The organism is Pantoea sp. JV6, from assembly GCF_025910055.1.
Lineage (GTDB): Bacteria > Pseudomonadota > Gammaproteobacteria > Enterobacterales > Enterobacteriaceae > Pantoea > Pantoea agglomerans.
In genome coordinates this window covers 1-115343 of record NZ_JAPCIM010000022.1, presented here as the reverse complement: position 1 = coordinate 115343, position 115343 = coordinate 1, and the positions used below count along the sequence as shown (strand labels likewise).

General features: G+C 55.4%; 110 protein-coding genes, 4 tRNA genes, 1 rRNA gene and 1 other RNA gene (1 of these 116 running past the window's edge). 50 read left to right on the top strand and 66 right to left on the bottom strand.

The genetic code is table 11. The annotated features are described in order from the left end of the window. Positions 1–725, bottom strand: partial view of a glucuronate isomerase gene (gene uxaC, locus OK412_RS20430; protein ID WP_010256553.1) — the 5' portion only. Its footprint begins 691 nt before the window's first position; the window shows 725 of its 1416 coding nt (coding positions 1–725); its start codon is at positions 723–725; its stop codon lies off the left edge, out of view. 399 nt (positions 726–1124) lie between these two features. Between uxaC and OK412_RS20425 the strand changes: the two genes are divergently transcribed. The 10 genes from OK412_RS20425 to OK412_RS20380 all read left to right on the top strand — a co-directional run bounded on the left by OK412_RS20425 (position 1125) and on the right by OK412_RS20380 (position 7897). Continuing rightward, positions 1125–2429, top strand: a complete 1305-nt coding sequence (locus OK412_RS20425) for an MFS transporter (RefSeq protein WP_010699779.1) — start codon at positions 1125–1127, stop codon at positions 2427–2429. An 86-nt stretch (positions 2430–2515) separates the two neighbouring features. Then, positions 2516–3292 (top strand): transcriptional regulator ExuR, encoded by a 777-nt coding sequence (gene exuR / locus OK412_RS20420; RefSeq protein WP_022623920.1) that lies wholly within the window; start codon positions 2516–2518, stop codon positions 3290–3292. Positions 3293–3616: 324 nt separating this feature from the next. Next, a complete protein-coding gene (locus OK412_RS20415) occupies positions 3617–4291 on the top strand; it encodes a DedA family protein (RefSeq protein ID WP_010699781.1) in 675 nt (224 codons plus the stop codon). Further along, entirely contained in the window at positions 4291–4638 is a 348-nt protein-coding gene (gene mzrA / locus OK412_RS20410) for an EnvZ/OmpR regulon moderator MzrA (RefSeq protein WP_010256540.1), read from the top strand. The genes OK412_RS20415 and mzrA overlap by 1 nt, the downstream gene beginning before the upstream one ends. A 194-nt stretch (positions 4639–4832) precedes the next feature. Beyond that, positions 4833–5207 carry a DUF1090 domain-containing protein gene (locus OK412_RS20405; RefSeq protein ID WP_010256536.1) on the top strand — a complete coding sequence of 125 codons (375 nt, stop codon included), beginning with the start codon at positions 4833–4835 and terminating at the stop codon, positions 5205–5207. Between the two features lie 35 nt (positions 5208–5242). After that, complete coding sequence (locus OK412_RS20400) at positions 5243–5548, top strand: DUF883 family protein (RefSeq protein ID WP_010256532.1); 306 nt, start codon at positions 5243–5245, stop codon at positions 5546–5548. 2 nt (positions 5549–5550) lie between these two features. Next, positions 5551–5946, top strand: coding sequence for a phage holin family protein (locus OK412_RS20395; RefSeq protein ID WP_010256529.1), 396 nt, complete (start codon positions 5551–5553; stop codon positions 5944–5946). After that, complete coding sequence (locus OK412_RS20390; protein ID WP_010256526.1) at positions 5946–6230, top strand: YqjK-like family protein; 285 nt, start codon at positions 5946–5948, stop codon at positions 6228–6230. The genes OK412_RS20395 and OK412_RS20390 overlap by 1 nt, the downstream gene beginning before the upstream one ends. A 202-nt stretch (positions 6231–6432) precedes the next feature. Beyond that, positions 6433–6846, top strand: a complete 414-nt coding sequence (locus OK412_RS20385) for a DoxX family protein (protein ID WP_010256522.1) — start codon at positions 6433–6435, stop codon at positions 6844–6846. A gap of 76 nt (positions 6847–6922) precedes the next feature. After that, positions 6923–7897, top strand: coding sequence for a glutathione S-transferase family protein (locus tag OK412_RS20380; protein WP_264353482.1), 975 nt, complete (start codon positions 6923–6925; stop codon positions 7895–7897). A 357-nt stretch (positions 7898–8254) separates the two neighbouring features. Here the strand turns inward: OK412_RS20380 and OK412_RS20375 are convergent, their stop codons facing one another. The 4 genes from OK412_RS20375 to rsmI form a co-directional block, all read right to left on the bottom strand. Then, positions 8255–8668, bottom strand: a complete 414-nt coding sequence (locus OK412_RS20375; protein ID WP_233273073.1) for a hypothetical protein — start codon at positions 8666–8668, stop codon at positions 8255–8257. Positions 8669–8681: 13 nt separating this feature from the next. Beyond that, positions 8682–9374, bottom strand: a complete 693-nt coding sequence (locus OK412_RS20370) for a hypothetical protein (protein ID WP_264353481.1) — start codon at positions 9372–9374, stop codon at positions 8682–8684. Positions 9375–9774: 400 nt separating this feature from the next. Further along, positions 9775–10153: RNase P RNA component class A (gene rnpB, locus OK412_RS20365), an RNA gene on the bottom strand. 33 nt (positions 10154–10186) lie between these two features. Then, positions 10187–11053 carry a 16S rRNA (cytidine(1402)-2'-O)-methyltransferase gene (gene rsmI / locus OK412_RS20360; RefSeq protein WP_010256516.1) on the bottom strand — a complete coding sequence of 289 codons (867 nt, stop codon included), beginning with the start codon at positions 11051–11053 and terminating at the stop codon, positions 10187–10189. Positions 11054–11115: 62 nt separating this feature from the next. Between rsmI and OK412_RS20355 the strand changes: the two genes are divergently transcribed. The 4 genes from OK412_RS20355 to dolP are packed head-to-tail and all read left to right on the top strand — an operon-like array spanning position 11116 to position 14682. Continuing rightward, positions 11116–13140: a penicillin-binding protein activator gene (locus OK412_RS20355; RefSeq protein WP_045139594.1), complete on the top strand. Its 2025-nt coding sequence runs from the start codon at positions 11116–11118 to the stop codon at positions 13138–13140. Next, the gene (locus OK412_RS20350) at positions 13098–13493 is read left to right on the top strand and encodes a YraN family protein (protein WP_010256511.1); all 396 of its coding nucleotides are present in this window, start codon (positions 13098–13100) and stop codon (positions 13491–13493) included. Before OK412_RS20355 ends, OK412_RS20350 begins: the two co-directional genes overlap by 43 nt. A gap of 14 nt (positions 13494–13507) precedes the next feature. Then, positions 13508–14095: a DnaA initiator-associating protein DiaA gene (diaA, locus tag OK412_RS20345; protein ID WP_010256507.1), complete on the top strand. Its 588-nt coding sequence runs from the start codon at positions 13508–13510 to the stop codon at positions 14093–14095. 14 nt (positions 14096–14109) lie between these two features. Continuing rightward, a complete protein-coding gene (gene dolP, locus OK412_RS20340; RefSeq protein ID WP_010256504.1) occupies positions 14110–14682 on the top strand; it encodes a division/outer membrane stress-associated lipid-binding lipoprotein in 573 nt (190 codons plus the stop codon). A 52-nt stretch (positions 14683–14734) separates the two neighbouring features. Here the strand turns inward: dolP and OK412_RS20335 are convergent, their stop codons facing one another. After that, entirely contained in the window at positions 14735–15439 is a 705-nt protein-coding gene (locus tag OK412_RS20335; RefSeq protein ID WP_010256500.1) for a pirin family protein, read from the bottom strand. 129 nt (positions 15440–15568) lie between these two features. Between OK412_RS20335 and OK412_RS20330 the strand changes: the two genes are divergently transcribed. After that, positions 15569–16468, top strand: coding sequence for a LysR family transcriptional regulator (locus OK412_RS20330; protein ID WP_010256496.1), 900 nt, complete (start codon positions 15569–15571; stop codon positions 16466–16468). Positions 16469–16477: 9 nt separating this feature from the next. Here OK412_RS20330 and OK412_RS20325 read toward each other — a convergent pair whose 3' ends face one another. The 11 genes from OK412_RS20325 to pmbA form a co-directional block, all read right to left on the bottom strand. Beyond that, the gene (locus OK412_RS20325) at positions 16478–18400 is read right to left on the bottom strand and encodes a BglG family transcription antiterminator (RefSeq protein ID WP_031594357.1); all 1923 of its coding nucleotides are present in this window, start codon (positions 18398–18400) and stop codon (positions 16478–16480) included. A 107-nt stretch (positions 18401–18507) separates the two neighbouring features. Beyond that, a complete protein-coding gene (gene dagF / locus OK412_RS20320; RefSeq protein ID WP_033785567.1) occupies positions 18508–19248 on the bottom strand; it encodes a 2-dehydro-3-deoxy-phosphogluconate aldolase in 741 nt (246 codons plus the stop codon). Then, positions 19245–20366: a DgaE family pyridoxal phosphate-dependent ammonia lyase gene (locus OK412_RS20315; RefSeq protein WP_264353480.1), complete on the bottom strand. Its 1122-nt coding sequence runs from the start codon at positions 20364–20366 to the stop codon at positions 19245–19247. Before OK412_RS20315 ends, dagF begins: the two co-directional genes overlap by 4 nt. After that, positions 20350–21480: an amidohydrolase/deacetylase family metallohydrolase gene (locus tag OK412_RS20310; protein ID WP_264353479.1), complete on the bottom strand. Its 1131-nt coding sequence runs from the start codon at positions 21478–21480 to the stop codon at positions 20350–20352. Before OK412_RS20310 ends, OK412_RS20315 begins: the two co-directional genes overlap by 17 nt. Positions 21481–21523: 43 nt before the next feature. Next, positions 21524–22165, bottom strand: a complete 642-nt coding sequence (locus tag OK412_RS20305; protein ID WP_008925779.1) for a DUF4310 family protein — start codon at positions 22163–22165, stop codon at positions 21524–21526. Positions 22166–22176: 11 nt separating this feature from the next. After that, complete coding sequence (locus OK412_RS20300; protein WP_010256480.1) at positions 22177–22953, bottom strand: DUF4311 domain-containing protein; 777 nt, start codon at positions 22951–22953, stop codon at positions 22177–22179. 128 nt (positions 22954–23081) lie between these two features. After that, a complete protein-coding gene (locus tag OK412_RS20295) occupies positions 23082–23381 on the bottom strand; it encodes a DUF4312 family protein (RefSeq protein ID WP_010256479.1) in 300 nt (99 codons plus the stop codon). A 2-nt stretch (positions 23382–23383) separates the two neighbouring features. After that, the gene (locus tag OK412_RS20290) at positions 23384–23740 is read right to left on the bottom strand and encodes an SFCGS family glycine-rich protein (RefSeq protein WP_010256477.1); all 357 of its coding nucleotides are present in this window, start codon (positions 23738–23740) and stop codon (positions 23384–23386) included. Position 23741: 1 nt separating this feature from the next. Beyond that, a complete protein-coding gene (locus OK412_RS20285) occupies positions 23742–24089 on the bottom strand; it encodes a glycine dehydrogenase (protein WP_022623928.1) in 348 nt (115 codons plus the stop codon). A 295-nt stretch (positions 24090–24384) separates the two neighbouring features. Then, complete coding sequence (gene cybC, locus OK412_RS20280) at positions 24385–24771, bottom strand: cytochrome b562 (protein WP_052271682.1); 387 nt, start codon at positions 24769–24771, stop codon at positions 24385–24387. Between the two features lie 63 nt (positions 24772–24834). After that, positions 24835–26175: a metalloprotease PmbA gene (gene pmbA / locus OK412_RS20275; RefSeq protein ID WP_010256470.1), complete on the bottom strand. Its 1341-nt coding sequence runs from the start codon at positions 26173–26175 to the stop codon at positions 24835–24837. Between the two features lie 115 nt (positions 26176–26290). Here pmbA and yjgA point away from each other — a divergent pair, with 115 nt between their 5' ends. Next, the gene (gene yjgA / locus OK412_RS20270; protein WP_010256467.1) at positions 26291–26836 is read left to right on the top strand and encodes a ribosome biogenesis factor YjgA; all 546 of its coding nucleotides are present in this window, start codon (positions 26291–26293) and stop codon (positions 26834–26836) included. A 40-nt stretch (positions 26837–26876) separates the two neighbouring features. Here yjgA and OK412_RS20265 read toward each other — a convergent pair whose 3' ends face one another. Both OK412_RS20265 and mpl read right to left on the bottom strand, forming a co-directional pair. Further along, entirely contained in the window at positions 26877–27617 is a 741-nt protein-coding gene (locus tag OK412_RS20265) for an oligogalacturonate-specific porin KdgM family protein (RefSeq protein ID WP_010256466.1), read from the bottom strand. A 355-nt stretch (positions 27618–27972) separates the two neighbouring features. Beyond that, positions 27973–29325 carry a UDP-N-acetylmuramate:L-alanyl-gamma-D-glutamyl-meso-diaminopimelate ligase gene (gene mpl / locus OK412_RS20260; protein ID WP_010256463.1) on the bottom strand — a complete coding sequence of 451 codons (1353 nt, stop codon included), beginning with the start codon at positions 29323–29325 and terminating at the stop codon, positions 27973–27975. A gap of 168 nt (positions 29326–29493) precedes the next feature. Between mpl and fbp the strand changes: the two genes are divergently transcribed. Beyond that, positions 29494–30501, top strand: coding sequence for a class 1 fructose-bisphosphatase (gene fbp, locus OK412_RS20255; RefSeq protein WP_010256459.1), 1008 nt, complete (start codon positions 29494–29496; stop codon positions 30499–30501). 63 nt (positions 30502–30564) lie between these two features. On the opposite strand, the gene OK412_RS20250 is transcribed toward fbp, so the two are convergent. Continuing rightward, positions 30565–32124, bottom strand: a complete 1560-nt coding sequence (locus tag OK412_RS20250) for a methyl-accepting chemotaxis protein (protein WP_010256457.1) — start codon at positions 32122–32124, stop codon at positions 30565–30567. A gap of 169 nt (positions 32125–32293) precedes the next feature. On the opposite strand from OK412_RS20250, the gene OK412_RS20245 reads away from it, so the two are divergent. From OK412_RS20245 to ppa, 3 genes are all read left to right on the top strand, one after another. Further along, on the top strand, positions 32294–32704 hold the full coding sequence (locus tag OK412_RS20245; RefSeq protein ID WP_264353478.1) for a lysozyme inhibitor LprI family protein: 411 nt from the start codon (positions 32294–32296) through the stop codon (positions 32702–32704). A gap of 61 nt (positions 32705–32765) precedes the next feature. Beyond that, a complete protein-coding gene (locus OK412_RS20240) occupies positions 32766–33215 on the top strand; it encodes a DUF441 domain-containing protein (RefSeq protein ID WP_003855520.1) in 450 nt (149 codons plus the stop codon). A gap of 100 nt (positions 33216–33315) precedes the next feature. Beyond that, positions 33316–33846 carry an inorganic diphosphatase gene (ppa, locus tag OK412_RS20235; RefSeq protein ID WP_003855519.1) on the top strand — a complete coding sequence of 177 codons (531 nt, stop codon included), beginning with the start codon at positions 33316–33318 and terminating at the stop codon, positions 33844–33846. A 59-nt stretch (positions 33847–33905) separates the two neighbouring features. On the opposite strand, the gene OK412_RS20230 is transcribed toward ppa, so the two are convergent. The 3 genes from OK412_RS20230 to tamA are packed head-to-tail and all read right to left on the bottom strand — an operon-like array spanning position 33906 to position 39741. After that, positions 33906–34259, bottom strand: coding sequence for a gamma-glutamylcyclotransferase (locus tag OK412_RS20230; protein WP_010256451.1), 354 nt, complete (start codon positions 34257–34259; stop codon positions 33906–33908). 2 nt (positions 34260–34261) lie between these two features. Continuing rightward, positions 34262–38029: an autotransporter assembly complex protein TamB gene (gene tamB, locus OK412_RS20225; protein ID WP_033758895.1), complete on the bottom strand. Its 3768-nt coding sequence runs from the start codon at positions 38027–38029 to the stop codon at positions 34262–34264. After that, on the bottom strand, positions 38026–39741 hold the full coding sequence (tamA, locus tag OK412_RS20220; protein ID WP_154210861.1) for an autotransporter assembly complex protein TamA: 1716 nt from the start codon (positions 39739–39741) through the stop codon (positions 38026–38028). Before tamA ends, tamB begins: the two co-directional genes overlap by 4 nt. A 551-nt stretch (positions 39742–40292) precedes the next feature. Between tamA and OK412_RS20215 the strand changes: the two genes are divergently transcribed. Then, positions 40293–41615, top strand: a complete 1323-nt coding sequence (locus OK412_RS20215) for a hemolysin family protein (protein ID WP_010256442.1) — start codon at positions 40293–40295, stop codon at positions 41613–41615. Between the two features lie 146 nt (positions 41616–41761). Here OK412_RS20215 and OK412_RS20210 read toward each other — a convergent pair whose 3' ends face one another. Then, on the bottom strand, positions 41762–41968 hold the full coding sequence (locus tag OK412_RS20210) for a DUF1107 domain-containing protein (protein WP_003855513.1): 207 nt from the start codon (positions 41966–41968) through the stop codon (positions 41762–41764). Between the two features lie 314 nt (positions 41969–42282). Between OK412_RS20210 and OK412_RS20205 the strand changes: the two genes are divergently transcribed. After that, the gene (locus OK412_RS20205; RefSeq protein WP_022623931.1) at positions 42283–42840 is read left to right on the top strand and encodes a YtfJ family protein; all 558 of its coding nucleotides are present in this window, start codon (positions 42283–42285) and stop codon (positions 42838–42840) included. A gap of 74 nt (positions 42841–42914) precedes the next feature. Here OK412_RS20205 and cysQ read toward each other — a convergent pair whose 3' ends face one another. After that, positions 42915–43658 (bottom strand): 3'(2'),5'-bisphosphate nucleotidase CysQ, encoded by a 744-nt coding sequence (gene cysQ / locus OK412_RS20200; protein ID WP_010256437.1) that lies wholly within the window; start codon positions 43656–43658, stop codon positions 42915–42917. A gap of 293 nt (positions 43659–43951) precedes the next feature. On the opposite strand from cysQ, the gene OK412_RS20195 reads away from it, so the two are divergent. Next, positions 43952–45895, top strand: a complete 1944-nt coding sequence (locus OK412_RS20195) for a bifunctional 2',3'-cyclic-nucleotide 2'-phosphodiesterase/3'-nucleotidase (protein WP_089414882.1) — start codon at positions 43952–43954, stop codon at positions 45893–45895. Positions 45896–45939: 44 nt separating this feature from the next. Here the strand turns inward: OK412_RS20195 and fklB are convergent, their stop codons facing one another. Beyond that, positions 45940–46560: an FKBP-type peptidyl-prolyl cis-trans isomerase gene (gene fklB, locus OK412_RS20190; protein WP_010256433.1), complete on the bottom strand. Its 621-nt coding sequence runs from the start codon at positions 46558–46560 to the stop codon at positions 45940–45942. A gap of 220 nt (positions 46561–46780) precedes the next feature. On the opposite strand from fklB, the gene OK412_RS20185 reads away from it, so the two are divergent. Beyond that, on the top strand, positions 46781–47458 hold the full coding sequence (locus tag OK412_RS20185) for a LysM-like peptidoglycan-binding domain-containing protein (protein WP_153020899.1): 678 nt from the start codon (positions 46781–46783) through the stop codon (positions 47456–47458). An 82-nt stretch (positions 47459–47540) separates the two neighbouring features. On the opposite strand, the gene rplI is transcribed toward OK412_RS20185, so the two are convergent. The 4 genes from rplI to rpsF are packed head-to-tail and all read right to left on the bottom strand — an operon-like array spanning position 47541 to position 48981. Beyond that, a complete protein-coding gene (gene rplI / locus OK412_RS20180; protein WP_010256429.1) occupies positions 47541–47990 on the bottom strand; it encodes a 50S ribosomal protein L9 in 450 nt (149 codons plus the stop codon). A gap of 39 nt (positions 47991–48029) precedes the next feature. After that, positions 48030–48257 (bottom strand): 30S ribosomal protein S18, encoded by a 228-nt coding sequence (rpsR, locus tag OK412_RS20175; RefSeq protein WP_002210155.1) that lies wholly within the window; start codon positions 48255–48257, stop codon positions 48030–48032. Between the two features lie 4 nt (positions 48258–48261). Beyond that, positions 48262–48579 (bottom strand): primosomal replication protein N, encoded by a 318-nt coding sequence (gene priB / locus OK412_RS20170; protein ID WP_010256154.1) that lies wholly within the window; start codon positions 48577–48579, stop codon positions 48262–48264. Between the two features lie 6 nt (positions 48580–48585). Then, positions 48586–48981: a 30S ribosomal protein S6 gene (rpsF, locus tag OK412_RS20165; RefSeq protein ID WP_003855334.1), complete on the bottom strand. Its 396-nt coding sequence runs from the start codon at positions 48979–48981 to the stop codon at positions 48586–48588. A 405-nt stretch (positions 48982–49386) separates the two neighbouring features. Between rpsF and OK412_RS20160 the strand changes: the two genes are divergently transcribed. Next, positions 49387–49593: a hypothetical protein gene (locus tag OK412_RS20160; protein WP_010256150.1), complete on the top strand. Its 207-nt coding sequence runs from the start codon at positions 49387–49389 to the stop codon at positions 49591–49593. Positions 49594–49641: 48 nt separating this feature from the next. Here the strand turns inward: OK412_RS20160 and yjfP are convergent, their stop codons facing one another. Continuing rightward, positions 49642–50391 carry an esterase gene (yjfP, locus tag OK412_RS20155; protein WP_052271676.1) on the bottom strand — a complete coding sequence of 250 codons (750 nt, stop codon included), beginning with the start codon at positions 50389–50391 and terminating at the stop codon, positions 49642–49644. 158 nt (positions 50392–50549) lie between these two features. On the opposite strand from yjfP, the gene OK412_RS20150 reads away from it, so the two are divergent. Together OK412_RS20150 and bsmA are read left to right on the top strand one after the other, a co-directional pair. Further along, a complete protein-coding gene (locus tag OK412_RS20150) occupies positions 50550–52481 on the top strand; it encodes a methyl-accepting chemotaxis protein (RefSeq protein WP_033758909.1) in 1932 nt (643 codons plus the stop codon). 56 nt (positions 52482–52537) lie between these two features. Next, a complete protein-coding gene (bsmA, locus tag OK412_RS20145; RefSeq protein WP_172608928.1) occupies positions 52538–52864 on the top strand; it encodes a biofilm peroxide resistance protein BsmA in 327 nt (108 codons plus the stop codon). Here the strand turns inward: bsmA and OK412_RS20140 are convergent. The 15 genes from OK412_RS20140 to nnr form a co-directional block, all read right to left on the bottom strand. Further along, positions 52838–54466, bottom strand: a complete 1629-nt coding sequence (locus tag OK412_RS20140; protein ID WP_264353477.1) for an isovaleryl-CoA dehydrogenase — start codon at positions 54464–54466, stop codon at positions 52838–52840. The genes bsmA and OK412_RS20140 overlap by 27 nt on opposite strands. A gap of 220 nt (positions 54467–54686) precedes the next feature. After that, positions 54687–55421 carry a 23S rRNA (guanosine(2251)-2'-O)-methyltransferase RlmB gene (gene rlmB / locus OK412_RS20135; RefSeq protein WP_010256134.1) on the bottom strand — a complete coding sequence of 245 codons (735 nt, stop codon included), beginning with the start codon at positions 55419–55421 and terminating at the stop codon, positions 54687–54689. Positions 55422–55490: 69 nt separating this feature from the next. Continuing rightward, on the bottom strand, positions 55491–57983 hold the full coding sequence (gene rnr, locus OK412_RS20130) for a ribonuclease R (RefSeq protein ID WP_061902002.1): 2493 nt from the start codon (positions 57981–57983) through the stop codon (positions 55491–55493). Between the two features lie 16 nt (positions 57984–57999). Then, positions 58000–58443, bottom strand: a complete 444-nt coding sequence (nsrR, locus tag OK412_RS20125; protein WP_010256130.1) for a nitric oxide-sensing transcriptional repressor NsrR — start codon at positions 58441–58443, stop codon at positions 58000–58002. 218 nt (positions 58444–58661) lie between these two features. Beyond that, positions 58662–59960, bottom strand: coding sequence for an adenylosuccinate synthase (locus OK412_RS20120; RefSeq protein WP_010256129.1), 1299 nt, complete (start codon positions 59958–59960; stop codon positions 58662–58664). A 166-nt stretch (positions 59961–60126) separates the two neighbouring features. Further along, positions 60127–60327, bottom strand: coding sequence for a DUF2065 domain-containing protein (locus tag OK412_RS20115; protein WP_010256126.1), 201 nt, complete (start codon positions 60325–60327; stop codon positions 60127–60129). A 57-nt stretch (positions 60328–60384) separates the two neighbouring features. Next, a complete protein-coding gene (gene hflC, locus OK412_RS20110) occupies positions 60385–61389 on the bottom strand; it encodes a protease modulator HflC (RefSeq protein ID WP_010256123.1) in 1005 nt (334 codons plus the stop codon). Between the two features lie 3 nt (positions 61390–61392). Beyond that, positions 61393–62631 carry an FtsH protease activity modulator HflK gene (gene hflK, locus OK412_RS20105; protein ID WP_033769798.1) on the bottom strand — a complete coding sequence of 413 codons (1239 nt, stop codon included), beginning with the start codon at positions 62629–62631 and terminating at the stop codon, positions 61393–61395. A gap of 227 nt (positions 62632–62858) precedes the next feature. Then, positions 62859–64139, bottom strand: coding sequence for a ribosome rescue GTPase HflX (hflX, locus tag OK412_RS20100; protein WP_010256119.1), 1281 nt, complete (start codon positions 64137–64139; stop codon positions 62859–62861). A 72-nt stretch (positions 64140–64211) separates the two neighbouring features. Then, complete coding sequence (hfq, locus tag OK412_RS20095) at positions 64212–64523, bottom strand: RNA chaperone Hfq (RefSeq protein WP_010256116.1); 312 nt, start codon at positions 64521–64523, stop codon at positions 64212–64214. Between the two features lie 104 nt (positions 64524–64627). After that, positions 64628–65578 (bottom strand): tRNA (adenosine(37)-N6)-dimethylallyltransferase MiaA, encoded by a 951-nt coding sequence (miaA, locus tag OK412_RS20090; RefSeq protein ID WP_010256112.1) that lies wholly within the window; start codon positions 65576–65578, stop codon positions 64628–64630. Beyond that, a complete protein-coding gene (mutL, locus tag OK412_RS20085) occupies positions 65571–67436 on the bottom strand; it encodes a DNA mismatch repair endonuclease MutL (RefSeq protein ID WP_264353476.1) in 1866 nt (621 codons plus the stop codon). The genes miaA and mutL overlap by 8 nt, the downstream gene beginning before the upstream one ends. 46 nt (positions 67437–67482) lie before the next feature. Beyond that, entirely contained in the window at positions 67483–69153 is a 1671-nt protein-coding gene (amiB, locus tag OK412_RS20080) for an N-acetylmuramoyl-L-alanine amidase AmiB (RefSeq protein WP_022623938.1), read from the bottom strand. Then, the gene (tsaE, locus tag OK412_RS20075; RefSeq protein ID WP_010256103.1) at positions 69150–69626 is read right to left on the bottom strand and encodes a tRNA (adenosine(37)-N6)-threonylcarbamoyltransferase complex ATPase subunit type 1 TsaE; all 477 of its coding nucleotides are present in this window, start codon (positions 69624–69626) and stop codon (positions 69150–69152) included. The genes amiB and tsaE overlap by 4 nt, the downstream gene beginning before the upstream one ends. Then, positions 69623–71143, bottom strand: coding sequence for a bifunctional ADP-dependent NAD(P)H-hydrate dehydratase/NAD(P)H-hydrate epimerase (gene nnr / locus OK412_RS20070; protein WP_264353475.1), 1521 nt, complete (start codon positions 71141–71143; stop codon positions 69623–69625). The genes tsaE and nnr overlap by 4 nt, the downstream gene beginning before the upstream one ends. On the opposite strand from nnr, the gene queG reads away from it, so the two are divergent. After that, positions 71142–72281, top strand: coding sequence for a tRNA epoxyqueuosine(34) reductase QueG (gene queG, locus OK412_RS20065; RefSeq protein ID WP_010256097.1), 1140 nt, complete (start codon positions 71142–71144; stop codon positions 72279–72281). The genes nnr and queG overlap by 2 nt on opposite strands. A 350-nt stretch (positions 72282–72631) precedes the next feature. Here queG and OK412_RS20060 read toward each other — a convergent pair. From OK412_RS20060 to orn, 4 genes are all read right to left on the bottom strand, one after another. Next, positions 72632–72707, bottom strand: a tRNA-Gly gene (locus OK412_RS20060). Between the two features lie 25 nt (positions 72708–72732). Then, a tRNA-Gly gene (locus OK412_RS20055) sits at positions 72733–72808 on the bottom strand. A 28-nt stretch (positions 72809–72836) separates the two neighbouring features. Continuing rightward, positions 72837–72912: transfer RNA gene (locus OK412_RS20050), tRNA-Gly, on the bottom strand. A 154-nt stretch (positions 72913–73066) separates the two neighbouring features. After that, positions 73067–73615: an oligoribonuclease gene (gene orn, locus OK412_RS20045; protein WP_010256094.1), complete on the bottom strand. Its 549-nt coding sequence runs from the start codon at positions 73613–73615 to the stop codon at positions 73067–73069. Positions 73616–73716: 101 nt separating this feature from the next. Here orn and rsgA point away from each other — a divergent pair, with 101 nt between their 5' ends. The 3 genes from rsgA to mscM all read left to right on the top strand — a co-directional run bounded on the left by rsgA (position 73717) and on the right by mscM (position 79181). Then, positions 73717–74766 (top strand): small ribosomal subunit biogenesis GTPase RsgA, encoded by a 1050-nt coding sequence (gene rsgA, locus OK412_RS20040; protein WP_010256092.1) that lies wholly within the window; start codon positions 73717–73719, stop codon positions 74764–74766. Positions 74767–74937: 171 nt separating this feature from the next. After that, on the top strand, positions 74938–75837 hold the full coding sequence (gene asd / locus OK412_RS20035) for an archaetidylserine decarboxylase (protein ID WP_264353474.1): 900 nt from the start codon (positions 74938–74940) through the stop codon (positions 75835–75837). A gap of 14 nt (positions 75838–75851) precedes the next feature. Then, a complete protein-coding gene (gene mscM / locus OK412_RS20030; RefSeq protein WP_264353473.1) occupies positions 75852–79181 on the top strand; it encodes a miniconductance mechanosensitive channel MscM in 3330 nt (1109 codons plus the stop codon). Positions 79182–79229: 48 nt separating this feature from the next. Here mscM and mdh read toward each other — a convergent pair whose 3' ends face one another. Continuing rightward, on the bottom strand, positions 79230–80168 hold the full coding sequence (mdh, locus tag OK412_RS20025; protein ID WP_010699812.1) for a malate dehydrogenase: 939 nt from the start codon (positions 80166–80168) through the stop codon (positions 79230–79232). A gap of 428 nt (positions 80169–80596) precedes the next feature. On the opposite strand from mdh, the gene argR reads away from it, so the two are divergent. From argR to yhcN (OK412_RS20005), 4 genes are all read left to right on the top strand, one after another. Next, positions 80597–81067, top strand: coding sequence for a transcriptional regulator ArgR (gene argR, locus OK412_RS20020; protein WP_010256080.1), 471 nt, complete (start codon positions 80597–80599; stop codon positions 81065–81067). 474 nt (positions 81068–81541) lie between these two features. Beyond that, complete coding sequence (gene yhcN, locus OK412_RS20015) at positions 81542–81805, top strand: peroxide/acid stress response protein YhcN (protein WP_022623941.1); 264 nt, start codon at positions 81542–81544, stop codon at positions 81803–81805. An 88-nt stretch (positions 81806–81893) separates the two neighbouring features. Beyond that, the gene (locus tag OK412_RS20010; protein ID WP_010256074.1) at positions 81894–82160 is read left to right on the top strand and encodes a YdgH/BhsA/McbA-like domain containing protein; all 267 of its coding nucleotides are present in this window, start codon (positions 81894–81896) and stop codon (positions 82158–82160) included. 93 nt (positions 82161–82253) lie between these two features. Beyond that, positions 82254–82517 (top strand): peroxide/acid stress response protein YhcN, encoded by a 264-nt coding sequence (yhcN, locus tag OK412_RS20005; protein WP_010256072.1) that lies wholly within the window; start codon positions 82254–82256, stop codon positions 82515–82517. A gap of 65 nt (positions 82518–82582) precedes the next feature. On the opposite strand, the gene OK412_RS20000 is transcribed toward yhcN (OK412_RS20005), so the two are convergent. From OK412_RS20000 to aaeX, 5 genes are all read right to left on the bottom strand, one after another. Further along, positions 82583–82852, bottom strand: coding sequence for a hypothetical protein (locus OK412_RS20000; RefSeq protein ID WP_010256069.1), 270 nt, complete (start codon positions 82850–82852; stop codon positions 82583–82585). 55 nt (positions 82853–82907) lie between these two features. After that, a complete protein-coding gene (locus tag OK412_RS19995; protein WP_010699815.1) occupies positions 82908–84359 on the bottom strand; it encodes an NAD-dependent succinate-semialdehyde dehydrogenase in 1452 nt (483 codons plus the stop codon). A gap of 113 nt (positions 84360–84472) precedes the next feature. Next, on the bottom strand, positions 84473–86425 hold the full coding sequence (aaeB, locus tag OK412_RS19990) for a p-hydroxybenzoic acid efflux pump subunit AaeB (RefSeq protein WP_010256064.1): 1953 nt from the start codon (positions 86423–86425) through the stop codon (positions 84473–84475). 9 nt (positions 86426–86434) lie between these two features. Continuing rightward, positions 86435–87367, bottom strand: coding sequence for a p-hydroxybenzoic acid efflux pump subunit AaeA (aaeA, locus tag OK412_RS19985; RefSeq protein WP_010256061.1), 933 nt, complete (start codon positions 87365–87367; stop codon positions 86435–86437). Between the two features lie 7 nt (positions 87368–87374). Continuing rightward, positions 87375–87578 carry a p-hydroxybenzoic acid efflux pump operon protein AaeX gene (aaeX, locus tag OK412_RS19980; RefSeq protein WP_010256058.1) on the bottom strand — a complete coding sequence of 68 codons (204 nt, stop codon included), beginning with the start codon at positions 87576–87578 and terminating at the stop codon, positions 87375–87377. 230 nt (positions 87579–87808) lie between these two features. On the opposite strand from aaeX, the gene aaeR reads away from it, so the two are divergent. Next, positions 87809–88726 (top strand): HTH-type transcriptional activator AaeR, encoded by a 918-nt coding sequence (gene aaeR / locus OK412_RS19975; protein ID WP_010256055.1) that lies wholly within the window; start codon positions 87809–87811, stop codon positions 88724–88726. Between the two features lie 252 nt (positions 88727–88978). On the opposite strand, the gene tldD is transcribed toward aaeR, so the two are convergent. The 8 genes from tldD to csrD all read right to left on the bottom strand — a co-directional run bounded on the left by tldD (position 88979) and on the right by csrD (position 101483). Next, positions 88979–90424 (bottom strand): metalloprotease TldD, encoded by a 1446-nt coding sequence (gene tldD / locus OK412_RS19970; protein WP_060681163.1) that lies wholly within the window; start codon positions 90422–90424, stop codon positions 88979–88981. Between the two features lie 64 nt (positions 90425–90488). Then, positions 90489–94313: an AsmA2 domain-containing protein YhdP gene (gene yhdP / locus OK412_RS19965; protein ID WP_264353472.1), complete on the bottom strand. Its 3825-nt coding sequence runs from the start codon at positions 94311–94313 to the stop codon at positions 90489–90491. Positions 94314–94461: 148 nt separating this feature from the next. Further along, positions 94462–95931 (bottom strand): ribonuclease G, encoded by a 1470-nt coding sequence (gene rng, locus OK412_RS19960; RefSeq protein ID WP_003855268.1) that lies wholly within the window; start codon positions 95929–95931, stop codon positions 94462–94464. Continuing rightward, complete coding sequence (locus OK412_RS19955) at positions 95921–96514, bottom strand: Maf family protein (protein WP_010699818.1); 594 nt, start codon at positions 96512–96514, stop codon at positions 95921–95923. Before OK412_RS19955 ends, rng begins: the two co-directional genes overlap by 11 nt. 8 nt (positions 96515–96522) lie before the next feature. Continuing rightward, positions 96523–97011 carry a rod shape-determining protein MreD gene (mreD, locus tag OK412_RS19950; RefSeq protein WP_010256045.1) on the bottom strand — a complete coding sequence of 163 codons (489 nt, stop codon included), beginning with the start codon at positions 97009–97011 and terminating at the stop codon, positions 96523–96525. After that, positions 97008–98030: a rod shape-determining protein MreC gene (gene mreC, locus OK412_RS19945; RefSeq protein WP_010256043.1), complete on the bottom strand. Its 1023-nt coding sequence runs from the start codon at positions 98028–98030 to the stop codon at positions 97008–97010. The genes mreD and mreC overlap by 4 nt, the downstream gene beginning before the upstream one ends. A 148-nt stretch (positions 98031–98178) precedes the next feature. Then, a complete protein-coding gene (gene mreB, locus OK412_RS19940; protein WP_004385136.1) occupies positions 98179–99222 on the bottom strand; it encodes a rod shape-determining protein MreB in 1044 nt (347 codons plus the stop codon). Positions 99223–99533: 311 nt separating this feature from the next. Continuing rightward, complete coding sequence (gene csrD / locus OK412_RS19935) at positions 99534–101483, bottom strand: RNase E specificity factor CsrD (RefSeq protein WP_264353471.1); 1950 nt, start codon at positions 101481–101483, stop codon at positions 99534–99536. A gap of 286 nt (positions 101484–101769) precedes the next feature. On the opposite strand from csrD, the gene msrP reads away from it, so the two are divergent. The 14 genes from msrP (at position 101770) to OK412_RS19865 (ending at position 114916) form a co-directional block, all read left to right on the top strand. Continuing rightward, positions 101770–102774 (top strand): protein-methionine-sulfoxide reductase catalytic subunit MsrP, encoded by a 1005-nt coding sequence (gene msrP / locus OK412_RS19930; protein ID WP_264353470.1) that lies wholly within the window; start codon positions 101770–101772, stop codon positions 102772–102774. Further along, complete coding sequence (gene msrQ, locus OK412_RS19925) at positions 102775–103380, top strand: protein-methionine-sulfoxide reductase heme-binding subunit MsrQ (protein WP_010699820.1); 606 nt, start codon at positions 102775–102777, stop codon at positions 103378–103380. Positions 103381–103612: 232 nt separating this feature from the next. Beyond that, entirely contained in the window at positions 103613–104065 is a 453-nt protein-coding gene (aroQ, locus tag OK412_RS19920) for a type II 3-dehydroquinate dehydratase (protein ID WP_010256011.1), read from the top strand. 25 nt (positions 104066–104090) lie between these two features. Next, on the top strand, positions 104091–104552 hold the full coding sequence (gene accB / locus OK412_RS19915) for an acetyl-CoA carboxylase biotin carboxyl carrier protein (RefSeq protein ID WP_010256009.1): 462 nt from the start codon (positions 104091–104093) through the stop codon (positions 104550–104552). 11 nt (positions 104553–104563) lie between these two features. Next, positions 104564–105913, top strand: coding sequence for an acetyl-CoA carboxylase biotin carboxylase subunit (gene accC / locus OK412_RS19910; protein ID WP_010256007.1), 1350 nt, complete (start codon positions 104564–104566; stop codon positions 105911–105913). Positions 105914–105985: 72 nt separating this feature from the next. Continuing rightward, positions 105986–106228, top strand: coding sequence for a YhdT family protein (locus OK412_RS19905; protein WP_010256005.1), 243 nt, complete (start codon positions 105986–105988; stop codon positions 106226–106228). Further along, on the top strand, positions 106218–107663 hold the full coding sequence (gene panF / locus OK412_RS19900; protein ID WP_010256003.1) for a sodium/pantothenate symporter: 1446 nt from the start codon (positions 106218–106220) through the stop codon (positions 107661–107663). The genes OK412_RS19905 and panF overlap by 11 nt, the downstream gene beginning before the upstream one ends. Positions 107664–107679: 16 nt before the next feature. Further along, positions 107680–108561, top strand: coding sequence for a 50S ribosomal protein L11 methyltransferase (prmA, locus tag OK412_RS19895; protein WP_010699821.1), 882 nt, complete (start codon positions 107680–107682; stop codon positions 108559–108561). A gap of 367 nt (positions 108562–108928) precedes the next feature. Beyond that, positions 108929–109894: a tRNA dihydrouridine synthase DusB gene (gene dusB, locus OK412_RS19890; protein ID WP_008925814.1), complete on the top strand. Its 966-nt coding sequence runs from the start codon at positions 108929–108931 to the stop codon at positions 109892–109894. A 23-nt stretch (positions 109895–109917) separates the two neighbouring features. Beyond that, a complete protein-coding gene (gene fis, locus OK412_RS19885) occupies positions 109918–110214 on the top strand; it encodes a DNA-binding transcriptional regulator Fis (RefSeq protein WP_003855228.1) in 297 nt (98 codons plus the stop codon). A 543-nt stretch (positions 110215–110757) separates the two neighbouring features. Continuing rightward, positions 110758–111783 carry an amino acid ABC transporter substrate-binding protein gene (locus OK412_RS19880; RefSeq protein WP_010255984.1) on the top strand — a complete coding sequence of 342 codons (1026 nt, stop codon included), beginning with the start codon at positions 110758–110760 and terminating at the stop codon, positions 111781–111783. Positions 111784–111851: 68 nt separating this feature from the next. After that, positions 111852–113030, top strand: coding sequence for an amino acid ABC transporter permease (locus OK412_RS19875; RefSeq protein WP_187494988.1), 1179 nt, complete (start codon positions 111852–111854; stop codon positions 113028–113030). A gap of 15 nt (positions 113031–113045) precedes the next feature. Next, positions 113046–114146 (top strand): amino acid ABC transporter permease, encoded by a 1101-nt coding sequence (locus tag OK412_RS19870; RefSeq protein ID WP_060681171.1) that lies wholly within the window; start codon positions 113046–113048, stop codon positions 114144–114146. Between the two features lie 8 nt (positions 114147–114154). Then, a complete protein-coding gene (locus OK412_RS19865) occupies positions 114155–114916 on the top strand; it encodes an amino acid ABC transporter ATP-binding protein (protein WP_010699823.1) in 762 nt (253 codons plus the stop codon). 194 nt (positions 114917–115110) lie between these two features. Here OK412_RS19865 and rrf read toward each other — a convergent pair. Next, positions 115111–115226 (bottom strand): 5S ribosomal RNA (rrf, locus tag OK412_RS19860). Positions 115227–115260: 34 nt separating this feature from the next. Further along, positions 115261–115336 (bottom strand) — tRNA-Thr (locus OK412_RS19855). Positions 115337–115343: the final 7 nt, after the last annotated feature.

The following is a 115343-nucleotide window of genomic DNA, read 5'->3' as shown; positions in this document are numbered from 1 at the left end:
TCCAGTGCGTGATCGGAGACTTTACAGCCGTGCGCCGCGAAGTGATCCAGCCGCTGATGCAGTGCGCTACGCAGATCGTCAAAACGCTGCACGCTGATGTCCGTCAGTTGCTCCAGCGTCTCGATCCACGGCAGGAAGGTTTCCGCTTCGATATTAAACGCTTTGTCCGGACGCCAGCTCGGCAGCACTTTAACGCTGAAGCTGGCATCGTCTGCCAGCGCGCGGTGATGGCGCAGGTCATCCAGCGGATCGTCAGTGGTGCCCACCATCTTCACCTTCATCTGCTGCATGATGCCGCGCGTGGTAAAGCTATCCTGCGCCAGCAGTTCATTGCAGCGATGCCAGATGCTGTCAGCTGTTTTCTCAGAAAGCAGTGTATCGGTAATACCGAAAGGCCGGCGTAACTCCAGGTGGGTCCAGTGATAGAGCGGGTTGCCGATGGTGTGCGGTACGGTGCGTGCCCAGGCGTCAAATTTTTCACGATCGCTGGCGTTACCGGTACAGAACGCCTCAGCCACACCGTTGGCGCGCATGGCCCGCCACTTATAGTGATCGCCCTTCAGCCAGATGTCATAAAGGTTGGCGAAGCGATAATTTTCGGCAATCTGCTGCGGCGGCAAGTGGCAGTGATAGTCGAAAATCGGCTGATCCTTTGCATAGTCGTGATAGAGACGACGGGCGAATTCGGTATCCAGCAAAAAATCTTCGGTCATGAAACGTGACATACATGCTTCCTCATCGACTGAACCACGGATGGCCCAAAGTTATCATACCAATTTTAGTCCGTTACGGATTTATTTGCGATCCTGCTCACATAAACGGCGGTAGCTGGCTGCCGTTATGGACGTTTTTGTCGCCCGCATCGCGCTAAATGGCTGTCATTACGCAGGTTTCCAGTATCCCACAGTGCAGAAAGGGTTTTTGTGATGGCTCTCAACTTTTAAAGTTGTATAACAAGTTAGGCTCTCGCCCCATCGTGAGGTCGTTAGCGACTCACAAATGGCAAGGTCATAACAGGGTTGCTCATACAGAACCTGCGGGCGTGAGCAGAGCTGCATCACGTGCTGTCCCGCTCCAGATAACAACAGCGGCAAGACCGCATACAGAACTGGAAGAGGTAGAGGATGCGTAAGATCAAAGGGTTACGCTGGTACATGATTGGACTGGTGACGCTCGGTACGGTGTTAGGGTATCTGACCCGTAACACCATTGCCGTGGCGGCCCCGACATTAATGTCAGAGCTGCATATCACCACGCAGCAGTACTCCTACATAATTGCGGCCTATTCAGCCTGCTACACGCTGATGCAACCGGTGGCAGGTTATGTACTGGATCTGCTCGGCACCAAAGTCGGCTACGCGGTGTTTGCTATTATGTGGGCGATTTTCTGTGCCGCTACGGCGATGGCGGGCAGCTGGGGCGGACTGGCGCTGGCACGTGGCGCAGTCGGTGCGGCTGAAGCGGCGATGATCCCGGCCGGACTGAAAGCGAGCAGCGAATGGTTCCCGGCTAAAGAGCGTTCGGTCGCCGTGGGCTACTTTAACGTGGGTTCGTCTATCGGTGCGATGCTGGCTCCGCCGCTGGTGGTCTGGGCGATTGTGGCGCACAGCTGGCAGATGGCATTTATCATGACCGGTGTGCTGAGCATGGCCTGGGCACTCAGCTGGCTAGTGTTTTACAAACACCCGAAACAGCAGAAGAAGCTGAGCGATGAAGAGCGCGACTACATTATCTCCGGCCAGGAAGCGCAGCATCAGACCGGCAACACCCGCAAAATGTCAGCACTGGAGATTATCCGTAACCGCCAGTTCTGGGGTATTGCCCTGCCGCGCTTTCTGGCAGAACCGGCATGGGGAACGTTCAACGCCTGGATTCCGCTGTTTATGTTTAAGGTTTACGGCTTCAATCTGAAAGAGATTGCGATGTTCGCCTGGATGCCGATGCTGTTCGCGGACTTCGGCTGCATCCTCGGTGGCTATCTGCCGCCGCTGTTTCAGCGCTGGTTCGGCGTTAACCTGATCGTCTCCCGCAAGATGGTCGTGACGATGGGTGCGGTGTTAATGATTGCGCCGGGCACCATCGGCCTGTTCACCAGCCCCTACGTCGCTATTGGTCTGCTGTGCATCGGCGGGTTTGCGCATCAGGCCCTCTCTGGCGCGCTGATCACCCTCTCCTCAGACGTTTTCGGCCGCAATGAAGTTGCCACGGCTAACGGCCTGACCGGCATGGCAGCCTGGACCGCCAGCACCATGTTTGCGCTGGTGGTCGGTGCACTGGCCGATACGCTGGGCTTCAGCCCACTGTTTGCCGCGCTGGCGGTGTTTGATCTGCTGGGTGCCGTCGTTATCTGGACGGTTCTGAAAAATAAACCCATTTCAGAGCTGAATGCCGAAGCCGTTATTCCGCAGGCCAGCGCCGTTCGCAGTTAATCTGCCGGGCTGGCGCAAGCCAGCCCATTTCCTCGCACCTCCTGAAGTGGTATAACAACTTATCTGTCTGCTACCAGGATTGTGCTATGGACTTCACTGAATCCCGTCGACTTTATCAACAGCTGGCCAGCGAGCTGAAAAGCCGCATTGAAACCGGGATCTATCCGGTGGGTGACAAACTGCCTGCTGAGCGCCTGATTGCCGAAGAGATGGAAGTGAGCCGCACCGTCGTACGTGAAGCGATCATCATGCTGGAAGTTGAAGGCTATGTTGAGGTCCGCAAAGGCTCGGGCATCCACGTCATTGCCAGCCAGCAGCAGAACCGCATCGCCTCCACCAGCAGTCAGCTGGAGTTCGCCACGTTTGGCCCCTTCGAACTGCTCCAGGCTCGTCAGCTGATTGAGAGTAATGTGGCCGAGTTCGCTGCAACGCAGGTAACGCGTCAGGACATTATCGACCTGATGGCGATTCAGGAAAAAGCCCGCCAGGAGGATCACTTCCGCGACTCCGAGTGGGATATGCAGTTTCATGTACGTATCGCGCAATCCACCCAGAACAGTGCCTTAGCCGCCATCGTTGAAAAAATGTGGCTGCATCGCCTGCACAATCCCTACTGGCTCAAACTTCACGAACACATCGACCAGCGCAGCATTCTCAGCTGGTGCGACGACCACGATCAGATTCTTAAAGCTCTGATGCGCAAAGATCCCGCCGCCAGCAAACTGGCGATGTGGCAACATCTGGAAAATACTAAACAGATGCTGTTTAACGCGACGGCGGATGATTTTGAATTTAACGTGGATCGATACATGTTTGGTGAGAATCCGGTCATCCTGCCTGATGGGTCCAATAACGCCCGCTAAAAGTGCCTGAAAATGCCCTGAGACGGTCAGTTAATCTGCAATAGTGTCAGGTCATGTAAAGCTCCTTTTTACACGCCGTTTCACAAGGTAAAACTCCTGTTCGCCAGAGAGTTTTCCTGTCTCAGACAGGCGATTTTTGTTACAGTTATCGCCCTTTTATTACCCTTTGCGACTGGGGGTTATAAAGTCGCTGATTTAACAATCAATTCTGGAAGGATCCGGAAAATCCCGCCCAGGCTGCGCTCCTAAAATTTATAACGAAATGCCGGTCTGCGTTTAAGTCCCTGTGGGACATGTTTAACAATGATGTTCAGGAATGAATTGATGGATATTTTGCAATCGTTGCTGCATGCCCTCTGGCAGCAGGACTACGAAACCCTCTCCGATCCCACGCTGGTATGGGCCATTTACGGCGTGCTGTTTATGATTTTGTTTTTAGAAAATGGCCTTCTTCCCGCTGCATTTCTGCCGGGTGACAGTCTGCTGATTCTGGTCGGCGTACTGATTGCCAAAGGCACCATGAGCTTCCCCCTGACGATTCTGGTGTTAACGACCGGTGCCAGTCTTGGCTGCTGGGTGAGCTACTTACAGGGCCGCTGGCTGGGTAACACGCCCACGGTACAGAAATGGCTCTCCCATCTTCCCGCCCAGTATCATCTGCGCGCGCACAGCATGTTCCATCGTCACGGCTTATCTGCCCTGCTGATTGGACGCTTTATCGCGTTTGTGCGGACTCTGCTGCCTACTATCGCCGGATTGTCAGGCCTCAGTAATGCCCGCTTTCAGTTCTTCAACTGGGTAAGTGCGTTCCTGTGGGTGGTGATTCTGACCGTTATCGGCTTCGCGCTGGGTAAAACCCCGATTTTCCGTCGTTATGAAGATGAGATGATGTTCTTCCTGATGATGCTGCCGCTGGCGCTGCTGGTGTTTGGTCTGGTGGGATCGCTGGTGGTGATATGGCGTAAGCGTCAGGCGAATCAGAACGGGAAAGCCGAGTAATGAAACTGCTGCAGGCTATTCCTAAACGGTGGTTACCGTGGTTGATCGCTGGCGTCTTTGCGCTGGTTGCGCTTTGTGTGGTCCCCGGTCTGATGAAGCACGAGACGGTGGTGCAGATTCGGGTTTCCCATGCTGGCGCCACCCTGCCCGATGGTTTTTATCTCTACCAGCAATTAAGTGCGCAGGGTATTCGTATCAAAAGCATTACGCCTGCGGGTGATGCACTGATCATCCATTTTGATAGCGAAGAGCAGAGCCTGGCGGCCCAGAAGGTGTTACGCCGTCTGCTGCCACAGGGCTTTATTGTGGCGCAGCACGATCACTCTCAGCACCTCTCACTGGCGTAATCTCCCGACTCCCCTCTCCTTTTCAGACCGTCGCGCCATCGCTCGGCGGTCTGAAAGGCGCTCTATCTCCCGGTCTTCTTTGAACTTTTTACTATGGGTGTCTATGCTTAAGCGAGAGTCGATTCTTAGCACCCGCAGCCATATGATTACGCGGGTGATGACGGATCAGGTCGCAATGGAAGGGTCCAGGACCAATGAAATATCAAGTATTACTGGGAGTCGCGCTGTTTTCGCTGTCGGGTTCGCTGCTGGCAGCGGAATCGCTGTGTGAGCAGAAAGAGCAGGATATTCAGCGTGAAATCGGGATGGCGCAGAAGCATAACAACCAGCGCCGGGTTAACGGTCTGGAGCGCGCGCTGACCGAAGTCCGGGCCGATTGCAGCGACAAAAAGCTCGAGGCCGCCCATCTGGAAAGAATTAACGCTCAGAAGCAGAAAGTTGCTGAGCGTGAGCACGCACTCAGGGAAGAGCGTGAAGAGGGCCATGACAAGGAGAAGATTGCTAAGCGACAACAAAAACTGGATGAAGCGCGCCGGGAGCTGAAAAAGTTACAGGCGGAGCCCTATTAATCGGAACTAACCAACTGATGTTAAAGGAGTATTTTATGTCTAAAGACACATCATCGGAACATTTGCGTGCTGAACTGAAAAACCTGGCCGATACCCTGGAAGAGGTGCTGAGCAGCAGCACTGAAAAATCCAAAGGCGAGCTGGATAAACTTCGCAATAAAGCGCGTGTGGCGCTGGATAGCTCACGTGAACGTCTGGGCGAATCAAGCGAGCGCATTGCTGCGACCACCCGCGAAGCGGCGCAAAAAGCCGAAGGCTACGTGCGTGAAAATCCATGGCATGGTGTGGGTATCGGTGCAGCGATTGGCGTCGCACTGGGCATGCTCATTTCGCGTCGATAATTATGGCTGACTCACAGCATAACCACGGCCCGGCTAAAGGGGTCATTAACATCGGCCAGCGCATTGTTACCACGCTGGTTGGCATGGTCGAGACACGCGTTCGTCTGGCAGTGGTGGAACTGGAGCACGAGAAAGCTAACCTGATTCAGCTGCTGTTGATGGTTGGCCTGACAATGCTGTTCACTGCATTTGGTCTGATGAGCCTGATGGTTCTGATTATCTGGGCAGTGGATGCGCAGTACCGTCTGATGGCCATTGGCATCACGACCGGCACGCTGCTATTGCTGGCGGTTATTCTGGGGCTCTGGACGCTTCACAAATCACGTCAGTCCACGCTGTTGCGCCACACGCGCAAGGAGCTGGAAACAGACCGGGATTTACTTGAGGACCAGCGCTGATGAGCCGCCGCGAGCGTGAAGAACGCATCCATGAACTGCTTAAGCATGTGCAGCAGCAGCGGCTGGATTTAAGCGCTGCGCGGCGTGACTGGCTGGAAGGCACCGCCCATTACGATCGCGGCTGGTTCACCTTCCTCAGCTTGCGCCGCTACCTGGCCATTGGCAGCAGTGCGCTGGCTATCTACTCCGTTCGCAGTCCCAACATGCTGTTACGCTGGGTAAAACGGGGATTCGGCGCCTGGAGTACCTGGCGCATGATCAAGTCCGCTCTGCCACCGCGTTAATTTTGCTAAAAGCCGGTCCTGAAAAGGCCGGCTTTTCTTCATCAGAATTTCTGAAAAACACTGACAGTATATCTCGCTTACAACCTTTCCACTCCGCGACTATCATCTCCAGCTATCAACCCAATGAACGCAATACTGCTTTCAGCGGGCATAAACCTTGCGGGCAGCTTGCCCTGCATCCCTGATAGCGCTGGAGTAAATGATGAAAAAATTCGAAGACGTTGGTTTGTTACTGGCTCGCATCCTGATGCCAATCCTGTTCATTACGGCTGGCTGGGGCAAAATCACCGGTTATGCAGGTACTCAGCAATATATGGAAGCAATGGGCGTCCCGGGCTTTATGCTGCCGCTGGTTATCCTGCTGGAGTTTGGCGGCGGTCTGGCTATCCTGTTTGGTTTCCTGACCCGTTTCACTGCCCTGTTTACTGCAGGCTTCACCATCCTGACCGCGTTTCTGTTCCACAGTAACTTTGCCGAAGGCGTGAACCAGCTGATGTTCATGAAGAACCTCTCTATCGCCGGTGGTTTCCTGGTGTTAGGTCTGGTGGGTCCTGGTGCATACAGCATTGATCGCCTGATCAGCAAAAGAAAAACACAGCCAGCGATTGCGCGCTAATCTCACATAAAGCGTAATGCCACATATACTTAGCAGGGCGGGGACATTTCCCCGCCCTGTTTGCATTGGAGCCATTATGGGACAGTTAATTGACGGTGTCTGGCATGACACCTGGTACGACACCAAATCTACCGGCGGACGCTTCAAGCGTTCAGAGTCGGCTTTCCGCAACTGGGTTACCGCGGATGGCAGTGCTGGCCCGGTGGGTAAAGCGGGATTTGTCGCCGAACGCGACCGCTATCATCTTTATGTCTCGCTGGCCTGCCCCTGGGCGCACCGCACGCTGCTGATGCGTCAGCTGAAGGGCCTTGATAGCATGATCGATGTCTCCGTAGTGCATCCGCTGATGCTGGAGAATGGCTGGACGTTCGATGATAGTTTTCAGGATGCGACCGGCGATAAGCTCTACCAGAATGAGTTCCTCTATCAGCTCTATCTGCACGCCGATCCGCAATACAGTGGCCGCGTAACCGTGCCGGTATTGTGGGACAAGCAGCAGAACACCATCGTCAGCAATGAGTCTGCCGATATCATCCGCATGTTCAAAAGTGCGTTTGATGCTGTCGGTGCCCGTGCCGGGGATTATTATCCTGTTGCACTGCACGAAAAGATTGATGAACTGAATAGCTGGATCTACGACACCGTGAACAACGGCGTTTACAAAGCAGGCTTTGCCACTTCTCAGTCCGCTTACGACGAGGCAGTCACTGCGCTGTTCCATTCGCTGTCGCGGCTGGAGCAGATTTTAGGCCAGCATCGCTATCTTACTGGCGATCAATTGACCGAAGCGGATCTGCGGTTATGGACCACGCTGGTGCGATTTGATCCGGTCTATGTGACCCACTTTAAATGCGATCGCCATCGCATTAGTGACTACAGAAACCTGAGTGGTTTCCTGCGTGATATCTATCAGATGCCTGGTATCGCAGAGACGGTTAATCTGCCGCATATTCGTCATCACTACTATTGCAGCCATAAGACCATCAACCCGAACGGCGTCATTTCACTGGGCCCGGCGTTTGACTGGGACGAGCCGCACGGCCGCGGTTAAGCTGCCTGCATATCGCGCAGGGAGCAGATACAATCTGACCGCAATGACAATCTAAACGCGAAGGGAACAGGGTCAGAAGAGGAAAGCGTCCCGCGCCAGGGATGGCGCGGGCCGAGCATGTCAGGGATGACGGATTTTGCGACTTTCCGATCTGACCCTGTTTCCTTTGCAGGCGCGATCTCACCGCTGACCTTCAAACCACCGCGCGTCAAAAAGCAAAAACCCCGCCGAAGCGGGGTTTTTGATAAAAAGCCGACGCTGACCGTTCAGGCAGATTGCTTAAACCACACGTCGCGTATCTGGTTTTGGGGGGAAGAGTCGCTTGATTAGTGCTGGAGATTGGGTCACTGAAGATTGTCAGCGAAAATCTACCTTACTTAGCGTTAGCGAATGTGATTTGCTGTCATGAGATATATAGAAGTAAGGCGTAACATTACCTTCCTTTTCCCATTTTTCAGACCATCCATTATGCTCCACCGCCCTGTAACCTAAGGACGCCAGATAATTTTTAACCTCAACTAAAGGAGCATCCGTGCTGTAAACAATACTACTTTCCTGCGGTTGACTACCATCCTGCGCGGTAAACGTAAAATGATATGATTCAGATGCACGTGGGGCCCTCCTGATATCCCTGTCAGTGTATAGATAATATGCCCATAGATTTGACTGAGTGTAACCTTCATCCCGTTCAGCCACCTTCTGCATACTAAAATCAATCAGCATGAAAATAATGATAATGACAGCGCCGATTGCAGCGATCCTTTTTAACATTTTCACTCTCTGTTTACTGAAATACGTTAATGATTCCGGCTTTATCATTAGACCGTCGCACTATGTCATCATTCGGAGTAAATTTATATGGCATAACCTGTTTCATAAATCGCGGAAGCTGACCTTTATAAGGGCGTGGGCAGGTGAATTTTTCTATAGGATCAGGAAATAACAAGGGTAAAAAACCCGTGTTCTTATAACGACTAATCGGTCCATAATGGTCCCATCGGCGTAGGGCTGATTCTTTGCTGGCAATCTTAAGTTCTCCCCAATATACGCGGGGATAATTAACTTTATAGAAACCAAATAAGTCCGACACAAGATCCTCGCCACTGAAACCGCTATCAGTATACCAACTGAACCAGGGCATTGACTGCCAATTTTCAAAAGCGACAGCAGTACTCATCATCATCACCAATGCAATACTCTGCCTTTCTGTGAGAGTTCTCCCTTTTTTTATCTCCCAGACATTAAAGCGACCAGTAGCAAACCGGCTGATCCCCATAGTTTGTTCATAACGCACCCGGTAATAAGAATCGCTGCCAGCTTCACCAGTGGAGAACTGTGCCATAAGTTTACGAACATCATCTCCGCGAGCGTGCCCCATATCAAGCCAGCCAAGCACTCCTGAATAAAGAAGCCCATGCCTAATCCAGTTTTCTGAACCAAATCGGGATGAATCCAGGATTTCTCCACGATTGCTCAAATTGGGTACCTCACAAATCCACGAGTCATAATTCCCTCTATTTAATTTCCATTTACCCTGTGAGGAATATTACAAAATTTAACCACAATAACAATAAGCACAAACCACAGGAAAAGCTCTATTTAGTGAATACCAGGTGTACGGTAACCTGCGAAAAATGATGCACCGGTATTAGCTGTACCTGTACTCAGTATCGAATATTTTGCTATATAGGCAATGCTTCGACTTTGTGATGTATATGAAGCTGTAATTGCTGTTGATGTAAATGCAAAAAGTTTTTCATTCTCTGTAGTCGTCTGCCCAGGGACGCTGAGTATGATGCACCAAACTTCGACATTGACCGCTGCCTGCTTATACCCTGCAAAGCAAAAACCCCGCCGAAGCGGGGTTTTTGATAAAAAGTCGAAGCTGACCGTTAAGCCGGGTTCTGTCGTGGACAGTCATTCATCTAGGCCAGCAATCGCTCACTGGCTCAAGCAGCCTACCCGGGTTCAGTACGGGCCGTACCTTGTGAACCCCTATTTGGCCTTGCTCCGGGTGGAGTTTACCGTGCCACGAACTGTTGCCAGTCGCGCGGTGCGCTCTTACCGCACCCTTTCACCCTTACCTGATCCCATTTCTGGGCCATCGGCGGTTTGCTCTCTGTTGCACTGGTCGTAGGCTTGCGCCTCCCAGGCGTTACCTGGCACCCTGCCCTATGGAGCCCGGACTTTCCTCCCCTCTGCCCGTCTCCCCACAAGTGAGGACGACGACAAAGCGGCGACTGTCTGGTCAGCTTCGGCGCGGGATAATAGGACATTCGCCGGCGTTTGTCACGCCTCTTGCTGCTCCAGCGCATACTTATAAAGCGCATTTTTCTTCACGCTGTGGATCTCAGCGGTCAGCGCAGCCGCGCGTTTCAACGGCAGCTCTTTTTGCAGCAGCGCCAGCGTACGCAGCGCATCGGCTGGTAACGCATCTTCATCATCGGTCTTGTACCCTTCGACAATCAGCACCATCTCGCCTTTGCGACGATTCTCATCTTCTTTTACCCACGCCAGCAGCTCGCCGACCGGTGCACCGTAGATCGACTCCCAGGTTTTGGTCAGCTCGCGCGCCAGCACCACGTAGCGTTCGGCACCCAGCTCACTCACCATATCCTGCAGGCTGTCGATCAGACGGTGGGTCGACTCATAGAAAATCAGCGTGCGCGGCTCCTGCACCAGCGCCCGCAGGGCGTCGCAACGGCCTTTGGTTTTGGCGGGCAGAAACCCTTCGTAACAGAAACGATCGGATGGCAGCCCTGCGGCACTTAATGCAGCAATGGCAGCACAGGCGCCCGGCAGCGGCACCACACGGATGCCCGCTTCACGACAGCGGCGCACCAGATGGTAGCCCGGATCGTTGATCAGCGGCGTGCCAGCATCAGAAACTAAGGCTATGCTTTGACCCTCCTGCAGCTTCGTCAGCAGCAGTTCAGCCTTGTGCTGCTCGTTGTGGTCATGAAGTGAGAAGAGTCGCGCATTGATGGCGAAATGTTGTAGCAACAGTCCGGTATGACGTGTATCTTCCGCAGCGACCAGATCGACGCTCGAAAGCACCGTCAGCGCCCGCTGGGTGATATCACCCAAATTACCAATCGGGGTTGGAACGATGTAGAGCGTGCTGGCAGAAATCTCTGCCCGATCGAGTTGTTTCATTGTTTCATCCGAATTGCCGATTTAATATTGAGCATCTTGAAAAAAACATCACTGGATACAGTATGCTTCCTTCAAAAGTCGTTCGTCATAAAGCAGGACGCTTTCTGCCTGTCATTCTTGCTGGGCTGATTTTAGCCGCATGTAGCGGTCAGGGGCCGCAAACCTCAACCGTCAATATTCAGGGGCCCGTTACAGCCAGCTCCGCTTACTATCTGCAGCAAGCGCAGCAAAGCAGCGATGATAGCAAGACCGACTGGCAATTACTTGCAATCCGCGCCCTGTTGAAGGAAGGAAAGTATCCTGAGGCGACTCAGCAACTGAGCCAGTTGCCGCAGCAGCTCTCTGAGACGCAGCAACAGGAATCCCTTCTGCTGAAAGCGCAATTGCTGATTGCACAGCAGAAGATCAAAGACGCCGAACCGCTGTTAGCGGCAGTGAAAACCGGCGCACTGTCGCAGGATCAGCTGGCGCGTTACTACAGCCTGCAGATCGCCAGCGCACAGGGTCGCCCTTCACTCTCGCTGCTGCGCAACTATATTGCCCAGGAGCCGCTGCTGAAAGGCACCGATCATCAGGGCAATATCGACGCCACCTGGCAGACACTGACCCAGATGTCGCCGCAGGAAGTCAGCAACCTGGTCATCAATGCCGATGAAAATGTGCTGCAGGGCTGGCTGGATCTGCTCGCGGTCTGGCGCGCCAACACGCAGGATGCCGAGATGCTCAAGTCAGGCATCAAAGACTGGCAGACCCGCTATCCGCAGAACCCGGCGGCCAAAACGCTGCCGACGCAGCTGAGCCAGATGCAGAACTACACCAAAGCTTCAACCAGCATTATTGCGCTGCTGCTGCCGCTGAATGGCCAGGCTCAGGTGTTCGCCAACGCGATTCAGAAAGGCTTTAATGATGCGAAGAATGGCATCTCCGCGCCGGTCGCTCAGCCTGCGGCAGCTCAGCCCGCCGCCGCTGATGCAACCGCCAGCACCCAACCCGCTGCCGCTGCTGGTTCTTCCACCGATCCCATCAGCGCGCCGCAGCAGCAACAGCCTGCCGACGCGACGCCACAGCCTCAATCACAGCCTGCTGCCGCAGAACCGGCCAGCAACGCACAGATCAAGGTCTATGACACCAGCAGCCAGCCGATTGAACAGGTGATGCAGCAGGCACAGCAGGATGGTGCCACCATCGTGGTCGGTCCGCTGCTGAAAAGCAACGTTGAGAAGGTCGCCAACAGCCAGACGCCACTGAATGTGCTGGCGCTCAACGAGCCGGAAAAGATCCAGAACCATCCGAATATTTGCTACTTTGCGCTTTCTCCTGAAGACGAAGCGCGCGATGCGGCGCACCATATCTGGGATCAGGGCAAACGCCAGCCGCTGTTGCTGGTTCCGCGTAGTGGACTGGGCGATCGCGTCACCAACGCCTTTGCTCAGGAGTGGCAGACGCTGGGTGGCAGCACCGTGATGCAGCAGCGCTTTGGTTCGACCTCAGAGCTGAAACAGGGCATTAACAGCGGCGCGGGCATCAGCTTATCCGGTACGCCAGTGAACGCTGCACCTGCCGAGCCGCAGGGTGTTACGATTGCGGGCCTGACTATCCCGGCACCGCAGCAGAACACGCCAGATGTGGTCAGCACCAGCAGCGGCGGCGGTGTCGATGCGGTCTACATCGTCTCAACGCAGGACGAACTGCAGCTGATCAAACCGATGATTACCATGCGCACCGGCAGTCGTAGCAATATCTCGCTCTACGCCAGTTCGCGCAGCGCGCAAGCCGGTGCCGGCCCGGACTTCCGTCTGGAAATGGATGGCCTGCAGTTCAGCGATATTCCGCTGCTCTCCGGCAGCAATCCTGGCCTGATGCAGCAGACATCAAAGTCATTCAATAATGACTATTCGCTGGTGCGTCTCTATGCCATGGGAATGGATGCCTGGACGCTGGCGAATCACTTTAACCAGATGCGTCAGTCACCTGGCTTTACGCTGGACGGCAATACCGGCAAGCTCAGCGCCGACACGGATTGTGTGATCAACAGGAAGTTGACATGGAACCAGTATCGTCGGGGCGAAATCGCACCGGCCAACTAAATCGGCGTCAGACTGGCGCCAGGCATGAAGAAGATGCCCGGCGCTATCTGGAGCAGGCTGGCCTGATATGGGTCGCCAGTAATGTTCACTTTCGCAATGGTGAACTTGACCTGATAATGCGTGACGGGCACTGTTGGGTGTTTGTTGAAGTTCGCTACCGACGCGATGCGCGTTATGGTGGCGCGCTCGCCAGCGTAACCCGGAATAAACAACAAAAGCTGCTGCGCGCTGCCGCTCTCTGGCTGGCGCAACGCGGCGGCAGTTTTGAAACAGTGAATTGCCGTTTCGACATCATCGCCATTACCGGCACGGCGCTCGAGTGGCTGCCGAATGCCTTTAATGCAGACGTTTAGAACCAGGTGGTCGTGTGCAGGACAGAATTAAAGCGTGTTTTACCGAAAGTATTCAAACTCAGATTGCCGCAGCCGAAGCGTTGCCCGATGCCATCTCCCGCGCCGCTATGACGCTGGTGCAGTCGTTACTGAATGGCAATAAAATCCTGAGCTGTGGCAACGGTGCCTCATCCGCCAATGCACAGCACTTCGCCGCCAGCATGATCAACCGTTTCGAGACCGAACGCCCAAGCTTACCGGCGCTGGCGTTGAGCGCCGACAACGTGATGCTGACCGCGATTGGTAATGACCGCCTGCACGATGAAATCTATGCCAAGCAGGTGCGCGCTCTGGGACACGCAGGCGATGTGTTACTGGCTATCTCAACCCGTGGCAACACCCGTGACATCGTTAAGGCCGTGGAAGCGGCGGTAACACGCGATATGACTATCGTTGCGCTTACCGGGTATGATGGCGGAGAGCTCGCCGGACTGCTGGGTCCGCAGGATGTGGAGATCCGCATTCCGTCGCACCGCAGCGCCCGTATTCAGGAGATGCATATGCTCACCGTTAATTGCTTATGCGATCTGATCGATAACACTCTCTTTCCCCATCAGGAATGACCGAAGGAGCACGAATGAAAGCATTGAATGCTATAGCTATTCTGTTAACCGCCATGCTGCTGCAGGGCTGCGTTGCGGTTGTGGCGGGTGGCGCAGCGGTTGCCACTAAAACGGCCACCGATCCACGCTCGGTGGGTACGCAGGTTGATGACAGCACGCTGGAGCTACGCGTGACTAACGCGCTGGCTAAAGATCAGCAGATTAAAACCGATGCCCGCATTATCGCCACGGCCTATCAGGGCAAAGTGTTGCTGACCGGTCAGGCGCCTTCGCAGGAGATCGCCGGTCGTGCCAAACAGATCACCATGGGCGTTGATGGCGCAACCGAGGTCTATAACGAGATTCGTATCGGCCAGAAAGTGACGCTGGGCACCACGTCGTCAGACACCTGGATTACCACCAAAATCCGCTCGCAGCTGCTGGGCAGCGATCAGGTGAAATCCTCCAACGTGAAGGTGACGACGGAGAATGGCGAAGTGTTCCTGCTGGGTCTGGTGACACCGCAGGAAGCGCAGGCAGCGGCTGATGTCGCCAGCCGCGTCAGTGGCGTGAAGCACGTCACCACGGCCTTCACCATGCTGAAGTAATACGCAAAACGCAAAAAAGGCGGCCATGGCCGCCTTTTTTATTGCCCGATGTTCAGACCGGAATGTCGATGACCAGTGCGCGGGTCGCCGTTTTCGCCGTCAGTTGCAACAGCTTCTCTTCCTGCAAAAAGGCACCATCGCCACAGCCCAGCTTCTCCTGATGATCCGTGCCGGACATCGCTTCCAGCGAACCGTGAATCGACTGCAGATAGGCACGCGGCCCCTGTAACCGCAGCGAATGCTTTTCGCCTGGTGCCAGCTCGACCTGATGAATCCACACCTGCTGACGCAGTTGCAGACTGTCGTCCATGCCATCCGGCGAGGCGATCAACTGGGACAACCGGCCATCCGTCAGGGCAATTTTCTGCATCCGCGGATTTTCGCGCTCCGGACAGGCGGCCAGCCAGAGCTGCATGCGTGTCAGCGGTCGATCTTTGCTCAGGTTCATTTCGGTGTAACTCACACCCGGCTGGGCAGAGAGCAGCAGCGCCTCCCCTTCTCGCACGCTGATCGTGTTGCCTTCGCTGTCGCGGTATTCAGCTTCACCCTGCAGCACGATGTTCAGGACATCAACCTGTGGATAGGTGCGCGGCTGAAAAGCGGCACCCGGCGCCAGCACTTCCTGGTTCAGTACGCGCAGCGACGCGTACCCCATCAGTTTGGGATCAAAATAGTGGCCAAAAGAGAAACTGTAGCGCGCCTGTAACCAGCCGAAATCGGCCTGACCACATGCGGACGCACTGCGTGTCGTTATCATTGTTTACCTCCAGCATCCGGTGACGAGGATCGGCCACGGACTATATGCTCCCATGGTAAAAGTCTGGACGCCGGATTGTTAGCCAGTTAATCTGCCGGGCATGTTCAAATTTCCTGACAGAGAACCGGGATGGCTAAAGAGCGTGCGTTAACCCTTGAATCTTTACGCGTAATGGATGCGATTGATCGGCGTGGCAGTTTTGCCGCGGCGGCGGATGAACTGGGGCGCGTCCCTTCCGCCCTCAGCTACACCATGCAAAAGCTGGAAGAGGAGCTGGATGTGGTGCTGTTTGACCGTTCCGGTCACCGTACCAAATTTACTAACGTGGGACGCATGCTGCTGGAGCGTGGCCGGGTGCTGCTGGAAGCAGCCGATAAGCTCACCACCGATGCGGAAGCGCTGGCACGTGGCTGGGAAACCCATCTGACCATCGTCACCGAAGCACTGGTACCTGTTGATGCGCTGTTTCCGCTGGTGACGCGACTGGCCGACAAGGCCAATACGCAATTTTCGCTGGTGACGGAAGTGCTGGCGGGCGCATGGGAACGGCTGGAACAGGGCCGGGCCGATATCGTGATCGCCCCCGATATGCACTTCCGCGCCTCCACCGAGATCAATACCCGCAAGCTCTACACCATGATGAGCGTCTATGTCGCCAGTGCTGACCACCCGATTCATAACGAGCCAGAACCTCAGTCTGAAGTGACGCGGGTGAAATACCGTGGCATTGCGGTCGCAGATACCGCGCGTGAGCGTCCGGTGCTGACCGTGCAGTTACTGGATAAGCAGCAGCGCCTGACCGTGAGCAGCATGGACGATAAGCGCCGTGCGCTGCTGGCTGGCCTGGGCGTGGCGACCATGCCCTATTCGCTGGTGGAGCAGGATATTGCGGAAGGCCGTCTGCGGGTGGTGAGTCCGGAATATACCCGCGAGGTCGATATTATTATGGCGTGGCGGCGTGACAGCATGGGCGAAGCCAAATCCTGGTGCCTGCGTGAGATCCCGCGCCTGCTGGCGAAGAAAAACTAAAGCGCCGATTCAGGGCGAGGGCCAGGAGCGGCTCAGGCAATCCATCGCCACTGCCCTGAAGCGGGTGAAATCGGTGCTGTCCCGCAGGCGGGTCATCGCCCTTTCACGCAGGAACGTCACAAACAGATCGTATATCGCCATCGCCTCTTCATATTCACTTTTGCTGATCGCCAGCAGGAAAATGACATAGGCGGTATCGTCTCCCCAGGCGATGCCGTGCGGCGCCAGCACGGTGTAAACCACGGTTTTCTTTGCCAGCAGCCCCAGCGAGTGCGGCAGCGCAATGCCTTCGCCGAGCATGGTGCTGACAATCGCTTCGCGCTCTTCAACCGACGGATAGAACGCCGCATCCACAAATCCCTCCGCCTCCAGTTGATCGCACAGCTGGCGAAACAGTTCAGACTGGGTCATCGGCCTGTCGACGATATGAAAGTGCTGAGCATCAAAAAATTTCGCCAGCATATAGGGCCGGGTACGGTCCACCAGCACCAGCTTGCCAATCTGTTCCAGCTGAAAACCGGTGGGAAACGGCGACATCACCACCACCGGTTTCTCTTTTTCGCTGAGCCGGATGGTAGAGATAACAAAATCTTCGTCGATGCGGCTGCGCGCCTCATACTCGCGCTGGGACAGGCGGGCCGTGACCTGCAACTGCGGATATTTGCGCAGCAGCATCGCCTCAATCATTCGCAGCGTAGAGTTACCGCTGTCGCAGACCAGCAGCACCTGCGGATGACGCTGATAACCGACGTCATAGTGGCGCTCCAGCCCGACACCGATATGCAATACCAGAAAGCCAATCTCATTCTCGGTGATGACGTAAGGGGTATATTTTCCCCAGCTGGTCACCGCCGCTAAGGTGACATCATAGGCCATGGGATAGTGCTGTTTGATGTTGCTGAGCAGCGGGTTGGGAATATGAATCTGATAGCGCACCCGCGTAATCATGGTTTTGATGTGGGTGAGCAGGTCAGCACGCAGCTGCTGATCGTTTTGCAGATTGAAGTTGTAATGCGTGTTGATAAAGCTAAGGAGATAATCCACCAGCGCGTCGGCGTCATCAGCATTGATGGCGCTGGGAGCAATCGCCTGAATACGTCGCGCGGCGATATTGACCCGCAGCCAGTTCTCTTCCGCCGGTGAAATCGGTTTGCTGACCAGCGGACGCATCAGATTAATCAGGTGATGGGCCGCTTCACGCACCTCATCACCAATCTCCTCTGCACCCGGATCGTTAAGCGGATAGCCTTCACTGATGCGCCGCACCGCCACGGCGCAGTAAAGCCGCAGATAGCGTTCACCCTCATCGCTGAGCCGAATGTTGTGCTGAGCAAAACAGCTTTGCAGCAGCGGGCGCAGCGTCTCCAGCATGCCGCTGTTCAGCGCTTCGATAGTCAGCAGCGGGCTCTCGGGCTGCGCCTGATCAATTTGCCATAACAGGTCGGTCAGGCAGGTACGAATTGCCACTTCGCTGCCAAACAGCTTCATGCCGTAGTGTGGCTTGCTCTCAATGGTGAGGTGATAGCGCCCCAGCCATTCGCGCACCTCCGCCATATCATTCTGCAGGGTCGCGCGGCTGACAAACCACTCCTCTGCCAGCTCTTCAAGTTTCAGGGAATAAGCGGCGGTAAGAAAGCGGGTCAGCAGGTAGCGAACCCGATCCGGCGAGGTGCGCGGTACCCGCAGCGGCGACGCGGTATGCTGTTGCAGATGCTGAAAGCGCTGAGCATCCTCAATCTTCAGCTGATAGCCCGCGCCGCGATTGAGGACAAACTGCGCGCCATGTTCTGCCAGCAGCGCATTCAGCGCCGTGATATCGGTACGTACGGTGCGTGTCGAGACGGCGAAACGCCGCGCCAGCTCATCCTGAGGCAGCGTTTCGTTTTGCATGGCATCGAACAGTTGCGCAAGGCGCTGATTGGGAAATCTCACAAGCGTTACCTGTTTGCAGACAGAAATAGGGAACATCAGCCTACGGAGATCGTCTCGCAACGTCCATGTTGCGCGATCTGCCTGTTGCAGGCAGATCGTGTTGATCTCTAAGCCAGCAGCGTTTTACAGATGGCCAGCAACTGCTTCACATCTTCAATGCGGGTCTCTCCGCTGGCTTTGTCGATGATCGAACTGTAGACGTGCGGGATCACTTTGCTGACGCCCGACTCCAGCGCTATGCGCACGATCTCACCGAAATTTTCCAGATCGATGCCGCCGGTTGGCTCCAGCCAGAAATCCAGTTTTGCACAGGCTTCCGCCACAGCGCGATACTCATCCACCGCCTGCAGACCGCCCATCGGGAAATATTTTACCGAGCTGCCGCCCATATCCTGCAGCATCGCGATCGCCGTTTCGACGGGCACGATCCCGTCACGCTGTTTTGAGCTGCGCGGTCCGGTGGAGATTTTTACCTGCCCTGGCGTGCCGGTGGGCGAGATCAGACCGTTCACTATCGTCTGTGACTGCCCCAGCAGCGCACGGCTGGTGGCGACGCCGGTAAAGACCTGATTCACATGCTGCGGTTGCAGCACTGCCGCGAGCTCACTCACCATCTGTGACTGGTTGGGATCGCCCGCACCCAGACCAATCGAGAGCGCATTATCGATCAGCGCGGCATACTCGCGCATATCGGCGATAGCGGCTTCATTGCTGGCGTAGTTTTTCGACAGTACGCCGACCAGCACATGCCCTTCTGCCGCCTGCCAGATGGCGCGCGCATTCTCTTTCGATCCCGCCAGTACGTTAAGGCAGAGACGATCCTGATAGAAATTTGGGGTCAGCGTCATGCGTTTTTTTCTCCGTTTAACAGTGCCTGAATGCGGGTGAAAATAGTGTGCAGTTGATCGGCGCTGACGCTGCGCACGTCCGCCTCAATGATCCCTTCGTTGGCTTTGTAGCCACGGAAGTAGATCGCCACATCGCCGTTTTTCAGCGCCTGTACCAGATCGCCGGTGCGCTGCTGGATCGCGGCTTCGTCAAACTTGATCTCAGCCCGGGCGATATCGCGTCCGGCGGCATCCCACACTACCCGGGCCGTCACACCATTCAGACTGTTGAGCTGTTCAATAAACGGCGTCATTTTTTCTGCCATCTGCGCGCCGCTGATTTTTGGCTGCGTCAGATAGTTTTCAATCGCCTGGGTCAGCCCCAGAATCCCCTCTTTGCCCACTTTCATCGCGCGGCCAATGCCGTTGGTCTGGTGCTTGACCCATTCAACGTAGTGGTGTCGTCCAATCACCAGTCCGCTGGTCGGCCCTTCAATCGCTTTTGCTCCGCTGTAGATCACCAGATCGGCACCCGCCTGGTAGTAGCATTGCAGATCCTCTTCCGCTGCCGCATCGACGATCAGCGGGACGCCATGCTGGCGCGCAACGGCTGCGGCCTGCGCCACATCGAGATGGCTCTTCTGCACACAGTGGTGCGATTTTACATAGAGGATCGCCGCGGTCTGTGGGGTGATCGCCGCCGCCAGCTGGGCGGGTGAGCACTCGTTGCTGTAACCCGCTTCCACCAGTTGTCCGCCTCCCAGTGCCACCATACTGCCGACCGGTGCGCCATAGTTCACGTTGTGCCCTTTCGGCACCACAATCTGGTGCGGGACGGTCAGCGGCGCGGCATGCAGGTTATCCACCAGCCAGTCGTTGTCTTTCACAATCACCGCCGCCACGCTCTGGGCGATACCGGCCGAGGCGCAGGAGACCACCAGCGCGTTCTCCACCTTCAGCAGACCGGCGATATAAGCACCGGTCTTGTCCACCAGATCTTTCATTTCGAAGTAGTGATCGAGGCCATATTTCACCGTATCGATCACCTCACTCGACGGCGTAGAGACGCCGAGGATCGTCATACGGCCAGAGGCATTAATCACCGGCTTCAGGCCATACTTTTCATATACCGAGGTCATGCGCTTTTCCTTCTTCAGTCGCGATCCACGTACCAGCAACGACGGCCGCCAGCGGGACCAGATGCTTCTCACCTGCGACCTGTTCACCTTCTGAATCGATGAATGGCCGGGTTTCCTCTTTGACGCTAAACACTGTCAGATCGGCGTCGTAGCCGATTTTCAGCTGGCCCTTGCGCTGCAGGCGAAGTCCTGCCGCCGCATTGACCGTTACGCAGTCAATCACCTGCGGCAGCGTCATACCGACACTGAAAAATTTCGACATCACATGCGCCAGGTTGTGAACCGGTCCGGCCAGACGATTGCGGCAGTAGATGTCAGAGCTGATGGTGTCGGGCAGAATGCCCTGCGCAATCGCCGCGCGGGCGACTTCAAAGCTGAAGCTGGCACTGCCGTGGCCGACATCAAGTTTGACGCCACGCGCGATAGCCTGTTTTACCGCCGCTTTGAGTTCGCCCTGCGGCGTCAGGATACGGTTGGGTTTGCCATTAAAGCAGTGCGTGATGATATCGCCCGTGGTGAGCAGATCCGCAATCTGGTCGAGATTGGGCGGATTATTGCCAATGTGAACCATCAGCGGCAGCCCGCCGGTTTCCTGCTGGATCGCCTTCGCTTTAATCAGCGGCTGCACACCATTCTCGCCCACCACGCTGCTGCTGATGCGCGCCTTGAGGCCGACAATAAAATCGGGCAGCCGCGCCACCGCCTGCTGCACCGCCTCGCCATCTATCTGCGTCATGTCAGCCAGCTCATTCTGGGTGACGATGCCGGTGCGGGCGATATTGATCAGCGCATAAACCTGGGTCTGTGCCGCGCGTGTCAGCCGGTAAAAGTCATCAATGTGCTCTGCGCCGGTGCTGCCCGCATCGACAACCGTGGTGACGCCATGCGCAACACCAATCGCATCCGCTTCATCATGATAAATCGGTGATTTGGGATAGCAGTGAACGTGGGAGTCGATCCAGCCTGCGCTGAGGTAGTAACGGCCAGCCAGATCGCGCTCGCGCTGTGCGTTGCCCTGCACCTTGCCTATGGCGGCGATACGGCCATCCTGCAGCGCAATGTCGACCACCTGCTCATCGCTGAGACGCGCACCGCGAATAATCAAGTCGTACATGGTTTCTCCTTAACGGCAGCCCGCTGCCGGGCTGCCGGTGAGATCAGAGAGCAATCGGAAACAGTGCCCCGAGGATCATCGCGCCGAGGATAGCGCCGCCGGTAATGGGCTTGTTCCAGAGATAGAAGAGCAGCGCGCCCAGCAGCGAACCCAGGCCAATCGGAATAGATGCCGCCATGGCTGACAGGATGATCAGCGGCCCCAGAAAGCGCCCCGAGGCATTACCCGCACCCATCATCACGTCTGCGCCGTAGGTTGAGTCGCTCTGATTGATGGTGAATTTACGCGCCAGAATAATCAGATAGCCAATCGCCACACCAATTACCAGGCCCGTCACCAGCGAGGCAGCGAAGTTCGCCACCGGGAAGACAATGCCCGCACCCAGCAACAGTGCCGGAACGCCCAGCCCGACGCCGGTCTGAATCGCCCCGCCGATATCCAGAATGCCCACCAGTGAGCCTTCGATGATACGGGCGAACAGGAAGCTGGCACCAAAGGCGGCGACCGCGCCGTAGACGCCGGTCTCCATGCCTGCGCGCAGCATCGACACAAACGCCACTTCGTTGAACGCGCCGATGCCATAGAGGTAATACATGTGTGTCCCGGCAAAGACGCCAGAAGAGAGCAGGCCAACAAAGATCGGGAAAGACCAGTCGGCGTACCAGAAGCCTTTATTTTCGTTCATCGCATCGCCTCTTATTTGCCGCTGACTGAGTTGTGGATCATGTCGAGCCAGCCGGGAATGCCGAGCTGGAAGGACTGCAGCAGCTTCATATCGAAACCCCGGAAGAAACCGCTCAGCACAAACAGCAGCACGATGGCGGTCATCATGACTTTGGTGACCCGGTTCCAGCCGCTCTCTTCCACGCCTTTACCGATCAGGATTCCCAGCACCAGTCCCGGCACGGCGTTGCCCATGATCAGCTGCGCCAGGCCGCCAAAAATGGTGGCCCAGAAGCCTGACTTTCTGCCCGCGTCGATCGCCGCCAGCCAGAAGATCACCGGCATGACGGTGTTCACCAGCAGGTTAGCGGCGGGCACCAGCACTTTGACTGCCGTGACCTGCAGCGCAGCCGGAACAGCCGAGGCGGTGGAGTTGAGGAAGGCGACCACGATCATGCCGATGATGCCGCAGGCGATGGCCATTTTTTTCGGATCGTGCAGCGTCTCCGCCACATTACGATTCTTCACCATCAAGGCGGCCGCACCCCAGTTTGGAATGATGCGATGATCCACATCCTGAGTGAATGAACCGGCTGCAACCGACGATGCCCAGGCATTGAAAAAGAAGCCAAGACCAAAGGAGAAGTGGGATGCCGGATCGCCCTCGCACGAGTTCAGCTCGCCCAGCGTACGGAAAGCGCCCATGCCCTGAGTGGTTGGCGCGTGGAACATGCGCGCCGCACCCGCACCGACGCCGACCCCTACCAGCCCGCCAATGATCAACGACTTAAACAAAATGATTAAAAACATGTTGTTGTACCTTGTTGTCGTTTTTACCTGCCCAATCGCACGCCGCCGCATCGCCCACGCCTGATCATCGCGATGTCGCGACAGCAGAGCATCGGGCAAACGGCTGGCTGGCGTTAACAGGCTCTGTTTTACGATGCCGCCGTGAACGCCACCTGTTCGGTGTCGAAAACGGTGACGCTGACGGTGATCTCCAGCGTGACGCTGAAGCTCCGCCGTTGGCGCGCCAGAAAGAAGAAGAGAAACTTCTCGGTTTTGACGCTCTCCTGCGCGCGCAGCACCCGGACATCCTGAGGTTCAATGCGCAGCAGAATTTTTTGCGTCGCGCGCAGAACCTGGTTCTGCACACGACTCAGGGCATCGGCAAAGGCTTTCGCTTTGGTGTCGCCTTTGCCCTCCACCGTCACCTGGGTAACGTATTGTTCTTTCATAATCAGCTGCCGTGCTTCTTGTTCCAGGCCTGCACCAGCCGCTCACCTAACTCTTCTTTATCCATAAAGCCGAAGCCCAGCACCGTGGCACCTTCATTGATGGCGGTGACGCCTTCGTCGACAGAACGCATGCCATGTTTTGCTTTGTAGCCATATTTGTTCTGAGCGGTGATAGCACCGGCGCCGCCGCTGCCGCAGAACGAGATGCCGAAATCGGCGTTTTCCGCCTTCATCACGTCACCCAGTTTCATGTCAGCGGCGACACCTGGCACCACGACGGCACGGCCACCCGCTTTTTCGATGCCCGCAGCCACTTTCTGCCCTTTACCTAAACGATCACCAATCACTACTGTTACCATCTTATGTTCCTCTCTGGTTGTTTGATCGCGCGACTTCAATATGCACTGACAGCAGCCAGGCCTCTTCGCGGGGCAGATTGCCAAACAGATCGACGACCTGCTGCGCCAGCGCTAACGTTTCCGGCGGAATATCTTCAAACAGCTCCGCTTCCACTTCCGGCAGCGGCTCACCGCTCAGCGAGCGTGACGCCATGGCACCGACATGCGATTGCAGCATCTGCTGCTGAACCGCATTGGGCTGAATACCCTGCTGCTGATAGATCGCAGCAATCTGCGTCATCACGCTGTCAGCCAGCTGTTGCACTTTCTCAGGTGCCGCTTCATACACCGGAACGCCGTTATTACTCACCTTGCTACTCCTGTTAAACCGGATAATTCGCGTTAAAAACAAATTAACGGTCATCGCCCCGGCTGTGGAGAGGCAACATTTCCAGCAGCAAGTGGAAATTGAAGTGAAGGTTGTGCGTCAGATCGCAGGCTGCATGCTTAGTGCGACACGTGTCGCAGAATGCGTTATTTGATGGATTTAACCGAGAAAAGCGGTGATGTTGTGCGGCGACAAGCCGGACGCGCGGGGGTTCAGGGTGCGGTAATAAGCAGAAGTGATGGTAAAAAACCGCCGGCCTGGCTGGCCGGCGATCTGATTAACGGAATTTCTTATGGTTGGTATTGCGGATGTCGTCGAACTTCGCTGCTTCGCGTTTCGCCCCGTCCACATTGTTGGCTTTCGCCAGCGCACTGACCACATCGATCTGCGCGATCAGCGAGTCGATACCGGCATGGAAATCTTTCACCTGTGGGCTGTCAGCAGGCTGGCCTTCCAGCTTATCCGGCGTGCCCTGTCGCGCATCCTGTGCCGCGGAACGCATTTTGGTCAGCGCCTGCTGCATCTCCTGTGCATTGTCACTTTTTTTGACGATTTTCAGGTTCGCATTCAGTGTATCCATATCCTGCTCCAGATCCGCCGCATAGAGACTGACGCTGGAGAACAACAGAGAAGCCGACAACATTGCAATCACATGCTTACGCATCATTACTTCCTTTTTATTGTGATGAAAAAAAAGCAGCCAACCGGCTGCTTCAGGAATCCATCTTTATTGTCCCGCTATCTTCATCTCAGGCAGTAACACTGAACCGCACTGGATATTGCTGCGGGTTTCAATATCGTCACCGATGGTCACCATATTGCGCCACATCTCTTTGAGATTTCCGGCGATAGTCACTTCGCTGACCGGGTACTGAATAACGCCATTCTCGACCCAGAACCCGGCCGCACCGCGTGAGTAATCACCGGTAATGGCGCTGACGCCCTGTCCCATCAGTTCGGTCACCACTAACCCGGTGCCCATCTGCTTCAGCAGGTCGTCAAAGCTGTGGCCCTGGCCCGCAATGCGCCAGTTATGAATGCCGCCAGCGTGACCGGTGCTGGTCAGGCCCAGTTTGCGGGCTGAGTAGCTGGTTAACAGCCAGGTCTGCAGCACGCCATCTTTGATGATGTCGCGCGCCTGGGTACGCACCCCTTCGCTGTCGAATGGCGTGGAGGCGAGCCCTTTCAGCAGATGCGGCTGTTCATTGATGGTGAGCCACTCCGGCAGGATCTGCTGACCCATAGAATCCAGCAGGAAGGTCGATTTACGATAAACGTTGCCGCCGCTGATCGCGCCAACCAGATGACCAAATAAGCCGGTTGCCACTTCAGAGGCGAAAATCACCGGGGCTTTCATGGTCGGAAGTTTACGCGGTGCCAGACGGGAGAGCGTGCGGCGCGCGCACTCTGCACCGACCCACTCCGGGCTCTTCAAATCTTCAAACGCGCGTCCAATGGTGTAGGCGTAGTCGCGCTCCATATTACCATCCTGCTCGGCAATCACGCTGCTGGAGAGCGAGTGACGGCTTGAGCAGTAGCTCTGTAACATACCGTGGCTGTTGCCAAAGACTTTGATGCCGACGTGGCTGTTGAAGCTGCCACCTTCGGTATTGGTAATACGCTTGTCGGCGCGCAGTGATGCCTGTTCCGCCTGCGCAGCCAGTTCAATGGCGCGGTCAGCATCAATCTCCCACGGATGGTAGAGATCCAGGTCTGGCGCATCATAGGCCAGCAGCTCTGCGTCGGCCGGACCGGCAAAGGGATCGGGCGAGGTATAGCGCGCAATATCAATCGCCGCCTGCACGGTGCGTTTGATCGCGTCCGGGCTGAGGTCGGTCGATGAGGCGCTGCCTTTACGATTCTGATGATAGACGGTGATGCCCAGCGCACCGTCGCTGTTGAATTCGACGTTTTCCACTTCGCCATAGCGGGTGCTGACCCCGATGCCGGTGGTTTTACTGACTGCCACTTCCGCGCTGTCAGTGCTTGCTTTAGCCAGTTCAAGTGCCTGCGCAATGGCCTGCTCCAGTACTTTTCGCTGTTCTGCAACCTGAGTAGATACGTTCATCGACCTGCCGTCTAATCTTATGTGTGAATGATTTGAGTCTATCAGAGTCAGAGAACAATTTCGCAGTCACCCGATAAACTGGTAGGATTAGCCTCTTTTTTTTGGGAGCCCGGAAATGACCAAACAGCCCGATGAGTGGCTCGACGATGTGCCAGATAATGACGAAGAAGAAGATGAAGAGATTATCTGGGTCAGTAAGAGTGAAATTAAACGCGATGCAGAAGAGTTAAAGCGCCTGGGTGCCGAACTGGTTGATCTGGGTAAAAACTCGCTGGATAAAATCCCGCTGGATGAGCGCCTGCGTACCGAAGTTGAACTGGCACAGCGCATCAAGAAAGAGGGTCGCCGCCGTCAGCTGCAGCTGATCGGTAAACTGCTGCGCAGTATTGATGTGGAGCCGATCCGCGTTGCACTGGATAAGCTCAATAATCGCCATAACCAGCAGGTTGCGCTGTTCCATAAACTGGAAATGCTGCGCGATCGTCTGATTGAACAGGGTGATGAAGCGATGGGCGACGTGATTGCGCTTTATCCCGATGCCGATCGTCAGCAGTTACGCAGCATGATCCGTAACGCGCAGAAAGAGAAAGCGGGCAGCAAGCCGCCGAAGTCTGCCCGTCAGATTTTCCAGTATCTGCGCGAACTGGCCGAAGCGAAGTAACGCCATGGCGGGCAGCCTCGCCCGCCTCCCGGCAGCGCATTTATCGATAGATATAGAGAATACCGGTGCGCAACCGCAGCTGGCGTTCGCTCGATGTCGCAGAACGTCCGATATCGCCAAAGGTGACGTAAGGCACCCAGACGCGATCGTTGCCAAGCGCATAATCGAACTGTAACTCCTGTTCGTAATCATCATGTTTATTGGCAAAGAGTTTCGCATCCGCGTGTTTATACACCAGCTTATAGGTGGTGGTCAGCCGATCGCTTTTATTTCGCAGATAGAGATCAAAACGGTTGGCAGTGCGATGCCGGTCAGTATCGCAATAATCAATACCGCCGGTGCGGCATTGATCGTCATGCGCATAATCGGTCAGCTCAAGACGATAAAGGCCACCGAGAGACCAGCGATCATTAAATTTATACCAGGGTGCCACACCAAATTTCCATTCAGTGCGCGAGGAGTTAAACTCTGGCTGAATAAAAGGCGACACTGTCCAGTTCCCCCAGTAATACGATTTCAGAAAGGTCACCTCCACCACATTTAACACGGTGTCGTTATAATATTTGTCTTTTGGATCGGCGCCGCCGGTTTTGAATTTGGTTTCGACGCCGAGAAACATATTGTCCGGCAGCGTGGTGCTCAGACCCAGCTTGTCGTAGTGCGTGCGGTCGCGAAGGCGGTACTCATGCCGGTAATCAACGGTGGCCGTGGCCAGCGCCGCAGCAGAACTGCATAACAACGCGGCGCCCAGCAAAAACGACAATGAATTATTATTTCCCATATGAACATCCTTATTAGTGGTAATCAGAGCAATGAATTATCCGAACTCATTCGTTTAACCCATAGTTAACTTATATTTAAAATCCTCATCAATATAAGATCGCGCATAAAGAGAATCTGTTATTTATTCCTTTAACTTTAACGCGTTAATTATTATTCCTCAGTCACTACAGGGATGATGCTAGAAATAACCGGCGAGAGCGGCCTTTCTGTTTCAGACACTAATAAGAAAAATATGGCAACGGCAGGAAGAGTGAGCAGATCGAATTCAAAAATATGCGGGATTTATTGAGGGAATAATATTTCCGGAGATAATGCTTTTAAAAAAAAAGCGCCCGAAACGGGCGCCTGTGACATTATGCCAGCCTGTCCAGCAGCTTCTGGTGGATGCCACCAAACCCGCCGTTGCTCATGACCAGAATCGTGTCGCCTGGCTGAGCGGCTTTGGCCACCATTTCCACCAGGGTATCGATATCCGCGCTCCAGTGCGCAGGCGGAATGCACGCTTCTGCGACATCTGATACCTGCCACGGAATATGGTGCGGCTGGAACAGAAAGACCTCATCAGCACGCGCCAGCGACGGTGCCAGATCGTTCTTGCTGACGCCCATCTTCATGGTATTAGAGCGTGGCTCCAGCACAGCCAGGATACGCGCTCTGCCGCCAACTTTGCTACGCAGGGCAGCCAGCGTCGCCAGAATCGCGGTCGGATGGTGGGCGAAGTCATCATAGACTTTGATGCTGTTCACTTCGCCGCGCAGCTCCAGCCGTCGACGCGCATTGATAAAGCTGTTCAGCGCCTGGCCTGCATCTTCCGGCTTCACACCCACATGGCGCGCGGCAGCGATCGCCATCAGCCCGTTGTGCATATTGTGTTCACCCACCAGCGCCCAGTTCACTTCCCCGACTTTTTCGCCGTCGAGCCAGATTTCCCAGTGAGACGCATCGTTGGTGAGCTTCTTCGCCTGCCAGCGCCCGTGCTCGCCCACGTTCTCCTGCTCGCTCCAGCAGCCCATCGCCATCACCTGTTTGAGGTTAGGATCATGTTCCGGCAGCAGGATCTTGCCCTGGCCCGGTACGATCCGCACCAGATGGTGGAACTGCTTCTGGATCGCGCGCAGATCGTCAAAGATATCGGCGTGATCAAACTCAAGATTATTGAGGATCAGCGTACGTGGGCAGTAATGGACAAACTTGGAACGCTTATCGAAAAACGCGCAGTCGTACTCATCCGCCTCAATCACGAAGAATGGACTTTTTCCTAATTTTGCCGAGACATCGAAGTTTCCGGGCACACCACCAATAATAAAGCCTGGCTCAAGGCCGCAGGCCTCGAGAATCCACGCTGCCATGCCGGCTGTGGTGGTTTTGCCGTGGGTTCCCGCGACCGCCAGCACCCAGCGATCGCGCAGCACGAAATCGTGCAGCCACTGCGGGCCAGAGAGGTAAGGAATGTTGCGTTCCAGCACCGCTTCCACGCAAGGATTACCCCGCGTCATCGCGTTGCCGATAATCACCAGGTCAGGCACCGGGTCAAGCTGACTGGCGTCGTAACCTTCTGTTAATTCAATACCTTGCTGTTCAAGCAGAGTACTCATAGGTGGGTAAACGTTGGCGTCTGACCCGGTCACCTGATGACCAAGTGAACGGGCCAGCATCGCCAGACCGCCCATAAAAGTGCCACAAATCCCGAGGATGTGAATGCGCATTACGTGATCCATTACTCAAAAGTTCGGCGCACAGTGTAACGCCGCTCGCAGATGGAAGAAACGGATTAGGACTATGGTTTTTGAAGTTCAATCGGCTAAACTGCGTACGCATCCGTTGGCAGACTGTTACGCGTGCTGCCACTCCATCGAAGATTCAGGGAATGTGTTATGAAAACGTTGGGCGAATTTATCGTCGAGAAGCAGCATGACTTTCCGCACGCTACAGGTGAACTGACAGCGCTGATTTCCGCTATTAAGCTGGGTGCCAAAATCATCCACCGCGATATCAACAAAGCCGGTTTAGTGGATATTCTGGGTGCCAGCGGCGTCGAGAATATTCAGGGTGAGCAGCAGATGAAACTTGATCTGTTTGCCAACGAGAAACTGAAGGCAGCACTGAAAGCACGTGGCATTGTCGCCGGTATCGCTTCTGAGGAAGAAGACGAGTTTGTGATCTTTGAAGGTGAAGAAAACGGTAAATACGTGGTGTTAATGGATCCACTGGATGGTTCTTCTAACATCGACGTTAACGTTTCCGTCGGCACCATTTTCTCTATCTACCGCCGCGTCAGCGAACCGGGTACGCCAGTTGTTGAAGCGGACTTCATGCAGCCAGGCAACAAGCAGGTCGCTGCCGGTTACGTGGTTTACGGCTCCTCCACCATGATGGTTTATACCACCGGTGCAGGCGTGCATGCGTTTACTTACGATCCGTCTCTGGGTGTATTCTGCCTCAGCCACGAACGTATGACCTATCCACCAACGGGTTACACCTACTCCATTAACGAAGGTAACTACATTCGTTTCCCGCAGGGTGTGAAGAAATATCTGAAGTTCTGTCAGGAAGAGGATCTGCCAACGCACCGTCCTTATACCTCACGTTACATCGGATCGCTGGTCGCGGATTTCCATCGTAATCTGCTGAAAGGCGGCATCTACCTCTACCCAAGCACCGCCAGCCATCCTCAGGGTAAGCTGCGTCTGCTGTATGAGTGCAACCCGATGGCGTTTCTGGCAGAGCAGGCGGGCGGTAAAGCCAGCGACGGTCAGAAGCGTATTCTGGATATTCCACCGGTCACGCTGCACCAGCGCTGTCCGTTCTACTGCGGTAACGAGGCGATGGTGAACGACGTTGAGCGTTTCCTGGCCGAGTTCCCGGATTGCCGTCAGGGTTAATCCGGCAGGGGTATAAAAAGTCATATAAAAAGCAAGGGCGCGATTTTCGCGCCCTTGCTGTTTTTACGCCGTCTGCAACCTGAACTGCGCCATGGTTGCCTGAAGCTGATCGGACTGCGCTTCCAGCGACTGGGTCGCGGCGGTGGCCTGCTCTACCAGCGCCGCGTTCTGCTGCGCCGCCGCATCCATCTGTGTGACCGCCAGATTAACCTGCTCAATGCCACGGCTCTGTTCGTCGGAGGCCATCGAGATCTCTTTCATCAGTGCCGTTACGCGCATGACCTCACCAGAAATCTCATCCATGGTTTCCCCGGCCCGCGTCGCCATCTCGCTGCCCTCTTTCACCCTCGACTGTGAATCACTAATCAGCGTACGGATCTCTTTGGCCGCGTTAGCGCTGCGCTGTGCCAGCGTGCGCACTTCATTTGCCACTACCGCAAAGCCACGGCCCTGTTCGCCTGCGCGCGCCGCTTCAACGGCGGCGTTGAGCGCCAGAATGTTGGTCTGGAAGGCGATACCATCAATCACGCCAAGAATGTCGCCGATACGATTGGCACTGTCGGTAATCTCATGCATTTTTTCCATCACATAGCAGACCACCTCCGCGCCGCGATCGGCAGTATCAGAGACCGCGTTAGCCAGCTGGTGCGCCTGCTGGGCATTGCTGGCGTTAAGCCGCACGGTTGCCGTGAGCTGCTCCATGCTGGCGGCAGTCTGCTCCAGCGAGGCGGCGGACTCTTCGGTACGCTGCGACAGATTGACGTTGCCCGCGGCCAGTTCACGGCTGCCGATGTCGATCTGCATACTCGCTTCGCGCACCTGACTCACCGAGGTACGCAACGACTGCTGCATCCCGGCGAGCGCATGATTAAGCCGCCCCAGCTCATTGTTGCCCGACGGTGGCAGCGCCTGCGAGAGGTCGCCCGCCGCGACCTGCTCAAGATGGAGAATGGCCAGGTTCAGCGGCTGCAGCAGCATCCTACGCAGCAGTTGCCAGGCGAGCACCAGCAGCAGCAGTGTTAATACCACCGCCACGGCGATCAGGATTTTCATTTTGGTTTCGTTGTAGGCCGCCTGCGCCAGCTGGGCCTGCGTGATCTGATCGGCCAGCTGACTGAAGTCCGTGACGGCCTTGTTATAGCTGGCCGCCAGCGTCGCCAGGTTGCCTTCCAGCAATTGGTAATACTCGTCGGTATATTGCTTATCCAGGGCGTTCATCATCGGTTTGATACCCTGGTCGAGATAGGCTTTGTAACTGGCCGAAACCGCATCGGCCAGCTTTTTACCGTGCGCCGTCACCGTTCCGGCGTCCACAAAGCGCTTCAAACTTTGCTGTGATGAGACCACATCCGCCTGCGACAGTTTTGTTACTGCCGCCCCCTCTTCCAGTAAACCAATTTCAATTTTACGCACCGCCAGCGCGGCGTTAGCGCGGGCCCGCATCAGATCGGCATTGCTCTGGTAAAGACTGTTCAGCTCGATCCCCTGAATGCGGTTGATCACATCCAGCGAGCGATTCCCTTTGTTAATTGCCACGATACCCATAAAACTCACCGCCAACAGCAGCAGTGTCATAAATGCCAGCAATGCCAGCAACCCCGTGCGAAGTGATAACTGTTTCATCCAGATAGTTTCCGTGTATGTGAAAAGGCAAATTTTCCAGCGGCCCTAAAACGGATGAAGTATCGGCAGTAACGGCGCGAAACTTTAACCCTGATTAGTGTTAACAACTTGATCATCACGGGAACATCCATCAAGCTAATCGCCGCTTATCCGTTATCCGGAGAAAAGAATGAAACCAGGATTACTTCTGATGCTGCTGTGCCTCAGCACGGCGGCGCTGGCAGAGGATCTGCCGACAGACGCCTCGCCCGATCGCTGCCTCAATGACGCCTCGACTACCCTTGCCATGAACCAGTGCTACGCTGCGGCTAATCGGGCCTGGGATCAGGAGATGAATAAGCAGTACAACAAACTGATGAAAACCCTCTCCGGCGAACCTAAAAACAAACTGCGTGCTGCGCAGCGCGCCTGGCTGAGCTACCGCGACAGCTGGCTTGAGGCGAGCCGCAGCCAGCTCAGTACACAAGGCTCGTTGGGCAGCGTGGCGCTGAGCGCTCAGAGCCTGAGCCTGGTGCGCAATCAGGCACTGATGCTGCAGTCACAGGCCTTAGGCAGCTGTGCTAACCCCGATGACTGCTGATCGATAACCGGCTTTTGCGCTGACTGAAGTCAGCGCACTCATTAACCTTCAGGGAGAAACCATGGCTGCTTACGCCTCGACCATCATTCTGATTTGCCTTGCCGTGCTGAGTTATTTCGTTCACAACAACGCGGTCACAATTTCAATTCTGGTGCTGCTGGCGATTAAAATTACCCCGCTGGCTCAGTTCTTCCCCTACGTAGAAAAACAGGGCATTACCTTAGGCATCATTATTCTTACCGTGGCGGTGATGGCCCCGCTGGCAAGCGGCTCACTGCCCGCCTCTGCGCTGATCAAGTCGTTTGCTAACTGGAAGTCGATTGTGGCGATTCTGGTGGGGATCTTTGTCGCCTGGCTGGGCGGCCGTGGCGTGAACTTTATGAGCGTCCAGCCTTCGGTGATTGGTGGTCTGCTGATTGGTACAGTGATTGGCGTGGCGTTCTTCCGAGGGGTGCCGGTAGGACCACTGATTGCCGCAGGCATTGTTTCGCTGTTTGTGGCGGCTAAGTAGCGTTTGGGCGCATTCCGAAACGCCAAAAAGGGGGCATACTTTCAGAGTCAGTTGGCTATAATAGCCGACACTCAACATACGACTACTGAAGGAATGCCAGATGAGTTTGAACCAGGTGCCAGCAGGTAAAGACCTGCCAGAAGATATCTACGTTGTCATTGAGATCCCAGCGAATGCTGATCCGATCAAATATGAAGTTGATAAAGAGTCTGGTGCCCTGTTTGTAGACCGTTTCATGTCTACCGCCATGTTCTATCCGTGCAACTACGGCTACATCAACCATACCCTTTCTCTGGATGGTGATCCGGTTGACGTACTGGTTCCGACCCCGTATCCACTGGTTCCAGGCTCAGTGATCCGCTGCCGTCCGGTTGGCGTGCTGAAAATGACCGACGAGTCTGGCGAAGATGCCAAGCTGGTTGCCGTTCCGCACACCAAACTCTCTAAAGAGTACGATCACATCAAAGATGTGAACGACCTGCCAGAACTGCTGCGTGCACAGATCACCCACTTCTTTGAGCACTACAAAGATCTGGAAAAAGGCAAATGGGTGAAAGTGGATGGCTGGGATAATGCCGAAGCCGCTAAAGCTGAAATCATCTCCTCTTACGAGCGCGCACAGAAGAAGTAATTCTGCTGCCGGTTTGTGAGTCGAAAAAAAAACACCGTCCGGATGGACGGTGTTTTTGTTCAGGCCTCTGGCTCCTCATCGCGCTTCAGCCAGTCACCACTCATGATGCGCTGGCGTCCTGCCACTGAGCGTTGATAGACATAAAGCCATGCACTGCCAAACGGCGTCTGAGTCAGATAACGTTTGTACTCTCCCCCTTTGGTGCGAAGCGCATCCAGCTCCGCAAGGGTTGAGGCATCAATGCGGTACACCTCACAATGTACCGCTCCATTGCCCTCAATCACGCCGGGATAATGGCCCAGACTGTAAAGCTCAAAGCCTTCAATCTGGTGATCACCCAGCCACTGCGCATTCGTCATCCAGTGACTGTTTCCCTGTTTGCGCCGTAAACTGCCGTAGACAATTATTCGCATTGCTAAAACTCAAACTGATAGAGCAAATCGAGAGCCTGATCCACACCGGACACGGCTTCCAGATAGAGTTTAGGCATCAGGCGGTAACGCAAGGTTAACGTCGCCAGTGAATCAAATATGCCAACACCGTATTTTACCTGCAGACCCGGTAGCACATAGCCGCTGACCTGCACCTGCTGGCTGTCGCCAACACCGGCAGTATCAACAGCGAGATTGCTGACACCGAATGTCTCCCCGATTTTACCCACAACCTGCCCACTTTGTGCAACCCCTAAGCCAACAAGTGCTGAAGTGAGGGCGTTACTGTCGCCGTCGCTGCCCAATCCCTGACCGCGCAGCAGATAGGAAAGCGCTTCCTGTTGCGACATCGCCGGATCGGAGAAGACTTCCGCTTTTGGCTCATCCGCCAGGCCAGTGACGCGCAGACCCGCGGTGACGCCATCTTCGGTGGCATCCGGGTTACGGATGGCTTCCAGGTTGACGTAAGGCTGATCCGGCGGACCGGCAAACTGCAGCTCGCCTTTACGCACGATCAGATCCTGACCATAAGCGTGGAAGCGACCGGACGGAATGTTGATCTGACCGTTCAGGCCGAGTCCTGACTTATCCTGCACCATTTTCAGATCGCCATTCAGCTTCGCTTTCAGGCCAAACGCAGAGAGTCGCACATCGTTGCCGACGTGGATCACCAGATTGCTGTTAATCGGAATCGCGGCGGTTTGCGGTGCAATCGGCTTCAGCTGTTTATCCAGCAACACCTCATCCGACGAAACGCCAGTGGCGCTTTCCGGCACTTCCTGCACCGTAATGCGCGCCCATGGAATATCGACCCGGCCATCAAGGTTAAAGGCAGCTGGCGTCGCTTCAAACACCAGATCCGGCGAGACATCCATGCGCACCATCGGCGGCACGGTCACGCGAACCCGGCTGCCCTGCGCCGCAATGCGCGCACGCCAGTTGTCGAGCTGGCTCCAGTCTGCGTTACCGCTGAGGTTGATATTGCCCTGCCCGGTCTGCACCAGCCCGTTCAGGGTGGAGCTCATGCCGTTAAACACCAGATTCAGGTTGGCACTGGTCAGGTCAACCGGCATAAAGTTGCCATCCACATCCACACCCGTCAGGCCAAGCTGACCAAATACCTGCGGCTGCTGCACGCTGCCGCCCAGGCGCAGGCTGCTGTTCAGGCTGCCTTTGATCTTCTCGCCCTGCATCAGCGCCGGATTGAGCATCGCCAGCGAGACATTGCGGATGTTGACGTTACCGCCCAGCGTGCGGCGGTTTTGCGGATCGTCGATCTGCACGTTGCCATCCAGCTGACCGTTATTGGCGATGCGGATCAGCCAGTCGAGCTGGGCGCGTCCGTTTCGCAGCGCGGCATTGAGGTTCAGCGTGTCAAAGGCGATCGGCAGATTGTTGCCCTGCACATCCTGCACCACTTTCACGCCGTTGCCCTTCAGCGCCACGGTACCGGTCGGCAGGCTGCCATCGGCAGTCCAGTTGACGCGCACGTCGCCGCTGAACAGGCCGCTTAGCTGAGTCGCATCCGGCATAAACGGCTTCACCATCGCCAGGTCAAAGCGATTCAGCACCACATGCGCCTTGCCTGCCGGGCCCGCTTCAACCGGCTCCGGCACACAAATTTGCGCATTGGGGTTCTGCCAGCAGTGCGGCCCGATGGTTGCCGTCTGGCGGCTGTTCAGATAGTCGATGGCCATGGCGCGGGTCAGACGCCACTCACCGACTGGCGTATCAAAGTGGGTGTCGTTCAGCGACCCTTTCCAGCGCTCGGTCTGGCGATCAAAGCTGCCGTTCAGCGCCAGCTGGCCAGAGACCGGTTTGCCCTGCACATTGAGCTTCAGCTGATGCTGATGCTCATTGCCGTCCGCGTTCAGCGTCAGCAGGCTGATGTTCAGCGCATCCTGCTTCAGCTGCTCGACGCGCAGTTGCAGTTTACCCGCCACCTGCTCGCCGGAACGGACGTCGCCATTCAGGGTGACGCGATTGATCTGCATCTGCTGCCAGCGCAGACCACGGGCATTGAGATCGGCCAGCAGCTGCGGTGCCTTCAGGGTGCCACGCGCTTTTATTGTGCCGTTGATGACGCCGCCCAGACCCGGCAGCGCATTGTCGAGCTGGGGCGCGTCGATGCTGGCATCGAGATCCAGACTGTCGCCCAGCGCCCCTTTAACATCCAGATGGTTGCGTCCCAGTGCCAGCTTAATGCCCGGCACCGTCCACTGGTTGTAGCTGTTACCGGTCAGGGAGCCATCAGCGGTCACGGCGTTCTGTTTCACATTGCCTTTCAGCTGTAGCTGCGGCACGCTCAGTTGCCAGCTGCCGCCATACAGACTGCCGCGGGTGGTGATTTTGCCATCCAGCCGTGCTGGCCAGTCGGGATACTGTTTAGCGGTATTGATTCCCGCCAGCGTCAGCTCACTGCGCCAGCTTATCGCCTTGCTCCAGTCCACCAGCGCGGTGAGATCGATATTGCCCTGCAGCGCAGCCACGCGCAGGCGGTCGAGGCTGAACTGCTCAACGTTGCCTTTACCCGTCAGCGAGATCGTCGCCGGTGGTACAGATTCACCCTTCACGGCAGTCTGCAGCGACATCACATAGTCGGTGGCTTTGCCTTTGAACTGATAGTCCAGGTTATCCGCCTGATACGCTACCGGACCGGTCAGCGGCCAGCGTAACTGCGGACTGGTCAGCTTCAGTGACAGCGGCAGTCCCGCCACCGCCAGCTGGGTCGTGGCGTCCAGCTGCGCATTCACCGGACCGGAGAGGTTCAGCCCCATCTTCAGCTCGTCGCGCATCGCGCCATTAAGTTTCAGCGCGAGCTTTTCGCCTTTAATCGGATCGGTATTCACTGTGCCGTTAAGGGAGAAATCGACCGGCCAGTTATCCGCCAGCGTCGCCTGACCGCTACCCTTCAGGTTGCCGAGGTTCGAGTCCACCTCCAGCGTGCTGAGCTGCATCTGACGATCGGCGGTTCTGGCTTTCAGCAGCAACCGGCTGACGGAAATATCGGTGTCGCCGGTAATGCGCAGCTGTTCACCCAGAATCTGCTGCACCTCAATATCCAGCGGCAGACGGAAATCAGGCATCTCAGGCAGCAGGGGTTGCGCAAACATCGCCTGCAGCGTTTCACCCAGCGGTTTTTCAGCAGGATGTGGCTGCTGGACTTTCGGTTCTACCACCTCGTCATTGACCACTTTCGCCGCTTTCGGCAGCGCAATCAGCAGGCTTTGAATATGGGTCGGGTTCAGCGTCAGCGCACGATCCTGCCACTGCAGGCCGGTGGTGAAGTCGAGCAGCGATATTGCGGTGTCATCAACTTTGACATTGATATTGTGCAGGCCAAAGTGACGCAGCGTGATGGGGTATGGCGTGCTGAGGTTAGTGTTGCCACTCTCCTCTTCCGGCGCTGGTGCCGCAGGCGTCATTTTCTTGCTGTCGACCACCACGCTGATATCGCGCAGGGAGACATCGTTAACGCACACGGAGGAGTGCAGCAGGCAGTTGAGATCCACCGCCAGATGAATTTGCCCGGCATCGACGCTGACGCCAGGCATTTCGTAACGCAGACCGTTAAGGGTCAGGTTACGCCAGCCCCCATCGACCTGTTTGATTGACAGGCCCGGCACCCAGCGCGACGCACCTTTCAGCACTAAATGCAGCCCAGGCGTGGTACCGATTAAAAATGCCACCCCACCCAACAGCACGACCAGAAAGATCAGAATGCCGATCAGGACCTTTTTCCACAGCTTCATAGTTCTGGCCCCAGCCCTACGTAAAATTGTAATCCATGCTCTTCGTCATCCCCGATGGGTCTGGCGATATCAAATTTGATTGGGCCAACCGGTGAAGACCAGCGCACGCCGACGCCCGCACCGGTTTTGACGTTACTTTGCTTGATGTCGTTAACCGCTTCGCCCGAGTCGACAAACACCGCGCCCCACCATTTCCCGGTGACGTTGTACTGATATTCCAGCGATCCGGTGGCGAGTTTTGACGCACCGGTGAGTTTGCCGTCATCATCGCGCGGTGAAATGTTTTTATATTTGTAGCCACGAATACTGCGGTCACCACCGGCAAAGAAGCGCAGATCCGGCGGCACTTTTTCGAAGTCGTTGGTTTCGATCCAGCCCAGATTGCCGCGCGCCACAAAGCGATGACTGTCGCCAAGGGTACGGATCCAGACGTTTTGCGCCTGCAGGATCAGGAAGTCGACGTCTGAACCCCAGGTGGTATCAGAGACGTCTGCCGAATAGCGCTGTGAATCGCCCCATGTCGGCATCAGGCCGCCACGGGAACGGGTACGGTTTACGCTGACGCCGGGATAGAGCAGCATAGTGGTGTTGGTCACGCTGCCCTGAGTAAAGTGATCCAGGCTCCAGCGCAGGTTGACCGCCTTCTGCCAGCCGCTGCTGCTGTCCCAGTTGCGCGACATCGCAAGCGTCGTGGTATCCGCTTTGGTGTCGTTGAGGTCGGTGCGCTTCAGGCCGCCGGAGAAGGTGTAGTACTGCTCAAGCGGGCTTTTCAGCAGCGGTACTTTGTAGCTGAGATCGACCTGCTGTTCCGGCGCGGAAACGTAGGCGCTGGCCGCCAGGCTGTGGCCGCTGTCGTTGATCCACGGTTTTTTCCAGGTCCCTTTCAGGCGCGGACCGACGTCTGTGGAATAGCCGACGCCGGTTTCAATGGTGTTTTCGGTGCGGGGTGACATTACTGCGCTCAGCGGCAGCACTTTGGTCTGTCGTCCCTTGCTGAATTCCGGCGCGACCACCACCGAATTAAACCAGCCGGTAGCGGAGAGGCGGCGATTCAGCTCGGCTAAATCGCGGGAGCTGTAGTAGTCCCCCTCTTTAAACGGCACCAGGTTTTGCAGGTACTCTTCGCGAATTTGCGATCCCTGGAAAGTAACGTCGCCGAAGCGATAGCGTTCGCCACTGTCGTAGTCGATATCCCAGAACGCTTCACGCCGCTCAACCGAGACACCAAGCTGGCTTTTTTTAAACGTGCCGTCGAAATAGCCGTTACGCAGTGCGAGATTAGAGAAGCCGCTTTTGAATTTGTCATATTGCCCGTGGTTAAGCTGGCTGCCCACTTCAGGGCGTCCCTGCTTCACCCAGGCTTTGTAATCCGCGTCATTGCGCGCATCGCCTTCGACCACAATCGTGCTGCCGCCGATTTTTACCGGTTCACCAGGCGTTACGTGTGCCACTAATACCGGTCGTCCACCCTGCGCAGGCGCGGGGCGGGATTCGAAATCGATGGTGGGCTCGTAATAACCGAGCGCGCGCAGCCCCTCTTTTATCGCAACAGAAACGCGCGCGCGAAAGCGGCCATCATTAGAGACCTCATCGCTGCCGATGGTGGACAGACGCGCTCTGACATTCTTTTGCAGATCCCCGGATAAGCCGTCTACCTGTAATCGCACTGTCGCCGCCTCAAGGGCGGGCGCGGCAAGCAGCAGGCCAGCCATGCAATAAACATAAAATCGTGGCACCTGTACTCCTGTTAATCATGCCGGCCCCTTTTCCGCGGGGCGCTTATTAATCTTCTTTGCCCGCACTACCGCAACGGCAACATCCTCATCATAGCCGCACTTTATGGCAAACGGCGGAGCAACTCTGACATCTAAGTCAAATAACGGGGCTATTGTCGGTAAATGGGGTGAGCGATACAACTCCTGCGGGTCGGAATGATCAGTCCGATATGACTCACTCAGATAAATCCGAGTCTGTAACCGGCCGCTCTGGCTGCTAATGCGCCCTTAAGCAGCGGTTTGCCCTCTGGCGGCGCAATGAGCGCTCCTGCTATAATCGGCCACCACAGGCATGCCGCCTGTTTTCATTTCTGCCCCGACATGTCGTTTGTTGTCGAACTGGCGCAGACATTTTTGGCACGGATAGCTTTGTTTCACGGATAAACCAACTCTGTTTGCGCTTAGTTTCACGGATAAACCAACTCTGTTTGCGCTTACCCACGCTGCCCAGGCCAAAAATGACAAGTGGATAACCCTTTGGATCTCATATGTTAGATAGCTTACTTGTCATTCTGTTACTGATCGTAATCAGTGCCTTTTTCTCTCTGTCGGAGATCTCGCTGGCGGCCGCCCGTAAGATCAAACTGAAACTGCTGGCCGATGAAGGCAACGTAAATGCGCAGCGCGTGCTGAAAATGCAGGAAACGCCGGGCATGTTCTTCACCGTGGTGCAGATTGGCCTCAACGCCGTCGCCATCCTGGGGGGTATTGTTGGCGATGCGGCGTTTTCGCCGGTTTTCAGCGGCCTGTTTAACCGGTTTGTCTCGCCGGAACTGGCGGAGCAGCTCAGCTTTATCTGCTCCTTCACCATCGTCACCAGCCTGTTTATCCTGTTTGCTGACTTAACCCCAAAGCGGGTCGGCATGGTCGCACCGGAAACCATCGCGCTGCGCATCATCAACCCGATGCGTTTCTGCCTGCTGATAATGCGTCCGTTGGTGTTTCTGTTTAATGGCCTGGCTAACGTCTTCTTCCGTATTTTCAAGCTGCCGATGGTGCGTAAAGATGACATCACCTCCGACGATATCTACGCGGTGGTTGAAGCGGGTGCGCTGGCTGGCGTGCTGCGTAAGCAGGAGCATGAGCTGATTGAAAACGTGTTTGAGCTGGAGTCACGTACCGTTCCCTCCTCCATGACCTCACGTGAGAATATTGTCTGGTTTGATCTGCACGAAGATGAGACCAGCCTCAAAACCAAAATCGCCCAGCATCCTCACTCGAAGTTTCTGGTCTGCAGCGGCGATATCGACCATATCGTCGGCTATGTCGACTCCAAAGAGCTGCTGCTGCGCGTGCTGGGTAATCAGAGCATGGCGCTGAACAGCGGCCTGCAGATTCGCTCGGCGCTGATCGTGCCGGACACGCTGACCCTCTCTGAAGCACTGGAAAGTTTTAAAACCGCCGGAGAAGATTTCGCGGTGATCATGAACGAATATGCGCTGGTTGTGGGCATTATTACCCTGAATGATGTGATGACCACGCTGATGGGCGATCTGGTTGGTCAGGGTATGGAAGAGCAGATTGTGGCGCGCGATGAGAATTCATGGCTGGTTGAAGGCGGTACGCCGATTGATGACGTAATGCGCGTGCTGGACATTGATGATTTCCCGCAGTCAGGCAACTACGAAACCATCGGCGGCTTTATGATGTATATGTTGCGTAAGATTCCGAAGCGTACCGATTTTGTGAAGTTTGCTGGCTACAAGTTCGAGGTAGTGGATATTGATAGCTATCGCATCGATCAGTTGCTGGTCACCCGCATCGATGAACGACCGCCGGTGCTGAGCATGACAAAAAGCGAAGAAGAGTAGAATGACCAGCAGTCTGGACATGGACAGCGCGGAACAACCGGAATGTGACGTAGTCTGTGAGAATTGTTGGCACTGCTCAGGTTCAGAGTGACAAATAAAATGGCCTGACTGGCCAGACACTAAGGGCGCCATCGGCGCCCTTATGATTAGTTGAACTCAAGTTTGAGACGAACGACCTGGCGGTTAATTTCTGACATCACGCTCAGGTGCTGTTTGTCTTTGACGCGCGGGATTAATACTTTCCCTTTGTCGAACTCGAACGCGCCGACGTCCTTGATATACAACCTTCCTTTGAACAGCGTTTTTACATATTTCGCTATTTGTAGCGGATTATAGCGCTGGAAGATCTTCATACTGACTAACTCCTGTACATTTTTAAGCACGCTTCGCTGTTTCCAAATTTGGTTCCAGCCCATGAAGCGCGAATTCGCGATAACTATAGAACACTCAAACCTACTAATGTTCCTAAAAGTGATTTTTTTTACTGAATTGACACATCATTACAGAACACTCTGTTATCAGGCTCACACAACACAGTATAAACCTTCGTTGGTTAAGGAATTGTGGCGGCCATAACAAACCTGACACCTTTCCAGGACAGGCGCATCATCCCTGCTTACTATTGCAGTAAAATGACTAACTGGTCTGATCACTCAAGGAAATAGCAATGCGAATAATTCTGGCAGCTGTAGCGTTGTCTTTACTGATACCGGCAAGCGTGATGGCTCATGACCTCAGGCAGGATATGCGGGTACCGGCCGTTGGCGTGAACGACAAAGGCGAGCTGTTATTGCAGCAGGATAAGTTTAGCTACAAAAACTGGAATAGCGCGCAGCTCGGCGGAAAAGTTCGCGTGGTTCAGCACATCGCGGGTCGCTCATCCGCTAAAGAGATGAATGCCGCATTGATCGAGGCGATTAAGGCCGCGAAGCTGCCGCATGATCGCTATCAGACCACCACCATCGTGAATACAGATGATGCCATTCCCGGTACGGGCATGTTTGTGCGCAGCAGCGTCGAGACTAACAAGCAGCAATATCCGTGGTCGCAGTTTGTTGTCGACAGCAAGGGCAATGTGCAGCATGCCTGGCAGTTACAGCCGGGCGGTTCCGCCATTGTGGTGCTGGATAAGCAGGGTAAGGTGAAATTTGTGAAGGATGGATCGCTGACGCAGGATGAAGTGACAAAAGTGATTACGCTGGTCACCTCCCTGCTGAAGGATTAATCGCTGAAGCCCCGGTGGGGAGAGCATCGCCCGCCGGGGTTTCAGCCTTCAGCAGGCTGAGCGCTCAGACAGCGTTAAAACAGTGATACGCGGAAGCCAGGATTAAGGAAGGATTCGCGCGGCGCGTAGTCCAGAGTTTTACCCTGCCAGTCGTGCACATGCGCGCCCGCCGCCATCGCCACGGCATGACCCGCGCCGGTATCCCAGATGTTGGTGGGTCCGAAACGGGGATAGAGCTGCGCTTTTCCTTCTGCCACCAGGCAGAACTTCAGTGAGGATCCGGTCGCGACGGTCTGATGTTCACCTAACTGCTTCAGGTACTCTTTCATCTCATCGTCGTCGCCATGTGAACGACTTACCACCACCAGCGGAGGTCGCGCATCACGGACATGAATCTGTTCACGCTGACCGCCCTCCTCTTTCCACGCTTTGCCGTCTGCAGCGGAATACATCACGCCCAGCACCGGCGCATAGACTACGCCCATTACCGGCTTGCCTGCTTCGATTAGCGCAATATTAACGGTAAATTCGCCGTTACGCTTGATGAACTCTTTGGTGCCATCCAGCGGATCGACCAGCCAGTAGCGCTGCCAGTGCTGACGCACCTCCCAGGCTGGCGGATCTTCTTCTGACAGCACGGGGAGATCAGGCGTTAACTTTTTGAGGCCCGCGAGGATCACCTCGTGTGCAGCGATATCCGCGGCGGTCACCGGCGAATCATCCGATTTGTGAGAAACGTCAAGCGGCGCGGCACCGTTATAGACCTGCATAATCGCGTCGCCTGCTTCGCGTGCCAGTTGGCAGATTTGCTCTAACATTTTTCACCTCATTGTGTCTGTCTGCTGCCGGATCAGCTCATCGTCAGATAGTGACATTTTAGCAGTTCCGCCTGAAGTACCCATTTACAGGCACTTTGGCGATTCAATTTATAGATATATCAATATCATAGTTACCCATTTATCGCCACGCCTGTGCCGCTACGCCTCCATCGTTTAAGAATCCGTCGCTGACCGATGCGCCAAAACGTTATACCCATCACGATTTAAAATGACTATCTGTCATGCTTTTACATTATTTTGAGATCCTTATTTATTTTGCAGCAGGAGCAAGCATGTTTAAGCCCGGAATGATGTTACTGGCACTGAGCGTTTCCGTCGCCACCCAGGCGGCGACGGTGGATTTGCGGATACTGGAAACCACCGATCTGCACAGCAATATGATGGATTTCGACTATTACAAAGACACGCCAACCGAGAAGTTTGGTCTGGTGCGAACCGCCACGCTGATCCACGCCGCACGCCAGGAGGTGAAAAACAGCCTGCTGGTCGATAACGGCGACATCATTCAGGGCAGCCCGCTGGGTGACTACATGGCGGCCAAAGGATTACGTGAGGGCGAGATCCATCCGGTCTACAAGGCGCTCAACACGCTGGATTACAGCGTCGGTAACCTCGGTAATCATGAATTCAATTATGGCCTGCCCTACCTGAAAAAAGCGCTGGCGGGCGCACGCTTTCCCTATGTGAACGCCAACGTGATTGATGTGAAGAGCGGCAAACCGCTGTTTACCCCATACCTCATCAAATCCACTACGGTGGTTGATCGTGAGGGCAAAACGCAGACCCTGAAGATAGGTTATATCGGCTTTGTGCCGCCGCAGATCATGGTGTGGGATAAAGCCAACCTGCAGGGCAAGGTACGCGTCGATGACATCACCGAAACGGCTCGCCGCTACGTGCCTGAGATGCGCGCGCAGGGCGCCGATCTGATTATCGCTATTCCCCACTCCGGCCTGAGCAGCGAGCCGTATCACACGATGGCGGAGAACTCGGTTTACTATCTCAGCCAGGTGGAAGGCATTAACGCCATCCTGTTTGGTCATGCGCATGCGGTCTTCCCCGGCAAGGATTTCGCTGACATCAAGGGCGCAGATATCGCCAACGGCACCCTGAACGGTATTCCGGCGGTAATGCCCGGCATGTGGGGCGATCACCTTGGCGTGGTTGACCTGGTGCTGAACAATGAGGGCGGACGCTGGCAGGTGAGCAGCGGCAAAGCACAGGCGCGGCCAATTTACGATACTGCAGCGAAGAAATCGCTGGCGGCAGAGGATCCGGCGCTGGTGAAGGTACTGGCTGACGATCACCGCGCCACGCGAGAGTTTGTGGCGAAGCCCATCGGCAAGTCCGCCGATGTGATGTACAGCTACCTGTCGCTGGTACAGGACGATCCGACGGTACAGATCGTCAATAATGCCCAGCGCGCCTACGTGGAGCATTTCATTCAGGGCGATCCGGATCTGGGCCGCCTGCCGGTGCTCTCTGCTGCTGCGCCGTTTAAAGCGGGCGGACGTAAAAACGATCCGGCCAGCTATGTCGAAGTGGAGAAAGGCGCGCTGACCTTCCGTAACGCGGCCGATCTCTATCTTTATCCCAATACCCTGGTGGTCATGAAAGTCACCGGTGCGCAGGTAAAAGAGTGGCTGGAGTGCTCAGCGGGCCAGTTTAATCAGATCGATCCCCACAGCACGAAAACGCAGTCGCTGATCAACTGGGATTTCCGCACCTATAACTTTGATGTGATTGACGGGGTTAATTATCAGATTGATGTGACCCAGCCCGCACGCTACGACGCAGAGTGTCAGTTGATCCATCCTGAGGCCTCACGTATCCGTCAGCTTAGCTGGCAGGGTAAACCCGTCGATCCACAGGCGACCTTCCTGGTGGCGACCAATAACTATCGCGCTTACGGCGGCAAGTTTGCCGGCACCGGAGATAAATACATCGCCTTTGCCTCACCGGATGAGAACCGTTCCGTGGTTGCCGCCTACATCAGCGCGGAAACCAAAGCGCACGGTGAAGTTCAGCCGAAGGCGGACAATAACTGGCGGCTGGCACCGATTACCTCATCCACCCCGCTCGACATTCAGTTTGAAACGGCACCGGGTGATAAAGCGACCGGATTTATTAAGCAGCATGCGCAATATCCGCTTCAGCCCAAAGGGACAGATGCGATCGGCTTTGCTCTGTGGCAGGTGAATTTACAGCAGAAATAAGGCGGAAGAAAACGCTGCAACCGGGGTGGTTGCAGCGTGCGGAATTACAGAATTTCCAGCAGTTCGACTTCGAAGATCAGGGTGCTGAATGGTGGGATAGAGGCACCCGCACCGCGCTCGCCATATGCGAGGTTCTGTGGGATCACCAGTTCCCATTTTGAGCCAACCGGCATCAGGGTCAGTGCTTCAATCCAGCCTGGAATTACGCCGCTTACCGGGAATTCCGCCGGTTCGCCACGGGCAACAGAGCTGTCGAATACGCTGCCGTCGATCAGTTTACCGGTGTAGTGAACGCGTACGCGATCCTGACGTGATGGGATTGGACCCTCGCCCTGCGTAATCACGCTGAACTGCAGGCCTGATTCGGTGCTGCTCACGCCTTCACGCTGAGCATGTTCCTGCAGGAACGCCTGACCTTCTGCGGCCATGGCTTCGGTGCGTTCACGACGCACGCCTTCAGCACGTTCATGCACTTCACGCAGTGCGCGATGAACCACATCAACCGGTACGGCCGGCGAGTTCCCTTCCAGCGCGTCGCGCAGACCCGCGAGCAGTGCTTCTGGTTGCAGACCCTGCAGACCAGATTCCAGCAACTGCTGGCCAACCTGTAAACCAATACCGTAACTTGCTTGTGCTTCGACGCTGTCGAAAGAAGGGGTAGTCATCTTCGTTCCTTTCACTCTCGGATAAATTCGAACGGGCAGCATAGCAGCGCAGGCCGCTGGCGTAAAATGCCCTGCATCGCAGATGACTTTTGCCAGGGAAAGAGAAACAATAGAGCCGTCAATTTTATCAATGCTGGCAGGCACTTCGCGCCGGTATTGCCCATACTATAACTATCGGGGGGGATCACCCCCTCTGTAGCACACGAATAAGAGAGCAAACATGGGCCAGATAGCCCCACGACGCCGCAGGATGCGTGCAAAATATCTTGTATCCCGGCTGCAGACCTGGCTGGCCGCACGCAGGCTAAAGCAGCCTGCCGGAGAGGAGGAACCCCGAATGGCTTCAGACACGTCATCCCGCCTGCCGACATGGCTTCAGCGTATCTGGCATTTTACCGACCACATTCGCTGGATGGACCCGCTGCCTGCGCTGCACCGCCGTGGCATTGTGGCCGCACTGCTGGTGATGCTGGTGGCGTTTCTATGGCCCGCCAGCACGCTGCGCTATCCGGTCGAGCAGCCGGTCGCACCCCAGACGGAGAAAGAGGTGCCGATGCAGGCGGATATTTATGAGAACAACAGTAGCCGCCAGCCGTCATCCTCACCGTCTCAGCAGACGCCAAAAGCCGATTCTCAGGGCGAGTGGCGCAATCTGACCATCGCTTCCGGTCAGACGCTGGCGCAGCTGTTTCGTGATAATAGTCTGCCGGTCAATGATGTGTTTGCGATGGCGCGGGTGGAAGGCAGCGATCAGCCACTCAGCTCACTGAAAAGTGGTCAGCAGGTAAAAATCCGTCAGGATGCGCAGGGGGCGGTAACAGGTCTGACGGTGGAGGGCGCAAACGGTCCGGTGCTGTTTACACGTCAGCCAGACGGCAGCTTTATTCGCGCGCAGTAACTCGAACAGCGGCGATTGAAAGGCACAAAAACAAAAACGCCGGCACAGGGCCGGCGTTTGTGTCGTGCTCAGTTAATAAAGATTAACCAGCAACTACTTTCACGTTCAGTTTCGCGAATACTTCGCTGTGAACCTGGAAGCTTACTTCATGCTCACCGGTAGTGCGCAGAACGCCGTTCGGCAGACGAACTTCGCTCTTAGCCACTTCAACGCCAGCTGCAGTCACTGCATCAGCGATGTCGCGGGCACCGATTGAACCGAACAGTTTACCTTCATCGCCCGCTTTAGACGTGATGGTTACAGTGCCCAGTTCATTGATTTTCTCAGCGCGTGCAGTTGCTGCAGACTGAACGTCAGCCAGTTTGGCTTCCAGTTCAGCACGGCGTGCTTCGAAGAACTCAACGTTTTTCTTGGTAGCAGGAACAGCTTTGCCCTGCGGTACCAGGAAGTTACGAGCGTAGCCCGCTTTAACGTTAACCTGATCACCCAGGGTGCCAAGGTTTGCTACTTTATCAAGCAGAATAACTTGCATTACCTTATCCTCTTAAAGTCGTTAATGGACAGTTGCCGATTACTGATGACGATCAGTGTACGGCAGCAGAGACAGGTAACGCGCACGCTTGATGCAGCGAGCCAACTGACGCTGGTATTTTGCACGAGTACCGGTGATACGGCTCGGGACAATTTTACCGCTTTCGGTAATGTAGTTTTTCAACGTTGCGATGTCTTTGTAATCGATCTCAACAACGCCTTCCGCGGTGAAACGGCAGAACTTGCGACGACGGAAATAACGTGCCATTAGGCTAGTCTCCAGAATCTATCAATTCAATCTGCTCGGCATGGAACACCACTTTGCTCTGGCCATTTCGTGCCTGATGGCAACTAATGAAACCGTCGAGTGTGAGTTGCGTGCCGACCGTTATATGTTGAGTAATCACCTGATGGGCGCTGCCGCTGATAATAACCGGCATACGACACCAGGCTTGCCGGTGAAACCCGGCCTCCTCCTGCACTGAGCGGTGCTCAAGCACGAACTGACAGTGAGGAATTCCTGACGGGCTAACTCTTCGAACCGGTGTCTTGCACACAGTGCCAGACAGGCGAAGTCGATTAACCGTCACGATGGATTACTCTTCAGAATCCCCAGCATCTGACTCATCAGCGGATTCGTTAGCAAAATCTTCGCGACGATCACGACGCTCATCTTTCGCTTTAACCATCGGCGATGCTTCAGTTACCGCGTTTTTAACGCGCATAACCATGCTACGGATAACGGCGTCGTTGAAGCGGAAGTTCGTTTCCAGCTCATCGATCGCTTCCTGCGGCGCTTCAACGTTCATCAGAACGTAATGCGCTTTGTGCAGTTTATTGATCGGGTAAGCCAGCTGACGGCGGCCCCAGTCTTCCAGACGGTGAATCGTGCCTTCTGCACCAGTGATAGCACCAGTGTAACGCTCGATCATGCCAGGAACCTGTTCGCTCTGGTCAGGATGAACCATAAATACGATTTCGTAATGACGCATCGAAATTGCTCCTTACGGATTATTCAGCCTCCTGTCGGGGTCAACCGCGGCCCATGGAAGCAAGGAACGTTATAGGCTGTGTCCCACAAAGGTTCGTTGTGACGAGCGTTTGTGGGACACAGCCTGAGAATGCGGCTGAAAAATTGACGCGTAATCATACTGGCGGCGACGGCTAAACTCAAGCGCACATTTCAACAAATGCCATCCGGCGTGCCATATACGGTAGCTTTTCGTGCTAATCATGTGAATACAGCGCGTTAAGCGGGAAAGGTTCAAAAAAGCTGATAAAGAGGTTCAGGCGGACGATATGGCGATAATGTGCACAGTCGCTAAACTTAATGCAGACGCTACGGTTTGGCTTATCGGCGTCTAACAGAGTGTGTTCCCTGAAGTGAGGAGTCGGGCATGAAAACGTTCGTCATCGCCACTTTACTGGGTCTCTTCCTGTCTCCACCCGCTCTTGCCAGCAATGCTGACTGTGCGCAGCAGATAAGAAGTCACAGCAGCGAAGCGGCATCGGGTTATATCTACGTTAATCGGCTGGATGCGCCACAAAAGAATCCGGTCAACGCGCCTGCCAGAGCAGCAGAAAAATCGTCTGCGCACTGGTAAGTGCCGGTAAATTTACGGGCGGCAGATCCACTCTCCGCCCGCTCATTTTTATAGCTGCTGTTTAAAAAAGCTGACCAGCGCCGTCAATGCTGATGGCGTGATCTTATGTCCAATCTGTTTTTCAGACAGCGAAGTCAGATGCTGCGCCAGCCCGTTGTCACGCAGCGCCCTCTCCAGCCGTATGCTCTCCGCCCAGGGCACCACCTCATCCGCCTCACCATGCCACAACAGCAGCGGACGGTTTGCCAGTGCCTCCAGCCGGTTGCAGGGATCGTAGTCGGCCAGCGGTGCCATGCGGGCAGCAAACTGCGCTTGCTGCTCAGGCGTGTCGGCTACCAGCGGCGGAAAGAGCGACTGACTGAGCTGCATAAAATAGCCCGATCCCATCAGGCAGGCGACGCTCTGAATCTGCGGATAACGCGCCATCGCGCCCAGCGCCGTCATGCCGCCCATCGACGCGCCCGCCACCGCAAAACGCTCGCCGGCGATCAGATCGTCAGCGCGCAGCGCCGATTCCAGCTGCTGCAGCTCATCAATGTTCTGTTTCAGAATCTCCCAGAAGCGGCCAAGGCGTGCATCGGCATCACCGTGATAGCGCGCGCCGTGCAGATCTGCATCCGGCATCACCGCCCGGAACCCCGCCTGTGCCAGCGCGACAGCGAAGTAGGCGTAGACCTCTTTTGAAGAGGTAAAGCCGTGATAAAACAGCACGGTAGGCAGTGGCTGATGCCGTTGTCCGGCAGGCGTGGCGTGCAGGCATTCGATACCGGCCAGCGTTTCTGTGGTGAGTTCAATCATGGTCTCTCCTGAGAAGGGGCAAGGCGTGCCGATTGAGTGTACGTCTGCGGGTTAATTTACGAAATCCCCTGCTGCGTTTAGTCGCCAGATTTCGGCCTAAACTTTTCCCGCGCGTTGCCGTTGATGTTGTGTCCCCCTAACTTGATCAAAGGTAATTTATGAAGCGTCTCTCTCTCAGCGGCCTGAGTCTTGGAGTTAAGCTGTCTGTACTGACGTCTCTCAGCGTAGCGTTATTGTTGCTGGTTCTGACGCTAACCCAGAGCCACACCGCTTCGCGGCAGCTGGAAAATCTCGCCATCGATGACATGCAAAACCAGGTGCAGGGCATCAGTGAAATGGCCACTATGTTCAACGCCACCCTCACCGAAGAGGTGGCTCACTACACCAGTCTGTTTACCAGTTTCCTGCCTAAGCGTTTTAGCCTGGATGAAGGCTCCCGGGTGCAGGTCGGTGCCTTCTCGACGCCGGTGCTGCGCGCCGGGTTAAAAACGCTGAACCTCGACCAGACCGCGGTAGACGATTTCACCGAACGCACCGCCGCCGTGGCGACCATTTTTGTGCGTGATGGCGATGATTTTATCCGTATTTCCACCTCGCTGAAAAAGCAGGATGGCAGTCGCGCAATCGGTACGCAGCTTGACCGCAACGGCGCCGCCTGGAAAAGCGTCAGTCAGGGCGACGTCTATCAGGGGCTGGCGACGCTGTTCGGCCATCGCTACATCACACAATATCAGCCGGTAAAAGATGAGAGTGGCAAGGTTGTCGCCATCCTGTTTGTCGGCGTTGGCATTGATAAGCAGTATGCGCTGATGCGTGAAAAAATCCTGGCACGCAAGCTGGGTGATAGTGGTCATTTCTTTGTGCTCAACGGCACGCCCGGTAAGACGCAGGGAGAGTATCTGTTCGATCAGCACGACGAAGGAAAACGACCCGCCTGGGATGACGCGACACTCCAGCCGCTGCTGACTCAGCCGCAGGGCATGCTGCAGGCAGAGATTAACGGCGAGCACCAGATTCTGGCATGGCAGCAGCTGCCGGGCTGGAACTGGGTGATTGCCGGCGAAGTTAACCGTGAAAGCCTGCTCGCCCCGATTACGCATAGCCGTAACCTTTTCCTGATAACCGGACTGATTCTGGTGGTGGTCTTTGCGCTGGGGTTTGTCTGGTACAGCCGTCGGGCGATTACCCGTCCGCTGCAGCAGGTGATCCATCTGGCGGAGCAGTATGCCGCCGGGAATCTGCAGGTCCATATGGATACCCAGCGTCGCGATGAAGTGGGCCAGTTGATCGTTGCGATCAACGGCATTGGCGATGGTCTGGAGAAAATCGTCAGCCAGGTGCGCGGCGCGGCGCAGGAGATCAGCGACGGCACGGACACCATCGCGGCCAGCAGTCATAACATCAGCGAGCAGATCGGGCGTCAGGCCAGCAGCGTGGAGCAGACCTCTGCCAGCATGGAGCAGTTTGGCGCGACGGTTGAACACACCGCAGACAGCCTGCGTCAGGCGATGTCACTGGTGGCCGAAGCCAGCGATATCGTCAGTCACGGCAGCCAGACGGTGGTGCGCTCGGTCAACACCATGTCGGCGATTAAGGTTTCATCACAAAGCATTGCTGATATCACCCACGTGATTGAGTCGATCGCCTTCCAGACCAATATCCTGGCGCTGAATGCCGCCGTTGAAGCGGCACGTGCCGGGGAACAGGGCCGTGGCTTTGCCGTGGTGGCCGCAGAAGTGCGTGCGCTGGCACAGCGTTCTGCGCAGGCCGCTAAAGAGATTGATGGACTGATTGCGACCTCCATCAGCAACGTGGCGGAAGGCCATCAATTATCTGAGCAGACGCGCGATGCGATGAGCGACATTGTGACCCACATCGAGCAGGTGCAGGCGCTGATGGGCGAGATCAACGTGGCGGCGCAGCAGCAGGCGGCAGGAATCGGCCAGGTTAATCTGGCGATGAACCAGATCAGCCAGGCGACTCACCAGAACAGCGAACTGGTGACACAGGCGGAAAACAGCGCGCAGAACCTGAGTGATAAAGGGCATCACCTGACCCAGCTGGTAAGCGTATTCAGCCTTAAATCCTGACGTCATTCAGGGCGATGGCATACACTTAATGCTTCGTCCTGAAAGAGGGTTTTGCTATGCGTTTCGCTTATTTACTGGTGATAAGCCTGCTGCTGGCAGGCTGTTCCGCGCTTGAGACCACGCCAAAAGCACCGCCCGCGCCGACGCAACAGGCGCAGGAGATTTCACGGGCGCAGAGTGGTGGTTTGCCGAAGCTGGGCAATATTACCGTTAACGTGCGCGGCTCACCGGATGATGCCGGGCGGGCCGTGGCCACCCGGGCTAACCAGGCCGGTGCGGCTTACTATCAGATCGTGGCGCTGAGTGAAACGGTAATGCCCGGTCTCTGGTACGCCAGCGCGATTCTTTACGGCGCATCACCTGCCACAGGCGCGGGCCAGTAATCGGTCTGTGATTGCTGTCTCAAGCGGGCGGGAGCCACGCCGATCGAGCCACTGCTGGCACCATGCATCCGCCAGCGGCGGTTCGCCATATTTCAGTAGCTGAGCGCCGGTCGCAAGCTGCAGCAGCGTGCGGGTCACCTCGCGCGCCTGCTCTTCGGGGACTTTGCTTATTCGCAGCCGTAACTGACGCCAGCGCGCATCGAAATGACGATTACTCCCTTTCACCGCTTCAAATTCCTGACTCAGCATCTCCGAAACCTCTGCCTGACGGGTGAGCACGCGCAGTACGTCAAGACACATCACGTTGCCCGACCCTTCCCAGATGCTGTTGACCGGTATGTCACGATAGAGGCGCGGCAGCTCGCTCGCTTCGCAGTAGCCGACGCCCCCCAGTACTTCCATCGACTCCGCGACGAACGGGGCACCCGCTTTGCAGATCTGATATTTTGCAGCCGGAGTGAATAAGCGGGCAAACGTGACCTCATGCGGTTTTGCCGGTTGTGACCAGGCGCGCGCCAGCCGCATCAGCAGCGCGGTTTGTCCCTCCAGTTGCAGCGCCTGCTGTGCCAGAACCTGACGCATCAGCGGCTGATCCACCAGGTTTTTCCCCATCACCTGGCGCTGATGTGCATGCCAGAGTGCCACCGAGAATGCACGCCGCATCTGACCATGACTGCCGAGTGCGCAGTCGAAGCGCGTCATACCGCCCATTTTAAGGATCAGTCGCACGCCTTCGCCCTCTTCTCCCAGCAGCCAGCCGGTCGCATCGCGAAACTCCACCTCACAACTGGCATTTGAGCGATTACCCAGCTTATCTTTAAGCTGCTCAAGCTGGATGGTGTTGCGTGACCCGTCAGGCAACAGGCGCGGCAGGAAGAAACAGCTTAATCCGGCGGGCGTCTGCGCCAGCACCAGATGCGCATCGCTCTGCGGCACCGAGAAGAACCATTTGTGGCCGGTCAGCCGGTAGGCTTCACCCGGGCCGCGCGCCCCCAGCGGCTCGGCCCGGGTGGTGCTGGTGAGCAGATCGCTGCCGCCCTGTTTTTCCGTCATGCCCATACCGATCAGCAGACCCCGTTTCTGGTCGCCGGGCTGCGCATGGGTGTCGTAACGATCGCTGAGCAGCGGATCAAGCCAGCCTTCGAACGCGGCGGGCAGATAAGTCTGCAGCAGTGGAATGGCCGCGTGCGTCATGGTCACCGGGCAAAGCGTGCCCGCTTCAACCTGCGCATGCAGAATAAAGCGCGCAGCCCGCGCCACGCTGGCCTGTTCACGTACTGTGGGATGCCAGCTGAGATTATGCAGGCGGCTGGCGCAGACACCCTGCATCAGCAGGTGCCAGGCGGGGTGAAAACGGACTTCATCCATCCGTACGCCACGGGCGTCGTAGCGCAGCAGTTCAGGTGGCTCCGCGTTGGCGAGCCGGCCCAGCTCCAGCGACTCGGCGCTGCCCAGCTGTCGGCCTACCGAAGCCAGCCACTCCCGATCCCATCCGGCGCCTTCGCGTGACAGTGCCTCGCCGAGCGGCGTATCAGACAGGAACAGGTTGCTGTTGCTCAGAGGATGGGGCTGATTAAAAACGGTGTGTGTTGTCCAGGTCATAACCACTCCTCGCGGATGTCACTCAGTAAGTATACCCGTCGTCTTTCAAGCTGCATTTTTGTTGGCTGCGTTCACTCACCCGAATCACTTACTCATGTAAGCTCATCGGGATTCGTTCTCTTGCCGCCTCAATGCAACCCGAAATCCTTTGGGTATATACGAATGACGCGCAGTTATGCCTGGTACAGAAACTAATTTGTGGCGAGGATCACATCGGGGATCAGGCGTTGCGCTGACGCACCGCTTCAAACAGGCAGACACCCGTAGCCACCGAGACATTCAGCGAAGAGACGCTGCCGGCCATCGGAATGCTGATCAGCTCATCGCAATGCTCACGGGTCAGACGACGCATGCCTTCCCCTTCCGCGCCCATCACCAGCGCCATCGGACCGGTCATTTTGCTCTGGAAGACGGTATGGTCAGCTTCACCTGCGGTACCGACAACCCAGATGTTGTACTCCTGCAGCAGACGCAGGGTACGTGCCAGGTTGGTGACGCGGATCAACGGCACATTTTCTGCCGCGCCGCTGGCCACTTTTTTGGCCGTTGCATTCAGGGGCGCAGAGCGATCTTTCGGCACGATAATCGCGTGCACACCGGCCGCATCGGCACTGCGCAGGCAGGCACCCAGATTGTGCGGATCGGTGACCCCGTCCAGCACCAGCAGGAAGGGTTTCTCCAGGCTCTGCAGCAGATCCGGCAGGTCGCCTTCCTGATACTGACGACCCGGTTTTACCCGCGCCACAATACCCTGATGCACACCGCCTTCAACCTGGCTGTCGAGCCACTTGCGCTCGGCCAGCTGAATCACGACCCCCTGAGCTTCCAGCGCGGCGACCACGGGTTGCAGGCGACGATCGTCGCGGCCTTTGAGGATAAAGACTTCCTGGAAACGTTGTGGATCACGTTCCAGCAGCGCCTGCACGGCATGGATACCAAAAATAATTTCGCTCATCGATCTGCTCAGTGTTTGGAAATGAATGAATGACCGCCCTTTCTCAGTGAGAAAGGGCGGGTGCGCGCATCAGTCAGGCTGCGCCTTTTTTCTGGCGCGCTTCGCCCGGGTGGCGGCGGCGATTTTACGGGTTTTTTCCGAGACGTTTTTACTTTTATTCTCGGTATTTGCAGCGGCGGGCTTACTCTTGTCGCCCCGGAAAGCGGCGTCCGGCTCGAAGTTGGACTTCTTGCTCGCATCACGACGGCGTTTCGCTGGCGCTTTGTCGTCACGCTTCGCCCGGTCGCGTGCGGTTTTGCCTTCACCACGTACCTGACGCTGGCTGGAGATCAGGGCAAAGTCGATTTTACGCTCATCCATATGGACGGCTTCAACACGCACTTCAACCGTGTCACCCAGACGATAGGTGCGACCGCCCGATTCACCGATCAGACGCTGACCTACCGGGTCAAAACGGTAGTAATCGTTGTCGAGCGTCGAAACGTGGACCAGACCATCAATGAACAGATCGCTTAAGCGTACAAAGAAGCCAAATCCGGTCACGCTGGAAATGACGCCGTTGAAGACGTTGCCAACCTGATCCTGCATGAAGTCACACTTGAGCCAGTCCGCGACGTCACGGGTCGCTTCATCGGCGCGGCGTTCGGTCAGGGAACAGTGCAGGCCCAGTTGCAGCATCTGCGGCATGTCGTAGTGATAGCCGCCGGTTGCTGTCGTCATATCTTTGGCGACGCTGCGATCTCTCGGCATCAGGTATTTAATGGCGCGCTGTACCAGGCCTTTACCTTCGTCCTGCTCTTTTGCCAGCAGATATTTGATGGCGCGATGCAGCGTCAGATCCGGATAACGACGGATTGGCGAGGTAAAGTGCGCATACGACGAGAGCGCCAGACCAAAGTGACCGCGGTTTTCCGGATCGTAAACGGCCTGCTTCATCGAACGCAGCAGCATGGTTTGCAGCATTTCCGCATCAGGACGATCGGCAACCTGCTTCAGCAGCGCCGCATAGTCGATTGGCTGCGGTTTATTACCACCAGGCAGGCTCAGTCCCAGCTCGTTGAGCACGGTACGGAAGCTCTTGATGCTTTCGTCGGTCGGGCGATCGTGATCGCGGAACAGCGCCGGTTCCTGATTTTTCTCAACGAAGCGTGCCGAGGCGATGTTCGCCAGGATCATGCACTCTTCGATCAGCTTATGGGCGTCATTACGTGACACGCGCTCAACACGCTCAATACGGCGCTCGGCGTTGAAGATAAACTTCGCCTCTTCCGTTTCAAACGAGATACCGCCGCGCTCTTCACGAGCGGCTTCCAGCGCATGATAGAGGTTGTTCAGCTCTTCAAGGTCTTTAACCAGTGGCGCATACTGCTGGCGCAGCTCTTTGTCGCCCTGCAGAATGTTCCAGACTTTGTTGTAGGTCAGACGCGCATGGGAGTTCATCACCGCTTCGTAGTGCTTGAAGCCGGTCAGTTTACCTTTGGTCGAGATGGTCATCTCGCACACCATACAGAGGCGATCGACCTGCGGGTTAAGCGAACATAAGCCATTCGACAGCACTTCCGGCAGCATCGGCACAACCTGCGACGGGAAGTAGACCGAGGTTCCGCGCTGATGCGCTTCGTCATCCAGTGGGGTGCCAGGACGGACGTAATAGCTGACATCCGCGATAGCTACCCACAGACGCCATCCGCCACCACGCTTCTTCTCACAGTAAACAGCATCATCAAAGTCACGGGCATCTTCACCATCGATGGTGACCAGCGGCAGCTTACGCAGATCGACGCGGCCTTTTTTGGCCTCTTCCGGGACTTCTTCTTTCAGTTTGCTGACCTGAGCTTCCACTTCCGGCGGCCAGGTGTGCGGGATTTCATGCGTACGCAGCGCCATATCCACGGCCAGGCTGGTACCCATATCATCGCCCAGAATCTCGGCGATTTTACCGATCGCTTTGCTGCGACGGTTCGGACGCTGGACCAGCTCAACCACCACCACGGAACCCATGCGGGCATTCATCGTCTCTTCAGGCGGGATGAGGATGTCAAAACTCAGGCGACTGTCGTCCGGCACTACGAAGCCAGCACCGGCATCGGTAAAGTAACGGCCAACGATCTGATTGTTGCGGGGTTCCTGCACCCGGACCACGCGCGCTTCGCGGCGGCCTTTGCGATCGGCACCCAGCGGCTGCGCCAGGATCACGTCACCGTGCATACAGAATTTCATCTGTTCTGCGGAAAGGTAGAGGTCATCTTTCTGACCTTCTGCCCGCAGGAAGCCGTAGCCATCGCGGTGGCCAATGACTTTACCGCGCAGGAGATCAAGACGTTCTGGCAGGGCATAACACTGACGGCGGGTGAACACCAGCTGACCATCACGCTCCATGGCGCGAAGGCGGCGACGCAGCGCCTCAAGGTGTTCTTCTTCCTGCAGATTCATCTCTTCAGCCAGCTCTTCGCGGCTGGCCGGTTTTTCACGTTTTTCTAACAGAGCCAGAATAAATTCACGGCTCGGAATAGGGTTTTCGTATTTTTCAGCTTCTCTATCCTGAAAAGGATCTTTTGACATAGCGGTTCCTCCGATGTCATTTAATATTTATTTCCACCGGCGATCTGGACAAGATGATCTCATAAAGTGGTGTATTTCCTTCGACCAGATCTGCCAACGTATAGCTATCCAGCTCCTGCAAAAATCGCTGCACCGCGTCATGTAACGCCTGCTTCAGACGACAGGCTGGCGTGATGGAACAGGACGCGCAATCCACTAATTGTAGTGGTTCCATCTTACGTACCACATCGCCAATGACAATCTGACGAGCTGGCATACCCAGACGAATGCCCCCGTTTTTACCACGCGTTGCGGCGACATAGCCCGCCCGGCTCAGCTGATTGATGATTTTGACCATATGATTACGGGACAAACCATAAGTGTTCGTCACTTCCGTAATATTGGTCTGCTGACCTTCCGGCAACGATGCCAGATAAATCAGTGCCCGTAAGCCATAATCAGTAAAACTCGTGAGCTGCACAGTAACCTCAGTGAACCTTCAGGCGCGGCATGACCTTATTCGCCCTGTGATTGATGCCAGGATTAAATCGGATCGCCATTCGATTAGCTACGATGATAAACCAGAGTCTGTCTGGCCGTGCGCTTTTTTAAGCCAGCAGAAGGTTTGACAAGCGAAGGGAGGTTAAGTGGCATCAAAGAATGGAAAAACAAGGGCCGGACAGCGTCCGGCCTGAATGATTACGCGTCGAACGGGTCGCGCAGAATCATTGTTTCACTACGATCAGGGCCGGTTGAGATGATATCAATCGGCACACCCGTTACCTCTTCCACACGCTTGATGTAGTCACGCGCAGCCTGAGGCAAACCTTCCAGCGTCTTGACGCCAAACGTTGTCTCACTCCAGCCTGGCAGGGTTTCGTAAATCGGCTCAATGCCTTCCCAGTTCTCTGCCGCCAGTGGCGTGGTGGTCACTTCGCGGCCATCAGGCATACGATAAGCCACACAGATCTTCACCTCTTTCAGGCCATCCAGCACGTCCAGCTTGGTCATGCAGAAACCTGACAGGGAGTTGATCTGGACCGCGCGGCGAACCGCTACCGCATCCAGCCAGCCGGTACGACGACGACGACCGGTGGTCGCGCCAAACTCATTACCCTGCGCACAGAGGAATTCGCCGGTTTCATCGAACAGCTCGGTCGGGAACGGGCCTGCGCCAACGCGGGTTGAGTAAGCTTTCACAATACCCAGCACGTAGTCGACATAACGCGGGCCAATGCCTGAACCGGTCGCTACGCCACCTGCGGTGGTGTTGGATGAGGTCACGTACGGATAGGTACCGTGATCGATATCCAGCAGCGTACCCTGCGCACCTTCAAACATAATCAGATCGCCACGCTTACGCGCGACGTCCAGCAGTTCAGAGACGTCAACGACCATGCCAGTGATGATGTCAGCGACTTCCATCACATCACTCAGCACTTTATCGAAGTCGACTGCCGGCTCTTTGTAGTACTCCACCAGCTGGAAGTTGTAGAAATCGACCACTTCTTTCAGCTTGGCAGCAAAGGTTTCTTTGTTAAACAGGTCGCTGACGCGCAGGGCACGGCGAGCGACTTTATCTTCATAAGCCGGTCCGATGCCACGCCCCGTGGTACCAATCGCTTTGGCGCCACGAGCACGTTCACGCGCCATATCCATCGCAACATGATATTGCAGGATCAGCGGACAGGCTTCAGAAATCAGCAGACGTTCACGTACCGGAATCCCGCGCGCTTCCAGGCCTTTCATCTCTTTCATTAAGGCTTCAGGAGAGAGCACTACGCCGTTACCAATGATGCTGGTGACGTTATCGCGCAGAATGCCAGAAGGGATCAGGTGGAGGACGGTTTTTTCACCGTTGATGACAAGCGTGTGGCCCGCATTGTGGCCGCCTTGATAACGCACAACGTAATTCGCGCGCTCAGTCAGAAGGTCTACAATCTTACCTTTACCTTCGTCACCCCATTGGGTGCCCAGTACGACGACGTTCTTACCCATTTCTCAAAATCACCGATTGCTTAAAAAAGGATTCTACCATCTGATCCCGTGGTTTTCAGCACTTTTAGCATACGATTGCGCGCTTTTTTGCCTGAGTTTTGATCACTACAACATGTTGGGGATAATAGCGTTGAAAGGCACAATTTAGCCGGTCTGAACGTCAGCCTCAGAGGTTGCCGTGCAGGCTGAGCATGCAGTAAATCACCATGCCAGCAACGACCAGTCCTCCACCAAAGCGGTGCAGCAGACGATCGGGCAACCGCGTCATCGTCAGGATCATGCGTCGCCAGGCGCGCGGCATAAACATTGGTCCCAACCCTTCCAGCACTAACACCAGCGCCAGCGCCATCCAGATGCTTGTTTTCATTCTTATACCCAAAAAAAAGGGCCGACAACATTGTCGGCCCACAGGTTATATCAGTTCTTAGCGTGTCGCGTTAGAGGGCGCCTTCATATATCGGAAGAAGTCGCTATCCGGGCTTAACACCATCACATCCTGATCGCTATTGAAGCTGTTTTCATAGGCACGCAGGCTACGAATAAAGGCGTAGAAGTCAGGATCTTTGCTGAACGAATCGGCAAACAACCGCGCCGTTTCCGCATCACCGTCACCGCGTGTAATCAGCGCTTCACGCTGGGCTTCAGCCAGAGTACGGGTGACCTGGTAATCGGCCTGGGCGCGCAGTTTTTCCGCCTCTTCCTGACCCTGTGAACGCTGGCTACGCGCTACCGCTTCACGCTCAGCACGCATACGGTTGAAGATCGCATCAGACACTTCGGTCGGCAGGTTGATCTGCTTGATGCGTACATCCACCACCTGAATACCTAACGCCGCCATACTGTTCGGGTTCGGTGCTGGCTCGCTGCTGTTGGTTTCACGCTCGACACGGGCCGCTGCACTGGCAATCGCGTCATCAGCCGCAGGGGTTGCGATTTCATCATCGTTGCCTGCAGAGCCGGTATTCAGCGCGTCACGCACATCGGTGGTCAGACGACCACGGGAGTCCGTTACGATATCTTTCACATCCAGACGACCCATCTCAGAACGCAAGCGGTCACTGAACTTACGTTTCAGCAGCACTTCCGCCTGAGAGACATCACCGCCCCCGGTGGCCAGGTAGTAGCGACTGAAGTCGCTGATACGCCACTTGATGTAGGAGTCCACGATCAGATCTTTCTTCTCTTTGGTGACGAAGCGATCGGCCTGGTTATCCATGGTCTGGATACGCGCATCCAGCGTTTTAACCGTTTCCAGGAATGGAATCTTGAAATGCAGCCCCGGCTCAAACACCTGCGGTTTGTTTTCGCCGTCGCGCAGGACTTTACCGAAGCGCAGAACAATGCCTCGCTGCCCTTCCTGCACCACAAACAGGGACGCATAGAGCGCCACCAGCACGACAATGATTAAAAATACTATTGGCTTACGCATCGATTACTCTCTCCCTTCGCGCTGGCTGTCGCTGCGCTGAGCATTTGCCCGACGCTGATCCATGATATTGTCCGGACTGTATGACGACGTTTCATTGCGGCTGGCACTGCTATCGGAGCGCGCAGGCAGCGAAGAACCATTCGCGCCTTTCTGACCATTCTGGCCCGATGAAGTCTGACCGCCACGCATCAGTTGATCCAGCGGCAGCACCATCAGGTTATTACTCCGATCGTTAACCAGTACTTTGCGGGTATGGCTCAGCACACGTTCCATGGTCTCGATATAGAGGCGCTCTTTGGTGATTTCGGGTGCAGCTTTATACTCAGGCAGGATCTTGGCGAAACGCGCCACCTCACCCTGCGCTTCCAGAACGGTACGCTCTTTGTAAGCGCGTGCCTCTTCCAGAATACGTTGCGCCTGGCCGTTAGCACGAGGCTGAACTTCGTTGGCGTAAGCTTCGGCTTCGCGAACGTATTGCTCGCGGTTTTCGCGTGCGGCAATCGCGTCATCAAATGCAGACTTCACCTCTTCCGGCGGACGTGCAGCCTGGAAGTTGACGTCCAGCACCGCGATCCCCATGTTATAAGGGCGAATCGTCTCGTCGATTTCACGCTGGGTATCGCTACGCACCACAGTACGACCTTCGGTCAGGATGCGGTCCATGGTAGAGCGACCAATCACGCCGCGCAGTGCGCTGTCGGTAGCCTGACGCAGGCTGTCGTCCGCGCTGGTCACAGCATAAAGATAACGTTCCGGATCGGTCACGCGGTACTGCACGTTCATCTCCACGCGTACCACGTTCTCATCCGAAGTCAGCATGACGCCAGAAGCAGCCAGTTCGCGCACCGATTCAACGTTAACCGCACGCACCTGATCAACGAATGTCGGCTTCCAGTTCAGGCCGGGTTCGACCAGATGACTGAATTTACCGAAGCGCGTCACCACGCCACGTTCCGCTTCTTTGATGGTGTAGAAACCGCTTGCAGCCCAGATGACTACAGCAGCAACAGCCACGATACCAACAATTTTGCCACCGCTGCCGGAGCCGCGCTGACCGTTGTCGTTCTGTTTGCCACCGCCCAGTCCACCAAGCTTCTTGCTCAGCTTACGGAAGATATCATCCAGATCAGGAGGCCCGGATTCCCGTCCTCCCTTATTCCCCCCAGAGTTGCCGCCTTGATTATTGCTGCTTCCCCACGGGTCGCGGTCCTGTCCGTTATTTCCGGGCTGATTCCACGCCATGTTTCTACTCCATTTATTGTAATTACGATTTTTACCCTTCAGCTTTCGGATTGCAGCGGTGTTAGCTGCCTTCGCTCACCCCGGTCACTTACCTGCGTAAGCTCCCGGGGATTCACTCAGTTGCCGCCTTGCTGAAATCCAAAATACTCGGGTAACGCCAGCGTATTCGGGTCTGCAAAGAAAGTGCGACAATCTTCAATTTTTAAGGTAAATGCGTTTGGGCAATATCAAACAATGTAACTGGTCAGCGACGGTTCCTGCTTACATAAACGCATCCACTCAATAATGGGCATACGAATCTGCAATCCTACACTGCCGTCTTCTTCATTCCACTCTTTCTCAATCGCCTGCAGCTGATAGAAACGGCTGCGAAGTCGCCCCGCTTCCGGTGGCAGACGTAATGCGTGCTGGGCTATTTCACCCGCCAGACGCTCAGACAGCGCCTGCCATAGCAACGGAATGCCTGCGCCTGTCTGGGCGGAAAGCCAGACGCGGATTGGCAGGTTCTCTTCGTTACGATCGATACGCGGTTCGAATCCGTCGAGCATATCGATTTTATTCATCACCAGTAACGTCGGGATTTCGTCCGCTTCAATCTCTTCCAGTACGGCATCGACAGCAGCGATATTTTCCGTGACGCGAAGGTCAGCCCCATCAATCACGTGCATTAACAGCGTCGCCTGACGTGTCTCCTGCAGCGTGGCTTTAAAAGCGGCAACCAGATCGTGAGGAAGATGGCGAATAAAGCCTACCGTATCCGCCAGTACCACGTCCCCGACATCAGCAACATTCAGACGACGCAGTGTGGGGTCGAGCGTCGCAAACAGCTGGTCTGCGGCAAAGACATTGGCGGAGGTCATGGCGTTAAAGAGGGTCGACTTGCCGGCGTTGGTGTAACCCACCAGCGAAACCGTTGGCACATCCGCTTTGGCGCGTGACTGACGTCCCTGCTCACGCTGTTTTTCAACTCGCTCAAGACGAGACAAAATCTGACTGATACGGCCGCGCAGCAGTCGGCGGTCCGTTTCTAACTGCGTTTCACCCGGGCCACGTAAACCAATCCCGCCTTTCTGGCGTTCAAGGTGGGTCCAGCCGCGCACCAGACGTGTCGCAAGATGGCGCAGCTGTGCCAGCTCAACCTGCAATTTACCTTCGTGGGTACGTGCGCGTTGGGCAAAGATATCCAGAATTAAACCGGTGCGATCAATGACCCGGCATTCGCACAGGCGCTCGAGGTTTCTTTCCTGAGCGGGCGTAAGGGCATGATCGAATAATACGACCGATGCTCCTGTTGTTTTTACCGCATCGGCAATTTCAACGGCCTTTCCTTCACCGACAAAATACTTGGGGTGTGGCGCTTTGCGGCTGCCAGTAACCACTTGCAGCGCCTCAACGCCAGCAGAAGAGACCAGGGTTTCAAACTCCTGCAAATCTTCTACTTCTTTGTCTTGGGAGAACCAGATGTGTACCAGTACGGCCTGCTCACCGGCTTCATAACGGTCAAACAAGCTATAACCTCGCTAAATAAAAGACCAGGACGGAAAACCGCTGTTCTCCGTTCCTGGCTGTACGGTGACGCGTTATTCTGCGTTATCACCGTCTTGTTGTGGCTGTGGCTGCGCAGTTGTGTTGCTGCCGCCATGATGGTAATTGTTGCTGCCGCCACCGGTATTATTGCTATGGTGAGAAACCGGGCGTGAAGGAACAACGGTAGAAATGGCGTGCTTATACACCATCTGACTCACCGTGTTTTTCAACAAAATGACGAACTGATCAAATGACTCAATCTGACCCTGCAACTTAATACCGTTAACCAGATAAATCGAAACCGGAACACGTTCACGACGCAGTGCGTTCAAAAACGGGTCTTGTAATGATTGCCCCTTAGCCATTCTATCTTTTCCTTATATGCTTGTTGTTTGTTGCAAGTAGAACCTATGGTTCTGAAAAAAACTGCGTAAAAATTTGCGCACGATAACCCATCAATTGTACACAATCACCCATGCTTCGCACTAAGAACCTGTAACACTGTATCACGCGCCAGCCGGGGCTCGTCACTGTCAAGCCAGTGAACATTTTCCCAACCGCGTAACCAGGTCATCTGTCGCTTAGCAAGCTGCCGGGTTGCGCAAATTCCCCGATAAACCATCTCGCTGTAATCGATTTCGCCCGATAAATAAGACCACATCTGACGATAGCCAACACAACGAATGGAAGGCATGTCCGTATGCAAATCACCTCGTGCAAAAAGGGCCCGAGACTCCGCTTCAAATCCTGACGCCAACATCTGCTCAAAACGCAACGCGATGCGCTGGTGCAGCAATTCACGGCTCGCGGGGGCGATGGCAAACTGTTGCACGTCGTAGGGTAACGCTTCACCGGATGTTTTTGTCAGTTCCGTTAAAGTTTTACCCGAAATAAAAAAAACTTCCAGTGCTCGCGAAAGTCTCTGCGGATCATTCGGATGAATACGACTGCCGGCAACCGGGTCGATTTCACACAGCTGGCGGTGTAAAGCTTCCCAGCCTTTTTCACGCGCCGTTTGCTCTATCCGCTGACGAACGTCGGGATCGGCCGAGGGCAACGGCGACAATCCTTCAAGTAACGCCTTGAAGTAGAGCATGGTTCCACCAACAAGCAACGGTATTCGTCCGGCTTCAACGATATCCGCCATTTCTGCTAAAGCATCCCGCCGGAACTCCGCTGCCGAATAGGCTTCAGCGGGATCGCGAATGTCGAGCAGACGATGGGGTGCCACTGCTAACTCCTCAGCCGACGGTTTCGCCGTACCAATATCCATCTGACGATAGATTAAGGCAGAGTCTACGCTGATTAGTTCCACTGGTAACCGCTTACGCAATTCAATTGCTAAAGCAGTCTTGCCAGAAGCCGTGGGTCCCATCAAAAAAATAGCCTTTGGCCGGCCAGCCTGGTTTAATTCACTCATGCTTCAACGCGTTGATCGCGCTCTCAATCTCTATGGGCTGTAATAAGCCTGAAGGCGGCGATTTCAGCAGCTGTGGGCAAAGCCGTTCAAGCTCTGCCAGCAGGTTGATCGCCTGTGAGTGATTCCAGTCGGAGGACTCTGTATCCTGACGCCGCGCCAGCCACTGGGCCAGTTGCGTCGCAGAGATCTCCTGCTGCCGGGCGAGATAGCCTAACAGCTCAGGAATCAAGATTTGTAAATTTTGTGTTCGTAACGGTAAAGGCACCGCGCGTAAGGTCACGTGGTCACCTTCGGGCTGAAGATCAATACCCATCTGATTGAGCAGGCTGCTCTTTTCTTTTGCGGCCTGCCGTTCATCCAGGGCGATTTTGAGCCGCACCGGAATCAGCAGGGGTTGCGGTTTAAGCCCTTCCTCACCCGGTTCAAGCTGCGCCTGTTTCAGCCAGCGCGCCGCGACCGGCAGCGCCATCAGCATTAACTTCTGATCCTGCTCCAGCAGCGCATAGTGGTTTTGCAACACGGTCAGTACCCGGCCAAAGCTCTGGGCATGCGCGGCCAGCGGCGAGGGTTTTTCGGCCGGACGCAGTGCCGGTTCACGGTTTTTTGGCGGCGGCGTGGCGCTGACAGGCGTTTTCAGCAACTGCTGATAAACCGCGCCTTCACGCTGACGATACACGTTCTCTTTGTTTTGCCAGGCCGGCGCCGCTGCGGGCGGTGTTTGCCGCGTGGAGGCTGAAGATTGATTCTCGCTGGCGGGCGCTGCAGGCTGCGCAAAATGATTCCTCCCCGCCGCCTGACGGTTTTCCGGCTGCCAGCGCGGTGCGGCTTCTTCTGCCTGCAGCGCAGGCAAAATGGGTGACGCTATCGCCTGTAACGCGCTGACCACGCCCTGATAAATAAAATCATGCACCAGGCGTGACTGATGAAAACGCACTTCATGCTTGGCCGGGTGAACGTTGACATCCACCTGATGCGGATCGATCTCCAGATAGAGCACGTAAGCGGGCTGCTGGTCATCCTGGAGCTGGGTCTGGAAAGCCTGGCGAATAGCGTGATTAATCAGCTTGTCGCGCATCATCCGGCCATTGACGTAGCAATATTGTAACTCGGTGACCTGGCGCGAACCGGCGGGATCGGCGACCCAGCCGCGCAGCGAGAGATCATCATGCTGCCAGTCAATTCGCAGCGCATGCTGAATAAACGTGGTGCCGCAGATAGCTGCCAGTCGCCGTTCGCGCTGGCTCTCCTCGCTGACGGCCCGATACTGACGCATCATTTTGCCGTTGTGGCTCAGTGAAAGCGCGACATCAAAACGCGCCAGTGCAATACGACGGATCACTTCGTCGATATGACCGAACTCGGTTTTCTCTGTGCGCATAAATTTGCGGCGCGCCGGGGTGTTATAAAACAGATCCAGCACTTCGAGCGTGGTCCCACAGGGATGCGCAGCCGGTTTAACCGTTACCGTCATATCACGCCCTTCCGCATAGGCCTGCCAGGCTTCGGTTTGATCGGCGGTACGTGAGGTTAAGGTCAGGCGGGAGACAGAACTGATACTGGCGAGCGCTTCACCGCGAAAACCCAGGCTCATGATCGCTTCCAGGTCATCCAGTGAGGCGATTTTACTGGTGGCGTGTCGGGCCAGCGCCATCGACAGCTCGCTTTTCACGATGCCGCAGCCGTTGTCACGAATGCGGATAAGCTTTGCGCCCCCCTTTTCAATATCAACGTCAATGCGCGTTGCACCAGCATCCAGGCTGTTCTCCACCAGCTCTTTTACAACCGATGCAGGACGTTCAACCACTTCACCCGCCGCAATCTGGTTTGCCAGTTGGGGCGGTAAAATTTGTATCGGCATGGTTTTCCTTTTAGCTGGTCGCCCGGCGCAGCGGCCGGGCAAACAATCAGGATGCAGGGATTTTCAGGTTCTGCCCCAACATGACGTTGGTCGATTTCAGATTATTGGTCTGCATTATCGCTTTCGGGCTGACGCCATAATGTGCGGCAATGCCGGTCAGTGAATCCCCCACAACCACTTTATGACGCACAATGCCGCGTGGCGTGGCGCGCGTGGTGCGGCTGGCGGCCGCACTGGCCGGCACTTTCAACCGCTGTCCGACCCATACCACATCCCGCTTCAGGGTGTTCATTTCACGCAGTGTCGACATGCTGACGCCATACTTCGCGGCAATCCCGGAGAGTGTCTCACCGCGCGTAACCGTATGGCGCTGAGTTACGCCGGTATATTGCGTCACCCCGGTCGCCGGGTTGCTGGCGACGTTAACCGCTGGCGACGAGCCCAGCGGCCGGTTTTCCTCCTTTGGGATGGATTGCAGCGGGTGCGCCAGGAAATAAGTGCGCAGACCTTTATAGATCGACTGCGCAATCTTATCCTGGTGTGCGCTACTGCCAAGCAGTCGCTCCTCCGAGGAATTACTGATAAAGCCGGTTTCCACCAGCAAAGAAGGAATATCGGGTGAACGCAGCACGCCAAGACTGGCATGCTCAGGCAGACGTTTATGCAGCGACGTCACGCTACGCATCTGCTGCAACACTTTCTGGGCGATGTCATAACCGACCCGCTGCGAGTGACCGAATTGCAGGTCAAGTACCGCCTGGCTGAGGTAGGGGTCGGCCTGACTGTTGGCCAGCAGGTCACCTGCGCCGCCCAGCAGCTCAGACTGTTTCTCTTTCTGCTCCAGCCAGTTAGCCATCTCGTTATTGGCCCGGCGGTTTGATAATACCCAGACCGATGCACCGGTCGCCGCATGGCTCGGCGCGGCGTCAGCATGAATTGAAACCAGCACGTTGGCGTTGGCTTTACGCGCCACGTCGGAACGGCCCATAACCGAGATAAAATAGTCGCCATCACGCGTCAGGACGCCTTTGAACATCGGATCGTTATTCAGCAACACCCGCAGTTTACGTGCAATCGCGATCGTGACGTTCTTCTCTTTCAGTCCGCGCTGCCCGATAGCGCCGGGATCCTGACCGCCATGTCCGGCATCAATCGCCACAATCACGGTATCATTCTGGCTGACGGCCCGGCCAGGACTCACGGTGCTGGCTGTGCTGGTCACGGACGTCACCGGATTCGAATTAAAGGGGTTAGCCGCTGCGGCACTCTGGGTGGGCACGCGTGTCGGGGCCGTTACCGGCGCAGGCACACTGCGCGTAACAGCAGGTGGCTTACCGGTAATGGTGAAGACCACGCTGTAGCTGTTGCCATTGCGCTGGGTGACCGCCCGGGTTTTACCCGCCTGCGTCAGCTCAAACACCAGCCGCACGCTCTGTTTATCTTTAGGGGTGCTGGTGCGAATTCGCTTTACGATGTTTTCGCCGCTGAAATTTAACGGCAGCCCCTGAACCACGCCGCTCTGGCGCACATCAAGCACCACACGGTCAGGATTGCGCAGCGGGAAGAAGCCATAGACAGGCTGTCCGGCAAAGTTCAGGGTGATGGTTGCCTGGCTGTCGCCATTAGCGACTTTGATATCCGACAGGGTGGCAGCAAAAAGGGGTGTACAGACCAGCAGCAACAGTGTCACCAGCGCTATTTTCATCCGTGACATCATGCCTGATCCCTGCCCTGACCAAATTGTTCAAGCCATTGCTGGCCCGACGAGGATTGTGCCGTCAGTTCCGCTTCACGCGCCTCACCCACGTAACGCAGCGTCAGCGTGAGATCGGGCGGCGGCAGAAAACCGGCGCCCTGCTGCGGCCATTCAACCAGGCAGATAGCATCGCCGCTGAAATAGTCGCGGATGCCCATGAATTCAAGCTCTTCAGGATCGGCAAGACGATAGAGGTCGAAGTGATAAAGTGTACGGTCGTCCAGCGTGTAAGGCTCAACCAGGGTGTAAGTAGGGCTTTTGACGTTGCCCTGATGGCCCAGCGCCTGCAGAAAGCCGCGGCTGAAGGTGGTTTTACCCGCCCCCAGATCGCCATAGAGATAAATCACTGCCGCGCTGCCACAGGCGCGCGCCAGCTGAGCGCCCAAACTGAGCGTAGCCGCCTCATCGGGCAAAGAGATAACACAGGTCTTCATGCTTCTTTATTCATCTCAGGATTAACAAACTGCCACAGCAGATCCAGTAAATCAGTTGCCAGCATACCGCGCGTACCACGTTGCGCAGCGACCGCATCAGCCGCGGCACCATGTGCAACGCAGCCAGCGCAGGCCGCATCAAACAGCGTCAGTTTCTGGCCCACCAGCGAGGCGATGATTCCACTCAGGAGATCGCCCATACCGCCGGAGGCCATACCGGCATTGCCCACGTCAGCAAAGGCCATTTCACCCTGCTCGCTGGCAATCAGCGTACCGGCACCTTTCAGTACCACTACGCCGCCATAACGCTGCGCCAATGTCTGCGCTGCATGTAAGCGGTCACTCTCAATTTCACTGGTCTCGGTATTCAGCAAACGCGCCGCTTCACCAGGATGCGGCGTAATAATGCGATTCTGACGTTTCTCCGCACTGATTGCCAGCAGGTTAAGTGCATCCGCGTCCCAAAGCATCGGCTTTTCACTGCTCGCGACCTGCTTCAGCGCACGCTTTCCCCAGTCGCGCTGACCCAGACCGGGCCCTATCGCAATGACATCGGCCCACTCCAGCGCCTCCGTCAGGCGCTCATCGGTCAGTTCATCGACCATAATTTCGGGCCGGGCGGTCAGGATCGGAATAATATTATCTTTGTGAGTAAGTACTCGCACTAACCCACTACCGCTGCGCAACGCCGCTTCTGCCGTCATCCGTACCGCGCCAGCGGTACCGGCATCGCCCCCCACTACCAGCAGCCGGCCGTGACTGCCCTTGTGCGAGGTTGGTTTGCGCGGCTTGAGCCAGCGGGTTAATGCGCTGGCATCATAACGCGCGATGGGAGCCCCTTCGCCCGCCAGAAAAGCGGCCAGGCCGAGATCGGCATAGTAAAGCTCTCCGATGTAATCTCGTGCTTTGCCGGTGATCTGGCCCGGTTTAAGAGCGACCACACTCAGCGTATGGCTGGCATTGATTACCTCACCGGGCGCGGTGCCATTGCGGGCTGATAAGCCGGAAGGCATATCAATGGCCAGTTTCGGCGCCGCATGGGCGTTTGCCCGCTGGATCAGCGTGGCATAGGGTTCTTCGGGCGCACGATGACTGCCGGTTCCCAGCAGCGCATCCACAATCACATCGATCTGCTCTGGCCAGACCGCATCGGCCGCATGAATTTCACCGCCCGCATCCAGCCACGCGTCCCGTGCACGCTGCGCCTCTTCCGGCAACGCTTTTTTACTTTCGCACGCCAGCAGCGTAACGGTTTTGCCCGCCACCTGTCCCAGTCGCGCCAGCACATAACCATCGCCACCGTTGTTGCCGTGACCACACAGAATCAGCCAGTGGCTGGCCTCTGGCCAGTGCGCAGTCAGATGCTCGTAAGCGGCCTGTCCGGCACGCAGCATCAGCTCATACAGCGTAATGCCGAGCGCATCGGCCCCCTGTTGCTCAAGCTGGGCCACAGCCTGCGCAGGCCAGACAGAATATGGTAAACTGCGGCTGTTTTTCTTCGAATCCTGGTTACCCATGTCATACCCTCTCGATCTTCATCAATTCGCACAACAGATTAAACAGTGGGGATTGGATCTCGGCTTTCAGCAGGTCGGCATCACCGATACCGATCTCAGTGCGGAAGAGCCGCGCCTGCAGGCGTGGCTGGATAAGCAGTATCATGGCGAGATGGAGTGGATGGCGCGACACGGCATGATGCGGGCGCGTCCTCATGAACTGCTGCCCGGCACGCTGCGCGTTATCAGCGTTCGCATGAACTACCTTCCGGCCAAAGCCGCCTTTGCCAGCACGTTGAAAAATCCCCAACTGGGCTATGTCAGCCGTTATGCATTAGGTCGTGATTACCACAAAGTATTGCGCAATCGACTGAAAAAGCTCGGAGAAATGATCCAGCAGCATTGTGGCGAGCTTAATTTTCGCCCGTTTGTGGATTCGGCCCCGCTGCTTGAGCGGCCGCTGGCAGCCAAAGCGGGACTCGGCTGGACCGGCAAACATTCGCTGATACTGAATCGGGAAGCAGGCTCATGGTTTTTCCTCGGCGAACTGCTGATCGATATTCCGCTGCCGATAGATACACCGCAGCAGGAGCAGTGTGGCCGCTGTGTCGCCTGCATGACCATCTGCCCTACCAGCGCGATCGTTGAGCCCTACGTCGTGGATGCCAGGCGCTGTATTTCCTATCTCACCATTGAGCTGGAAGGCGCGATCCCGGAAGAGTTTCGCCCGCTGATGGGCAACCGGATATATGGCTGTGATGACTGCCAGCTGATCTGTCCATGGAATCGCTATGGACAACTCAGTGACGAAAGCGATTTTTCACCGCGAGCGGCGCTACACGCCCCTGAGCTGATCGATCTGTTTCAATGGGATGAAGCGAAGTTTTTACGCATCACTGAAGGCTCAGCGATTCGCCGCATTGGTCATTTACGCTGGCTGCGTAATATTGCAGTGGCGCTGGGTAACGCGCCCTGGTCGCCCGAAATCGTTCAGGTACTGGAACAACGACTCGGTGAAAGTGACCTGCTGGATGAACATATTCTGTGGGCAATCACGCAGCAGCAGCAGAAACGCGAGCAACTCGTGGTTGAAGTGCAACCTGCCCAGCAGAAGCGCCTGGTTCGTGCAGTAGAGAAGGGTTTACCGCGTGATGCGTGATTGAACAGCTTGATCGCGAATTATCGTTTTCCACATGCTGTGAATAAAAATAAAAAGCTGTTGTCATTCAACTGCAACAACGCTGATTTTGCTGTTAAATAACAAATTGAAATATTTTCATAATGATAAATATCAACAACTTATATAAAAGTTGTGTTTATTTAATAATGAGGCTATCGCTTCGGTTAACCTGCAAGATTGTGGATAACTCTGTTCAAAAGCCATTTACAGATCGCCGTAACAGGCGCAGATGATGGGGTGCAGTGCTGTGGATAACCTTCATGAAACAATCAAAATCACGCGACGTAAAACAGTCGGCTAACGGACTGAAATGAGGGTGATGTTAAATCTGGAGCGGGAAACGAGACTCGAACTCGCGACCCCGACCTTGGCAAGGTCGTGCTCTACCAACTGAGCTATTCCCGCATAGAAGGGCACTGCTAAATAAAACTGGAGCGGGAAACGAGACTCGAACTCGCGACCCCGACCTTGGCAAGGTCGTGCTCTACCAACTGAGCTATTCCCGCAAAGAGGGTACTGCTTACATTTTAAAACTGGAGCGGGAAACGAGACTCGAACTCGCGACCCCGACCTTGGCAAGGTCGTGCTCTACCAACTGAGCTATTCCCGCGCCTTGTACCGTTAATAAATTCTTCACCGGTACGGGGTGCGCATTATACGAGAAATCGTTGCTGCTGCAAGCGTCTGAAAGCAAAAATTTTCGCTTTCAGCGCGTTTGCTGATTAAATCAGCAACCTGGTGATTTCATGCGCACCCGTCGCCGATTAAAGCTGCAAAAAGTGTTCGCGGTAGTACGCCAGCTCCGCCACGGACTCACGGATATCATCCAGAGCCTGGTGCGTCCCCCCTTTTTTGAAGCCAGGAAGGATATCGGGTTTCCAGCGACGAGCCAGCTCTTTCAGGGTACTGACATCCAGATAACGATAGTGGAAGTACGCTTCCAGCTCAGGCATATACTTAAACAGGAAACGACGATCCTGCCCGATGCTGTTGCCGCAGATAGGCGAGGTGTTCGCCGGAACCCACTGTTTCAGGAACTCAATGGTCGCCAGCTCTGCTGCACGATCGTCAATCTGACTCTCCTTCACCCGCGCAACCAGACCGCTGTTGGTATGAGTGCGGACATTCCACTCATCCATCAGCGCCAGCTGCGCATCGGACTGATGAACGGCCATGACCGGCCCTTCCGCCAGAATGTTCAGGTTGGCGTCAGTCACCAGGGTCGCAATTTCAATAATGCGATCGTGCGTCGGATCAAGTCCGGTCATCTCAAGATCAATCCAGATCAGATTCTGTTCATTTCCAGTAGCCATGCTGTTTCCTGCGGTTGCTGTAGTCGTCATTTACGATGAATAAGGTGTATCATAGACGTTTTGCCCAGCCGGGCGAAATCTGGCTAACGCTGTGAGGGTGAGTGAGTAAAAATAAACTGTCGAAGGGCCAACAACGCCGCGTAAGCGCTAACCACGATCGCCGTCTCAACCAACGCAGAGAGCGTCCGGAAGCGGATGACAACCTGTTTGGTGAAGCTGCAGATGGGGTCGTTGTCAGCCGTTTTGGCATGCACGCTGATGTTGAGGATAGCGCAGGCGTCGCCCACCGCTGCAATATCCGCCGTACCATTCGTTCGCTGGTCACCGGCGACCGGGTGCTGTGGCGTCCGGCAACCAGCGGCAACAAAGGTATTGTTGAAGCGGTGCATGAGCGCACCAGCGTATTAACCCGCCCCGATTTTTACGACGGCGTGAAGCCGATGGCGGCGAATATCGACCAGATCATCGTCGTCTCCGCAATCCTGCCTGAACTGTCGTTAAACATCATCGACCGCTATCTGGTTGCCAGCGAAACGCTGGATATTGAACCGTTGCTGGTACTGAACAAAACCGATCTGCTGGATGACAAGGCGCGCGCCTTTGTCGATAAGCAGATGGATATCTATCGCAATATTGGCTATCGCGTGGTCATGGTCTCCAGTCGGGCGAAAAACGGCATGGACGACCTGAAAGCGGCGCTGACCGACCGCATCAGTATCTTTGCCGGTCAGTCTGGCGTCGGCAAATCGAGTCTGCTGAATGCCCTGCTCGGCTTCGACAAAGAAGAGCAGGTCGCTATTCTGACTAACGAGGTTTCGGATGGCTCAGGCTTAGGCCAGCACACCACCACCGCATCGCGCCTTTATCACTTCCCGGACGGCGGCGATGTGATCGATTCACCTGGCGTGCGTGAGTTCGGTTTATGGCATCTTGAGCCGGAACAAATTACCCGCGGATTTGTCGAATTCCGCGCATTCCTTGGCGATTGCAAATTCCGCGATTGTAAACACGGCAGCGATCCCGGCTGTGCCATTCGCGAAGCGGTCGAACAGGGCAAAATCAACAGGTCCCGTTTTGATAACTACCACCGTATCCTGGAGAGCATGGCGCAGGTAAAAACGCGTAAAAATTTCCCTGATGGTGAAAGTTAATCGGTATAACCGCGTCTGAACGGATAAGCCGGGGCATTTTGCGAGGTGCATTCCAGTCGCGCGTCCAGACCGTGCAGCGTGCCGGAATTCGGGTATAGTCGCCATCTGAACGGGGCGCTGCTACAATCCGCCCCCTTTTTTACAACGTCATAAAATAGCCAGGAGGCTAAGGTGTTTGATCGTTTAAAACTCGGCTTGAATCATATTCTCCCGAAGAAATGGCTGACTGAACTTGCCGGTTGGGGCGCCAGTCGCCGCGGTGGTTGGTTGACCAAACTGGTCATTGACATCTTTGTCTGGTTTTACAAAGTCGACATGGCGGAAGCGCGTAAGCCCGATACCGCCAGCTATCGCACCTTTAATGACTTTTTCGTTCGTCCGCTGAAAGACGATGCGCGTCCGGTGGATGCCGATGCCAATCTCATCGCCCTGCCCGCGGATGGCGCTATCAGCCAGCTCGGCCACATTGATGGCGATCAGATTTTCCAGGCTAAAGGTCATCACTACACCATTGACGCCCTGCTGGCGGGTGATGAGCGGATGGCGGCCCAATTTGTTGATGGCGAGTTTGTCACCACCTATCTGGCGCCCCGTGATTATCACCGCGTCCATATGCCGTGCAACGGCATCCTGCGTGAGATGATTTATGTGCCTGGCGACCTCTACTCCGTCAACCCGCTGACCGCGCGTAATATTCCCAACCTGTTCGCCCGTAACGAGCGCGTCATCTGCTACTTCGAAACCGATATCGGGCCGATGATGCAGATCCTGGTGGGTGCCACCATTGTCGGCAGCATCGAAACCGTCTGGGCTGGCACCATCACGCCACCGCGTGAAGGCGTGATCAAGCGCTGGCACTATCCGGCAGCGGATGATGAAAGCGCCGTGGTGCTGTTGAAAGGCCAGGAAATGGGCCGCTTTAAGCTTGGCTCTACCGTCATCAATCTGTTCGCACCTGGCCGCGTCAAACTGGCTGAAAGCCTGGAAGCAGAAAGCAAAACCCGTCTGGGTCAACCGCTGGCGATTGCGCTGCCGGTCGCGACAGACATTTCCGACGTCATCGTCGATTAAATTGAGTGTCCTCTGTGCGTTCGATTCTCCTCCTGCTGCTGAGCCTGTGGCTCAGCAGCCCGGCCTTCGCGGCCAGCCTTCCTGATGCCAGCCAGCTCAAACAGCAGCTGGAAGAGATAAAATCGGCCAAAAGTTCACCCTCGCAGGCTGAACAGATCCAGACGATTGAAGCCGCCTTAAACTTTCTCTCTGAACGCGATGAATCGCTGGAGCGCGCGGCGCAATATCAGCAGGTTATTGATGATTTTCCGCGTCTGGCGCGCGAACTGCGTCAGCAGATCGCCGCGCTGAGTGACAGCGGGAAAACCGTGCGCAACAACATGAGCAGCGCCGAGCTGGATCAAGAGATCCTGCAGGTCAGCAGCCAGCAGCTGGAAGAGGGGCGTCAGGCACGGCAGGAGCAGGATCGGGCGCGGGAAATCAGTGATTCGCTGTCGCAACTGCCGCAGCAGCAGACGGAAGCACGCCGGGCGATGACGGAGAGTGAACGCCGTTTGCAGAGCGTCAGCAGCAGTTCGCCACAGGGGCAGTTGCAGCTGGCGGCTCGCCAGGCGGAAAGCGCCGCGAATAAAGCGCTGGTCGATGAACTTGAGCTGGCACAGCTCTCTGCCAACAACCGTCAGGAACTGGCGCGGATGCGGGCTGAAGCCCACCAGCGCAAAGCGACTCAGCTCGATAACTATCTTCAGGCGCTGCGCAACCAGCTCAACGATCAGCGGCAACGTGAAGCCGAAGTCGCGCTGGCCCGCACCGAGCAACTGGCAGAAAACAGTGGCGATCTTCCGCCAGAGATCAGCGATCAGTTTCGGGTTAACCGCGAACTCTCGGTTGCCCTGAATCAGCAGGCGCAGCGCATGGATCTGGTGGCGTCGCAACAGCGACTGGCCACCAACCAGATTATTCAGGTCCGTCAGGCGCTCTCTACCCTGCGTGAACAGTCGCAGTGGCTGGGTGCCTCTAATCTGCTGGGCGAAGCGCTACGGGCGCAGGTCGCGCGTCTGCCGGAGATGCCCAAGTCGCAGCAGATTGATAATGAGATGGCACAGCTTCGCGTGCAGCGTCTCAATTATGAAGATCTGCTGGAGCGCCAGGAGGCGCTGCGCAAGGGACGGCAGGCCGATGGTCAGCCCTTCACCGCAGACCAGAAGCGTATTCTTGATGCGCAGCTACGCACTCAGAGGGAACTGCTCAATTCGCTGATCTCCGGCTGTGACACGCTGATTCTGGAGATCACCAAGCTCAAGGTTGGCAACACGCAGTTGCAGGATGCGCTGACGGAAGTCAAAGAGGCGACGCACCGCTATCTGTTCTGGACCGCCGACGTTAACCCGATTGGTTTGAGTTATCCGCTGGATCTGGCCAAAGATCTTTCCCGTCTGCTGTCGCTGGATACGCTGGGTCAGCTCGGCAAAGCGATGGCGATGATGTTTACCAGCCGCAACTCGGTGCTGCCGATTATTGGTGCGTTGCTGCTGGTCGGCTTCAGCATCAGTTCGCGCCGCCACTTCAATGCTTTCCTTGACCGTTCCGCCAGCAAAGTCGGCAAGGTCACGCAGGATCGTTTCCGCCTGACTATCCGTACCCTGTTCTGGTCGATCCTGGTGGCGCTGCCGCTGCCGGTGTTATGGGGTGCGCTGGGTTATGGCCTGCAGAACGCCTGGCCCTACCCTATCGCCGTAGCGATTGGTGATGGCATTACCGCCACGCTGCCGCTGCTGTGGGCATTTATGATCAGCGCTGCCTTTGCCCGTCCTAACGGCCTGTTCATTGTGCATTTCCGCTGGCCGCAAAACCGGGTGGCGCGCGCCATGCGCTACTACTCGCTGAGCATCGGATTAATTGTGCCGCTGATTATGTTGCTGATCGCCTTTGGTAATCTGGAAGATCGGCAGTTCTCCTCGTCGCTGGGTCGTCTCTGTTTCATCCTGATCTGCGGGGCAATCAGCATTGTCACCGTCAGCCTGAAGCGTTCCGGGATTCCGCTCTATCTCGATAAAGAGGGAAATGGCGAGAACATGGTGAACCGGATGCTGTGGAACCTGATGATCGCCATGCCGCTGATGGCTGCCCTCGCCTCCGCTGTGGGTTATCTGGCTACCGCGCAGGCGCTGCTGGCGCGACTGGAAACCTCTGTCGCCATCTGGTTCCTGCTGCTGGTTATCTATCACATTATCCGGCGCTGGATGCTGATTCAGCGTCGCCGTCTTGGCTTTGATCGCGCCCGTCAGCGTCGTGCCGATATGCTGGCTAACCGTGCGCGCAGTGAAGAGGAGAAGGAGCAAGGCTCTCTGAACACTGATGCGATTGAAATTGAAGAGCCGGTAATTGACCTGGATGCGATCAGTGCGCAGTCGCTGCGGCTGGTTCGCTCTATCCTGATGCTTATCGCCCTGGTCTCCGTGATTGTGCTGTGGTCAGAAATCCATTCGGCCTTTGGCTTCCTGGAGAATATTCAGCTGTGGGACGTCAGTACCTCAGTGCAGGGCGTAGAGTCGATTCAGCCCATCACCCTGGGGTCAGTGCTGATCGCCATTCTGGTGTTTATTATCACCACCCAGCTGGTGCGCAATATGCCCGCGCTGCTTGAGCTGGCGCTGTTGCAGCATCTTAATCTGACGCCAGGTACGGGTTACGCCATCACCACACTGACCAAATATCTGCTGCTGTTGATTGGCGCGCTGATTGGTTTCTCAATGATTGGTATTGAGTGGTCGAAGCTGCAGTGGCTGGTTGCCGCGCTGGGTGTGGGACTGGGGTTTGGTTTGCAGGAGATTTTTGCCAACTTTATCTCAGGTCTGATTATCCTGTTCGAAAAGCCGATTCGTATCGGCGATACCGTGACGATCCGCGACCTGACCGGCAGTATCACGCGAATTAATACCCGCGCGACCACCATTACCGACTGGGACCGCAAAGAGATCATCGTGCCAAACAAGGCCTTTATCACCGAGCAGTTTATTAACTGGTCGCTGTCCGATTCCGTGACGCGCGTGGTGCTCACCATTCCGGCTCCGGCGAAAGTCAGCAGTGAACAGGTAACCACCATTCTGATCCAGGCGGCTGAGCGCTGCAGCTATGTCCTGGACACGCCGCAACCGGAAGCCTTCCTGGTCGATCTGCAGCAGGGAATTCAGTTATTTGAACTTCGTGTGCATGCTGCTGAGATGGGACACCGTATGCCGCTGCGTCACGAACTGCATCAGTTGATTCTGAGCGGATTTGATCAGCACGGTATTGAGATGCCGTTCCCGCCGTTCCAGATGCGTATGGAAACCCTGGGTAAGAAGCTGCCTGCCAGCAACGGCACACCCGCTGCCCGCGCCTATAAGTCTGGCGGACTGTAATGCAAAACGCCCGGCAAAGCCGGGCGTTTTGCAAGTCTGAGCCGTCAGTTACTGTTTAACGAACTCTTCGCCCTGGGCGATATCTTTCTTCAGCGTATCCAGCATGCCTGACAGCGCCTGCTGTTCGTAAGCGCTGAGGGTACCAATCGGCCTGCGTTCAGCCACACCGTTTTTACCCAGCAGCAGCGGCTGGGAGAAGAAGCGCGCATGTTCACCCTCGCCTTCTACGTAAGCACACTCCACCACATTAGCTTCACCCTTCAGCGCGCGTACCAGTGACAAACCGAAACGTGCGGCTGCCTGGCCCATCGACAGCGTGGCCGAGCCGCCACCCGCTTTGGCTTCCACCACTTCGGTGCCGGCGTTCTGGATGCGTTTGGTCAGATCGGCCACTTCCTGATCGCTGAAGCTGACGCCTTTAACCTGCGACAGCAGCGGCAGAATGGTTACGCCAGAGTGGCCACCAATGACCGGGACTTCCACCTGGTCAGGCTGCTTGCCTTTCAATGCAGCCACAAAAGTATTGGCGCGAATGATATCCAGCGTGGTCACGCCGAACAGCCGATTTTTGTCGTAAACACCGTGCTTTTTCAGCACTTCTGCCGCAATGGCCACGGTGGTATTGACCGGGTTGGTGATGACACCAATCAACGCTTTAGGTGCCGTTGTGGCAACCTGTTCGATCAGGTTACGGACGATGCCTGCGTTAACGTTAAACAGGTCGGCGCGATCCATACCGGGCTTACGTGCGACACCCGCGGAAATCAGTACCACATCGGCACCCTGTAAGGCAGGCGTGGCGTCTTCTCCACTGAATCCCTGAATAGCCACTGCGGTAGGAATATGGCTGAGATCAACGGCAACACCCGGCGTAACCGGCGCAATGTCATACAGCGAGAGTTCTGAACCTGCGGGAAGCTGGGTTTTGAGCAGAAGTGCGAGCGCCTGGCCTATGCCGCCAGCGGCACCGAGAACGGCAACTTTCATTCTTAACTCCTTATTAAGGTGGGGCAGAGATGGGCCGAAATTCTATCTGTGTCAGACCTTAATCAACTGCTCAGGCGATGATAAATATCCGTTGTTAATTCTACGTGTTTTCACACTTAATCTCCGGATTCAAAAGTTACTTATCATTGCACCTGAATGACCGACAACTTTGCCGTCGTCAGACAGAGAACGGCTACGTGCGTTTTCTGTTACTACACCACCAATAATATAACAACTTTGCAACCTTCGCCTTCCGGGGCTGTGACGCGTGTTTTGGTCTGAGCGGATTTATTTGCTATTATCCCCGCCCGCTAGCCGCCCGGACGCTGCTCATCAATCGAACGATTGCATAAAAATGCATATAAATGCATAATCACCACTCTGCCGCGGGCGGATGCGCGGTTATTCTCTCTATTTATTGGTAACCTATGCGAAACCCATCGAAACAAGACGATCTGGTTAAGGCTTTCAAAGCCTTATTAAAAGAAGAAAAATTCAGTTCCCAGGGCGAAATTGTTCAGGCGCTTCAGGACGAGGGCTTTGAAAATATCAATCAGTCCAAAGTCTCGCGAATGCTGACCAAGTTTGGCGCAGTGCGCACCCGGAATGCCAGGATGGAGATGGTCTATTGCCTGCCCGCTGAGCTGGGTGTGCCGACCACCACCAGCCCGTTAAAAAACCTGGTACTGGATATCGACTACAACGATGCCCTGGTAGTGATTCATACCAGTCCCGGCGCAGCACAGCTGATTGCACGTATGCTGGATTCACTGGGTAAGTCGCACGGGATTCTGGGTACCATCGCGGGTGATGACACAATCTTTATTACCCGCGCGCGTGACTTCACCGTTAAGCAGCTGCACGGTGCCATCCTCACCCTGTTTGAACAGGAACTCTGATCGCGGACTGACGACCGGCCATCATGCGTCAGTTCGTCAGTTCGTTCTCTCTGCTCACCCCTTTCCACGACAGTTACCCGCTCTGGATAAGTAATAAGCCTGCTTTTACACGCCCGGCTGTTGGTCAGATCGATAACTCTGCTTCACTTTATGCGCTATTTTACACTGCTTTACATCACTGAACCGGCACCATTGCCCGGATCCAGATCAAACTCCAGCCCGATACACCCCCGACTTTCGCACTAAAAGTTAAAGTGATCTATCTCACTGTTTTTGCAATTAAAAGTGGCTTAAAGGTTACTTTTCATCCTTTTTTTATAACGTTAAGTTATTAAAAGTAGCCATAAGGATAAAGAATCACAAAAAAACATTATTAGCGGGGTATTAATTTCTGACGTTATTAGTTCTATACTTCTTTTCGTGATGCAAATCACACTAAATAAAAAGATAAAAATAGACGACGAGGAAAAATCTATGAACGTAAAAACTACCATTGCTACCCTGAGCATTCTCTCCGCACTCTCATTTGGTGCTGTGGCAGCAGAATCTATTGATGCGTCACAGGCGCAGAATCTGCAGGCTGTCGGCACCATCAGTGTCAGCGGCGTGGCGGGTTCACCGATGGATATCAAACAGAAACTCAGCGACAAAGCCGATCAGCAGGGCGCAAAAGCCTATCGCGTGATTGAGGCATACAACAACGGCAACTATCACGCTACCGCCGCACTGTATAACTAAGGCGTAACCGATAATGCCATCTGCTCTCTGTCTGACGCGCCCTTTTGCGCTCCGGAGAGCTGAAGCAGAAATTTCAGGAGAGTTGACCATGAAAATGAAATTAGCTATCGCTGCACTGAGTCTGGCATCCCTGTTCTCAGTGGGTGCTAACGCCGCCAGCCTGGTATCCAATGAACAGGCACAGGGTCTGCAGCCAATGAATCAGACCATCAGCATTGGTGGACGAAATGGCGACCAGACACATATCCGTCAGGTGCTGTCAGAGAAAGCGGATGCCCAGGGCGCAAGCCACTATCGCATCATCGAAAACAACCAGGATAACACCTGGCATGTCACCGCTGAGCTTTATAAATAATTAACCGTGATGACGCCTGAAGGGCGTCAGAAGATATCGACGACCCGCCTTTACGAGTAACCGCAGGTTGTTGAATGTATTGAGGAGATAATCATGAATATCAAAACAACCATCGCTACAGTCAGTCTGCTTTCCGTTATGGCGTTCGGCGCATCAGCCGCACAGCTGGTCACCGGCGATCAGACGCAGAACCTGCAGCCTGCGGGCACCGTGACCATCAGTGGAACCGCGGGATCGCCAATGGATTACCGCGCTGAGCTTTCTCAGAAAGCGGATGAACAGGGTGCCAGCGCCTATAAAGTTATTGAGGCGCGCACCGGTGATAACTATCACATCACCGCACAGCTTTATAAATAATTCCTCGTCAGATGTATGACGAACCCTTTGGCCCCGCTCGCCGGGGCCTTTTTTCATCTGACGTTTTATCTGACATTAAAGTGAAGCTGACCTTCCAGCTCCTCTTCCGCTTCATCAAATAACAGAATCAGCGCGCCATAACGCCGTCGCTGTCCCCTGCCCAGATTAACAAACTCAATCTCCAGCGGCAGCGGTAACAGATCGCCCGTCACCACATCCCATAATCCATCCAGATCGCAGATGCGGCGCTCCTCCAGCGCAAATCGCTCGCTGAACTGGCGGAAGAAATGGGCCTGATCGACAATTTCATTAAAATCAAAACGCTCGATTTTCATGCTGACGGCTCCCATGCTCCGTCTGCGGGCGACCTTCGCCGCCCGTTACTGTCCGCTAGCTCAAACCGCCCAGGTGCAGCGCTTTGACCTCCAGATACTCTTCCATGCCGAGTACCGAACCTTCGCGGCCCAGCCCCGACTCTTTCACACCACCAAACGGCGCCAGCTCGGTTGATACGGCACATTCATTAATGCCGATCATGCCGCTTTCCAGCGCGGCTGAAACACGGAACACCCGCTGCAGATTCTGGGTGTAAAAGTATGCGGCAAGGCCGAACGGCGTATCGTTAGCGCGGCGGATGACGTCATCTTCATCATCAAAGCGGAAACAGGCAGCCACCGGACCAAAGGTCTCCTCCTGCGCGAGCTGCATCCCTTCGTGCGCCTCAGTAATCACAGTGGGCTGCCAGAAGTTGCCACCCAGCGCATGTCGCTCGCCACCCGCCAGTAATTTGCCACCTTTTGCTACCGCATCATTGACGTGCTGCTCAACCTTTTCCACCGCCGATGCCTCAATCAATGGCCCGACAATCACGCCCTCTTCCATGCCGTTGCCCACCTTCAGCTTGTTCACTTCGGTAGCCAGCTGCTGAGTAAAACGATCATAGATAGCATTGTGAATGTAGAAGCGGTTTACGCTGACGCACACCTGGCCCGCATTACGGAATTTGTTGGCAATGGCGCCCTGTACGGCGGCATCAATGTCGGCATCGTCAAACACGATATAAGGGGCATTACCCCCCAGCTCCATCGACACTTTTTTCATGGTTTCGGCAGCATTGCGCATCAGCAGCTTGCCCACCTGGGTGGAGCCGGTGAACGAGATTTTACGCACCGCTTTGCTGGCCATGATGGCATCGCTGATAGCATGGGTATCACCGGCTACCGCATTCAGTACACCATCAGGCACGCCTGCCTCCTTCGCCAGCGCCAGCAGGGCAAAGGCGGAGAGTGGCGTGTTATTGGCAGGTTTAATAATGCCGGTGCAGCCGGCAGCCAGAGCTGGCCCCAGTTTGCGGGTCAGCATCGCCATCGGGAAATTCCACGGCGTAATGGCGGCCACAACGCCAATCGGTTCGCGGGTTGCCAGAATACGGGAGCCGGGTTTAGCTGGCGGAATAATCTCACCATTGGTCCGTTTCGCCTGCTCGGCGAACCACTGAATAAAACTGGCGGCGTATTCTACTTCCCCTTCCGCCTCTTTTAGGGGCTTGCCCTGTTCGGTCGTCATCAGCTGTCCCAGCCAGCGCTTGTTCTCAATGATCAGCTGGTACCAGCGAGTGAGAATTTCAGCGCGCGCTTTTGCAGTCTGCGCCCGCCAGGCGGGAAATGCGCGCTCCGCTGCGGCGATAGCCTGTTCCGTTTCAGCTTTACCCGCTTTTGCCACCTGTGCAATCACCTCACCGGTCGCCGGATTGGTCACGTCAAAGGTAGAAGCCGCCTGATGCCACTGACCGTCCGCTAAATAACCGGTCCGGAACAGTTCGCTCTCTTGCAGTGATTTCATTGATTCGCTCCTGTCAGTTTTGCTCTTCCGTCTGGAGAGTATAGTTGGCAAAAGCGACAGATTTTGTGATGGGTGGGGATTGCGCAGGCCGCTGCAGGTCACAGCGGCCAGATTCAGATTTGGATGAGCGTGTTCTGGTACTTATCCAGCATCATAGCCAGTCGTTTTACCGGTTCCGTTACGCTGGCGGGAGCCTCGTAATGGGCCAGTTTTTCCTGATAGACATCCAGCTCTTTCAGCAGACGTTCAAAGTAGTAACGCCGCTTGTCATCGCTGCTGGCGGAGATCACCCGGTCAGCGGTGTAACGCAACTGCCGGTGATAAGCAGAGAGATCGGCATTCACCGGCACTTCTGCGTCGCGTAACCGCTGATGACCGATGATCAGCGTCAGGGCGATGCGATATTTGTTGATATCGCCCGGAAACAGGTTCAGCAGCAGAAACAGTTGCTGATAGAGCGCTGGCAGATGGTTTTCACGCCGGCGCGCCTGATTGGTCGTCATGGCAGAGACAGCCGCATACATAAAGCGGTTCAGCAGCTTGCGGCCGGTGCGCGCTTTTGATTTATCACGAATCAGCAGGATCACCATCATCGCCACGAAGCAGCCGATGACCTGGCCCAGAACGTTATCGAGAAAGACGTTAATGTGGAATTCCATCGGATTATCCAGCACCAGAACGTTAAGGGTGCCAATCAACGCCCCGAGCGTGCCGAGCTGACGCCGCTGAATGAAGATACCACCGATAAAACCGAGCAGGCCGATTGCGATGCAGAGCAGCAGTGCGCTCTGCTGCGTCGCCGGGAGAACATACATAAAGTAGAGCGCGCCCAGCGGAACCGCGACCGTCATGCCGTAGAGAAAGTCCTTTGCCATCATCAGCGGGTTGGGCATGCGCATCGCCAGCGCGGTGATGACAGCCAGCATGACCATGCAGCCACTGCCAGAGGTCCAGCCGGTATAGAGCCAGAACAGCGAACCCAGCGCGGTCGCCACAAAGGTACGGATACCGTTGATCATCGCATGATGCGTTTCAGCGGAACGCGCCTGGATCACCACTTCGCGCTGCAGAATCTCCTCTTCCAGCGAGGTGATCCGGCTGTTGCTTTTGATCCCTTTCAGTAGCAGCAGATATTCGGTAGCAGTGCCTACCCAGCTGGCCAGCGTGACCGGCGTTGATTTGCCGCTGGCACCAATCACCCGCCGCATCACTTTCATCCGCTTATGCACCTCTTCAACGGTCGAGGCTGGTTTTTCAACCATCAGACGATACTGGGGCGGAATGTAATCAGGACGGGAATTCTGGATCAGAAAGGTTTCGGCTGCCTGTGTAATCAGCGTCAGTGACAGCGTATTGAGCATCTGCAAACGGCGATTGCTGTTCTTCCAGCGTGAGGATTCCATCATCAGCTGGCTGCGCATGCTGTTCAATGCCGTGGTGCGCCTTACCAGCGCGCTCCAGGCCTTGTCGACCTCTTCTTTATCACCGTGAGCGACGCAGAGTTGCAGCAGGTTATAGTGTGCTACCAGCAGCGAATCGACCTCAGCGTCGATCACTTTTTTAATCGAACGGGGTGAGAAAATCATGTCGGCCAGAATGGCGCACAGGATGCCGAGTACGATTTCACTGCAGCGCTCTACCGCATATTGTGGCACCAGCGTCAGACCGCCGCTGGCATTAGCCGTCACCACAATAATCAGCGCGGTGTAGCCCGCCAGTCCGAGCGCGTAAGAGTTTTCTACCTTGATCAGCGAAGAGAGCCAGACGCAGAGTCCTGCCCAGATGCAGCACAGCAGCAGCATCACGACCGGTGCACGCACGGTGGCAATCATGATGGTCAGCGCGGCGATACAGCCAATAAATGTCCCGATAATACGCAAAACGCCGCGATAGCGCAGCGCCCCTGAATAGGGGTCACCCCCGGCCGCAAACGCGGTGCCGCCGGCCACGATACCGGCGGTCATCACCGCCCAGCGCGGCGTTTCAAGGTTAAAGTGAAAACCCACCATCAGCGCTAATACCAGCGCAAAGGTGAGCTTTACCGGGAACCGCAGGAACTCGATCATATCGCCCTCTTAACCAAACTCACGCAGGCGATTAAACAGTCGGACCATCGGGGAAACCTGTTCAGGCTGACGATCGGCCTGACCGGTGATCACCACTGTCGCTGTCGTGCCCGCCGGGAAGCGATTGCCGGGCTGCTGATCAAGCCGGATGCGCACCGGCACACGCTGCGCCAGACGGACCCACTCCAGATTGGAATCTACCGTGGCCATGCCTTTGCTGTCGACCGAGCTGCTACTGTTGGTGACGCCAGCCGCCACACTGTCTACGGTGCCACGCAACACGATGTTGCTGCCAAGTGGGGTGACTTCCGCGCGGAAGCCCTTCTCCACGCCGTGCAGTTTGGTCTCTTCCAGGTAAGCCAGCACATAGAAAGAGTGCTGCTGAACCAGCGCCACGGCAACCGAACCACGGGTAATAAACTCACCCTGGTAGACATTCAGGTTGGTGACCCAGCCATCGGATGGCGCTTTCACCGTGGTGCGCTCAAGGTCAATCTTCGCCAGATCGCGTGTCGCCACCGATTTCGCCAACTGGTGCTCGCTGGTTTGCAGATCGTTATTGGATTGCTCGATAGCCTCGCGCGACATGGCGGAGGTACCCAGCTGGTTACGGCGCCCGGCTTCGCGACGTTTCTCACTGACCAGTGCCTGGTAATATTCAACATCCGCCTGCGCCTGATCGAGCGCTTTTTGATAGCGCGGCCGGTCAACCACAAACAGCGTATCGCCCTTCTTCACCAGTTGGTTGTCGTGTACCGGAACCTCGGTAATCAGGCCGGTGACGTCAGGGGAGATCGCCACCACATCAGCGGCGAAACGCGCATCACGGGTCCAGGGCGATTCGGTATAGAAGACCCAGGCACGGAAAATAATGACCACTGCGATGATGACCAGCAGGATAGTAATCGCGTAGCGCGCGATTTTTCTTATGAGTGCTTTCACTTAAACCTCAGACTAATAAACGGGAGACAAGGTAAAACACACAGCAGTAAAGCGCTGTATTAAAAAGTGCCGGATGCCAGACAAGATCGTAGATACCGCTCGGCGTAAGCACGCGTTTCACTAACCAGAACAGCATCAGTGAAATAATAAGTTCGATGAAAATGGGCGGAAAAGAGAGCCCAAACATGACAAATACCGGAAGCACACTCATCACAAATCCTTAGTTCGACCTTGCCGGGATACTCATGCCTCTTCAGATGTCGCAGGAAAACCCTCTGGAAACGTTATCCGAACCGCAGCTGGCTTAATAATAGCGTATCATCGAAGGGTATCAGGCAATGAAGAATCACCGGGAAATACCCCGGCGCGCTTATAATAACGCGCCTGACTATAAGTTTTCTACAGAATGTGATCTAAATCACTTTTAAGTCAGAGTAAATAATGGAACGACTGAAAGGCATGTCTGTCTTCGCTAAAGTGGTCGAACTGGGTTCGTTTACCGCTGCGGCGCGTCAGCTTCATCTGAGCGTCTCATCAATCAGCCAGATCGTCGCGAAACTGGAAGATGCATTGCAGGTAAAACTGCTGAATCGCAGTACCCGCAGTATCGGGCTGACCGAAGCGGGCAAAATCTATTATCAGGGCTGCCGCCGTATGCTGGCCGAAGCGACGCAGGTGCATGAACAGCTTTACGCTTTTAACAATACGCCCATTGGCGTACTGCGAATTGGCAGCTCCTCTACCATGGCGCAGAACGTGTTAGCCGGCATGACCAGCGATATGCTGCGGGAATATCCGGGGCTGAGTGTGAATCTGGTCACCGGCGTTCCGGCCCCGGATCTGATCGCGGATGGTCTGGATCTGGTGATTCGGGTGGGAGCGTTAAAAGATTCCAGCTTGTTTTCGCGTCGCCTGGGTGCGATGCCGATGGTGGTGTGCGCCGCAAAAAGCTATCTGGCGCAGCATGGTACGCCGGAGAAGCCGGGTGATATCGATAATTTTTCCTGGCTGGAATATAGCGTACGGCCCGACAACAATTTCGAACTGATTGCGCCGGAAGGATTAGTGACACGCCTGGCACCGCAGGGGCGTTTTGTGACCAATGATTCCCTGACGCTGATTCGCTGGCTGAAGTCGGGCAATGGCATCGCCTATGTGCCGATGATGTGGGTGATTGATGAGATCACCGCAGGCGAGATCGATATTCTGTTTCCGCAGTATCAGTCCGATCCGCGCCCGGTCTACGCGCTCTATACCGAGAAGGATAAGTTACCGCTTAAGGTGCAGGTCTGTATCGATTATCTGACCGGCTATTTTGAACAGGTGGCTGAACAGTATCAGCAGCATCGTAAAAGCTAACAATAGATTGTTGACAACATCTGTCCCGACCAGCTGTAAGACCCAGCCAGCGAAGGGAACACGGTCAGATCGGAAAGACGCAAAATCCGTCATCCCTGACACGCTCGGCCCGCGCCATCCGTGGCGCGGGACGCTTTCCTCCTCTGCCCGTGTTCCCTGCGCTTTCAGCTATTGCATTGCTGCCAGGTTCATCCGGCTATGGATTTGTCAGCATTCTGACAACCCGCCAGGCGGCGGGTTGTTGGGGTCACATCAGGCGGTGCCGCCGATGGTCAGTTTATTCAGCTTCAGGGTCGGCTGACCGACACCGACCGGCAGGCTCTGTCCCTCTTTACCACAGACGCCGACGCCTTTATCCAGCGCCAGGTCATTACCTACCATCGAGATCTGCTGCATCGCTTCAATGCCGGAACCAATCAGCGTTGCGCCTTTAACTGGTTTGGTGATTTTGCCGTTCTCAATCAGATAAGCCTCTGAGGTTGAGAAGACAAATTTGCCGGAGGTGATATCCACCTGACCGCCACCAAAGTTCGGCGCATAGAGGCCATACTCAACGCTTTCAATAATATCCTGCGGCGATGACTTGCCTGCCAGCATATAGGTGTTGGTCATGCGCGGCATCGGCAGATGCGCGTAGGATTCACGACGTCCATTACCGGTAGGGCTAACCCCCATCAGTCGCGCATTCAGCTTGTCCTGCATGTAGCCTTTCAGCACACCATTCTCAATCAGCATGTTGTACTGACCGGGAACGCCCTCATCATCTACTGCCAGTGAACCGCGCAGCCCTTCAAGGGTGCCGTCATCCACCACGGTACAGAGGTCAGACGCAACCTGCTGACCAATTTTACCGCTGAACACCGAGGTGCCACGGCGATTGAAGTCGCCTTCCAGACCGTGACCGACCGCTTCATGCAGCAGCACGCCCGGCCAGCCCGCACCCAGTACCACTGGCAACGCACCAGCAGGTGCGGCCACGGCGGAGAGATTCACCAGCGCCATACGCACTGCTTCACGCGCCCAGGCGTCAGCGCGGACTTCGCCATCTTCATCTGCCAGGAAAAACGCATAACCGGTACGCGCACCGCCGCCGCTGGCGCCGCGTTCACGTTTGCCCTGATCTTCCACCTGGACACTAATAGAGAGGCGAACCAGCGGACGGACATCTGCCGCCAGCGTGCCGTCAGTCGCGGCTACCAATACCTGCTCGTAAACGCCGGTCAGGCTGGCATTGACTTCCTGCACGCGCGGATCAGCAGCACGAGCCACTTTATCAACGCGATGCAGCAGGGCAATTTTGTCTTCACGTGTCAGGCTGCTCAGCGGATCGATAGCCTGATAGAGCGAACGGTTCATCACGGCAGAAAGCGTGTGTGCCTTGCCATTTCCCTGTTCGCGTACGATGCTGCGTGCGGCTTCAGAGGAGAGACGCAGTGCATTCAGCGTGATCTGGTCTGCATAGGCGAAGCCGGTTTTCTCCCCGCTGACCGCACGCACGCCCACACCCTGATCGATATGGTAGGAGCCATCTTTAATGATTTTGTCTTCCAGCACCCAGGATTCGTGAAAGCTGGACTGAAAATAGAGATCGGCATAATCCAGACGACGTTCTGAAAGCTGCCCTAACAGGGAAAATAGGTCCTGCTGATTAATGCCGTTAGCAGTCAGTAACTGCTCACTTACCAGGTTCAGAGTCATCGTTTCTCACTCATTATGTGCTCAGATAATCATAGCCTGCGGTAATTCCGGTACGGCGTCAAATTCACTTGTTGTCAGTTTCACGCGGTTTACGCAGCACTTCATTGATTTCCGGTTTATCCAGCGGGCCACTGATGTGATAACGCAGCAGCGATATCTTGTTCCACAGGGGTCCCAGAACTTTACTGGCGGCAAACACCGCCGCGCCAATTACCGGATTGATGGCAAAAGCTGTCGCCACACCGACCGAGGCGGATATTTCCGGCGCAACCACCGCTTCCATGTCGATCTGACGCTTCACCAGGTCGAGATTACCCTGCATCGCGATGTCCGCTTCCAGGCCATCCACCAGCAGATTATCGGTGCGCATCATGCCGTTTTCGATCCAGGCGGTGCCGTTAATCGAGTCGAAGTAGAAAGAATTGGTGAAGGTGTCGCTGAAGTCGAAGCGCAGCTTGCGCAGTAGCGCATCAAAACTCACCAGCCGCAGAATTTTCCCGGCGGCACCGGTATTCACATCGGCGATCTGGCCTTTGCCAAAGTGGGTCTTCAGGGTGCCGCTCAGCGTCTCTGCCGAGGGCTGCCAGGGGGCAGAGCGCCAGTGCAGGTCATACGCAATATCAAATGGCGCATCGCGCAGCGGCGTGTTGACCCCAAACCAGTTGGTCGCGTTATTAATATTCGGGCCTTTCAGCGTGCCCTTCAGCGAAGTGCGCTGGTCGTCCGGGCGGTTAACCCATTCCCCGTTGATTTTCAGCTGTGAGCTGCCAGTATCCACTTTTCCGTTAGTAAGCGCTAACGTATCTCCGCGGGGTTGCAGCATCGCGGAGACCTGACCATATTTCTGACCCAGCACCCAGCACTCTTTACAGCGCAACTGTAAAGCGGGCCACTGGCTGAAGTTAATGTTCGTGGCTTTTTGAGGTGGCGCTTTGCCGCCTTTGCCTTCACCGTTATCCCACTGCGGATTGTAGTAAAGGTAATCCAGGTTCACCTGCCACGGTGCTTTCGGTGCCATTGCCAGCGCACCACGCAGCTCTTTAGCCCTGACGCCGACCTGGCCCTTGCCGCCCGCACTCTGAGCCAGTGTGGCTTCAACCTCATGCCATTGCTGCCCGGCCAGGGTGACGGCCGGGCTACGAAGCGTGATATTGCCGGGCAGCGTGACGCCACCCGTTTTGAGGCCGCCGCCTGACTCGCTGCCCCCGGATGCTTCCCCTGCGGCCATCATCGCCACCCAGGCCTCGCCATCCAGCGCGGGCAGGTTCAGTACCATGCCGGGATGATCGGGCAGAGCAGGTGTTTTCTGCGCATCATTCAGCCAGATGCCACGATCGACGCGCAGCGTCGGCTCCAGCAACCAGCGGCTGTTAAAGCGATGGTTTGCATCGACGCTGCCACTGAGATCGAAATGGTGCAGGTCGCCACTGGCCTTGATTGCGACTGGCATCGCCTCACCGGCTTTCTTATCGAGCGGTGCAGGTAAGTGACTACTTACTTCTTTTGCATTGCCGTTCAGCGTCACGTCATAACGCGCCCCGCCATGATGGGGCAGCGTAATATTGACGTCGCCCTGCCATGGCAGATTTCCGCCCAGCTGCTTGCTGACAGCTGCAGGAAGCTGGCTGATTTTAGCGGGCTGCCAGTCGCCCTGAAGTTTGACGTTCACGCCAAAGTCGTCCGGATTCTCTTTGGTGCTGAAACGCACGCCCATTGGCTGACCAAACCAGTTCGCACGCAGATCCTCACTGGCCAGATTGCCGTTGTCGTAACGGAAGCGCCCGGAGAGATTGTTAATGGTGGTTTTTAACGGTTTGATAAACAACGAATTATTGTTCAGCTCCACATTGCCACGGGCGTGAACCTGCTCACCATCCAGCGGGATATCCAGATTCAGGTGGCCGCCGACGCGGCCTTTGATTTCCAGCTGCTCCAGCGCGGCACCCAGTGAAGGTTTCAGCGGAGTCTGCCCGAAATAGTCCGCGATTTGCTGGCCTTCACCACTGATATCACCCTCAATGATCAGTTTTTCTTTCAGGTAGTCGGGGATGACCGCAGTGACGTTGCGCGCGTCCACCTCGCCCAGTTTCGCCACCGGCGCTTTCATCCAGAGACCGTCATTCAGGAAGTTAAGGTCGATATCGAGATTGCTTAACGCTGGCCATTTGGGCTGAAACGCATAGGTTGCCTGGCGAAGCGGCACCCAGACCTGGAACATGCCATCATTATGCTTGAACGGGAACAGCGCCGGATTACCGGCAAACAGCAGTGTGGCGTTGTCCACCTTGCCACCCTTCACTGCCCCACTCAGATAGTGCGTCAGGCTGTTACCCAACAGCGGCACCGGGAAGTAACGCCAGGCATCGCCCGCATCGGTAAGCCGGATACCAGCCAGAATATCCAGACGAGGCTCACCGCCGCTATTCTGCTGGTAGCTGAAGTCGCCGCGCGCCCAGAGCGAGCGTGCCTCCAGGTCAAGATTTTCGCCCGCCAGCGTGAGGCCATGATCATCATTCAGCCAGCGCAGCGCACCGGTCACCCGCTTAATCTCTAACGGAGCCTGGAACATGTCGCCATAGGGAACGGTCGCCGCCCCCATATCCACACTGACCTGACCATTGCTCAGGCTGCCGCGCGCTTCACCGCTTAAATGGCTGATGCCCGGCAACAGTTTCCAGTGCTGCCAGCTGAAATCACGCCACTTCACCTGTACGCGGGTTTTTTCAGGCTGCTGTAACGGAATATCCAGCGCCAGGCCATCGATGGTGCCCTGTGGCTGCAGCGTCTGCCAGTTTTCAAACAGCGCCGGAGAGAGCGGCGCAAACAGCGGAACGATCGGCGCAATATGACTCAGCACCAGCTGTGTGGCGCGAACGCGCACTTCCGGCTGACCATCCGGTCCCAGCATCTGCTTATCTTCAGGACGCCATAACAGAGAGAAGTGACCGGCGGGCCAGGCGTGGCCGTCGGTGCTGAGCCGGGTTTGTGGCACATTGACCACCCAGCCATTCTGGAAACGTGACAGATGCGCGGTCAGCCCATCGACCTCAATGCGGTGTCGTCCGGTCTCGCCCTGCCAGCTGGCTCCGCCCTTGCGCAGCAGCAGATCACCGGCGTAGATGTCGCCATCGCGCAGGTTAACCCAGGCCGCCAGGCTAAATCGGGCGCTATCCAGCCGGGTATTGTCACGCACCCAACGGCCCAGCCACGGGCGCATATCGACGTCGTCGGCCTGCATCCAGATGCGGCCATCATTGAGTAAACCGTTGCTGTCGTTAAGATCAAGCCGCACCTGGACCACGCCGTGCTGGCCGGTGAAGCTCGACAGACTGACTTCGCCTTCGGCCCGGTGGCGGTTATCTTCATTGACCCAGGTGAGTCGCGGGATCGCCAGCTCAGCATGCTGACCGGAAGGGGTGCGGAAACGGATGGTGCTGTCACGCAGGTCAAAGTGGTCAAACTGACGCAGGAAGAGTTCGTTTATCTGCGCCGGACGGAAGCTGTTTTTCTCTTTGTCGTTATCCAGCAGCGGGCGATTAGTATCGAGGTGCAACTGCCAGAAGGTCAGATCGCGAAACTGCCACCGCCAGTGCAGCAGGGACTGCCAGACGTCGAGAGCCAGATTGATGCGTTTGATAGTGAGTTTGCCGTTCTCATGCAGATCGACGCTAAGATCGCGAACCTGCAGGGTTGGGCCAAAATTCTCCCATTTACCCTGTAACTGGCTGGCGTTGACCGGCACGCCGCTGCTGTCGGAGATGTATTGCAGAAGGTTGCTGCGATAGCTGTCGAGATGCGGCATCACCAGACGCAATCCGCTGACCAGCAGCGCGACAATCACGATGATTGCCGCGACCAGCAGTAACAAAATCCTCGGCAACTGCCTCACTCACGCCTCTCCTTGTGTTCCGTAAACGACGGATAGTTGGTTCTCATACCCGACCGTCTCCCGATAAAAGCGTTAAAACGCGCATTTTATCTCAAACAAGGGCGATTTTTCAGCCCGATATCCGAAGAAACCGGTGACCGGGCTGGCGTTACATCATCACCACGTCGAACTGCTCCTGAGTGTAGAGCGCTTCGACATGAACTTTAACCTGCTTGCCGACAAAGATTTCGACTTCAGCCAGTGCATGAGACTCGTCGGTTTTTAACGCCTCACCCACCGTCGGTGAAACATAGACCAGAAAGCGGTCAGAATCATAAGCGTGATGAACCCGGACAATCTCACGCATGATTTCATAGCAGACCGTTTCAACGGTTTTCAGCGTGCCGCGCCCTTTGCAGACCGGGCAGTCCTGGCACAAAACGTGCTCAATGCTTTCGCGGGTACGCTTACGCGTCATCTCCACCAGACCCAGCGCCGAGAAACCATTAATACCGGTTTTAACCCGATCTTTACTGAGCGCGCTTTCCAGCGAATGCAGTACCCGGCGGCGATGGTCTTCGTTGCTCATATCGATGAAGTCGATAATGATGATGCCACCAAGATTACGCAGTCGCAGCTGACGTGCGATCGCCTGAGTGGCTTCAACATTGGTATTAAAGATCGTCTCATCAAGGTTACGATGGCCGACAAACGCACCGGTGTTGATATCGATGGTGGTCATCGCTTCGGTCTGATCGATGATCAGATATCCGCCTGACTTTAGTTCAACTTTGCGATCCAGCGAGCGCTGAATCTCATTTTCGACGTCAAACAGGTCGAAAATAGGCTGTTTACCGTTGTAGAGCTCCAGCTTACCGGCCATTTCCGGGATATATTCACCGGTAAATTCCACCAGCATATCGCAGGTCAGGCGGGAGTCGACCCGGATGCGATCCAGCGCCGCGCCCGCAAAATCACGCAGAATACGCTGGGCCAGAGCCAGCTCACCGTAGAGCAGGCAGCGGGTCTGATTGCGCTTTTTACGCTCGCTGACTTTGGTCCAGAGTCGTTTGAGAAAAGCCGCGTCCTGCGCCAGCTCCTCTTCCCCGATGCCTTCTGCGGCGGTACGGATAATAAAGCCGCCCAGATCGTCGCAGTAGTCAGCCACGACCGCTTTAAGCCGATCGCGCTCTTTCTCGCTCTCAATACGCTGAGAGACACCCACATGCGATGCGCCTGGCATAAAGACCAGGTAACGCGAAGGCAGCGTGATGTCAGTGGTCAGCCGGGCACCTTTGGTGCCAAGCGGATCTTTGACGACCTGAACCACCAGATCCTGTCCCTGCCGCACCAGCTCGGCGATATCCCGCACGATAAAGTTTTTCTTTTCGTCGCCCGCCACACATTCAGTATGCGGCATGATATCTGAGGCGTGCAGAAAGGCCGCTTTCTCCAGACCGATATCAACAAAGGCGGCCTGCATGCCGGGCAGAACACGGCTTACACGGCCTTTATAAATATTGCCAACGATGCCGCGCCGCGCCTCACGCTCAATGTGAATTTCCTGCAGTATGCCGCCGTCGATATAGGCAACACGTGTTTCAGAAGGCGTGACGTTTACCAGTAATTCAGCCGTCATGTTGACCCCTTACGGCACGCAGTGACTCGAAATGGCTGATCAACTCCCCTGTCTCAACCAAGGGTAATCCGACCACTGCATGGTAGCTTCCATTAATTTTGCGGACAAAGTTTCCTCCCCTGCCCTGAATACCGTATGCACCCGCTTTATCCATTGGCTCGCCGGTCGCGATATAGTCGTCGATGTCGGTGGCGGTTAAGGTGCGGAATGTCACATCAGTGATTACGACGCAATCCAGCGCCTGCTGACTGTCGGCCAGCGCTACCGCCGTCATCACCTGATGCGTATGACCAGAGAGTTTGCACAGCATCGCGCGGGCATCAGCGGCATCGCGCGGCTTTTCCAGCACTTCGCCATTCAGCACCACAATCGTATCCGCGCCCAGCACCGGCAGATCCTGCGCGGCCAGTTTGACACCCGCCTGCGCTTTATCATTGGCCAGACGGCGGACATAGATCTCCGCCGCTTCGTTTGGCTGACGCTGCTCTTCAACGTCAGTCACGATGCGCTCGAATGTCAGACCAAGTTGAGTTAACAGCTCACGACGACGCGGTGAACCGGAAGCAAGATAGAGGGTTACCATAAATTTCCTTATTGAACAGCGAACTGACGACGAATTTTTCTCATTAATAAGAATAGCCAGGGCCAGAGAATACCGTCGACGACACTGCTCCAGAAAATTTCAGGTCGGAATGAAACGTTGATTACCAGGAATTCAGCCCAGAAGACAATCACATCCATCGCCAGCGACAGCACCATAACCATTAACGCTTGCTGCCACAACGCTAAGTTGCGGAATAACTGGAACTTAAAGGCAATCAGGTAGGCGATGATACTGAGCGCCAGCGCACGCACGCCGAGTGTGGAACCCGCAATCAGATCCATGATGGCACCCAGCACAAATCCGCTGCCGACATTGACCCGATGCGGCAGTGCGAGCACCCAATAGATAAGGATCAACAGCAGCCATGAGGGCCGGAACATATAAATTTCATCCGGCCAGGGCATGATCTGCAGGACAAGCGCAACCAGGAAGGAGAGCCAGATGACCCAACGTCCCTGGCTGCGATATCGACTCAAGGCTGCCCCCCGCGTGAACGCGAGGAGTTGCTTTGTCCACTGCTGCTGGTAGCTGACGGTGCAGGCGGTCCCATCTGTACGGCAGGCGCAGGCGGGCCCATTTCTCCCGCAGGCGGTAAGACCTGCGGCATCATCTGCATCAGACGCTCGTTCGCAACGCGATGAACTTCATCCTGCGGCAGCGGCATATCACCATTGCGATCGGCGCCCCACAGCAGCAGCAGGTAACGCAGACGCTGCAGACCCGCGGTCGGATGCGCCTGAATCACCGTATAGGCGCGTTGGGTATCCACTTTTACCGAGGAAACCACACCCACCGGATAGCCTTCAGGGAATCGGCCACCGATACCTGAAGTCACCAGCACATCGCCGACCCGAATGTCCGTATTACCCGGCAGATGCTCAAGCTGAAGATCTTCAGTACAACCGTTACCTGCGGCAATGACACGAATATCATTACGCAGCACCTGAATCGGCAGGGCATGTGACGCATCACAGATCAGCAGAACACGGCTGGTGAGTTGTCCGACAGCGATGACCTGACCGACTACCCCTTTATCACTGATGACCGGCTGGCCTTCATAGACGCCGTTAACGCTGCCTTTGTCGATTACCACCTGGTCGGTGTAAGGATCGGTGCCGGTAGAAATGACCTGTGTCACCATCTTTTGCTCATCCTGACGCAGCGGTGAACCCAGCAGTTCACGCAGGCGTGCGTTTTCCTGCTTATATTGCCCCAGCATTAGCAGGTTACTGTTTTTCAGGAAGAGCTCACGACGTAACGCTTTGTTTTCCTGCTCGAGTTGCTGACGCGACGCCAGCGACTCTGACACGCCATCCAGTAGCTGACGTGGCCCATTGGCCAGGAAGTAAAACGGACTGACCGACGTATCCAGATAGTTGCGTATTTGGGTGAAAGAACCCACACGGCTGTCGGCAATGATAATGGCAATCGCCACGATAACCGCCAGGAATAGACGCAACTGCAGGGAAGGTCCCCTGCTAAAAATCGGCTTCATATAATCTGCGTGATCCTCGACAACAGGAGAGGAAGCGACGGCATAACACCGTGCTTCCCTGGGCTGAACGCACTGCACCGGCACAGATTGCGCCGGTTCACATGCCACTCCCTCGCATGATCATTGCGTTCTTAGCCGGTTGAGGCAATTATTCTTCGCTGAACAAATCGCCGCCATGCATGTCGATCATTTCCAGCGCTTTGCCGCCACCGCGAGCCACACAGGTCAGTGGATCCTCAGCAACCACAACCGGAATGCCCGTCTCTTCCATCAGCAGACGATCCAGGTTGCGCAGTAACGCACCACCGCCGGTCAGCACCATGCCGCGCTCCGAAATATCTGAAGCCAGCTCAGGCGGACACTGCTCAAGGGCAACCATCACCGCGCTAACGATGCCGGTTAATGGCTCCTGCAGCGCTTCCAGAATTTCATTAGAGTTCAGTGTAAAGCCGCGCGGTACACCTTCTGCCAGGTTACGACCACGCACTTCGATCTCACGGACTTCATCACCCGGATAGGCTGAACCGATCTCATGCTTAATACGTTCTGCGGTCGCTTCGCCGATCAGTGAACCGTAGTTACGACGCACATAATTAATAATAGCTTCATCGAAACGATCGCCACCAATACGCACTGACGAGGAGTAGACCACACCGTTCAGCGAGATCACCGCCACTTCTGTGGTACCGCCACCAATATCCACCACCATTGAGCCAGTCGCTTCTGAAACGGGCAGACCCGCACCAATTGCTGCAGCCATCGGCTCTTCAATCAGAAACACTTCACGCGCGCCTGCGCCCTGAGCGGATTCACGAATCGCGCGGCGTTCAACCTGTGTTGCCCCGACGGGTACGCAGACCAGCACACGCGGGCTGGGACGCATAAAACTGTTGCTGTGAACCTGCTTGATGAAGTGTTGCAGCATCTTTTCGGTCACGAAGAAGTCAGCAATAACGCCATCTTTCATCGGACGAATCGCTGCGATATTGCCTGGCGTACGGCCAAGCATCTGTTTGGCCTCATGACCCACGGCCGCAACACTTTTCGGTGAACCGGCACGATCCTGTCGAATAGCGACGACGGAGGGCTCGTTCAGTACGATGCCCTGTCCTTTCACGTAAATCAGGGTATTCGCGGTACCCAGGTCAATGGACAAGTCGTTGGAAAACATGCCACGAAATTTTTTAAACATACTAAGGGGTAATCCTGCAAGCTGGGGGCGGAAAATAAAATCCGCTTACTTTACCAACCACACGAAGCTGCCACAAGGCGCAAAAACGTTCTGCTTCGGTGAAAAAAGACGCCTGATTGCGTTTAAGTCATCTGAACTGGCGTTCCACAACAGCAGAATGGCGACCAGACGCCATCAGCACTGCATTTCACGCTATTTCCCCTCGCCCTGTCCGACATAAAATCTAACATTTCCGGCAGTAAGTTCAGAGGTTCAGACGCGGATAAACATTAAAAAAAACCGTAAATTTCCGTCAGTCCGACCGCAATTCATTAAATACGGTAACGTTGTGAATACTTCTTCACGTTACTGTTAACCGGAAGCGAGGGAGCAAAAAAGTCGCCCTGCCCACCTGCTACGCCCAACGCGACTAAGGTTTGCCACTCCGCTTTAGTGCGGACACCGGTAGCAAACACCTGAATGCCCGTACATTTACAGACTTCCAGCAGACTCTGCACAAACAGCTGATTTTCAGTCCGTCGCTCAATATTGCGTACCAGACCGGCATCAAGCTTGATCAGTTCCAGCGGCAGCTGTCGTATATAGGCGCTGCTTACCACGGTTAAACCCGCCTGATTTACCGCAACCCGACAGCCAAAAGCCTTAAGTGCGCGGAAAACTGGCGTTAAACGGTTGATGTGTTGACAAACATCTGCCTCGGCAAGTTCAAATAAAAATCGTTTTCTTTGCGCTTTCGGGCACTGCAGCAGCATGTTCTGCAGCCAGAGGACAAAAGAGCGCTGCAGAAGCGAGGTAATCGTCACCGGGATCACCAGCGTCTCTTCTGGCCAGAGTTCAGAGAGTGCCGCAATGCGAGTCATTAACTGGCGATCCCAGCCATCAGCCATGCCGAGCTGCTGTACCAGGGGCATATATTCTGCGGCCAGCACTTCTTTATCGCCGTCGAAGATGCGGGTCAGCATCACCCGGTGCTGTACCTTACCCTCAATATTGACGGTGGGTTTATGATAGAGCCGCGGGCCGCCACGGCTAAGCGTGTTCTCCAGCAGGGTTCGCCAGCGCACACTACCCCGCCCGGCGTCCTGCGGATTTCCGGCACCATTGGTCCAGTTGTTGCCGCCCAGCAGTGCCGCACGTCGGGTAGCCATTTCGGCATTTTCCATCACCTGCGGCACAGTCTGCCCGCTGTGCCAGGCGCTGATACCGATATGGATGAGATCATCACGATTAACCAGCCGCATCGGCGGCAGGGAATCAACGGCATTGATCAGCTGATCCGCAATACTGTTTGCCTCTTTGAGACTGCGATGCGGCAGTAGCACGGCAAAATCACTGCGGAAATAGCGTGCCAGCAGGGCGCCAGGATAGCGCAGCACAAAGGTGGAAAGCATGTTGACGAAATTGAAGAGGTACTCCTCAACCAGCCCCGGCTCCAGCGAATCCTTCAGCGTGTCCAGATCGGGCAGGCGCACCATCATCACCACACCATGGGTGCCGACTGCTTCCTGATCCTCCAGCAGGGTGGCGAGCTGGTTATCAAAGAACAGCCGGTTGTTGAGACCGGTGCGTCCATCCTGCGCAGCAAAGGTGCGGATCAGCGTGTCGATACGCAGACGCTGCTCGCCCGCCTCCTGCAGATCCGCCAGCAACACATCCAGTGCGCGGCTCGCTCTCGGTGGCCACTCATCCGCACCGCGTTTCGGCATTACACCGCGCTCACCGCTGATAATCGCCTCTGCCCGTACTTCAAGATGCTCCATACCGCGCCACTGCCGACTGAGCCAGCGATGCATCAGCAGCAGCACCAGACTCATCACCAGCATGACGGTAAACAGCATGCCCAGCGTAGAGGTGCCGGTAATGGAGCGCAGCCAGGTTTTGGCAGGATCAAGGGTGACGACCCGCAGCTCTAACCCCGTCTGGTGCATTAAAGGCACATCGACCTGGATAAAACGATTAGGCTCGTCTTCCAGCATCTGGTTTTCGTGTCGGGAGAGGGTAAGGAAAGTCTGCCTGCCGTTGTGAAGAGAAATCTGCTCGGCATTCATTATCGGCATCATACGCGTGAGCCAGACATGCAGCTCTGCCGGCGTCTGGGTGAACATCGCCTGATCCACTTCGGTCGCCAGTATCTGCGCCCGATGTTCAACCCGCTGATGACTGAACCAGAAAACACTGAATGCACAGCCTGCCAGCATCAACGACATGGCCAGCAGGCTTAAAAAGGTAATAAACGCAGATAATTTTGTGGTTAATCGCATCCCTGTGCCTGTATTACTGCGGTGATAACCGGATCACCCAACCTTGTACCGTCAGCCTGACGAAAACGCGAGCAAAAATAGCATAATTTGCCGTTGCCGACAGCGCCGGGACGTATGAAGCCGAAGTATATCGTCGGGATATCATCGCTGACGTTGATCCTGGCACTTTTCGGTGCATTCTCATCGTACCGGTCAGCCAGGAAATTTCACATTTTCAGGGCGAAACTGGCTGATATCAGTAATAGTCATCATGCTGGTTAATGACATCCTGTCTGGAGAAGGCACCATGAAACGCACACCCCGTCTGACAGAAGCCGACGTAACGCCGGAAAGCATTTTTAACATGAAGCGCCGCCAGGTGCTGAAAACGCTGGGACTGAGCGCAGCGGCGATGGGTATGCCGGGCGTGGCGCAAGCCGATATTCTCAGCTGGTTCAAAGGCAACGATCGCCCACCCGCGCCAGCAGGCCGGCCGCTGGACTTTACCAAACCAGCGCAATATCAGGCCGATCTGACCTTAACGCCTGCGGATAAAGTTTCCGGCTATAACAACTTCTATGAGTTCGGGCTGGATAAGGCCGATCCGGCCGCCAATGCCGGTACGCTGAAAACAGAGCCCTGGAAACTGACCATTGATGGCGAAGTGGCTAAGCCCGTGACCCTGGATATGGATGACATCTTTAAACGGTTTGCCATGGAGCAGCGAATCTATCGCATGCGCTGCGTGGAGGCCTGGTCGATGGTGGTGCCCTGGATAGGCTTTGAGCTGAATAAGCTTATCTCTCTGGCGGAACCCACCAGCAAAGCGCGTTTTGTCGCCTTCCAGACGCTGTACGATCCTGAGCAGATGCCAGGTCAGAAAGATCGCTTTATTGGCGGCGGACTCAATTATCCCTATGTCGAAGGTTTACGTCTGGATGAAGCCATGCATCCGCTGACCATTCTGACCACCGGCGTCTATGGCAAAGCGCTGCCGCCGCAGAATGGCGCGCCGATTCGCCTGACGGTGCCGTGGAAATATGGTTTTAAGGGCATTAAGTCGATTGTCAAAATCACCCTGACCGCAAATCAGCCACCAACGACCTGGAGCCAGATCGCCGCAGATGAATATGGTTTTTATGCCAATGTGAATCCGCATGTTAATCATCCACGCTGGTCGCAGGCCACTGAGCGATTTATTGGCCCGGGCGGCAGTCTGAAGGTCGAACGTCAGCCAACGCTGCTGTTTAACGGCTATGCCGAACAGGTTGCGTCGCTCTATCGTGGCCTGGATTTACGGGAGAATTACTAGGTGGTACGCCTGTCGATAAAACAGATCACCTGGCTTAAGGTGATTCTGCATCTGGCGGCCCTGTTGCCGCTGGTTTATCTGGTTCTTGCCGCGATGCAGGGCGGCCTGAGTGCGGATCCGGCAAAAGATATTCAGCATTTTACCGGCCGCATGGCGCTGAAACTGCTGCTGGGTACGCTGCTGGTCTCACCGCTGGCACGTTATGGCAGGCAACCGCTGTTAATCCGCACCCGGCGTCTGCTTGGCGTCTGGACGTTTGTCTGGGCTTCTCTCCATCTGCTGAGCTATTACCTGCTGGAGCTGGGCGCTGACAATCTGCGTCTGCTGGGCAGCGAGCTGATTTCCCGTCCCTATCTGACACTGGGGATTATCAGCTGGCTGATATTACTGGCCCTGGCGCTGACGTCGTTTCAGCGCGCTCAGCGCAAGCTCGGTAAGCGCTGGCAAACCCTGCACAACGCGGTCTATCTGGTGGCCATTCTGGTGCCGATTCACTATATCTGGTCAGTGAAAACCGTGTCACCCCAGCCACTTATCTACGCACTACTTGCTGCAATACTGTTAGCCTGGCGTTACAAAAAATTTCTCAAATGGTGGCCTCGCTAGCGCTTCACCCGTTGTTTTCCTCTGCACTTTTCTGATAAAAGATGTGGCCCGCAGGCCACATCCGATCATCTTCGCAGATAAGACCAGTATTTTGCTGCGAAATGACACGAAACGGATATAATGCCCGGCTTTATTGCTCGTCGGGTCTTCTTTTTCATTCTCAAAGGTGACAAATGAAGATTCGCAAGGTATTTTACGCGATGCCTCAATGATTGCGGGAGATGGCAGCACGATGGCGCATAAATTACATATTCTGCTTTTAAACGGACCCAACCTGAACCTGTTGGGAACGCGTGAACCTGAGAAGTATGGTCATACCACGCTGCGTCAGATCGTTGACGATTTGACACGTCAGGCAGACCAGTTGAATGTGGAATTGAGCCACCTGCAAACCAATGCTGAATTTCAGCTGATTGATCGCATTCATGAGGCCAAAGGCAATGTGGATTACATCATTATTAATCCTGCCGCGTTTACCCATACCAGTGTCGCACTACGTGATGCCCTGCTGGCGGTAGAAATACCGTTTATCGAGGTTCATCTCTCCAACGTGCATGCCCGCGAGCCCTTCCGCCATCACTCCTATCTTTCTGATGTCTCTGCTGGCGTGATCTGTGGGCTTGGCGCTGACGGCTACACATGGGCTTTACAAACGGCAGTAAAACGCCTGTCTCAAACTAATTAATCAAACTGAGTACGGAACCCCACTCATGGATATTCGTAAAATTAAAAAACTGATCGAACTGGTTGAAGAGTCTGGCATTTCAGAGCTGGAAATTTCTGAAGGTGAAGAGTCCGTTCGCATCAGCCGTGCACCTGCAAACGTGGGTTACCCGATGATGCAGCAGACTTACGCTGCGCCGGTTCAACAGCCTGCTCTGGCAACAGCTGTTGCTCCTGTTGCAGCGGTTGCCGAAGCGGCACCGGCTGAAATCAGCGGTCACATCGTGCGTTCACCAATGGTAGGGACCTTCTACCGTACGCCGAGCCCGGATGCGAAAGCCTTTGTGGAAGTCGGCCAGAAAGTGAATGCCGGCGATACCTTGTGCATCGTCGAAGCCATGAAAATGATGAACCAGATCGAAGCTGACAAATCAGGTGTAGTGAAAGCTATCCTGGTTGAAAGCGGTCAGCCGGTCGAATTTGACGAGCCACTGGTTATCATCGAGTAACGGGGCAGATCATGCTGGATAAAATTGTTATTGCTAACCGTGGTGAGATTGCGCTGCGCATTCTGCGTGCCTGTAAAGAACTGGGCATCAAGACTGTTGCGGTACACTCAAGCGCGGATCGTGACCTGAAGCACGTGCTGCTGGCAGACGAAACCGTCTGCATCGGCCCGGCGCAGTCAGTTAAAAGTTACCTCAACATCCCGGCGCTGATCTCTGCTGCAGAGATCACCGGCGCGGTGGCGATTCACCCTGGCTACGGCTTCCTCTCTGAGAATGCCGATTTTGCTGAGCAGGTTGAGCGCTCCGGCTTTATCTTTATCGGTCCGAAAGCAGACACCATTCGCCTGATGGGCGACAAAGTCTCTGCGATTAATGCGATGAAGAAAGCAGGCGTCCCAACCGTACCCGGTTCTGACGGTTCGCTGACCGATGATATGGAAAAAAACCGTGCCTTTGCGAAGCGCATCGGTTATCCGGTCATCATCAAAGCCTCTGGCGGCGGCGGCGGTCGTGGTATGCGCGTTGTGCGCAGCGACAAAGATCTGGAACAATCCATCAACATGACGAAAGCGGAAGCCAAAGCGGCTTTCAGCAACGACATGGTTTACATGGAGAAGTATCTGGAGAATCCGCGCCACATCGAGATTCAGGTTCTGGCTGACGGCCAGGGCAACGCGATCTATCTGGGCGAACGTGACTGCTCTATGCAGCGTCGTCACCAGAAAGTGGTTGAAGAAGCGCCAGGCCCAGGTATTACTGAAGAACAGCGCAGCTTTATCGGCAATCGTTGTGCCAAAGCCTGTATTGAGATTGGCTATCGTGGCGCAGGTACCTTCGAGTTTCTGTACGAAAACGGTGAGTTCTACTTCATTGAGATGAACACCCGTATTCAGGTGGAACATCCGGTGACCGAGATGATCACTGGTGTGGATCTGATCAAAGAGCAGCTGCGCATTGCTGCGGGTCAGCCACTGTCGATCAAACAGGACGAAGTGGTTATTCGCGGACATGCGGTCGAGTGCCGTATTAACGCTGAAGATCCGGTCACCTTCCTGCCAAGTCCGGGTAAAATCACCCGCTTCCATGCGCCAGGCGGTTTTGGCGTGCGCTGGGAGTCGCATATTTACTCAGGCTACACCGTACCGCCGTATTACGACTCCATGATCGGTAAGCTGATCACCTATGGCGAAACGCGCGACGTGGCTATCGCCCGCATGAAGAATGCGCTGGCGGAACTGATCATCGACGGTATCAAAACCAACGTTGAACTGCAGATGAAAATCATGTCCGACGAAAACTTCCAGCACGGTGGAACCAATATCCACTATCTGGAGAAAAAACTCGGCTTGCACGAGAAGTAAACGCAACGCTGAGTCAGTCAGAGGCCGGTTAATCCGGCCTTTTTCTTTTGCCGCTGGCGTTAAGGTTGAATCATGGATGCTCGTTTTATACAGGCACATAAAGAGGCGCGCTGGTCGCTCTACCTCACCCTGCTCTGGCTCGCTGCCTGGGGGCTTTCTGCCTGGCTGGGTGGCAGTGAAATTGGTATCACCGGCCTGCCGCGCTGGTTTGAACTCTCCTGCCTGTTTGCTCCCCTGTTGTTCATATTCCTGTGCTGGATGATGGTGCGGTTAATTTTCCGCGACATGCCGCTGGAGGACACAAATGAACAGTGAAATTATCCTGCCGTTACTGATTTATCTGGTGTTGATTGCCGCGCTGTCGGTGTTTGCCGTGCGCAAAAGGCGCGAGGGTAGCTTCCTCACTGAATATTTCCTTGGCAGCCGCTCCATGGGCGGATTTGTGCTGGCGATGACGCTCACCACCACCTATATCAGCGCCAGCTCGTTTATTGGTGGTCCCGGTGCCGCCTACAAATATGGGCTGGGATGGGTATTGCTGGCGATGGTGCAGGTGCCCGCCGTCTGGCTCTCGCTAGGTGTGCTGGGGAAAAAGTTTGCCATCCTGGCGCGTAAGCATAATGCGGTGACGCTGAATGACATGCTCTACGCCCGCTATCAGAGCCCGCTGCTGATCTGGCTGGCAAGTCTGAGCCTGCTGGTTGCCTTTATCGGTGCCATGACGGTGCAGTTTATTGGCGGCGCGCGGCTGCTCGAAACCGCCGCAGGCATCCCGTATGACACGGGTCTGCTGATTTTTGGCGGCACTATTGCGCTCTACACCGCTTTTGGCGGGTTCCGTGCCAGCGTTCTCAATGACGCCATGCAGGGCATCGTGATGCTGATTGGCACATTTCTGCTGCTGTTCGCGGTGATTCATCAGGCTGGCGGCCTGAGCACGGCCGTGCAGAAACTGCATGACATTGATCCCGCTCTGCTGTCGCCGCAGGGACCGGGTGAGATTATAACGCCGACCTTCCTTAGTTCATTTGTCGTGCTGGTCTGCTTTGGGGTGATTGGCTTGCCGCATACTGCGGTGCGCTGCATCTCTTATAAAGACAGCAAGGCAGTCCATCGGGCCATTATTCTGGGTACCATTGTGGTGGTGATCCTGATGCTGGGAATGCATCTGGCCGGTGCGCTGGGCCGGGCGATACTGCCGAATCTGACCGTGCCGGATAGTGTTATACCCACCCTGATGATCACTGTGCTGCCACCGTTAGCTGCCGGACTGTTTCTGGCAGCCCCCATGGCCGCCATTATGTCGACCATTAATGCCCAGCTGTTACAGGCTTCGGCTACGCTGATCAAAGATCTCTATCTGCGTGTTGCCCCACAGCAGATGGAAAATGAGACGCGGCTGCGGCTGTTATCTGGCACCATTACGTTCGCACTGGGTCTCCTGCTGCTGATTGCGGCCTGGAATCCACCCGATATGATTATCTGGCTCAACCTGCTGGCCTTTGGCGGCCTTGAGGCGGTTTTCCTCTGGCCGCTGGTACTGGGTCTCTACTGGGAACGCGCTAATGCCGCAGGCGCCATCACCGGCATGGTGGTGGGTGGAGGCTGCTACGCTTTTCTGGCGAGCCTGAACCTGCAGATTCTGGGTTTTCATCCCATTGTGCCCTCACTGCTTTTAAGCCTGCTGGCATTTTTAGTGGGCAACCTGTTTGGACGCGCGCCGCAAACGGTCGACGCGCCGCAACATTGACGGAAAGAGAGACGTTATGCCGTGGATTCAAATCAAAATTAATAGCTCAGGTGAACACGCGGAAACACTGAGCGATGCGCTGATGGACATCGGTGCGGTTTCAGTGACCTTTCAGGATACCAACGACACGCCGGTGTATGAGCCGCTGCCAGGTGAAACCCGCCTGTGGGGCGATACCGATGTTATCGGCCTGTTCGATGCAGAAACTGATATGGCCGCGATTACCGCCGAACTGGCGCAGCATCCGTTGCTGGGCGCCGGTTTTCGTCACCGGATCGAGCAGATCGAAGATAAAGACTGGGAGCGCGAATGGATGGAAAACTTCCATCCGATGCGCTTCGGTGAGCGGCTCTGGATCTGTCCGAGCTGGCGTGATGTGCCGGATCCTGATGCCGTCAACGTGATGCTCGATCCCGGCCTGGCGTTTGGGACCGGCACGCATCCGACCACCTCACTCTGCCTTACCTGGCTTGACGGGCTGGATCTGGTGGGCAAAACGGTGATCGATTTCGGCTGTGGTTCGGGGATCCTGGCGATCGCCGCACTGAAGCTGGGTGCGGCTCAGGCGATCGGGATTGATATCGATCCGCAGGCTATTCAGGCCAGCCGGGATAATGCTGAGCGCAACGGCGTCTCTGATCGCCTGTCGCTCTATCTGCCCCACCAGCAACCCGAAAATCTGCAGGCTGATGTGGTGGTGGCCAATATCCTGGCCGGCCCGCTACGTGAACTGGCCCCGCTGATCAGCGTTCTGCCGAAGTCTGGCGGTCATCTGGGCCTCTCGGGCGTGTTAGAGAGCCAGGCAGAGAGCGTCTGCGAAGCGTATGTCAGCGAGTTCACGCTCGACCCGGTTGCGGTTAAAGAGGAGTGGTGCCGGATTACCGGGATTAAATCCTGAATATGGCGCCTGTCTGCCGCCTCTGATACCGCTCTGCCCGGAACAAAGTGCCTTAACAGAACATTCAGCCAGCCCGTAGCGTAAGTTGCGGGCTTTCCCGATTTGAAATGGATGCTTGTATCGTTAATCACGGCATGTGACGTTTTTTATCTGGCGAATTGACGTACTTTTCTGGAAAAACTTTTGCTCACAATTTCAGCATAAATTGTTAAGTGATTGATATTTAAGCTTAATAAATATGCGCATCGATCATGGCCCGGATTTCATTGATCTTTCTTGCTGATTGTTCAAAGTTTGGCCTTTCATCTTCCTGCAAAAATGCGTAATATACGCCGCCTTGCAGACACAGTATGGCCATTCTGACTTCATGCGTATTGGAAACCTCCAGCTGAGAAATCGACTGATTGCAGCACCGATGGCCGGTATTACCGACAGGCCGTTCAGGGCGCTGTGTCACGAAATGGGTGCAGGCATGGCAGTTTCTGAGATGTTGTCTTCAAACCCGGAAGTCTGGGCTAGCGACAAATCTCGATTACGTATGGTTCACAGCGATGAGCCAGGCATTCGCGCCGTGCAAATTGCCGGTTGCGATCCCAGTGAAATGGCGCAAGCTGCACGCATTAATGTTGAGGCTGGTGCACAGGTCATCGACATTAATATGGGATGCCCTGCCAAGAAGGTTAACCGCAAAATGGCGGGTTCAGCCTTGCTGCAATATCCCACCGTGGTGGAGTCAATTCTCTCCGCAGTGGTTAATGCAGTGAATGTGCCGGTTACGCTGAAAATTCGTACTGGCTGGGATCCTGAAAACAGGAACTGTGTCGCGATTGCCCAATTGGCTGAACGCTGCGGTATACAGGCTCTGACGATACATGGTCGCACTCGTGCCTGCCTGTTCAACGGAGAAGCTGAATATGACAGCATTCGGACAGTTAAGCAGAGTGTCTCCATTCCGATTATCGCGAATGGAGACATAACTGACCCGCATAAAGCCAGAGCGGTGCTCGACTATACAGGGGCCGATGCTCTGATGATAGGACGTGCTGCTCAGGGAAGACCGTGGATCTTCCGGGAAATCCAGCATTATCTGGACACTGGGGAGTTGCTTGCCCCGCTGCCGATGGCAGAGGTCAAGCGCTTGCTTGTTTCGCATATACGTGAGCTGCACGACTTTTACGGTTCAGGCAAGGGATACCGTATAGCGCGAAAGCACGTCTCCTGGTACCTGCAGGAGCACGCCCCGAATGACCAGTTTCGGCGCACATTCAACGCCATTGAGGATGCCAGCGAACAGCTGGAGGCGTTGGAGGCATACTTCGAAAATCTTGCGTAACGAAATAAAGAGCTGAAAGAACTATGTTCGAACAACGCGTAAATTCTGACGTACTGACCGTTTCAACCGTTAACTCACAGGATCAGGTAACTCAAAAACCTTTGCGTGATTCGGTTAAACAGGCACTGAAGAACTATTTTGCTCAACTGAATGGTCAGGATGTGAGCGACCTGTATGAGCTGGTTTTGGCTGAAGTCGAGCAGCCTCTGTTGGACATGGTGATGCAGTATACCCGTGGCAATCAGACCCGTGCTGCCCTGATGATGGGTATCAACCGCGGTACGCTGCGTAAGAAATTGAAAAAATACGGCATGAACTGATTTTTAGTTCTGTCTGTAAATCACGCCAGCCTTCGGGCTGGCGTTTTTATTTGTGCGTCGACGCACAAAGCCACGGTAATGATAGTGAAACAGTTTCCGGTAATATGGTAACTGTAGTTGCAATCGCTGGCGTGATATTTCACCCTCTCGCTTTCGCCCGCTGTGATTTGACTTAGTGCCTGCCTGGCCCTCACCTTGCTTCACATCCCCGCCACTGCTGGGTATGTGACTTTCTGCGCATTAAAAAGCAACGCAATCTCTTCATACATTTCTGCCTGAGTGAATGCTCACACTGCTCCCACATAGTGAAACTATTTGCACTAAATGTGATCGGGTCGACTCGCATTGCTTCCTTTTGGTGCGCCATATTAGCGGAACTTTCTAAGTGCTTCCGATTATTAACCGTTCTTTCATACGAATTCAGGAACCTGCAAACCTGGCATCAGCTTTGCAGAGTCGTGGATGGCTGACCGCCACAGACAGGAAAAACGCACACTAAAGTGCGCAAACATAACAACATGATCCCGCCACACAGGATGCTTTATGAAAAAGATGATGCTCTCTACGCTGATCGCTGCTGCCTCGCTGGTTGCCGTTGCTCAGCAAGCACACGCAGGCACCACACTGGATGCGATAAAGAAAAAAGGTTTTGTTCAATGTGGTATCAGTGACGGCTTGCCGGGCTTCTCCTATGCAGATGCTGGCGGCAAGTTTACCGGTATCGATGTGGATGTGTGTCGTGCGACGGCTGCCGCTGTGTTTGGTGATGCGACCAAAGTGAAATATACCCCGCTGACCGCGAAAGAGCGTTTTACCGCCCTGCAGTCCGGCGAGGTGGATGTGCTTTCACGTAATACCACATGGACCTCATCGCGCGATGGCGGCATGGGCTTCCTGTTTGCGGGCGTGAACTATTACGACGGTATCGGCTTCCTGACTCACCAGAAGGCCGGCCTGAAAAGTGCGAAAGAGCTGGATGGTGCCACCGTCTGTATTCAGGCGGGAACCGACACCGAGCTGAACGTAGCGGACTTCTTTAAAGCCAACAAAATGCAATATACGCCTGTAACCTTCGACCGCTCTGATGAATCGGCTAAAGCGCTGGATAGCGGACGTTGCGATACGCTGGCGTCTGACCAGTCTCAGCTTTACGCATTACGCATTAAGCTGGGCAAACCGGACGAATTTATTGTTCTGCCCGAAGTGATCTCCAAAGAGCCGCTGGGGCCGTTGGTGCGTCGTGGTGATGATGACTGGTTCACCATCGTGAAGTGGTCGCTCTACGCCATGCTGAATGCGGAGGAGATGGGCATCTCCTCGAAGAACGTTGACCAGATGACGGCCAAGCCAACCACACCAGACATGGCACACTTCCTGGGCGCCGAAGGTGATTTTGGTAAGGATCTGAAGCTGGATAACAAGTGGGCCTACAACATCGTCAAGCAGGTGGGTAACTATCAGGAAAGCTTTGACCGTAACGTCGGTAAAGACAGCGCACTGAAGATTGCACGTGGTCAGAATGCGTTGTGGAACCAGGGCGGTATTCAGTACGCACCACCGGTACGTTAACAGACCTCACTAATCGGGCACCCTATTCTGTGGTGCCCTACCCCAGCTTTCGTTACTGAGGTTTCAACATGTCACAACGCCCAACCGTGAAAAGGGATATTTCATTTGGTAATCCCACGGTTCGCGCCTGGATTTATCAGTTCATCGCCGTCGTCGCGGTGCTTGGTGTGGTGGGTTATCTGGTGCATAACACCATTATTAACCTTGCCAACCGCGGTATTACATCGGGGTTTGGATTTCTTGAGCGCACTGCCGGTTTCGGCATCGTTCAGCATCTGATTGAGTACACTGAGGGAGATACCTACGCGCGCGTGTTTCTGGTCGGATTAACCAACACGCTGCTGGTCTCTGCACTCTGTATTGTTTTCGCTTCGGTTCTCGGATTCGCGGTCGGTCTTGCCCGCCTTTCTGACAACTGGCTGCTGCGGAAACTCTCGAATATCTATATCGAAACCTTCCGTAATATCCCACCCCTGCTGCAAATCTTCTTCTGGTACTTTGCAGTCTTACGCAATCTGCCGGGCCCACGTCAGGCGCTGAATGCTTTTGACCTGGCATATGTCAGTAATCGCGGACTCTACGTTCCGTGGCCGACCTATGCAGCAGGCAGCTGGCCATTTGTTATTGCACTGCTTCTGGCCGCGGCTGTGAGCTATGGCCTGTACCGCTTTAACCGTAAACATCAGCTGAAAACCGGTCAGTTACGTCGCACATGGCCCGCTGCCGTTGTGATGCTGATTCTCTTTCCTTTGCTTGCACACATTGGGTTTGGCCCAGCCACGCACTGGGATGTGCCACAACTGCGCGGTTTCAATTTCCGTGGCGGCTCGGTGATGATACCGGAGCTGGCAGCCCTGACGCTGGCACTGTCGATTTATACGTCGTCGTTTATTGCTGAAGTGATCCGCTCCGGGATCCAGTCGGTACCCTATGGTCAGCATGAAGCAGCGCGGTCGCTGGGGCTGCCTAATCCGGTTACGCTGCGCCAGGTGATTATTCCTCAGGCCATGCGCGTCATTATTCCGCCACTGACCAGCCAGTATCTGAACATCGTGAAGAACTCCTCACTCGCCGCCGCTATCGGTTATCCCGATATGGTGTCGCTGTTCGCCGGATCGGTACTGAATCAGACCGGTCAGGCCATTGAGACGATTGCTATCACGATGGGCGTTTACCTGATTATCAGCCTGCTGATATCAATGCTTATGAACTTCTACAACCGCAAAATTGCGCTGGTTGAGCGTTAAGAGAACGGGATAACTATGTCTGTGACTACGCATGAAACGCCCCCCGTCCCGACGACTCTGGTCAGTCGCGCCTGGTTTTGGGCTCGTAAAAACCTGTTTTCCAGCTGGTTTAATACGCTACTGACGCTGTTTTGCATCTGGGTTATCTGGCACGTCATTCCGCCCGCGCTGAACTGGCTGGTCTTTCAGGCAAACTGGATCGGCACCACGCGCGCCGATTGCACCAAAGAGGGTGCCTGCTGGGTCTTTATCCATGCTCGTTTCGGCCAGTTCATGTATGGGCTTTACCCGCATGAGTTGCGCTGGCGTATTAACCTGGCGCTGGTGATCGGCCTGTTGTCGATTGTGCCGATGTTCCTGAGGAGCCTGCCGTATCGTGGACGCTACATTGCTGCCTGGGCTGTCATCTATCCGGTGATTGTCTGGTTTCTGCTGTATGGCGGCTATCTGGGGCTGGAACGTGTCGAAACACGTCAATGGGGCGGATTAACGCTGACGCTGATTATTGCGTCAGTGGGTATTGCCGGTGCGCTGCCGCTGGGTATTTTGCTGGCGCTGGGCCGTCGCTCACGAATGCCGGTCGTACGCACGCTATCGATTATCTTTATTGAGTTCTGGCGCGGCGTGCCGCTGATTACCGTGCTGTTTATGTCATCCGTGATGCTGCCGCTGTTTATGTCTGAAGGCACTAACATCGACAAGCTGGTGCGCGCGCTGGTCGGCGTCATTCTGTTCCAGTCCGCCTATGTGGCAGAGGTGGTTCGCGGTGGCCTGCAGGCACTGCCGAAAGGTCAGTACGAAGCAGCCGAATCTCTGGCGCTGGGCTACTGGAAGACGCAGATGCTGGTTATTCTGCCCCAGGCGCTGAAGCTCACTATTCCCGGCCTGGTCAATACCATCATCGCACTGTTTAAAGATACCAGCCTGGTCATCATCATTGGTCTTTTCGATCTGTTCAGCAGCGTCCAGCAGGCAACGGTCGATCCGACCTGGCTGGGGATGTCAACCGAAGGTTATGTCTTTGCTGCACTGGTCTATTGGATCTTCTGTTTTAGCATGTCGCGCTACAGCCAGTATCTGGAAAAGCGCTTTCACACCGGGCGTACATCGCACTGAGGTTTTACATGACTGACTCTATGACACACTCTTCCGACGCGTTGATGATCTCGCTTGAGAACGTGAATAAATGGTACGGGCAATTCCATGTACTGAAAGACATCAACCTGCAGGTTAAACCCCGTGAACGCATCGTACTGTGCGGACCTTCCGGCTCCGGCAAATCGACGACGATCCGCTGTATCAACCATCTGGAAGAGCATCAGCAGGGCCGCATTGTTGTTGACGGTATCCATCTTAATGATGACGTTCGTAACATTGAGCGCGTGCGCACCGAAGTCGGTATGGTCTTCCAGCACTTCAATCTCTTTCCGCATCTGACCGTACTGCAAAACTGCACGCTGGCACCTTCCTGGGTAAGAAAGATTCCAAAGAAGGAAGCTGATGAGCTGGCCATGCACTATCTGCAACGCGTACGTATTGCCGAGCATGCACATAAGTTTCCGGGCCAGCTCTCTGGCGGACAGCAGCAGCGTGTCGCCATCGCCCGCTCACTCTGTATGAAGCCCAAAATTATGCTGTTTGATGAGCCCACGTCAGCGCTGGATCCTGAGATGGTTAAAGAGGTGCTGGATACGATGATTGGTCTGGCTGAGGATGGAATGACTATGCTATGCGTCACCCATGAGATGGGCTTTGCCCGAACGGTGGCTGACCGGGTGATCTTTATGGATCGGGGAGAGATCGTCGAAGTCGCGCCACCGCAGGAGTTCTTTGCGAATCCAAAATCGGAGCGTACCCGGGCGTTTCTATCGCAGGTTATTCACTGATCAGACGTTCAGTTATCTCACTACCCGGCCTGGTGCCGGGTTTTTTTATGGCCTGAACAGCCGCTTTAATATGCTTACTGACCTGTTGCTGTTATGAATAGACAGACAGATACGCTGTGAAGAGGGAGTTTTATCGCGGTTTGCCACAACGAAAAAAGCCCTTCGCATACGCAAAGGGCTCTCTCTTATTTGATGCCTGGCAGTTCCCTACTCTCGCATGGGGAGACCCCACACTACCATCGGCGCTACGGCGTTTCACTTCTGAGTTCGGCATGGGGTCAGGTGGGACCACCGCGCTACAGCCGCCAGGCAAATTCTTTTATTTACCGAACTCGTGTCTTAACTGGTGCTGATACCCAGAGTCGAACTGGGGACCTCACCCTTACCAAGGGTGCGCTCTACCAACTGAGCCATATCAGCACACTAA

Bases quoted from the DNA above. Each gene is read 5' to 3' on its own strand.
- OK412_RS20425 (WP_010699779.1), top strand. From the start codon at position 1,125: ATGCGTAAGATCAAAGGGTTACGCTGGTACATGATTGGACTGGTGACG.
- exuR (WP_022623920.1), top strand. From the start codon at position 2,516: ATGGACTTCACTGAATCCCGTCGACTTTATCAACAGCTGGCCAGCGAG.
- OK412_RS20415 (WP_010699781.1), top strand. From the start codon at position 3,617: ATGGATATTTTGCAATCGTTGCTGCATGCCCTCTGGCAGCAGGACTAC.
- mzrA (WP_010256540.1), top strand. From the start codon at position 4,291: ATGAAACTGCTGCAGGCTATTCCTAAACGGTGGTTACCGTGGTTGATC.
- OK412_RS20405 (WP_010256536.1), top strand. From the start codon at position 4,833: ATGAAATATCAAGTATTACTGGGAGTCGCGCTGTTTTCGCTGTCGGGT.
- OK412_RS20400 (WP_010256532.1), top strand. From the start codon at position 5,243: ATGTCTAAAGACACATCATCGGAACATTTGCGTGCTGAACTGAAAAAC.
- OK412_RS20395 (WP_010256529.1), top strand. From the start codon at position 5,551: ATGGCTGACTCACAGCATAACCACGGCCCGGCTAAAGGGGTCATTAAC.
- OK412_RS20390 (WP_010256526.1), top strand. From the start codon at position 5,946: ATGAGCCGCCGCGAGCGTGAAGAACGCATCCATGAACTGCTTAAGCAT.
- OK412_RS20385 (WP_010256522.1), top strand. From the start codon at position 6,433: ATGAAAAAATTCGAAGACGTTGGTTTGTTACTGGCTCGCATCCTGATG.
- OK412_RS20380 (WP_264353482.1), top strand. From the start codon at position 6,923: ATGGGACAGTTAATTGACGGTGTCTGGCATGACACCTGGTACGACACC.
- OK412_RS20375 (WP_233273073.1), bottom strand. From the start codon at position 8,668: ATGTTAAAAAGGATCGCTGCAATCGGCGCTGTCATTATCATTATTTTC.
- rsmI (WP_010256516.1), bottom strand. From the start codon at position 11,053: ATGAAACAACTCGATCGGGCAGAGATTTCTGCCAGCACGCTCTACATC.
- OK412_RS20355 (WP_045139594.1), top strand. From the start codon at position 11,116: ATGCTTCCTTCAAAAGTCGTTCGTCATAAAGCAGGACGCTTTCTGCCT.
- OK412_RS20350 (WP_010256511.1), top strand. From the start codon at position 13,098: ATGGAACCAGTATCGTCGGGGCGAAATCGCACCGGCCAACTAAATCGG.
- dolP (WP_010256504.1), top strand. From the start codon at position 14,110: ATGAAAGCATTGAATGCTATAGCTATTCTGTTAACCGCCATGCTGCTG.
- OK412_RS20335 (WP_010256500.1), bottom strand. From the start codon at position 15,439: ATGATAACGACACGCAGTGCGTCCGCATGTGGTCAGGCCGATTTCGGC.
- OK412_RS20330 (WP_010256496.1), top strand. From the start codon at position 15,569: ATGGCTAAAGAGCGTGCGTTAACCCTTGAATCTTTACGCGTAATGGAT.
- dagF (WP_033785567.1), bottom strand. From the start codon at position 19,248: ATGACGCTGACCCCAAATTTCTATCAGGATCGTCTCTGCCTTAACGTA.
- OK412_RS20315 (WP_264353480.1), bottom strand. From the start codon at position 20,366: ATGACCTCGGTATATGAAAAGTATGGCCTGAAGCCGGTGATTAATGCC.
- OK412_RS20310 (WP_264353479.1), bottom strand. From the start codon at position 21,480: ATGTACGACTTGATTATTCGCGGTGCGCGTCTCAGCGATGAGCAGGTG.
- OK412_RS20305 (WP_008925779.1), bottom strand. From the start codon at position 22,165: ATGAACGAAAATAAAGGCTTCTGGTACGCCGACTGGTCTTTCCCGATC.
- OK412_RS20300 (WP_010256480.1), bottom strand. From the start codon at position 22,953: ATGTTTTTAATCATTTTGTTTAAGTCGTTGATCATTGGCGGGCTGGTA.
- OK412_RS20295 (WP_010256479.1), bottom strand. From the start codon at position 23,381: ATGAAAGAACAATACGTTACCCAGGTGACGGTGGAGGGCAAAGGCGAC.
- OK412_RS20290 (WP_010256477.1), bottom strand. From the start codon at position 23,740: ATGGTAACAGTAGTGATTGGTGATCGTTTAGGTAAAGGGCAGAAAGTG.
- cybC (WP_052271682.1), bottom strand. From the start codon at position 24,771: ATGCGTAAGCATGTGATTGCAATGTTGTCGGCTTCTCTGTTGTTCTCC.
- pmbA (WP_010256470.1), bottom strand. From the start codon at position 26,175: ATGAACGTATCTACTCAGGTTGCAGAACAGCGAAAAGTACTGGAGCAG.
- yjgA (WP_010256467.1), top strand. From the start codon at position 26,291: ATGACCAAACAGCCCGATGAGTGGCTCGACGATGTGCCAGATAATGAC.
- OK412_RS20265 (WP_010256466.1), bottom strand. From the start codon at position 27,617: ATGGGAAATAATAATTCATTGTCGTTTTTGCTGGGCGCCGCGTTGTTA.
- mpl (WP_010256463.1), bottom strand. From the start codon at position 29,325: ATGCGCATTCACATCCTCGGGATTTGTGGCACTTTTATGGGCGGTCTG.
- fbp (WP_010256459.1), top strand. From the start codon at position 29,494: ATGAAAACGTTGGGCGAATTTATCGTCGAGAAGCAGCATGACTTTCCG.
- OK412_RS20250 (WP_010256457.1), bottom strand. From the start codon at position 32,124: ATGAAACAGTTATCACTTCGCACGGGGTTGCTGGCATTGCTGGCATTT.
- OK412_RS20245 (WP_264353478.1), top strand. From the start codon at position 32,294: ATGAAACCAGGATTACTTCTGATGCTGCTGTGCCTCAGCACGGCGGCG.
- OK412_RS20240 (WP_003855520.1), top strand. From the start codon at position 32,766: ATGGCTGCTTACGCCTCGACCATCATTCTGATTTGCCTTGCCGTGCTG.
- ppa (WP_003855519.1), top strand. From the start codon at position 33,316: ATGAGTTTGAACCAGGTGCCAGCAGGTAAAGACCTGCCAGAAGATATC.
- OK412_RS20230 (WP_010256451.1), bottom strand. From the start codon at position 34,259: ATGCGAATAATTGTCTACGGCAGTTTACGGCGCAAACAGGGAAACAGT.
- tamB (WP_033758895.1), bottom strand. From the start codon at position 38,029: ATGAAGCTGTGGAAAAAGGTCCTGATCGGCATTCTGATCTTTCTGGTC.
- tamA (WP_154210861.1), bottom strand. From the start codon at position 39,741: ATGGCTGGCCTGCTGCTTGCCGCGCCCGCCCTTGAGGCGGCGACAGTG.
- OK412_RS20215 (WP_010256442.1), top strand. From the start codon at position 40,293: ATGTTAGATAGCTTACTTGTCATTCTGTTACTGATCGTAATCAGTGCC.
- OK412_RS20210 (WP_003855513.1), bottom strand. From the start codon at position 41,968: ATGAAGATCTTCCAGCGCTATAATCCGCTACAAATAGCGAAATATGTA.
- OK412_RS20205 (WP_022623931.1), top strand. From the start codon at position 42,283: ATGCGAATAATTCTGGCAGCTGTAGCGTTGTCTTTACTGATACCGGCA.
- cysQ (WP_010256437.1), bottom strand. From the start codon at position 43,658: ATGTTAGAGCAAATCTGCCAACTGGCACGCGAAGCAGGCGACGCGATT.
- OK412_RS20195 (WP_089414882.1), top strand. From the start codon at position 43,952: ATGTTTAAGCCCGGAATGATGTTACTGGCACTGAGCGTTTCCGTCGCC.
- fklB (WP_010256433.1), bottom strand. From the start codon at position 46,560: ATGACTACCCCTTCTTTCGACAGCGTCGAAGCACAAGCAAGTTACGGT.
- OK412_RS20185 (WP_153020899.1), top strand. From the start codon at position 46,781: ATGGGCCAGATAGCCCCACGACGCCGCAGGATGCGTGCAAAATATCTT.
- rplI (WP_010256429.1), bottom strand. From the start codon at position 47,990: ATGCAAGTTATTCTGCTTGATAAAGTAGCAAACCTTGGCACCCTGGGT.
- rpsR (WP_002210155.1), bottom strand. From the start codon at position 48,257: ATGGCACGTTATTTCCGTCGTCGCAAGTTCTGCCGTTTCACCGCGGAA.
- rpsF (WP_003855334.1), bottom strand. From the start codon at position 48,981: ATGCGTCATTACGAAATCGTATTTATGGTTCATCCTGACCAGAGCGAA.
- OK412_RS20160 (WP_010256150.1), top strand. From the start codon at position 49,387: ATGAAAACGTTCGTCATCGCCACTTTACTGGGTCTCTTCCTGTCTCCA.
- yjfP (WP_052271676.1), bottom strand. From the start codon at position 50,391: ATGATTGAACTCACCACAGAAACGCTGGCCGGTATCGAATGCCTGCAC.
- OK412_RS20150 (WP_033758909.1), top strand. From the start codon at position 50,550: ATGAAGCGTCTCTCTCTCAGCGGCCTGAGTCTTGGAGTTAAGCTGTCT.
- bsmA (WP_172608928.1), top strand. From the start codon at position 52,538: ATGCGTTTCGCTTATTTACTGGTGATAAGCCTGCTGCTGGCAGGCTGT.
- OK412_RS20140 (WP_264353477.1), bottom strand. From the start codon at position 54,466: ATGACCTGGACAACACACACCGTTTTTAATCAGCCCCATCCTCTGAGC.
- rlmB (WP_010256134.1), bottom strand. From the start codon at position 55,421: ATGAGCGAAATTATTTTTGGTATCCATGCCGTGCAGGCGCTGCTGGAA.
- rnr (WP_061902002.1), bottom strand. From the start codon at position 57,983: ATGTCAAAAGATCCTTTTCAGGATAGAGAAGCTGAAAAATACGAAAAC.
- OK412_RS20120 (WP_010256129.1), bottom strand. From the start codon at position 59,960: ATGGGTAAGAACGTCGTCGTACTGGGCACCCAATGGGGTGACGAAGGT.
- OK412_RS20115 (WP_010256126.1), bottom strand. From the start codon at position 60,327: ATGAAAACAAGCATCTGGATGGCGCTGGCGCTGGTGTTAGTGCTGGAA.
- hflC (WP_010256123.1), bottom strand. From the start codon at position 61,389: ATGCGTAAGCCAATAGTATTTTTAATCATTGTCGTGCTGGTGGCGCTC.
- hflK (WP_033769798.1), bottom strand. From the start codon at position 62,631: ATGGCGTGGAATCAGCCCGGAAATAACGGACAGGACCGCGACCCGTGG.
- hfq (WP_010256116.1), bottom strand. From the start codon at position 64,523: ATGGCTAAGGGGCAATCATTACAAGACCCGTTTTTGAACGCACTGCGT.
- miaA (WP_010256112.1), bottom strand. From the start codon at position 65,578: ATGAGTGAATTAAACCAGGCTGGCCGGCCAAAGGCTATTTTTTTGATG.
- mutL (WP_264353476.1), bottom strand. From the start codon at position 67,436: ATGCCGATACAAATTTTACCGCCCCAACTGGCAAACCAGATTGCGGCG.
- amiB (WP_022623938.1), bottom strand. From the start codon at position 69,153: ATGATGTCACGGATGAAAATAGCGCTGGTGACACTGTTGCTGCTGGTC.
- tsaE (WP_010256103.1), bottom strand. From the start codon at position 69,626: ATGAAGACCTGTGTTATCTCTTTGCCCGATGAGGCGGCTACGCTCAGT.
- queG (WP_010256097.1), top strand. From the start codon at position 71,142: ATGTCATACCCTCTCGATCTTCATCAATTCGCACAACAGATTAAACAG.
- nnr (WP_264353475.1), bottom strand. From the start codon at position 71,143: ATGGGTAACCAGGATTCGAAGAAAAACAGCCGCAGTTTACCATATTCT.
- orn (WP_010256094.1), bottom strand. From the start codon at position 73,615: ATGGCTACTGGAAATGAACAGAATCTGATCTGGATTGATCTTGAGATG.
- mdh (WP_010699812.1), bottom strand. From the start codon at position 80,168: ATGAAAGTTGCCGTTCTCGGTGCCGCTGGCGGCATAGGCCAGGCGCTC.
- argR (WP_010256080.1), top strand. From the start codon at position 80,597: ATGCGAAACCCATCGAAACAAGACGATCTGGTTAAGGCTTTCAAAGCC.
- yhcN (WP_022623941.1), top strand. From the start codon at position 81,542: ATGAACGTAAAAACTACCATTGCTACCCTGAGCATTCTCTCCGCACTC.
- OK412_RS20010 (WP_010256074.1), top strand. From the start codon at position 81,894: ATGAAAATGAAATTAGCTATCGCTGCACTGAGTCTGGCATCCCTGTTC.
- yhcN (WP_010256072.1), top strand. From the start codon at position 82,254: ATGAATATCAAAACAACCATCGCTACAGTCAGTCTGCTTTCCGTTATG.
- OK412_RS20000 (WP_010256069.1), bottom strand. From the start codon at position 82,852: ATGAAAATCGAGCGTTTTGATTTTAATGAAATTGTCGATCAGGCCCAT.
- OK412_RS19995 (WP_010699815.1), bottom strand. From the start codon at position 84,359: ATGAAATCACTGCAAGAGAGCGAACTGTTCCGGACCGGTTATTTAGCG.
- aaeB (WP_010256064.1), bottom strand. From the start codon at position 86,425: ATGATCGAGTTCCTGCGGTTCCCGGTAAAGCTCACCTTTGCGCTGGTA.
- aaeX (WP_010256058.1), bottom strand. From the start codon at position 87,578: ATGAGTGTGCTTCCGGTATTTGTCATGTTTGGGCTCTCTTTTCCGCCC.
- aaeR (WP_010256055.1), top strand. From the start codon at position 87,809: ATGGAACGACTGAAAGGCATGTCTGTCTTCGCTAAAGTGGTCGAACTG.
- tldD (WP_060681163.1), bottom strand. From the start codon at position 90,424: ATGACTCTGAACCTGGTAAGTGAGCAGTTACTGACTGCTAACGGCATT.
- rng (WP_003855268.1), bottom strand. From the start codon at position 95,931: ATGACGGCTGAATTACTGGTAAACGTCACGCCTTCTGAAACACGTGTT.
- OK412_RS19955 (WP_010699818.1), bottom strand. From the start codon at position 96,514: ATGGTAACCCTCTATCTTGCTTCCGGTTCACCGCGTCGTCGTGAGCTG.
- mreC (WP_010256043.1), bottom strand. From the start codon at position 98,030: ATGAAGCCGATTTTTAGCAGGGGACCTTCCCTGCAGTTGCGTCTATTC.
- mreB (WP_004385136.1), bottom strand. From the start codon at position 99,222: ATGTTTAAAAAATTTCGTGGCATGTTTTCCAACGACTTGTCCATTGAC.
- csrD (WP_264353471.1), bottom strand. From the start codon at position 101,483: ATGCGATTAACCACAAAATTATCTGCGTTTATTACCTTTTTAAGCCTG.
- msrP (WP_264353470.1), top strand. From the start codon at position 101,770: ATGAAACGCACACCCCGTCTGACAGAAGCCGACGTAACGCCGGAAAGC.
- aroQ (WP_010256011.1), top strand. From the start codon at position 103,613: ATGGCGCATAAATTACATATTCTGCTTTTAAACGGACCCAACCTGAAC.
- accB (WP_010256009.1), top strand. From the start codon at position 104,091: ATGGATATTCGTAAAATTAAAAAACTGATCGAACTGGTTGAAGAGTCT.
- accC (WP_010256007.1), top strand. From the start codon at position 104,564: ATGCTGGATAAAATTGTTATTGCTAACCGTGGTGAGATTGCGCTGCGC.
- OK412_RS19905 (WP_010256005.1), top strand. From the start codon at position 105,986: ATGGATGCTCGTTTTATACAGGCACATAAAGAGGCGCGCTGGTCGCTC.
- panF (WP_010256003.1), top strand. From the start codon at position 106,218: ATGAACAGTGAAATTATCCTGCCGTTACTGATTTATCTGGTGTTGATT.
- prmA (WP_010699821.1), top strand. From the start codon at position 107,680: ATGCCGTGGATTCAAATCAAAATTAATAGCTCAGGTGAACACGCGGAA.
- dusB (WP_008925814.1), top strand. From the start codon at position 108,929: ATGCGTATTGGAAACCTCCAGCTGAGAAATCGACTGATTGCAGCACCG.
- fis (WP_003855228.1), top strand. From the start codon at position 109,918: ATGTTCGAACAACGCGTAAATTCTGACGTACTGACCGTTTCAACCGTT.
- OK412_RS19880 (WP_010255984.1), top strand. From the start codon at position 110,758: ATGAAAAAGATGATGCTCTCTACGCTGATCGCTGCTGCCTCGCTGGTT.
- OK412_RS19875 (WP_187494988.1), top strand. From the start codon at position 111,852: ATGTCACAACGCCCAACCGTGAAAAGGGATATTTCATTTGGTAATCCC.
- OK412_RS19870 (WP_060681171.1), top strand. From the start codon at position 113,046: ATGTCTGTGACTACGCATGAAACGCCCCCCGTCCCGACGACTCTGGTC.
- OK412_RS19865 (WP_010699823.1), top strand. From the start codon at position 114,155: ATGACTGACTCTATGACACACTCTTCCGACGCGTTGATGATCTCGCTT.